Here is a 90,463-nt window from a genome sequence, read left to right on the forward strand (position 1 = left end):
CAAGACGGGATGACCTTCGGTCGCCAGCTCGGTACCTACGCCCTGCTCGTCGGCGTCCCCGGCGAGCGCGAGTTGGGCCAGGCGATCGACGTGGCGATCGTCGATCATGGCTACCGATCGGTTACGGGCGTTCCCTACCCGCTCGACGTGAACGAGGCGTCGATGGGCGAACTGACGACGATCCCCGGCATCGCCCGGAGCACCGCCGGCGACGTGATCGTCGGACGCCCCTATGAGTCGCTCGCGGAAGTTCCCGTGGAAACGATCGACCTCTCGCGATACTTCGTGGCCGGGGGCACGGACGGCGTTCGGATTCCAGGGACGATGAAGTCCACCGAGCCGACACCCGGCAGAAGCGACTGATGCTCCGTCGCGTCCCGATCCGATCACCCTCGACGCGCACGCCAAGTGGCGCGACGAATACGTACGTCCTCGGAGACCTCCTCGTCGATCCGGCCGGTCGCCACCCCGATCTGGATCGGATCGTCGAGGCGAGGCCGATCGAACACGTCGTGGTTACCCACACGCATCCCGACCACGTCGGAGCAGTCGCCGAGTACGCGGCGTCCGCGGAGGCAACGGCGTGGGCGCCGAAGGCGTTCGCCGATCGGTTCGAGAACGCGACCGGGATGGGACCCGATGCCACGTTCGAGGATGGCGATGTGATCGGAGACGTCGAGGCGACCGCGATCGGGACGCCAGGTCACGCCATCGACCACGTCGCGTTCGCGGTCGATTGCTCGGACGAGGACGTCACATTCGCGGTCGATCACCTGGATGAGGAGGACGCAAACGATCCCGACCACGGCGGTCAGGAAGTGATCCTCAGTGGTGATCTCGCAGTGGCAGACGGCAGCGTCGTCGTCGGTCCCGACGGTGGCGGCCTCCGAACGTATCTCGAAAGCCTTCGTCGGCTCCGTGACCGCGATCCGGCAGTCCTGTATCCGGGTCACGGCCCCGCAATCGACGATCCCGAAGCGACCCTCAACCGGCTTATCCACCACCGCCTCGACCGGGAACGGTCGATACTCGACGCCATCGAGACGGGCGCAAGCGACGTTTCGGAGGTTCTGGATCGGGCCTACGAGAAGGACCTGACGGGCGTCGAGGACCTCGCTCGCGAGACCGTTCGTGCGCATCTCGAGAAACTCATCGAGGAAGGGCGGATCGACGATTCCTGGCACGACCGAGTTTGATCTCGACTCCCTGCTCGTCAATTCACGGCGGGGCCGCGGCGATGGAGGTAGTACTCGGTCAGCGTGCGAACGAGGATGGCGCCGAGAGCTACGAGTCCGAGGACGACCCCCATGAACAGGAGGCCGATGGCCCCCGGCCCGGGCAGGGGTTCGTCCGGAAGCGTACCGATGATGACGACGAACGCGCCCGCCGCGAGGAGAGTTATGATGACCTCGCCCGCGCGGACGGCCGTGTATGCCGGGTGGGCAGTGAGTCGATCGGCCGGCGAGTCGTCGGCGCGGACCACTCGGTAGCCAGCGAACAGCGTTTCCGCAAGGACGACGAGGGTGAGAGCGGGGCCGAGAACGGCGAGAAGGAGGAGGACACGAAGCTGCTGATCGGGGACGATCCGGAAGAACCCGAGTCCGGCAAAGACGAGGGTTCCGATGACGACGGCGAGCTTACAGGCCTGGAGGGGCTTGGTAGCGAGGAACTGGCGAGGCATCTCGTCTCGGTGTACGCGACCAGCGTCAGAAAAAACCGTCCCGATCGACGCGCGTCACCGTCGCACGCTCGTCGGTCACGACGCCGTATTCGGCGTCGGCGACGTCCTCGGGGAGCGACTTCGCCTCATCGGCGTATCGCGACCGGAGCGAGGCCACGATCGCATCGCGGACGCAGACACGCGTCGCCCGTCCGACCGGAGTGGCGCTCCCGGAGAACGTCGCGGGCTCGCCGGCGGGGTCGTCGCCGACGACGATCGCATCGGAGGTCGTCCCCGGGAATCCGGTCAGCGTGAGCAGCGTCGCGGCCTTCGCTTCGGCGACGACCGCGAGCAGGTTCGCGAGCGCGCCGGGTTCGAGCGCCCGCGTCGTGCCGGCGATCACGTTGACAGTACCGTGGTGGTGTCTCACGTCGGTTCCGGGCGGGGATCGCCTCGCGCTCCTGACCGACGCCTCCCGATCGCGATTGGCGACCGGCAGCGCGGCCGGGTTCGATATCCCGGCTGTGGCGACGACCGCGACCGGGCCGAATTGCGCGTACCGCGCATGCGTCTGATCGACACCGGTGAGGAGCGCGGGGGCAGAAGCGGGATGGGTGGACGCGGAATCAGATCGGGAGCCGACATCGACCGGATCAAAGCCGGCCCGATCGATCCGATCGGCCACGTAGGTCCGGAGGTCGTGATCGTCGAATCCCTCGGGCACGGTGAGGTTGTAGGCGGCGTCGGCGATCCGCTGCCCGCCGTCGAAGCCGGTCGAGAGGAAGCGGGTGTCCGGTCGGCCGAGCCGACAGACGCCCTCGGCCAGGGACACCTCGAAGAGCGGGTCGGTGTTCGAGTCCACGGAGGGATCGGCTGGATCAGACATCGAGCGCCTGGAGAAGTCCCTCATTCTCCGCCGGCCGTCGCACGGCGACTCGGAGGTGGCGATCGAGCGTTCGGAAGGTGCGGGCATCGCGGATCACGTAGCCAGCCTCGCGAGCGTCGTCGATCAGCGCGTCGACGTCGACATCGTTCGCCTCGACCTCGAAGAGCAGGAACGGGGCATCGGAGGGAAACACGTGAAAGCGCGTCGCGAGGCGATCGGCCATCCGCTCGCGTTCGATCGCGACGCGCTCGCGGGTTCGTTCGAGGAAGTCCTCCCGACCGAGACAGTGCGTTCCGATCGCGGCGGCGGGCGTCGAGAGCCCCCAGGAGGGGCGTGCCGTTTCGAGCGCTTCGCGCCACTCCCCAGTCGCGACGAGAAATCCCGAGCGTAGTCCGGGAAGCCCGAAGACCTTGGTAAGCGATCGCGCGACGACGACGCCCGGTTCCGGCCCGATACTCGACCGGTCGGTGAAATCGAGGAATGCCTCGTCGACGAGAAGCGGCGTCTCGCTTGCACGACAGCGCGCCGCGAAATCCGCGAGTTTCGAGCGTGGATACACCTCACCCGTCGGATTGTTCGGCTGACAGACGATTGCGAGGGCGTACTCCTCGGGATCGGCTTCGAGGATCGCATCGTGAGAGACGAACTCGGGTCGGCCGCCCTGCAGGCGGGCCTCGCGGGCATACTCACTGAAGGAGGGCTCCGGAAGAAGCACGCGGTCGCCCGCGGAGACCGCGATCGCACATACGAGTCGGATCCCGGCGAGCGCGCCGGCGGTCGGGATCACTTTTCGAGCGTCACACCCGAGGGAGGCGCCGGCAGCGGTCCGAAACTCGGTGTAGCCGTCCTCGGGATACCGTCGGGAGGCGGGGAGGGCTGCCTCGTAGACCGGCGCGATCCCCGAGGGAGATTCGGGGTTCGTGTTCGCGCTAAAATCCACCACGGAGTGGTCGCTCGTCCCACCGTGTGGAACGCGCTCGAGGGCGTTGAGGGCATCGAGATCCATACGAAAGGGACCGTCGCCGCCGGCACAAAGCTTCCGCTCGTCGCATCATCGACCGCGAACGGTCGATACCGGCGATCGATACGGCCGATCGACACCGGCGATCCCCATTCAAACGCGATCGCGAGCGACCGCGAGATCGCCGGGACGATTCACGTTCACGGCGAGATCCGGATCGTCGAGGACCCACCGCCGACCGGGGTCCGATTCCTCGGCGTCGGCATCATCGGGACCGTCATCGGCGTTCGTCCTGGACCCGACCACGTTCAATCCAGTCGGCGCGAGGGAACGACCGCCGGACTGGAGAGTCGTGTCGGCGCTCACGCCGAGTCGCCGTTTCGTCTCGACGGGGACACAGACGGAAAGCGATCGCTGTGACGGAGGGCCGTCACCGGACGCGTCGACGTTCCCGTCCGGGTGCAGAAACCGATCGACGGTCGAATCCACGTGGGACTCCCGAAGCAGCGGTAGGTCGGCGACGACCGTGAGCGCTGGCGTTCCAACGGCCTCGATCGTGGAGGTGAGATCCGCCACGTACCCCTCGCCGGTCCCCTCGTGAACGTGGAGGTCCGCCGTCGAATCAGGGACAAAAGCGGTCGGAGACGCCGATGATGAGAGCGAGGTCGACGAGACGCGTTCGAGATGATCGAGCGTCTCGGGCGTCTGCGGTGAGGCGACCGCGTGAACTGACTCGATCGAGTCGGTGGAGAAGAGGACTTCGAGCACCCGATCGACCATCGGTCGCCCATCGACGGAAACGAGAGGTTTCTCAGCGTGATCGACGACGACGTCATGCGTCTCGGGCTCCGTCGATCCGGTCAAACGCGTTCCTCGACCGCCACACAGCAGGATCGCGGGAAGCGCGAACGTCCTCGCGATGGGTCTCACGCGATCGTCCACGCGATCACCCCGGCGTGAATCGCGAGCGCCCGCCCGAGTTCGTTTGCAGCACCGAGTACGTCGCCGCTGACGCCGCCAAGCCACGATCGCGTGCGGACGAGAAGCACGACCGCGACGACAGGGCCGGCAAGTAGTGCCGCGAACGCCGCGGGGAGAACGTCGCTCGGGACCCCGACGACTGCAAATAGCGCGACGACGCCGGACGGAACGAGGGCCCGCTTCCCGGAGACGTCGATCAGTCGCGATCCGAGCCCCTCGTGGGCCGCGGTGCCGAGACAGACGAGGGTCGCCATCCCGAGTTTAGCCCCGATCTCAGCAGCGAGCGCGATCCGGAACGCGACGGGAGCGATCATCGACGGCGTCGAAGCAAGCCCGGCGGCACCGAACGCGAGTGCGAACAACGTGACGACGAGCGCGAGTACGCCACCCACCCCGACACCGGCGTCCCGCAACGCCTCGCGTCGGCGCTCCGGATCATGAGCCGCGATGGCGTCGCCGAGGTCGGCCAGTCCGTCGGCATGTGTGACGCCCGTAAGCAGGTAGACCGCGAGCAGGTAGACCGCGACGACGGTCGGCCACGGGAGCGGTAGGAAAAACGCTGCTCCCGCAATCGCCCCGACGACCGCTCCGACGATCGGCATCGCCCAGGGTGACCGTCGGAACGCCTCGAAGTCCGCCTCGGCGGGGCCGGGAACGGGGATCCGAGTGAGAAACGCGATCGCGCCGCTGAGCGCGTGGATCGAACTGCGGATCGAACCTCCCGAACGGTCGGCTGACGGCGATTCGGGATCACTCATACGACCACGAACACCCCGACGATCGGCGTACTACCAGACGTCGAGAGGCCGACAACGAGCGGGACGATCACGGCGATCGCGATCCCGATCCATCCGGCCCGGTCGACGATCCGAATCCCGGCCTCGGCACGGGAACCATCCGGAAGGGTTGCATCGGCGTTCAACGTGTAGACGTCCGGTTTCTCGAGTCGACTTCCGATGACGGCCGCGATCGTCGCCATCGGCCATCCCGAGTTCGGTGATGCCGGGATGCGGGCGAAACGGTGGGCAGTTCTAAGCGCGGCCGGCCGACCGGCCGCGAACGCGAGAAGGGCGGCGGAGACACGTGCGGGGGCCCACATCACGGCGTCGTCGAGTCGCGCTGCGGCCCACCCGATCGGGCGCGTGGGGTAGCCGATCATCGAATCGAGCGTGTTGACGCCCTTGATCCACGCGGCCGCGCCGGCAGCGAGCGGGAGCGCGAGATCGGGTCGGTCGGCCGCTGAAACGATCGTCGCCGCCACTACGAATCCGAGAAGCGGTGCGATCAGTCCGTCGGCGAGGTTTTCGGCGGCACTCTCGACAGCCGCCGATCGGACCTCCCCGGGAGAGAGATCGGAGGCGTCGCGCCCCGCGAGAGCACGGAGATCCCGACGGGCGTCGCCGAGATTCGTCTCGGAGCGTTCGACGACGCGGCGGGCAGTCGATCCCAACAGACGACGGCTCGAACACGAAAACAGGACGAGCGCCGCGATCGTGATCGCGAACGCGGTGGAAAACGTGCCGGCAGCAAAGACGATCGCGAACGCGAGACCGCCGAATCCGAGCGGAACGAGAGCTGCGATGGCTACGCCCGTCCGTCGCGAGTCCGGGACTCGTCGGTCGAGATGATCGACGATGTCGCCGAGCCAAGCGACCGGATGGAGATGACGAGGAGGTTCGGCGAACGCGCGATCGAGGACGGCCGCCATCACCACGGCGAGGGCGGCCGACCCGGTCACCGCCTGGCCTCCAGCCGCGTCGGAAGATCCGAGAGGGACGTCTCGGTGACGTCGAGAAACCGTCCGCCGACCGCCTCGATCCCCCCGTCCTGGGCCGGATCGTCACCGACGTGGGTGATGTCCGCGACGGCGACACCGAGCGCGTCCGCCGCGGCTTCGAACGCCTTCGGATGGGGCTTGCGCCAGCCGCAGCCGATACTCGTCGTCACCGCATCAAACTCGCCGCGGAGTCCGGCGCGGACGAGCGTTCGGGGAACGAGTTCGGGAACGGAACAGTTCGAGAGGATCCCGACCGGACCCCGATCGCCTGCTGCCTCGATCGCCTCGGAGGCCCCCTCACGAACCGCCACGTCGGGATCGAAGGCCGCGACGACCGCGTGGCGGGCCGCGTTATCCGAGACGTCGACTCCGCGTGAGGCGAGCGCATGGGCGACGTGGGCGGGCAGTGGAACCGACGCGCCCTCGGGCGCGTCAACGTGGACCTCGCCGTAGGCGAGGTGCCAGTCGTCGGGGACGTGCACGTTACGAGCCTCGAGCTCGCGAGCGACGGCCTCGGCGGGGTCGGTCGGGTACTCGATGTCGACGAGCGTCCCGAACAGATCGAAGGTGACTGCCACGTTGGGAACCGGTAGGAGCGTGCCGGGATTGAACCTGTCGATCAGTGCGATCGAAACCGATATCGAAACGGGTCGAAAGAGAAACCGAAACGGGTCGAAAAGAAATCGAGAGATCAGACCTGCCGGGCGAACGCGAGGGTGCCGGAGACGTTCTCGATGTATGCTCGGACCGTCTCGCCCTCCGAGGCGCCGGGAACGAATATGGTGTACTCGCCGCGTTCGGCCACTCCGTCGCCCTTCCGGCCGGTTCCGACGATCTCGACCTCGTAGGTCGTTCCCTGTTCGACCGTCTCAGCACGTGTTCGGCTCGTACTAGCCCGTTTCGCGACCGGCCGGAACGCACCACACGCCTCACACCGGAGCATGGGCGTTCGGTCCTCGGTCACGAGTCGCGTGTCGGGCAGTCCACACTCCGAACAGGTCACGTAGGAGGCGACGTAGGCGTCGAGGGCCTCCTGGAAGTCGTCGGCACGGAAGTTACCGTTATACCGGGCGACGCCGTTTTCGTACTGGCCGGCAGTACCGAGTTCACGTTGGATGTTGGAGTGAACGTGCTCGGGGTCACGCGAGAGCGCATCAGCGATCGCAGAGAGGTTCGTCAGTCGGGTGAACGCACCGTCCTTTTGTGCGATCGGATCCGGAACGCGGAGCCGCTCGTCGGAGCCGCCGAGGTCCGGCAGCGAGTCGATCGCACGATCGAGACTGGCCTGATAGTCCATACGGCGATGAGGCGGCAGAGACGGAAATCGCTTCCGGGTTACCAGGGAGACGGGTAGTCGAGGAATCCCGTCGGACGGTCGTGATCACGAATGACCGACGATCGTCTGACGCGGAGGAAGATACTTATACACACCGCCAAGATCGATAGACGTACCATGAGCAAGATCACGTTCCGCGCCGACGACGACCTCGTCGACCGCTTGGAGGAGTACGACGCCTCCAAAAGCGAGGTCATGCGGGAGGCGCTGCGCACCTACCTCGGTGCCGCGGAGGCACCGGATTCGGGGAGCGCGGGATCCGCGTCCGACGTCGACGACGCGATCGCGGAACGTGTCGACGACCTGATCGCCGATCGGCTGGATACGGCGCTCGACGAACGACTTGGGTCCGCCCGCCTCGGACCCCGTGGCGACGCGTATACGCCCGAGACGGGACGGAATATCAACGTAAACGTCACACTCGATGGGGTTTCCGTCGATCGGTCGGACACGGTCGATACCGAGGAGACCGTCCCGACCGAGGAGGACGAAGAACGTAAGACACGTGATGAAAACACGTCCGAACGCACGCAAACGGACCGTAAAGCGTGTGCGAGTTGTGGCGAAAACATGCCCGAAGACCACGTTTACTGCCCGAATTGTGGTGAGAAGCGATCCCACCGCGTGTTCTGTGAGTGCGGCGACGAGATCCGCTCCGACTGGTCGTTCTGTCCCGGATGTGGTCGGCGAACCCCCGCTGCGGACGTTCTAGACACCCACTGAAACGCCGTAAACGTGTGTTTCGGGCCCGTATACGCAGCTTTTGTATCTGTGTCTTACATTGGCCGGTAGTTTTAAGTATTCTCCCTAAGAGGATACATCCGCGTAAGACGGTCGTCTTACAGACGATCGCCACGACGGCTATCTCAATTCCGTCGGGCGATTTCGTGTGTAGGACACGCACGACATGCGAGATCACCGTCTTACCGGGGGAATGACCATGGAGCGTGTGACACTACGAATCCCGAAACAGCAGATAGAGGAGGTCGAACAGATGGTCGAAACGGGCGAATTTCCGAACCGGAGCGAGGCGATCCGGTCGGCCGTCCGTGAGATGTTGAACGAACAAGACGGCGAACACGAGACCCGTCGGCGCACCGAGCGCAGCTGGGCGAAGGTGTAACGATGCAGGACATCGTTCAGGACGCACTCGAGAACGCCGAGGCGGAAAAGCGCGAGATGGACGAGGGGATGGACGATGACGACTTCGGCGATCCCCGAATCGTCATCGTCGGCGCCGGCGGTGCCGGAAACAACACGATAAACCGGCTCTACAACATCGGCGTCAACGGCGCGGACACCGTCGCCATCAACACCGACAAACAGCACCTCAAGATGATCGAGGCCGACACGAAGATCCTGGTCGGCAAGTCGCTGACCTCCGGGCTCGGGGCAGGCGGCGACCCCAAGATGGGCGAGCGTGCCACCGAGATGGCCCAGGGGACGATAAAGGAGGTCCTCGGCGACGCCGACCTCGTGTTCGTCACCGCGGGCATGGGCGGTGGTACCGGTACCGGCGCCGCCCCGGTCATCTCGAAGATCGCCAAAGAGCAGGGCGCGATCGTCGTCGGGATGGTCTCGACACCGTTCAACGTCGAACGCGCCCGCACGGTGAAAGCCGAGGAGGGCCTCGAGGAGCTACGGAACGAGGCCGACTCGATCATCGTGCTCGACAATAACCGCCTCCTCGATTACGTGCCGAATCTGCCGATCGGGAAGGCCTTCTCGGTGATGGATCAGATCATCGCCGAAACGGTAAAGGGGATCTCGGAGACGATCACCCAGCCGTCCCTCATCAACCTGGACTACGCTGACATGTCCACGATCATGAATCAGGGCGGCGTCGCAGTGATGCTCGTCGGGGAGACACAGGACAAAAACAAGACCCAGGAGGTCGTCAACGACGCGATGAACCATCCGCTTTTGGACGTCGACTATCGCGGCGCCTCCGGCGGGTTGGTGCACATCACGGGCGGTCCCGATCTGACGTTGAAGGAGGCAGAAGGGATCGCGAACAACATCACCGAGCGACTGGAAGCGAGCGCCAACGTCATCTGGGGCGCCCGTATCCAGGATGAGTACAAAGGCAAGGTGCGTGTGATGGCGATCATGACCGGCGTCCAGAGCGCTCAGGTCCTCGGCCCGTCCACCCAAAAGCAGGCGGACAGGTCGCGTGCAAGTATCAACGGCGGAGAGCCGACCGAGCCCGTAGGTGGCAGCGCCGAAGCCGCCAGTTGGGAGTCGGACGGCGGTACCGAGCCCGCAGAAAAGCACAACGGGCTCGACGTCATCCGCTAGGCGGGTCAACCCGTCACGCCACACGAGGTCTCGCCGCCCGATCCACCGCATTTTTTCGACGTCGCGATCCGGTAGCTGAGGCCACGAACGGAAGACGAAAGGGGACGGATCGTCGCGTGCCGTCGTCGCGTTCGGAGCCAGAAATCGTCGGACGACCGACAGACACACGTATTCGGAGCCGGATGTACGGACGATGTTGGGGTTGGAACACGGATTCCGGATCGTCGACGTCCACGCACAGTTGGACCCCGACGAGGAGTCCGTGATCACCCACGGTCGGGACATCACGCCCGAGCGACTCGAACGCGAGATGCACCAGGCCGGCGTGGTTCGAGCGATCGTCTCGCCGGGACGCAGACCGCCGGATGAAAGCTACCTGCGCGTGAACAACGCGGTCGCACGATTGAGCGTGGACCGGCCGTTTCTCGCCTTCGCCCGGCTCAACGGCCCTCGCGATCCGTCCGGAACACCGATCGCGCGGGTTCGAAACCTCCGAACCGAACGCGCCGACCACCACACCCGACCCGACGACGTCGAACAGTACGCCTACGACGATCGGTTTCATGGCTTCAGGATGGCTCCGGCCTACGACGGGATCCCGGAGAGCGACGTCCTCGACCGGCTCGAGCGTGCCGGCCAGCCCGTGCTGGTCGACGGCGGGACCGCCTTTCCGCCCGCTCGACTCGAGGAGACCCTACTCAGCCACGAGTTTCCGATCGTACTCGGGAGCTTCGGCGGCTATCCGCTCGAGACGGAACTGATGCGGGAGGCGCTTGCCCTTCTCGAGGAGTACGACGAGTTGTATCTAGATACGAGTGCAGTCCGATTTCGCGACGTGCTCGAAACCGGTCTCCTCGAACATCCGGACCGGATCCTCTTCGGGAGCGGCGTCCCGGATATCCATCCGAACGTCGCCGTGATGGAGATCCTGACCCTCGACGTCTCCGAGGACCTCATGCGGCGGGTGTTCACGAAGAATGCCTCGCGAGTGATCCCCGGACTGGCCGCCGGCGCGGATCTGTGAAACGTTCCGGAATCGACGTGGCCGTCGTAGGATCCCGTTCTGCGATAGTTTGATCCTCGATCGTGGATCGTTTTGGACACATTCTCGAACGAACACGCACGAATCTGCGATCGTTCCGATTCGTTTTTGAATCGCTCGCTCCAAACGTGGATATGACCCGGATCGTCGTGGTCGACAACCACGGGCAGTTCACACATTTGGAGCGTCGCGCGCTGCGCGATGTGGGCGTGGACGCCGAGTTGATCGACAACGACACTCCACCTTCGGAGATCGACGCGGACGGTATCGTCCTCTCGGGAGGACCAGACATGGATCGCATCGGCCGCTGTCGCGAGTACCTCGAGTTGGATGTTCCCGTTCTCGGGATCTGTTTGGGAATGCAGATCATGGCCGCCGAACTCGGCGGGTCGGTCGGCAGTGGAGAATACGGCGGCTATGCCGACGTGGACGTGACGATCACGGACGAGACGGATCCGCTCCTTGGATCGCTTGCGCCGAGCACGCGTGTCTGGGCATCCCACGCCGACGAGGTGAAGACGCTGCCGGACGGCTTCGTTCGGACCGCAAAATCGGACGTCTGTGACATCGAGGCGATCGCGAACGTCGAAACTGATCTGTACGGCGTCCAGTGGCACCCGGAGGTCGCCCATACCGAGGAGGGGGAGGCAGTCTTCGAGAACTTCCTCACGATCTGTGAATCGAACTGAACGGGGGATGCCGATTCCACGCCGACGTATCCGATCGATGCGGTGGTGAACGGCCAGTCGTCCGGATCCTGATCGAAGGGGGGTATTTTTATGAGTGAAGGGGAACACGTTAATCCGAATACGTGAGAAATATTACCAAACTGGAACGGCGGTGAGGGGGAGAATAACTCATGTACTCGATCGAAGAACTCGGAGAACGATGGCACCAGATATTCCGAATACTCGCTGCAGGACCGCGGCGTCAGACGATCGGATCGCTGATGGAGGCACCACCGGACCGAACGCTGTCGCTTCCGGAAGCCGCAAACATGCCGGACTATCGGCTCGATCCCGAACAGCTCAAACATGACCTCGTTCATCATCACCTCCCGATGATGGGACAACCCGGATTTATCGAGTGGGATCAGGAACCGTTTAGCGTAAAGCGGGGCCCGAACTTTGAGGAAGTGGCAGCAGTGATCGAGGCGATCGCCAGCTACGACGATCTTCCACAACAGTTGCGGAGGGGATGCCACTTCTTCGAGGAGCACGGGGAGAGTTCATGACTCGTCGATACGAGGTGACTCCGGAGATCGTCGAGGCCATCGCTGAAGTGGACGGTATCTCTCCACACGACCTCGAGTATACGTTGTATGAGTATATCGACACCGAAGCGCTCGAGAAACTCATGACGTCGGAACATCGCGACTGGGAACTGATGTTTCAGGTCCCGAATCACACAGTGATGGTTCGGGGAAACGGGCAGATACTCATCGACGGAGCAATCGTTCGAGATCTATCCGACCGACAGTTTGAACGAGTAGAGTGAACCCGAGCGGGACCCCTCAACTCACAATCGGAAGGCCCGTTCCATCCGCGCCCCACAACTATCACACTCGCGTCGATACAGTATTTGGGCGCCGGTAGTTACCGCCTCCCACTGTGTGTCCGAGTGCTCGTAGCCACACGACTCACAGACGGGCCGGTTCGCGTCCATTCGCTCGCGGAGGCGGTCGAATGGCGTGGTTCCGATCGTTTTCCCAGACATATGGTAACGATACGCATGGGACGGGAAAGTATCTATCGGTGGGATCGCGAATCGAAGTCGGGACGAAAAGACGGTGTGTCCCGCCGTGTTACGCCTCGAGAAGGTCGTCGACCGCGTCGGCGGCGGCCTCGACTGCCTCCTCGACGACGGCATCGGGGTCGGGCTCGGAGTCGGCGTCCCCAGCTGGGGCGTTCAAATAGACGTCGACCTCGAGAACGCCCTCCTCGAAGGTCACCGTCACGTCGAGATCGTCGACCTCGGATTGTCGATACCGGGAGAAGACGACACCCTCAGCCGCCTCAGCGGCGACCTGAACGACTTCCTCGTCGGATGGATCGGTCGCCCGCGCGGCGTCGTCCGATTCGCTGGCTCCGTTACGATCGGAGGGGTTGGACTGCCGTCCCGCGGGGTCCTCATCGGACATCTACGCGCCGCCGGCGCCCGGGCCGCCGGGTCCCATCGGACCGCCACCGCCAGCACCGCCCTGCAGGAGCTGCTGGAGCTCTTCCTGAAGGCTTTCGAACTGCTCTTGGACGCGCTCTTCCTGCTTTTTGAGCTGCTCAACGCGGACTTCGAGGGAGTCGACCTTCTCTTCGAGGTCTTCTTGAGCGCTCTCGTAGTCGGTCTCGACGAGGATCTCGCCGACCTCGCGGTACATCGTGGCGTCCTCTTCGACGTCGTCAAGCGCGTCGAGTGCGGTCTTCGAGTCGTTGAGAACGGACTGGGACTGCTCTTTCTGTTGGGCGACCTGCTGGGCGGTCTCCTGAAGATCCTGCAGTTCCTCTATTTTCTCTTGTGCTTCCGGCGGCATGTTGCCCTGCATAAACGGGAGGAAGCGTCCCGGACTGAAAAACCCCCGACTTTGTCCCTCACGCCGAGTCGGACTCGAACGTCCCGCGGGAGCCGGCGTTCACGACGGTCTCCGCGACGTCGACGAGCCGCGTCCAGCTGTTGAAGCCGGCGCGCAGAGCGACGAGATCGCGTGCACGGATCCGAACGATCACCGTCGCCCCGTCCCGGTCGAGTTCGACACTCGATCGGTCGTCGTCGATCGCATCGACCTCCGGGGCCAAGGCGTCGATCACGGTCCGGGCGAACTCGTCGTCGGTATACGGGAACCGAACCACGAGGTCGTGGGCGAACGTCGACGAATTCTCGCCATCGATGGGTCTCGAGTCGGCGGGAGATCGGGAGCCGAAAAGGGAATCCGGGTCGCCCGCAGAATCCGAATCGGCGACCGACCCGGAAAAAGGACCGACGTCGGTGGCGTCGTCGATAGTCATGGTCGAATCGTGATCGGAAATGGGGAAGCGAAACGGCCCGGACGAACCGAATCGATCGGGCGGACGGAAGGGCCCACGGGGATCGTTACTCGACGTTGACTTCCTTGATGCCGCCGCCGCGTTCCTTCAGAAGAACTCGGTGGCCGCAGTACGGACAGCGCACGCCCCCGTACTCATCAAGCGTGACGTTGCGCTTACAACGGGAACACCGGTAGCTCATTATTCCTCTTCCGCCAACGCGGCACGGATCGATCGTCGAACCGTCCGCCCGCCGGGGGTCTCGGGGCGGTAGGCACCGCCGGCGAAGGTCTCCCCCGTCTCCTCGTTCACCCAGATGCCGGTGCCGATCCGCTTTACGGAGTCGCCGTCGACGGTGGCCTCGCGCATCTCTCGTTCGATGTCCTGGACGCGTTTCCGGGCGACTCGCCCGTACCGCGCGCCGAAACGACCCGCGCTGCCGGTCGATCGTGCCTTCTTCTCGGCCATAGTACCGTTTTCTACCGCCAGCAGAACTAAAAAGGCTACGAGTCGCCCTCGGGATGAGAGACGGACACGGTCGAACGAACGGAATACCCGGGAGGGACGGGGAAAACGACCGATCGACCGACCCGACACCGACGCGCTCACAAGTCCGGACCGCGAGGTCCGATTATGGACGATATCGACGTCGAGCCGGTCGAGAGCGTCGACGAGGGGTCACGAACGGACGCGGACGCAGACGCGGTGACGTCCACTGATGCGGACCTCCCGTCGGAGATCGACGCTCCCGAGTACGTGCTTTATGGCGGCAAGGGTGGAGTCGGAAAGACGACGATGGCGGCCGCCACCGGCCTCTCCTCGGCCGCGGAGGGAACGTCGACGCTCGTCGTCTCGACCGATCCGGCCCACTCGCTTTCGGACACCTACGGCGTCGAGATCCCGGCTCGGCCGTCCCGGATCCGGGAGGATATCCCACTGTACGCGGCTGAGATCGACCCGGACGCGGCGATGGACGAGGGGATCTTCGGCACCGAAGGCGATCCACTTGGCGGACTCGGCGATCTCGGCGGGATGGCCGGAATGGCCGAAACGGATTCCGACCCGGACGGACCGAACGGATCGAGCGAGGAGGGACCGCTCGGGGGACTACTTGGCGGGACCATGCCCGGTGCGGATGAGGCGGCCGCGATGCGCCAACTGCTCGAGTATCTCGACGATCCGCGGTTCGATCGCGTCGTTATCGACACCGCGCCGACTGGACACACTCTCCGACTGCTCCAGTTACCGGAGATCATGGACTCGATGATCGGCCGGATGATGCGGCTCCGCCAGCAGTTCTCCGGCATGATGGACGGCCTAAAGGGAATGTTCGGTGCCGGGAGCGACGACGCCGACCCGAGCGCCGACCTGGATGCGCTTCAAGAGCGGATCAAGCGGCTTCGAAGCGTCCTTCGTGACCCCGATCGGACCGACTTTCGCGTCGTGATGATCCCCGAGGAAATGGGAGTGCTCGAGTCCGAACGGCTCGTCGATCGGCTCGGTGAGTTCGGGATCCCCGTCCAAACGATCGTGGTCAATCGGGTGATGGAGGATCTCGCGGACGTCGCCGACGTTGATCCCAAGTGGGTGGTCACGCCGAACCACGAGGAGTGTGCGTTCTGCGAACGGCGCTGGCAGGTACAACGGGATGCGCTCGCGCGTGCGACGGACCTGTTTCGCGGTCGCGAGGTGAAACGCGTTCCATTGCTGGCCGACGAGGTGCGCGGCGAGGAGGCCCTCCGTGTCGTCGCGACCTGCCTGGAGTGAGGACCTCCTAGAGAGGGGTAGACTGGGAGAAGATCCTCTGATGAGGGGCAGACTGGCAGAGGGACCGAAGCGCACCGAATCTACCGTGAGAGCTTCCGTAGCAGGTCGTAGGCCGCATCGCGCATGCCGTCGGGAAGGTGCCGCGCGAGGACGGCTACACGCGGCAGGGTTCCCGGCTGAACGCGTGCCGGCGGGCGAGTCATGCTCGCGACGTTGAGGATCTCCGTTGCGACCGCTTCCGGTTCGACCGACCCGGGACCGTCGCCGGCGACGAGTTGAGTGTCTTCGAAGACGCGGTAGAACTCCTCGTAGGCACCCGACCGGACGTCGTCACGATCGGAGTCGCCCGGCTCGTCGTCGGGAGGAATCTCGTGACCGGCACGTTCGGAAAACCCGGTTCGAACCGAACCGGGCTCGACGACGACGACGTCGACGTCGTACTCAGCGAGTTCGTTGCGGAGCGCGTCCGACATTGCCTCGAGCGCGTGTTTCGAACCGGCATAGACGCCAGTACCGGGCATCGAGATCCGACCGAAAACTGACGAGACGTTGATTATCGTTCCATCGCGTTCACGCCGCATGCTCGGGAGGACGGCCCTGGCGAGTCGGTGGGGACCGTAGACGTTCACGTCGAACTGCTCGTGGACGTCCTCGATCGGAACGTCCTCGATCGGACCGAACCGCCCGTAGCCGGCGTTGTTCACGAGACAGTCGATCGATCCCTCGGCATCGAGGATCCGATCGACGACGCGGTCCACGTCCGAGTCGTCCGTGACGTCGAGGGTCGCGATCTCACAGCCCGCCTCGCCGAGCGTCTGGACGTCGGCAGGATTGCGCGCGGTCGCGTACACGGTCCAGCCCTCCTCGAGGAACGCGAGCGCGCTCGCGCGCCCGATCCCGGAGGAACAGCCCGTGATGAGTACCGTCTCTTGCACACTTGCCCGTCGTTCGGCAGGGGCATAACTTCCACCGTTCTAGGCGAGACGTGAGCGCGGTTACGACGGCTGAATCGAGCGCTTCACTTCGTCCGCATACACGTCCGCGAGCCGCGTCGGTTCGGGGAGTTTGTACCCGGCACACAGCGCGTCGACGATCGCGAGGGACGTCTCCGCGGAGACCCGGTGACCGGGACTCACGTACAAGGGGTTGATCCGTCGCTCGTTCGGGTACTGTCGCGACTGGTAGGCGTGGCCGAGCACGGTTCCATCCGGCGCCTCAACGCGATCGTCGGCGCGGACGGGCGTCGACCATCCCGCCGGCCGCTCCTCGGGGGAGTCATCCGGGGTTCCACAGAGGAGATTCTTTGCGACTCCGACGCTTGGGAGATCGAGGATGACGCCGATGTGCGTGGCGATGCCAGCCTGTCGAAAGTGGATCCGACCGGACCCGTCGAGAAGGGCGAGATCGGGATCGACGGACAACGTTGAGAGGGCATCGAGGATCGGACCGCCCTCACGAAAGGCGAGGAGGCCGGGAATATAGGGAATCGAAAGCGGCGAGACGGCGTAGGTCCGTTCGACGACCCGGTCGCCACGAAGGGCGACGACCGCCGAGATGACCGACTCCTCGAGAAACGCCTGGTCGATCCCGACGACGACCGGCGCGGACGGGTCGGGAGCCGGGTCAGTTCCGAGCGTCGGCCGTCGATCCGTGGGATCCGGAATGCCCGTCGAAAGGTCGAACGCGTCCCGCAGGGCGATCTCGTCCGGATCCACCTCGATCGCATCCTCGAAGATCGCGGCGTCGGAGATATCTCGCTGAAGCGTTTCCATCTCCTCTCGCGACAGATCGGGGTCGGGGAGAAACTCCGGTCGGACGAGATCGAGGTCGGAGCGATCGGGCGACGGTTCGTCTGCGTCGGGATCGCGGTCCGACATCCTCACCGACCCCGACCGCCGGGACCGCGAGGACCGCCTGGACCACCCGGACCGCCGAACCGGATCTGGCTCGGTGCCCGCATCCGGTCTTTCACGCGTTTCCCGTAGGCGAGTCCCACGACGAGGCCGGCAAGGTGGGCCCAGTGAGCGATCCCGCCAGCGCCCCCGCCGATTCCGAAGAAGACGCTGACGATCGCGAACCCGACCGTCAACAGCCACAGCGGCATGGGAATGAAGAAGTAGAGATAGACTCGGAGGTGCGGGTTCAATACGGTGAGCACGCCCATGATTGCCATGATCGCGCCGGAGGCACCTACGACGCCCGGTCCCACGGATCCGAGAAGGAATCCCATCCCGATCTGGGAGAGTCCGGCGAGGACGCCAGCGCCGAGAAACAGCGCGGCAAAGCGGCTCGATCCGATCCGTCGCTCGACCGGCGGGCCGAAGAAGTAAAGCACGATGGAGTTGAGCGCGATGTGTGCGAAGTTTCCGTGAGCGAACACCGACGTGACCCACGTCCAGACGTAGGTGAGATGATCCGGCCGAAGAACGAAAAGTGAGCGGGAGAACTCCTGACCGACGAGCACGCTCGCCACGAGTTGTGCGAGGAACGTCGTCCACATCGCGGCCAAAAACAGGAACGTGAGGTTCCCCCGGAAGTAACCGAGCACGCCGCCCGTCGAGGCCGCATTCGAAATCCGTCGACGAACGCGGTCCGTCCTCGATCGTGTCCGGTCCCTCCCGGTGGGAGAGTCCGCAACGACCGAGTCGTCGAAGCCGCTATCGAAGACGCTCGAAGGGTCGTTCCAGTCCTCAAGGCCCGGGCAGTCGTGATTCTCGGGAAGCCGATGATCCGCACAGAACGTTTGTCCACAGCGGTGACACTGATACGGGAGATTCTCGTAGGCACCACACTCGTCGCACGTCGCCATTATCTCTCCGTTGTGGCGGCGCCGGTAAAGCGGTTTGGCTCTCGAATCGGGCGGAACTGCCTTCGCGACACCCCCACGTCAGTCGGGATGAAAGCGGCGAACCGACCGTACCGAAGCGATTAAGCGATGGAGACGCCAATCGCCGGACATGCAACACCTCATCATCCGTGGCGACCCCGGCATCCGTCAAGACGCGGTGATCAACTACGAAGGTGAGGAGATGATCTGTTTCTCGGTGAACCGCCAGGGCGACTGGCATGGTCCCGACGAACCCCACCTATGGTGTACGATCGGCACGGAGGAGGAGCGTGAAACGTTCGAGAAGCGCGAGTACGTCCCCCACTGGCTCGAGACGGAGTCGATCGAGGCCGAAGAACTCGACGTGATCACGGCCAAGGGCGAACTCGCGGTCTAGTCGGGTCGGTCACTCACGATTGCTCCGGAAGTGACGCATCGAGGCGGCAGAGCGTCCCGTAGTTTACATACGGAGACGACTCACCGGCCCCATGACCGAACGTGATGTCGACACGTCGACGACGAACGCCGGCACCGATTCACTCACCCCTGAAGACGTATCGACGGACGGTCACCGGGACGGGAACGAGAACCGAAACGGTGGCCACACCACGGACGAGACTCCCGATGGACGTGAGCTGCTCGAACACGACCGGCTCGTCGATCGTGTCGACGCGATCGAGCGGGCACTCACCGGCGAGGGGGACGGAGCGGTGGTCGACCTGTCCGACCGGACCGAACTCGATGCGCGAGTGAACGATCTCGACTCGCGAGTGGAAACGATGGCGGAGCGGCTGGACGAACTCGCCGCCGCCACACAGGCGGTTCGGGGATACGTCGGGAGCATTCGGGCGGTCAACCGCGAGATCGAGAGCCGCGCGGATCTCGCACTCGCGACGGCAGAGCGGGTCGAAAGAGGCTGTGAGGCGACAACCGGAACCGGAACGGCCGTCGAATCACCTGGGTTCGAGGAACCGCCCGCACGATCCGGTCGTCGAACTGACGGGGGGAATGGCGGCGAACTCGGGGACGAACATACCGGAGAGGATTGCTCCAGGATCGAGGACGAGACCACCGTCGAAACGGAACGATCCAGTGGACTGACGGGTCGGAGAAACGAGGGCCGAACGGAGCGGAGAGATCGGACTGAACGAAAAAGTAGAAACAAAACCGAACGAAATACCGCGATCCGAACGCCGACCACGCCGACGAACGCGTCCGACCGGACCGATACCAGCGCGAGCGGTCGGCCGCCGGCGGTCGCGGCAGCTGTTCCGGACGTCGGAGAGATCGACAGGATCCCCGACACGTCGGGAAGGGATGCCGAGTCGTCCGAATCGGGCGTCCTCGCCAGACTCCGGAACGTGTTGTGATACGAACGGTACTCGCCGTCGCGATCGCGGTCGGGCTATTGGCGGTGGCCGCACCCGCACTTGCCGACGCACGGGAAGGTGCAACCCGGACGGAACTGGATCGGATCGCGACCCACATCGAGCGTACGGGAGCGGATCTGGCGTTCGGATCGACGGCTGTGGCCGATCCGGATCTCACACCGCGATCGGTCTTCCGAGTCACGTTGCCGTCGGGGTTCGCGAGGGCACCGATCGAGGAGGCAACGATCGGCTGTCGAGCGGACGTCGCTCCGAAAGACGCGGCTCGCCAAGACACCGAGACGAAGGGCTGTGAACTCCTGCTCGCTTCGCGGATGGCCGAAGCCGGCGTCGAGACGCAACCCATTCCCGGCGTCACGCTCGCACCGAAATCGTCGCCGATCGAGTTGTCGGTCGATGGAACGATTCTGCGCCTCACACACCGCAGACGCGACGGTCGCGACGTCGTCGAACTTCGTGAGATCAGCCCGACGAAGCAAAACGATACGGCGGAGGAAATGCGGTGATGATGGAAGAACAGGAAATGGAACTGATCGACGAACGGTTCAGCCGACCGGACGTTTAAATCGGATTCCGACGCAGACGGCGCATGATACCGCGTCGCGGACTCGGGAACGCCCTGAAAACGGTGCGTCACTACCTGGTCGGATCGGGGACACTTCGGGAGGACTCTCCCCGGTCGAGGGGATCGTGTCGATGCCAGTACACCTTCAAAGACGCGGATGGGGCGGATCCGGACGCTCGAACCACGCTCCGGATCGACGCGGACGACTGCCCCGGCGACGGGGCCCTCGCCGCAGCCACGGACTGTCGCGCGACGGTGGTTCGTGCGCTGGCGGATCGTGACGCCGACGTCGTTCGCGTCGAGACCGATGGCCGGGAATTCACCTATCTCGATCGTGCCCTCGGGCTATTGCTCGCCGCCGGGCGGTTTTACGATCGGGCGGTCGGACAGGAGCCTCAAACCGCCCAACTCGCCGCACGCGATCCGCTTCGTGCGGCACGGGAGGCGACCGGGAGAGCGGGTCCCCTCGAACGTGCGGCCGCGGAGACAGGGTTGGCCGAGATGGCAGCGGCAGTCGAGGGATACGGAGATGCGCTCCGTCCGTACGTCGCCCCAGCGATGGCGACCGCACGAGTTGCGACCCGGCTTCCGGTCGAGGCGACGCTAACGGACCGATGGGAGACGAGGACCGGCGCGACAGTCAGGATCTACGAGCATCCCAGCGCCCTGCGAACCTACCACCTCACGCCGCCGGAGGCAAGCCTCGATGCGGCGGAACTCGCGACGATCGTCGCCGCGAGGGATCGCCTGATCGACGACGATCGAGAACACGATCGGGGACCGGAACGGGCGATCCGAACCGTCCGGAAGAATGGACCGCTCTCCGCGAGACCAGACGGGGTGACGGGGAAGATAGCGGATGAAACGGGAGCGACCGAAAGCGAATTGGCACACGTCCTCCGGCGGCACACCCGAGGGTACGGGATACTCGAGGACGTCTTCGCCGACGCACAAGTGTCCGATGCGTTCTTTACGCCGCCGGTCGCCGAGACGCCGCTCCGGGTGGTCGTCGACGGGGAGCGCCTCCGTACGAACGTTCGGCTGTCGCCGCGTGGGGCGGCGACCCTCGCGTCCCGACTCCGTCGCGTCTCCGGTCGAGCGTTCTCCCGGGCGTCGCCAACCCTTGATACGACTCTGGAGACGCCGTCCGGGGCGATCCGGGTTGCCGCGACGACGCGGCCGATCAGCGACGGCTACGGGTTCACCTTCCGTCGCGGCGGCGAGGAGGCGTGGACCCTGCCGCGTCTCGTCGAGTGTGGAACACTCACCGGGGAGGCAGCCGGATTGGTCTCGCTCGCGATCGAGCGTGGCGTTGCCGGACTCGTCTCGGGAGGGCGCGGTGCGGGGAAGACATCGATGCTCGGCGCGCTCTTGTGGGAGCTTCCGGCGGAGACACGGGGAGTGCTGATCGAGGACACACCCGAACTACCGGTGGAACGACTCCAGCGATCGGGTCGGGACGTTCAGCGACTCTCCGTGGAGGACCAGGGCAACGGCGGCGAGCTCGCTCCGGCAGAGGCCGTCCGTACCGCGCTCCGGCTGGGAAACGGCGCGATCGTCGTCGGCGAGGTGCGCGGAGAGGAGGCCGCCGCGCTCTACGAGGCGATGCGTGTCGGGGCGAGCGGCGAGACGGTCCTCGGTACGATCCACGGAACGGATCCGGAGGCGGTTCGCGAACGAGTCCTCACCGATCTCGGCGTTCCGCCGGCGGCCTTCGCGAGCACGGACCTCCTTGTGCAACTTGCCGACCACCGCGTGACCGCGATCGTGGAGGTCTCGATGGGACGTAACGGGGTGATATTCGATCGGCTTTTCGAGCAAACGGAGAACGGGCTCATCGCGACGGGACGAATCGACCGGGGAACGAGCACGCTCGTGAACGACCTTGCGAGGGACGACGAATCCTACGCATCGGTTCGAACGCGGATTCACGAGCGGGCGAACGCGATCACGAAACGAGCGGAGACGGGAGCGACGTCCGCCGCATCAGTCGCGAGCGAAGTAGCCGATCGAGGGAGTTCGAGTCGATGACGGAAGATCCACCGGACCGCCGAAAAACTGGGGCAAGCGGAGTCGATAGCCGCATCTCGAGGATCGGATCGTGGTTCGCGAACATCAACGGACGAGGCACTGACGAGAGGAATGGACAAAACGGAGCCAGGAATCGAAACGACGACCGAAATGGAACGGATGATGAAGAACTTCGACGGGCACTCGCGTTCCTCGAACGCGATCGAACGCCGGAATGGATCGAGCGCCGGGCCCGACACGTGGGGCTGATCGTCGCGGCGATCATCACGATCGTCACGCTCCCCCTCGTTGGGAGTCTCGGCAGTACCTCAGTCGCCGCGATCGCGGGCCTGGCGTCCCACCACGTTCGGCGACGGTGGCCATGCTGGCTTGCTGAACTCCGTCGGACGCGCGCGCTCGGGACTGCTCCCGGCCTGATCGGCCGGATCGTGCTCCGGATGCGACTTGAACCCGCAACGGAACGGGCCGTCGAGTTTGCCGCTCAGACTGGAACGGGACCGCTCGCAGGAAGTCTCACGGACGCCGTTCGGCGATCCGATTCACGGCCCGGATCCGGGCTCCGCGCCTTCACCGAGGAGTGGCACCCGTGGTTCCCCGCGCTCGAACGGGCCGGTACCCGGATCCGAGCCGCGGCGAGCGCGCCCGCCGAACGGCGCGATCGGGGACTCGATCGCGCCCTCGAGGCGGTTGTCGACGGAACGACGGACCGGATGGCCGCGTTCATCGGTGACATCAGGGGGCCGATTTCGGGACTCTACGCCTTCGGCGTCCTGTTGCCGCTCGCGCTCGTGGCGCTGCTTCCGGCCGCTCGTGCGACCGGACTTCCGCTTGGCGCAACGACCATGGCGGTGGTGTACGTCGTAATCCTTCCCACGGTTTTGACTGTCGCAAGTGGCTGGATCCTGTTGCGACGTCCGGTCGCGTTCCCGCCGCCGACGATCGATTCGACCCACCCGGCGGTGCCGAAACGACGGCTTTCATCCGCCGTCGCGGGCGCTCTCACAGGGGTGATCGGGTGGCTGATCGGAAGCCTGCTCGTCGCCTGGAGCGCGCCGATCGTCGCGTGTGGATTCGGCGTGGGGTCCGGGGCGTTCCTCCTCGCGCGTCCGCGACGGCGTGTGCTCTCGCGAGTGAGAGCGATCGAATCGGCGTTGCCCGACGCGCTGGCGATCGTCGGCGGGCATGTCGCCGACGGAGTCTCCGTCGAGCGGGCGGTCCGCCATGCCGGAGAGGCGATCGATGGTCCGGCAGGCGAGGCGTTCGACGCCGCGGCGCGTCGAAGTCGAACGCTTCGAGTGGACATCGAGTCCGCGTTATGTGGAAACACCGGCCCGTTCGCAAACGTTCCAAGCCCCCGGGTTCAGGGAGCGATCGCGCTCCTCGCGATCGCCGCCCGTGAGGGACGTCCCGCCGGCGACGTGGTGATCGAATTCGCCGACCAACTCGAGGAACTTCGAACGCTCGAACGGGATGCGACGAGGCGGATCGCGACGGTCACTCGGACGATCGCGAACACGGCTACCGTATTTGGCCCCCTCGTGGGCGGGGCAACGGTGGCGCTCGCGTCCGGCATGGAGGGTGGGACGATCGCCGCAGGTGCGGCTCTCGATCCGACTGCCGGAGGGCCCGTCGGCGGCCCCACAGCGACCGGAGGACTTGGGGCAACGCCGGTGGTGGAGCCAATCCCGGTTCCCGTACTCGGGCGGATCGTGGGAATCTACGTGTTGCTCCTGGCAGCGATCCTGACCGGACTGTCGACGCTGCTTGAGCGAGGGTTCGATCCGACGCTCGTCTCCTACCGGATCGCGATCGCGCTTCCGACCGCGACGGCGACGTATCTCGCGTCGTTCCTCGGCGCGAATCTCCTCCTGTGAGGGACACGGAACGTCAGCGAGTGAGAGAGTCGCAAGGGGACGATCCCGCCGCGAACGTTTATACCGGAGAGCGGGACCATCCCGCACCATGTTCGACGTACCGATCGATGCGTGGTATGCGTGGCTCGGGATCGCGGGGATGAGCCTATTGACTCTCGGGATCGCAGCCGGGATACCCGCGGGACCGACGCCGGACGCAATGGGTGTGGCCGGCACGATCGACCGTGTGGCAGCCAGCGAGTATCCCGCAACCGCCGAACACGGGCTCGCCGCGGATCAGATCCGGCTCACGCCGAATCGGATCTCACTCCGAGGACCGGGCGGAGCGACGACCGCGGTCCTCGAGTTCGCACCCGTAACGCCCGCACGAGGCGACGATCGCCTGTATCGCGTTCTGAAAGGAGAACCCCCCGATCGAGGGTTCGAGTCGCCCGAGTCGTTCTCGCAAGTGGCGGCGGAGACCCGCACGCAGGAGCCACGCTGGCGATCGGCGCCTCCGAGGTTGCGAATTCGAACGGTCACCTGGGAGGGCGAACGTGTCACGCTCGTCGGGTGACCACATGCGTCGTTCGTCGACCGTCTCCGCGATCCGATCCAGTTCGACTCGGGGGGAGCCGGTTAGCGACGATCACGGATCGGACGGCAAAGCTCGACTTGCTCGCGGACAGGTCGAACCGATCGCTGCCCTCGTCGCTCTGCTCGCGGTCGGCCTCGGCCTCTCGGTGTATGCGGGAGCGATCGCGAACGCCGATCCGACTTCGGAGGGACGGGCAACCGCGGAGGTCGTCTGCGACCGAGTCCACGACGAGGTAACCAGAGCCGGCGTGACCCACCCGGATCGACTGGCGGTTCCCGCCGATATCCCGGTCGACGAACGGCGGGTCGGGATCGCAGTGGTCACCACCCGAGGTCGTTGGACCGCCGGCGAGCGAAACGCGACCCGTCCGTATCCGCCGGGATCGGCGGCAGCAGAACGACCGGTGAGCGTCCGGATATCGGCTGGAGAGCAGGTGCGCGGCGAACTCCGCGTGGTGGTGATCGAGCGATGACGAGTACCGTCCTCGACGTTGGATTGTTTCTGCTTTGTGTCTCCGCAAGCGTCGTGACCGTCGTCAACGTCGATCCGGCAAACGGTGGAAGCGAGTACCACGCCGATGACCTCACCGATCGAATAGCGACCGAGACTATGACGGTGGAGTACACCACGGACGCCGGCGATCGTCGCCACCACGCGAGCCTTGCCGAACATCTGGTAACTGCGGCAGCGCGCGAAGAGCCCGGTTCCGATTCCGATTCGGGTAGCTACGTGAACGCCGTTCGCGCAGCGATCGAACCACGCCTCGATCCTGGGACGGCGGTGGCGATTCGACTCCCCATCGCGGCCAAGTCGGAACGCGACGGTTCCGATTCGATCACGCGAACGGAAGGGACCGACCGACACCGAACGGCGTTCGAGGTCGGCCGGACACCGCCCGCGACTGCACGCGTTCGAACGTCGGTAGTCCAGATGCCGGCCGAGGACGGACGGGGAACGGCGCGGATCGTCGTCCGGAGGTGGCACGATGGCTCGCCCTGATACGGGTCGCACGGGAGGACGAGAGAGGAGGCGCCGCGGCCGGATCGCATTGGTGAGCGACCGGCGGGCGCGCGTTCCGTTCGCGCTCATCGGTGTGTTGTTGATCGTGACCAGTACGGCGTACGCAAGCGGGATCGCCACGACTGACGTGACCATCGATCGGTCAGTCGAGCGGGCAGTGGAGCGGTCGAGCGCCGACGCGACACCCGCGCTCCGATCCGCGACGGCGAGCGCCGCACGCGAGGCGGCGGCACGGCCGGTGACACAGCCCGCCGAGACGACGGCTGGCTCAGCGCTCAGGCCGAATTCCGCGTTCGAGGACGCGCTCCGGATCCGGATCGGGGTCGCCGCACACGAGGCGTTGGCGTCGACCTCCGTCCGCGAGGGCGGTGTTCGTGCCGAAACGACGCTCTCGTTCGGAGAGGACGGGAGCGGGAACAGGAGCGAGCGGACTCGGATCGAGCCGGGGGATCTCGATCGCGTTCGCGATCGAGTGACCATCACGCCGGTGGCGAACGGAACTGCCCTCAAAGCGACGATCCACGGCGTGCGAACGACTGCCAGACGAGACGGTCGAGTGGTTTCCGAGCGGACGCGACCGATCACCGTAGTCGTCGCAGTCCCCGTTCTGGCCGCCCACGAGCGGACCGAAACGTTCGAGACGGCGATGAACCGGGGCGCTTTGGAGGGGCCGGGACTCGGTCGACAACTGACCGCCAGACTGTACGCCCTCACATGGGCGCGTGGATACGCCCAACGGTTCGGCGCGCCGGTACAGAACGTCCTCGCGAACCGACACGTCGAACTATCGAGCAACACCGGAACGATCGCCGTCCAACGTGGCACCTTCGGTGCGGCCGATTCCGACGCTACGACCGGAACGCGACGGGCGACAGCCCGAACCGGGCTTGCAGACCTGCTTGAACCGACCGGCGTCGACGAGAGCGAGTGGAGCCGAACCGTACTGGAGGCACCGGTACCGAGCACTGGGGAGAGTCAGGCCGGCGGAGAGCCGTACGGCGATCCCCTAGAGAACGCGACGGAAACCGTGTCGATCGGTCCCTCAACGGACGCCGCCCTAGTCGAGACGCTCGATACGTCCGATTCGATCGCCCATGACGCATACCGCGTTCAGGCAGTCCGTCGGGTCGAGGTGACCAGAACGGGCGGGCGAACAGGAGCCCCGCCACGGTCCTCACCCGGATCGAACTGGACGTTTCTGGGCGAGCGGACGACGAGCGATGCGACGGCCCACGGATCCGGTGGCGATTCCGGGTTCGATTCGGCATCGCGTTCGGTCACCGTCGAGCGGAAGATCGTTCGCTACTGGACGGACGGAACGAGCCGTCGGACCACGCAAAAGCGCTGGAGTGAGCGCTACCGCGTGGTCGTGTCAGTCGACGGCCGATACGCGCCACGGGCTGGTGCACCCGATCGGTCGACGTCTCCGACGTTCCACCGCGGCGGAGCGATCGACGGGCCGAACCTCGAATCGACGCCGGAGGCCGCACGCCGAGCGCTCGATGCGACGGACGTCGACGCGGTCGCACGAGAGGCAGCGAAGGACGGAGCGACGACGCGAACTGCCGTGATACACGGTACTCGACCGACGGATCTCGAAGCGTGGATCCGCAAGGACGTTGCCGCGCTCCACGATCGTCTGGAGGAGATGGAGACCACGGTCGACATGCGCGCGGTCGCGGCGGGGGCCACGGATCCGTACGGGAGGCTGGCAGCGGACGTGCGGACCCGTCGTGACGAACTGGTCGCTCCGCCTGCGACGTACGATGGAGCGTCCGACCGCGCTCGGGTTGCGGTCCGGCGTGCATACGTCGACGCGGTGATCGCCGACCTCGAGCGTCGCTCGAAGGCCGATCGCAGCGCCAGGGACGAACTCGATGAGGCGGCCGGCGCCGGAGCGACGACCGATTCTCGGGCGGAAGATGAGAGCCAAACGAACGAGGCATCCCTCGGCGAGTACGTCGCCGCCAGCGGGACGGCACAGGATCCGGAACCGTTCGTCGTCGGCGAGGAGGGACCGACTGGGGGCGTCGCCTTCACTCCGAACGGAACGCCGGGATATCTCCCGCGGACCACGATCGACGGCTCGGTCGGGAGTATCGCGTCCGGATCCGAGACGCGCCCGCTCGTAACGCGGAACGTGAACGTCTTCACGATGCCCTACGGAGACGTCTCCAGCGAGATCGTCGATCGAGTGTTGGCGCTCGGCGATCGGGTTCCGCTTCCGCAAGCGACGGGGACGCTCACTGCGGCCGATCGAACGCTGGAGGAGGCGGATGACGAGGACCGGATCGAGGTACTTCGAACGCGCCGCGATCGACTGGAAGCGGACGTTCAAGAATCGACGGAGCAGATCGAACAGGACGTGGAAGTCGAACTTCGGACCACGACGGATCTGTCGGCGTCGGAGCGTCGATCGGCGATTCAGCACACGCGCGACCGATATGAGACGACGGCCAAGTTGGCGACGGCGATGACGAGCGGGGAGTACGCCGAGGCCCTGGCAAACGAGATCGAACGCACGAGCGACGGAAGGATCACGGCCGGCGAACGAACACGTCTCGAGGCGGTGATCCGGACCTCACTGACCGAATCGATGGCGTCAAAACAAACCGCAGTCTCGCGATCGCACGCCTCTCGAACCGCCGACGTGACGCGGAGGATCGCACGGTCGCGGATCGAATCCGGCGTCGAGGAGGGGCTCCAAACGGCGGCCAACGAGACTGAAACGCGGTGGGGAACCGACGTGACGAAGCAGGTGGGCGCCGGACTTCCGGTCACGCCGGTTCCCGGATACTGGTATGCGACGGTCAACGTGTGGCACGTGGAGGTCGCAGGCGAGTATCCGCGGTTCGAACTGCGAGCCGACGTCGGTCCCCCCGACGAGGAGTTCCGCTACGTTCGAGCGGATCGACCGTCGACGATCGACCTCGAGGGAGACCCGGTCACACTCGGATATTCGGAGCCGATCCGGTTTCGAACCGACACCACCGTCGTGATTGCGGTTCCGCCTGGACCGCCGGGAGTCGGTGACGTGGACGGGACGTGGTCGGAGGAGTCGAGTGGGTGGGCGTGTCCCGGACCGTCCGATCGTCGGTGTGAGGCCGATCCATGATCAGCCTGGAGAGACTTCGAGGGGTACGGACGTGACGAACGACTCGAACGAGAGACGTAGACACGGCAAGAGGCGATCATGATCGGGGGGACCGTAGTCGTTTTCCGCGGGGACCGCGGAGAACGAGTATGCTTCATGAGGTCGCGATGGACGCCGATACCGAGGCCGAGGCGATACTCGACGCCTACCGAATGCTCGTCCAAGAGACGATCGAAACGGTCGGGATCGAACGCGTCACGGCGGAAACGTCGATCGACAGGAAGCGCCTCGACGGGGCGAGCGATGACGACCTCGCGACGCTATCGATCCAGGAGGCAGCCACGATTCTCGCCCTCGAGGGCGATCGCGATCCGGAGGCGATCGTCTACGAGCTTCGCGACCATCTCCTCATGGGAATGACGACGGCAGTACTCGACGTCGACACGATCGCCGGGGCGATCGACGCCGATCTCACCGGCCAGGAAGTCCAACAGGCCCTCGAAGGACGGGCCCCGATGACGCTTGAACAGCTTTCGGAGATACAGGCGGTCATCGAAACACGAAAGCGATGACGCGCGTCGTGATCGTCGGGTGTGGCTACATCGGACTCGAACTCGGGCGACAACTCGTCGACCACGACTACGACACGTACGGCGTGCGGCGCTCGCAGGAAGGACTTGCTGCCGTCGAAAGAGCGGGTCTCACGCCGGTGCAGGCGGACGTGACCGATCCGGAATCACTGCTGGCGCTGCCGGACGCGGAGGCGGTCGTCTTTGCGGCGAGTTCGGGTGGCCGCGACGCGGCGGCGGCACGCCGGGTGTACGTGGAGGGCCTCGAGAACGTGATCGCCGAGTATTCCTCGCGCGAGGAGTCTCCCGAACGGCTCGTCTATACCTCCTCGACGGGCGTCTACGGCGACCACGATGGTGCCTGGGTGACCGAGGAAACGCCGATCGACCCGCAAACGGAGAAGACACGCGTGCTGGCGACGGCCGAACGCGTCGCGATCGATGCGGCAGCCGAGGCGGGGATAGACGGGACCGTGGCACGATTTGCGGGACTGTACGGTCCCGATCGGTACCGGCTCGATCGGTATCTTCAGGGACCAGTGACCGCCGGGTATCTCAACATGGTCCATCGCGCGGACGCCGCGGGCGCGATTCGGCATCTCCTTTCCGAGACCCACGCTCGCGGGGAGACGGTTCTCGTCGTCGACGACGAACCGGTCGAAAAACACGCCTTCGCCGACTGGCTGGCCGACGAGTGCGGAGTCGATCGGCCGCCAAAGCAGTCGACGGCCGAACGGCTCGCCGAGGGCGATCTCTCCGCGGCGGCGAAACGTCGAATTCGAACCGAAAAACGCTGCTCGAACGAACGGCTCCACGAGCTCGGCTACGAGTTCGTGTATCCGACCTACCGGGAGGGATACCGGGCAGCGATCGACGCGTATCGCGAGGACGGATGATCGTCGACGATCGACGCATCTCCGTGAGCGGAAAATGCCGCGTGGTTTCTTGTAGCAAGAGCGGGTGATGGAGTGTACGGATGGGTATCACCACGAGCGGGGAACGGCTGATCGCCGATGCGGAGACTCTCGTACGGGAGAACCCCGAACTCGCCGTCGCCACGGCGATCGCGGTGGTGGTCGTCCTCGCAAGCGCGTACGCGTTCCTCCGTATCCGGCGCTCGCGTGGCGTCAGGTTCCGTCGACTGATCGAAGACCGCGAGGAGATCACGGTGTTGATGCACCCGAATCCGGATCCCGATGCAATGGCCGCGGCCGTCGGCGTCGTCGAACTCGCGGACCAACTCGGCGTCGAGGCGACGATCCAGTATCCTGGCCAGATACGTCATCAGGAGAATCGGGCGTTTCGAACCGTTCTCGAGTTGAATCTCGACCGAATCGACCACGTGACCGACCTGACGTCCGAATCGGTCGTGCTCGTCGACCACAACGAGCCCCGCGGGTTCACCGGGTCGGACGGCATCCTCCCGCTTGCGGTGGTCGATCATCACCCCGGCGACGGTGCAGGCGAGGAGTTCACCGACGTCCGAACCGACTACGGATCGACGGCCTCCATCATCGCGGAATATTTCGAGGACAACGACGCGACGCCGGTGCCCCCAGACAGACACGCAAGTGAGACGGCCGGGAACTACACCCTCTCAACGCAGGCGGCGACCGGGCTGTTGTATGGGATCCTGTCGGACACCAAACATCTCACGGTCGGCGCGAGCGAGGCGGATTTCGCGGCCGCGAGTTATCTATACCCCGGCGTCGACCAGGATCGACTCGACCGGATCTCGAATCCCGCCGTCGACGCGGAGGTACTTGAGGTGAAGGCACGAGCGATCGCGGGACGGAAGGTGAAGGGGTCCTTTGGGGTCTCGGACGTAGGATCGATAAATAACGTCGACGCGATCCCGCAAGCTGCGGACGAACTCATCCAACTCGAGGGCGTGACCGCGGTCGTCGTGATCGGCGAGCGTGACGATACGATCCACCTCTCCGGACGCTCGCGCGATGACCGCGTGCACATGGGCAGGGCGATCGAGGAGGCCCTCTCGGGGGTCACGAACGGCGACGGCGGCGGGCACGCGCGGATGGGCGGCGGGCGAATAGAGCCGGAGGTGGACCCGACCGATGACTCCACTTCGGAGGCTATCGACCGGGACGAACTCTCGGAACGGCTGTTCCGGGCGATGGCCGGCGACGTCTGATCCGGGGGCTGGAGCGATTCGACGGGACGATCAAAAGCGAGTGCGCCCGGAGGAGACGTCCTCGTGGCCAAGCGCCTTCTGGAGGAAGTTCAGCCACCGTTTCGTGTCGACGGTCTCTTGACGATCGGCTTCCGCTTCGATGGAGCCGGAATCGAGGCTCTCGAGCGCCTCAAGAGCCCGATCGATCCCGACGATCGCGTCCGCAAGCTCGGCCCCGACCTCATAGGACACCCGACCGTCCTCGATCCGTTCGAGGCGGTCCATTCGCTCGCGCCGGAGGTTCCGTTTGGCCCGTTCGACGCGGTCGCTCTCGCCCGGCGGGACCGTCTCGCGGCGTTTGATCTCGAAGACGAACTCCCGAAGATCGACCGACTCGCCGCGGATCTCGATCGTCTCCGGGATCGAGATTCCGATCGTCGCCGCCTCGCGGTTGACCCGCTCGAGCAGTTGTTTTCGACGGTACTCCTTCACGAGTCGGTGTAGGGGCCGCGATCACTTCGCTCCTTCGACGGCGACGGTCCGAGCGATCCGACCGGTTCGACCGGAGCGGGTAAACCCGCCCACACCAAGATGCAGGCATGGACGGTCTCGAAGCCGAACTCGAGCGGGCACGCGATCTCGAGGTCGACACGCTCGCGGACGCGATCGAGTCGATCGGGTTCGAATGTACGCGCTGTGGCGCATGCTGTAAGGGGTACTATCCGGAGGACTCACACGAGGGCGAGGACGATACCGACACCGCGAGCGATCGACGGCAAGATGAGGACGCGACCAAGAAGGAACCGCATACGGCGACGGTATTCCCCGACGAGGTTCGAGATCTGATCGACGCCGCAGGAGCGGAGGGAGAACGCGAGGAGTACGACTGGCGGGACGTCGCCCGGCCGATGCCCTACGGACTGAGCGAGGACGCCGAGGGGAATCCGGTCGGCGAGACCTTCGAGTGGGCGTTGCAGACGGACGATTGTGGCGACTGTACCTTCTATCGCGAGACGGACGGGCGCGGAAGCTGCACCGTCCACGAGGACCGACCGCTCGTCTGTCGGACGTATCCGTTCAGCGTTGCACTTGGTGGGACAAGCCAGCCGATGGGCGAGGCCGTCGACGAGTCCGGAATGGTACGGGCCCACGAGTGTGAGGGACTCGGACGGGAGATCGACAGGGCGGACGCGAAATCGCTCGCGGACGCGCTCAAACGACGGGCGGTTCGGGAACTCGAGGAATCGATCGCGGTTCGTGAGGCCTACGACCCGACCGTCCGCGCGCGCGGTCACGAGGAGGCCGACGGCGGTCCAGACGTGGTGGTCTTCGATTCGGAGGGGCCAAAGCGCGCCGACGGAACGCCGATAGAGAAGACGAACGAGGGGTGAGGCGATCGGGGGAAACGGCGACGAACGAGTCGATCCGGTGGCGGTACACCTATTATTCTCCGTTCTCTCTATCGGATGGAGGTCTACCTATGGAAATTTCGGATGAACTCCTTTGTCTGTTCAGCGCCGACGTCCGCGAGACGGACGGGTCGTACGTCATCGAGGTACCGAAACGCGAGATCGATACTGGAACGATAGATCCCGGTGAGACCTATCGCGTCGCGCTCATCACACGCGCGATCGAGAACGAGAGCGGGGGCGAACTCGAAGAGAGCGGTCCCGAGACCGAGGAGGGTCCCCAGCCGCCAGTCGAACCCGGCGAGATGCGATACGTCGAGATCGAAGACATCGGCAAGCAGGGAGACGGGATCGCCCGCGTCGAGCGGGGATACGTCATTATCGTTCCCGGCGGCGAGATCGACGAGCGCGTCAAGATCGAGATCACCGAGGTGAAATCGAACTTCGCGGTCGGCGAGATCGTCGACGAGGACATCTAACTCCTCGGCGGACTCACGTCCGTGATCGTGTGCGATCGGACGGCATCACTCGGAGGATACTCGGGCGTCCCAGTAGGAGACGGACGCGACGTAATCGCCGGGTATCGTCCGTCCGATCGCCTCATCGATCGTTCGGAACGCGCGTGCGAGAGCGCCCGGGAGGTTGCGGTAGAACCCGTAGGGCAAAACGAAGTCGTGTGACTCCCCGGCAAGAGAAAGATCCGCCGATTCGAGCAGTGAGACGACCTGATTCTCGGAGTAGAGTCGCGACCCCATCGGGAGGATCCAGGTATAGAGTGCGCGAGCACTGCGGCGATTGAACGTATCGAAGAATATCTGGTCGCTGCTCACCCGGCGCATCTCGGCGATGAACGGCTCCGGATCGTCCATCAGGTGGAAAAATCGCATCGCGAGGACCGTATCGAAGTGGTCGTCGGGAAACGGAAGTCGGGAGGCGTCCCCCCGCATGAATTCAACTCGATCGGCCAGTCCGGCGTCTCGAACTTTTCGACGTCCCTGTTCGAGCATCTCACGGGAGATGTCGAGTGCCACGACCTCAGCGTCGTGATCGGCGAGCATCGTCGTGAACCGGCCGGTGCCGCAGGCGACCTCCAACACTCGCGTGTCGTCGCTCGGCTCGACTGCCGAGAGCACCGCCTCCCGTTCGCGGTGATCGATCACGCGCCCGCCATCGGAGAATCGAACGTCGTCGTACTGCTCGGCGACCTCGTCGGCCTGGTACCAATCCTGTCCTTTCACGCTATGGGATGTTGTATGCCGGACGAACAAAACCGTACTGGATGCGTCGGAAACGGACTGCGCTCGAAAAATGGTTCGTGGCGAGGATTGAGGGCTCGAATCGACGCCACAAGAATATAATTACATTATATTGTGTGTATTCGTTTCACCTGTATATAGCCAACCTTTACCACGAACCGATTGCTTCCAGAAGATATGAGCACTAGTTCCGCGGAGACACGAACGCCGGAGATCCTGACCGAGACGGAGTTTCGCGAGCGGTTGCGGGAACTCCCCCCGAGCGCGAAGCTCGTGGCGAAGGTCCTCGAGACCGACGCGCCGCTGTCGCAGGGCCGGCTGGCCGAGGAGTCACTGCTTCCGGATCGGACGGTTCGATACGCACTCAATCGCCTTCAGGATGCGGACCTGATCGAATCCCGATACAGCTTCAAGGACGCCCGCAAACAGGTCTACTACCTCAGAAAGTGACCGAACGGGAGCGGTCGGCTGCAGATCGTTCACGAAGGGTCTTTTAGGTCCCCGCACGTATTCCGGCAAACATGACCCTCTCGGTCGTCGTTCCGACACTCAACGGGCGGGACCAGCTGGCCGCCGGCCTCGACGCGCTCGCGGCCCACGCGCCCGACGCCGAGGTGATCGTGGTCAACGGTCCCTCGGCTGATGGAACGACGGGGATGGTTCGTGACCGAGAGGACGTCGACGTACTCGTGGAGATATCCGATCGCACGGTGAACGTCGCGCGGAACGCCGGCATCGAGGTCGCCACCGGCGACCGGATCGCTCTCGTGGATTACGACAATCGGATCGAGCCGTCGTGGATCGAAGGGGTGCGATCCGGGCTCGGGCGGGCGGACGTCGTAACGGGACCGGTTTGCCGGTCACTCCCGGCCGGCCGAACGACCGAAACGATCGAACGTCGTCGGATCGCGGGACGAGAGGTGGCGTACTTTGCGGGCGGGAACGTCGCGTTCCGGTCGGCCGTGCTTTCCGATCTCGATGGCTTCGACGAACACCTTCGAACGGGTGGCGCACGTGATCTCGCCCACCGGCTTGCGGGCTACGAGTACGATCTCGTCTGGGAACCCGCCGTCTCCGTCGAGTGTGAGCCGTCGGGAGAAGCGTCCGCCGACGGCGGGGAGCAGGGAGACACCGACTGGCGATGGAAATACCGCGCACTGGCCTATCGGCTCGCGAAGAACTACGGCCTTCGACCGACGGTGATCCGTCGGATCGGCTCACACGCGATCGGCGATGCCACCTCCGTCGCACGGGACGTCCTCGGCGGGGAAGCGACACCGTGTGGATGGGCCGGAAACGGCCGGGAAGTGGTGACTGGCACCGCACGCGGCTTCGCCGAGGGAATGGTCGCTCGGGCCCGCGACCGATCTCCCAGGCGAAATCCGAACGGGATCTCCAAACGCGCCGACCGTGCCGTCGCGAAGTACGACTGGCGCGAGGACGCACGATAACTCTGCGGGCGAACTCGCCATTCGAACGGGGCCGCCGACGGGGGCACGAGGGAGACGCGATGGACAACGATCCGGGACGCAACCGGTATGAGGGCCCGCAAGCAACGATCGAATGATGAAACGAGACGTCGCCGTCGACCGGATCGAGACGATCCTCGAGACGATCGACGCGGAGACGATGCCGGTTCCGGTACGGGAGGTGTGGGTCTTCGGCGAGGTGGCGCTCGGACTGGATCCGATCGACCGCCTCGACGTCTATCTCACCAAGGACGTCCTGTTCGGCGGCGAAAAACGGGAGGAAACCAACCGGGATTTCGAGGCCGAATTCGGCGTGAAAGGTATCGGTGGGACGGTGCGTACCGAATGGGCCACGAGTCATCCCGACCGGATCGAAACGAGCGATAACGGTTACGTCGCCCCCGAGAAATGTCTGGCCGCACACCTTCTGTCGGACGACGAGCCGGTCCACCTCGAGGTGTGTAACGCGAGTTTCGATCGGAACGTCACCCAGCGGCTGGAGGGCGCGCTGGCACGGGAGGCCTACGGGGAGATCCTCGACCCACGAGGAGTGTGTCTGTGGGTCGACGGCTCGCGGGACGAGGAGGCGATCGATCGACTTCGAGAAGGATCGTTCGCGATGCCCCCGCTTGAGGAGGCATTGGAGATGCTCGGCGCGGAATCAGCGGTCGCAAGCGAGGCGGCGACGGCGTTGCGACGCGATCGATCGGACGCGGCGGGAACGTCGGTCCGCGGCGACGTGGTCTGAAGAGATCACCGCATCGACACCGGATCGTCATTACTCGGGGACGCGACCGACCGTCACTTCGAAGGGAACGACCTCAACGCGCTCGTACTCGCCGGCCTGCATATCGGCGATCACCTCACGACCCATGGACTGCCACCGGCTCTTGAGGTCCTCGTACGCCTCCGAGGAGAGTGCGGCCTCGAGTTCCGACCGGTGTGCATCCAGACCCGACCCGCTCGCCTTCCGGACGGCCGCCTCCATCGACTGGGAGGAGTAGGGCGGTTCGATACGTTTTTCGTGGTGATATCGCCGTACGGAGACGTCGATGAAACCCTCACGACGGAACAATTCCCGAACGCGAGCGCCAAGGGCGACGTCCGTTCCGACGCCAGCGAGATACGCCTCCCGCGCTTCCCGTTCGAGTCGCTGCTCGCTTGCGACCGTCGAGGAGACGCCGACTTCGGCGTTGTTCGGCTCGATCGCCGCGACCAGATCACGGGAGACGCGACGGAACTCGCGAAGCGCCGTCCGGGGATCGGGAAGGTTGATGAGAAGGGCCTGGCACGCGAGAAGATCGACGGCGTCGTCGCGGACGGGTAGTCGGGTCGCATCACCCACACACGTCGAGACCCCTTCCGGAACTCGATCGCGTGCGACCCGAAGCAGGGCCGGATCGGCATCGACGCCGACGATCCGCGCGTCCGTGGGGGTCTCCTCGGAGAGAACGCGAGTCAATTCGCCGGTTCCACAGCCGACGTCGAGGACGGACTGACGCGACTCCAACTTGAGGTCGGCGAGCGCCTCCCGATCGTCGGCCCACATGCCGCGGCGCGTGCGTTCGAGGTACTCGGGGGTGAACCGGCGCACGAACCACCCTTCGGACGGCGGTCCGTTAAGCCCGCGGATCGCCGCCCGTGCAGCGGGTCGTCCGACGTCAGCGGGCAGTCACTCCCGACGGAACTCGCGAACGCGATCGATGTTCCACGCGTAGCTGCGCCCGTCTTCGGTCGGCGTTTCGAGGACGAACGGAAGATCACGAAGGTCGGGATGGGTGACGATCCGTTTCATGCCCGCCTCGCCGATGTACCCCTCACCGATGTGTGCATGTTCGTCCTTGTTCGTTCCGTGGTCGTGTTTCGAGTCGTTGAGGTGAATACATCGGAGATGATCGAGCCCAACGACGTCGTCGAACTCGGCGATCGTCTCGTCGACCGCCGCCGCCGTCGAGAGGTCATAGCCCGCCGCGAACGTGTGGGCGGTATCGAGACAGACGTCGAGGGGTTGATCGGCCGACTCGAGAACGGTCGCGAGGTGCTCGAACTGCCCGCCGAGTTTCGTTCCCGATCCGGCGTCGGACTCGATGAGGATCTGCACCCCATCCGGCACGTCGAGTTCGTCGAGGAGGGACGCGGCGTTCTCCAGCCCGGCTTCGACGCCAGCGCCGGTGTGTGCGCCGAGATGGACGTTGACGAAGGGGATGTCCAGCGCCGCCGCCGCCTCGAGTTCCCGTTGCATCGACTCGCGGGACTTCTCACGAAGATCCGCCTTCGGCGTACAGAGATTCACGAGATACGACGTGTGGATCACCCAGGGGCCGTCGAGACGGTCGGCGGTCCCCGTCCGGAATAGCTCGGCCTCCTCGGTACCGATGTTCGGGTCCTGCCAGACCTGGGGTGAGTGGGTGAAGATCTGCCCGCAGGTGCCGCCGACCTCCAGTTGGTTGTCGATCGCGTTGTCCACGCCGCCGGCGATCGAGACGTGGGCTCCGACGTTCGGGTTCATGGCGGAGACTGGATATCGACGGGCAAAGCCGCTTCGAACTCCGTCGGTTCCGATCGGCGCTCCGAGCGCGAACCAATCACGACGCCACCTGACCGCTACCGCGATCCGGGCTGACGCCGGATCCACGATCGCGACTGATATCGATCGCGTACGCGCTCGCGCGCCCTCGAGAGTTCCGCGTCACTCCAGGAGCCCTCGGAAGCGTCGGTCCATTCGGCGAGCGTGTCCTCCAGCGTCTTGACGACGGACTCCCGATCGTGATCGACCAGTTCGTTCATACCCACGACGCGCTCGCGAAATCGGTCGGGGGTCACCGGCGGATCCGAAAAGACGTCGAGGTGGGATTCGGCGTCGACGGCGTAGGTGAGCGATCCATGCTGGAGCACCGCATCGTTGTCGCGATGCTGGGCGTTGCCGGCGATCTTCCGTCGATCGTCCGGCGGACCGGCAACGAGATCGTGGGCGGGATGAAGCGCCCGGAGGTAACAGGCGGGAGGATGGATCGCGGGACGGGACTCCTCCGCGTAGTCGGCATCGACCCCGATCCGCGAGAAAAACGCGAGTATCGGCTCACACAGGAGCTGATAGGAGTCAACGAGATCGCCCGGAACCGCGTCGGCCGGCACGGCGATCGAATAGGCGACGTCACCGACGGAGTCGTGATAGATGCCGCCGCCACCGGTCCGTCTGCGTGTCACGTCGATCCCCGATTCGTGACACCGTCCCCACTCGACCGTTTCGGGATCCTGATGATACCCGAGCGTGAGACAACTCGGGGCCCACCGATAGACACGGACGGTCCAGGGGCCTCCGTCGGCGGCGGTGTTGGCCGCCACCTCGTCAAGCGCCATCTGCATTGGACCCGATCGAGCTTCCTCGCGGATCAGACGCCACTCGCCGTCAGGTGCGTCCATACTCCCCGTTCGGATCGACGCCGAAAAGTCGTTTCGTTCGGCGGGACGGAGATTCAACCGGGGAGATGACCCGGATCGGGATATTTTATATCGCAGTATGCAATTTATCCTTGCGATCAACGGGGATCGCATCGCCCTTTTAGGGTTCGCCGGAGTAGCCTCGGCATGGTCACGAACATCGCGGGGGTGATGGCGGATCTCGAGCCCGAGGACTTCTATCTACTCTCGGGCGTCGAGCAGGGAATGCGCTTTTCGGAGTGGGTTCGGCGAGACAAGCTTCCCGACTATGCCGATCTCACCGTCGAGGAAGTCGACTACCGACTCGATCGGTGCCTGGATGAGGAGTTGATCGAGCGACGAACGATCCAGTACGAGGGGTATCAGTTGACCTTCGAGGGCTATGACGCTCTCGCGCTTCGGACGTTCGCCGAACGCGAGACGCTTCAGGGGATCGGCGCGCCACTGGGCGTCGGCAAGGAAAGCGACGTCTACGAGGCCCGCTCGTTCAAGCCATTGGCGCTGAAATTTCACCGGGAAGGCTACACGAACTTCCGCGAGGTGATGAAAGAACGCGAGTATACCGCCGATCGCCAACACGTCTCCTGGCTGTATACGGCACGAAAGGCCGCCGAGCGCGAATACGAGGCGCTCGAAACGCTGTATCCGGACGTCTCGGTCCCACGACCAGTGGATCAGAATCGCCACGCGATCGTGATGGACAAATTCGAGGGCGTAGAGCTCGCCCGCTCGAAGCTCGAATCCGATCAGGTCCTCGGAGTGTGTAACCTGGTGATTCGCGAACTCACGACGGCCCATGAGGCGGGATGGATCCACGCCGACATATCCGAACACAACATCGCGATCGCCGAAAGCGGGATCACGATCTTCGATTGGCCCCAGGCGGTCCGAGAGGACCACGAGAACGCCCGGGAGTTCCTCGAACGCGATCTCCGGAACCTCACCAAGTATTTCGCCCGCAAGTATCCACGGGAGACACCGGATTCGATCGACGTAGCGGCGATTGCCGATGCGGTCGAGGACGGTTCCTTCGAGACCATCCGCGAGTTCGGCGGCGTATAAACGTTATACCGCGATAGAGAATAGTCAAACGGTCCTGTTCGTCCCGAACGCGGGCGACTCGATGACGATCGACGTCGAGGAGCCGCCGCGGGAGGAGGTCGTGCGCTTCGACGAGCGAGAGGTGATCGACCATGGTTCGACCGAGTGAGAATGATGCCTGACGGTGAGTGGACCGAACGTCGATCGATCTCGATCAGCCGGCCGGACGTCGATCAGCCGGTCGATCGGATGTCGATCAATCGTCCGCCGGCGCCACACCGGTCGGACCGGCACCACCGGAGTCGGTATCGACGGTGAGCGTGCGATACAGCATGATGAGCATCGAGACGATGAGCGCGCTCCCCCACAGAAGCGTCGTCGGCATCAGGAACTGGAAGCCGAATCCCTCCCCGATCCAGACGGTTCCCGGAACGCCCCACTGACCGAGGATAAAGAGGACTGTCACGATGGTTCGAAGGGTTCCCGTCACGCCCAGCGCCGGAACGGCAAAACCCATGACGATGGCGAGGATCGAGAGGACGCCGAGATGAGCATGTCCGCCGATCATCCACGGCGGAACGGAACTGCCGCTCGACAGGAGGATCGACTGGTGAAGTCCTACGGCCATCATGACGGCGAGCCCGAGAAAGCCGGATGCTTTGAGTGGCCTAGTCATGATCGGTCGGTGGCACACCACCGAACCTGTTAAATCTTGAGAAATTCGCGAAACGTTCCCCGATCGGGAGTTGGAACCTGGTGTCTCACCCAGTTACCGGAACCGGGCGTCTCGATGGATCACCGGAACCAGGCGTCTCGGAAGGTCACTGGAACCGGATACCGGGATCGGAAAGTCCCTCGTTGTGCATCGCGACGTTGATCAAAAGCGGCGTGATCGATTCGACTTCGGCGGCGTTGTCGATCGACCCGGCATCGAGCGCGCGAAGCCCCTCGATGGCCTCCGCGAGCATGGAGACGATGTCTTTGGCGTCGGGATCGTCGCCAAGGACGAGCGTGTCGATCTCCAGTTCCCGATCCAGATTCGCCAATCGGCCGGCAGCGAGGTTGTGAAACGCGCCGACGACCGAGACCTCCTCCGGGGCGGCGTCCGCGGCGATCCGGGTGACGCTTCCGGCCCCTGGCCGATGGTAGTGAAACCCGTCCTCATCGCGTTGCATCCCGACAGCCGGCGAGACGAGTACGTCGTCGTCATCGAGGCGATCGCCGATGTCCTCGACGGTGTCGGCGACGTGGTAGGGTGGAACGGCGAGGACGATCACGTCGGCGCGGTCCGCAGCCATGGCGTTCGCGAAGCCACCCACCGTGGCGTCGACGCCTCGGCTGTCGAGTTCGGTTTCGTACTCCCCGGCCTTCGATCGTGCTCGTTCGGGATCGCGGGACCCGACGATGACGTCGTGGTTCGTGTGGAACGCCCACCGGAGAGCCAACCCTTCCCCGATGTCTCCGGTCCCGCCGAGTATCGCGATTCGCATACCAACAGTGGTGGCGGCGGCGTCTTATGTGCGTCGTTCCAACAGATCGACGAGCGCGTTCACGTCCTCCACGACGGCATCAGCGCCGACCGACGTGTACGTTTGTCGACCCGACTCACCGGTGAGACCCCCGGTCAACACACCGATCCCGTAGTAAACGCGGTCGGGATCCGCGTCGTCGGCATTGCGAGCCGTCCGGATGTCGTCGAGGGTATCGCCGACGAACGCGACCACGTCGGCATCGAACCGCTCGGCGAGGGTACAAAGCGCCCGCGGGTGAGGTTTACCCTCCTCCCAGTCGTCCATGGTGAACCGGTGGGCTGGTGGCAGATCGAGTCCGACACGATCGAGCGCGATATCGGCCTCGGCCGCCGGGCGACCGGTGAGGACGCCGACGTCGAAGCGAGACCGGAGGGTCTCGATCGTGTCGCCCTCGATGAGAACCGGCTCGTCAGTGATGAATCCGGGGACCTCGATCGGCGGCTCGCCGCCCTCGAGTTCGCGGTAGCGGTCGGCGCCGAGATACAGCGCCTGAAAGACGTCCCGGAGTCGATCGGGATCCCACGCATCGAGAACGGTCGCCCGCGTATCGGGCGGGAGTTCGTCCACGACCGCTTTCGCGCCGTCGAGACCACCGCCGGCAGTTGCGATCCGATCGGTGAACGCGTCGATCCCCGCCTCGAAGCCCTCGGCGCTTGCGAGCACGTACAGCGCCGCGGCGTAGGTGAGTTCCCAGTCGTTGTTGAACCCGCCGGCGTTCTTGAACGCCTGGACGTCCTCACGGGAGATCGTCGTCCCGTACACGCGTTCGATCGACTCCACGATCGCCCGCCGGTAGGAATCCGCGACGTCGACGAGCACCCCGTCGATGTCCAGCACGACTGCATCGACCTGCATACACTCCCTCACGCGGCAGCGCGAAAAACCGTTCCGACTGGTGGGCGTCGATCCGTTCGTGGTATCCACGAATTGGAGTATCGATGAGATGAGTTCGGCTATCGAGAAGGAGCGTCGGTGACGTAGAGAGTCTCCGGACCGACCGTTCGTCGCTCGACCCGAAGCGACGGCGACGGATCCTCGAACCCCAGAGTCGTGAACGCGGCCACGGCGTCGAGTCGCTCCGCGAGACGGGCCGTCGCTGGCTGGAGCTCGGCCGGGAGGTTTTGGCCGAAGACGACTGCGACCGACGACTCGTCAGCCGCGATCGGAAGCGCTTGAAGCGGCGACGGCGACGTCGCGAGATCGTGAACGTCGAGGCGGGCGAAGGCGACCGCGTCGGGAACCGACCGATCGACGACGTCGATCGCGACCACTCGATGGCCGTCCGCCACGAGCACACGCGCCACCTCCGAACGTCGACCGATCCCGATCTCGAGAACGATCGGAGCCTTCTGAACGGTCGGCGGCGACTGCTCAACGTGGGCCGAACCGGTCGGTTCCCGGGCGGCGAGTTCGGCGAGCTTGTTCGCGATCGCAGTCGAACGGGATCGGGTCACGCCGGGCCATTTATGCACCAGGGAGGCATAACGGCTTCCATGCTCGTGGACATCGTTCCCGTGGGGGAGGTCTCCGCCCGTGTCAAGCGGGAGGCCTCCAGTGCGCTCCGGTCGGTCTACGACTGTGAAGTGGCCGTACACGACGAGCAGTCGGTTCCGGCAACCGGCTACGACGAGGGGCGAGACCAGTATCGCGCGGAGGACCTCATCGAGGTCGTAAGCCGGGTCGGAAGCGGCGAGAAGAACATCGGAATCACCGCACGGGATCTGTTTTATCGCCGTCGAAACTACGTCTTCGGGCTCGCTTACCTCAACGGAAACGGCTCGATCATCTCCACGTATCGCCTCCAGACGTCCTCGGACGGCGGCATCTCCTCAAAGCCCCAGACCGACGTCGTCGCCGATCGCGTCCGCAAGGAGGTCGTCCACGAGATCGGCCACACCCTCGGATTGGAACACTGCGACAATAGCAAATGCGTGATGTCCTTTTCACCGACCGTCCGCGAGGTCGATCTCAAGGAAGAACACCTCTGTGGGTCCTGTTCGCGGGCCGTCCACTGACGGACGAGCGTTTCGGGGCCGAGTTCAGCCGGGAGCGAATCAGACGGGATCGACGGCTCGGTCGGTGCGGGACTCCGCGACGGCGAAGGTGAGCGTACTCAACACACCGAGGAGCGTCCCGGCCGCGAGTGCGAGCGCGAGGTCGCCGAGGGTGAAGGTCCGAACGCCGGCGATCGGCGGGAGGAAGAACCCGGAGAGCGCATACAGCACGACGGCGATCGCGACGACGTAAAAGGGGGCGTTGAGGTACCGCCACCGAAACTCGCCGGCAAGGTACTCGTCCGTTATCTGGCCGAGACTGGAGGTGATCCCTGCCACCGCAGCCCATCGGACGAACCCATGGACGAAGGCGGCAAGCGCGGTCCCGACGGTGATCGGGCCGCCGCCTCCGACGGCAGAACGGACGATCTCAAGCGTCTCATAACCCTGTACGCCGCCGATCACCAGGAGGGCGAGCGCGACGACGTGAGTGATGAGCATCACACGGCCCGCATACAGGACGTTACGAGCGCGCTCGGCGGTGGCGTCGATCGTCGACTCCAGTCCGAGGCCGCGAAACAACGAGTAGAGGCCAAGGAGCGCGGAGATGAGTCCGAGAACCATCGCGCCGGCGATCTCGAAGAGATTCGCGAGGACGAAGAGGGGATAGATGAGAAGCAGAATGCCGAGCGGGACGAGGATCGTCCCCCGGGTCTCGGGGTCTGCAAGCACCTGTTTTATCGTGTAGTACATCGATTCGAGGTTCTGAGCCTGCCGGACGACGACGCGTCTGACCCCGTCGATCGGCATTCGCGATCGGATTACGGGCAGCACGGATTCGTCCTGTGCGCCGTCGGTGATGATCACGGCACGCACCTCCTCGCGCGCCGAGAGTTCGGCGAGCACGCGGTCGATCTCCTCGCCGACCTTCCGGTTAGCCTGGACGTCGGAGCCGTCGACGCCAGTGACTGCGGCGATCTCGACGTTCTGATCGGTCGTCTCCGTGAGTTCCTCGTAGACGTTGATACCCTGAAACAGGACGTTGACGTCGGAGTCCTCCGGGTCGACCGTCGCGAGGTCCACGGCTGCCGCGGTCACGTCGTCGCGACCGATAACCGGGGTTTCGCGGCCGGTTTTGCGACCGAGGTCGTCGTCGAGATCGACACAGAGGACGAGCAGCATCTATCGAAGGTACGCCATGCCTCGGCATATGCTTTCGGTCGCCCGGCTCCCGACAGAAGCGAAGGACGGACGAGAGTCGAGCGGAATGAAATCGGACGATGTCGGGTCGAACCGGACGCTCACTCGGGTGTGTGTTCGACACCGTTCATCATCCGACGCACGTTCTCCCCGTCGCCGAACGACTCGGGATAGGCGGCCAGACAGACGACGAAATCGTCACCCGCCTCGACGGGATCGGCGATCTGTAACTCCAGGTCTATCGTCAAGTCGGTCCCCTCGATATCGCCCTGTGCGGCGTATACGACGACGGTCGTGTCCGTCCCGAGGATCGACGTCGTGTAGTCAGTGCCACGCTCAAGGTCGGAAACGTCGTCGTACCGCGCCGTGATCCTCTCGGCGAGATCCTCGCTATCGCTGTCGGCAATCGGATTATACGACCGGCCCAGTAACTCGACGCGCGGCGTTGCCAGAGCCATGAACACCGCCGCCTGGTACCGTTCGCCGAGCAGTTCGACCGCCTTATCGTACTCGGCGGTCCGGTTCGTCACCTGTACCGCACGCGGTCGACCGGCAACCTCGAACTCCTGGGTCCGTGTTTCAGCACTAACCCCCCGAAGTTGGTAGCCAGTATCGGCCAGCGCCGCGTCGGCGACGGTCGCGGTACCGGCCTCAAACTCGACCTCCTCACCGCGAAGGACGTCGACGGTCGTACAGCCCGCGAGTCCGGCCATTCCAACCGCGCCGCTCGCCAAAAGGAACCGACGCCGTGAGGTCGCGTGGTCGGTGGTCGGAGAGTCGTTGTGATTCATCAGTAGGTCTTCCCGGCGGCGCGGTACATACCTTGTGGGAGGGTTCGAGAATCCCTGACACGCCAAAACAGCGCTCCGCACGCTTTTTGGGGCCGGAAGTGGTAGTCAGTACAAGATGATATCGAAGGGCTGTGAACAGTGCGCCAAGGGCGGGAAGATGGTCCTGTTCGTCTACGGCTACTGCGACCAGCGGGACTGCTTTTACTGTCCCCTCGGCGAGAACCGCAAGAACGTCACCGACGTCTACGCCAACGAACGGCTCGTCGAGTCCGACGAGGACGTCATCGCCGAGGCCAAGCGGATGAGCGCCCTCGGTACGTCCATCACCGGCGGCGAGCCACAGGAAGCCCTCGAGCGGACCTGTCGCTATCTGGAGCTACTCAAAGACGAATTCGGCGAGGACCACCACACGCACCTGTACACCGGCATCACCGGCGGCCGCGAAAACATGCGCCGGCTGAGCGAGGCGGGCCTCGACGAGATTCGGTTTCACCCACCCCTCGAACTGTGGGGCGACATGCACGGCACCGAATGGGAGGACATCCTCCATATCGCCCGCGAGGAGGGGCTGACCCCGGCCTTCGAGATTCCGGGTATCCGCGCGGAACCCGAGTTCCTCGAGTTCCTCGATGAGGGTACCGCGGAGTTCTGTAACATCAACGAGTTCGAGATGAGCGACGGCAACTATCGACGAATGCAAAAGGAGGGCTTTGAACTCCAGGAGGGACACATGTCCGCCGTCGAGGGATCGAAGGATGACGCCATTCTCGAAGAGATGGCTTCCCACGAGAAGGTGTACTTCTGTACGAGCGTGTTCAAGGACGCGGCCCAACACCGCAACCGATTGAAGCGAATGGCGAAGAACATCCGTCGGGAGTTCGACGAGGTGACTGACGATGGCACCCTCGTGTACGGGAAGACGACGGCCGAGCCCGACCGATTCGAGGCGCTCGGCGTCCCCGAGGAGTTCTACACCGTGAAGTCAAACCACGTCGAGGTCGCCTGGTGGCTCCTCGAGGAGATGATCGAAGACGGCGAACTCGATGAGGGCGAGATCATCGAACAATATCCGACCGCCGACGGAACCGTCGTCGAGCGGACACCCGTCGCCTGAACGGAGCGACGTGGAGACCCGAAAAACGTCCGGGGCAGCGTGGGTCGCGATTACCGATCGGCGTCCGCCAACAGCCGCGACGCGCTCACGATCGACTCGAGGGTTACGTCGTGGTCCGCAAGCAGTGCACTGGCGCCTTCTTCTCGGTCGACGACGACGAGCACCCGATTCACCACGGCACCGGCATCCCGTAGCGCCTCGACGGCGTCAACGGCGGACCGGCCGGTCGTCGCGATGTCCTCGATGACGATCACTTCCTCACCCTCCGCGAGTCGCCCCTCGATCCGGTTCGCGGTTCCGTACTCTTTGGCCTTCTTACGGGCGATGACGTAGGGGCGATCGAGTTCCGCGGCGGTAACGGCCACGAGCGGGACCGCACCGAGCGCGACGCCGGCAAGCTTCGCGTCAGTTTCGGAAAGGCGATCGGCAAAGGCCGTCGCGATCAGCCGGAGACACTCGGGATCGGTCTCGAAGAGGTATTTGTCGACGTAATACTCGCTCGTGCCGCCGTGGGAGAGCTCGAACTCGCCGAATCGAACGGCATCGGCGTCCCGTAGCGCCTCGACGAGGTCGGCCGTGTCGTCGCGTCCATCGGTCGAATCCTCGATATCGTCCATATCGGTGTGCTCGTCGCAGTGCGTATAAACCGGTCGGAACGACGGCGAGGGGGAGAAACGGATGGATCGTCGGTGGGCCGAACGAAAGGACTAAGTTAGTGGTACGCCATACCATACCGTGTATGTCGTCCGCACCCAGCACGAATGATGGCGTGTTCGACGAGTTCCTCGAAGATCGCGGCCACGAAACCGAGATCGTCCGCTGGGAGCGATCGTATAACAAAAAGAAGTGCCCCGAATGTGGCGGTCTCCACGACGAGTCCGCAAGCGAGTGTGGCGTCTGCGGCTGGTCACCCACCGCCTGAACCGTCACAAACGTGGATCGGTACTCCCGATCCGCGAGCCGCAGGCGATCCACGATCGATCACGACGATCGATGAGTCGAGTTTCGGGCCCGGATCACTGTTCGGATCCGGGTGGAGGTTTTTATCCGATACCGATCGTATTTGGGAGCGATGGCCACGGGGAGATCCCACGCGAAACCGGTCGAATCACGAAACCGGCGTCTCGGTCGAGATTGGCGCCCAAACGCGCCGTATCTCCCGTACGTCGAGGATCCAGCGGGGGGCGGAGGACAACGCTTATGCGCGAAGTCACCCTTCGGTGAGGTACTACCATGGGAGTGATCGAGGACGTCTATACGGATCTCGACACCGACGTCGAACTCGAGGAGTTCGAGGCGGCAGTCGAGGACAAAGTCGAGCAGATGGGCGGGCTCGCGGACGAGGAGACGGCCGCGATGCTCATCGCACACGAACTGCGTGACGAGGAGGCGGAGACGATTTCCGATATCGAACCGGGGATGGACGAGGTGAAGTTCCTCGGAAAGGTGACCTCGATCGGCGAGATAAGGACGTTCGATCGCGACGATACCGAGGAGGACGGCCGTGTCTGTAACGTCGAGGTCGCCGACGAATCCGGGTCAGTTCGCGTCGCGCTGTGGGATGAGATGGCGATCGCCGCCGAGGAGCAACTCGACGTCGGCGACGTGTTGCGAGTGATGGGCCGACCCAAGGAGGGATACAACGGGCTTGAAGTCAGCGCAAACAAGGTCGAGACGGACGAGGACGCCGAGGTTGACGTGCAGATCCTCGACACCTACCGCGTCGAGGATCTCGCGTTAGGGACCTCCGAAGTCACCCTCGTCGGCAAGGTGCTCGACGCCGACGCCGTTCGAACCTTCGACCGAGACGACGGCACGGAGGGCCGGGTGGCAAACCTCACGCTCGGCGACGAGACCGGACGCGTCCGTGTGACGCTTTGGGACGATCGCGCGGATCTGGCAACTGAGTTTGAGGCCGGCGAAGTCGTGGAGGTCGTCGACGGCTACGTCCGCGAACGCGACGGGTCCCTCGAACTCCACGTCGGCTCACGCGGGTCGATCGAGCGCGTCGACGAGGACGTGGAGTACGTCCCGGAGACCACCGATATCGCGGATCTGGAGATCGGACGAACCGTCGACATCGCGGGGGGTGTGATAGAGACCGATCCGATTCGAACCTTCGACCGCGACGACGGCTCGGAAGGGCAGGTTCGAAACGTCCGCATCAAAGACGAGACGGGCGAGATTCGTGTCGCACTGTGGGGCGAGAAGGCCGACATCGATATCGATCTGGCCGACGAGGTCGTGTTTACCGACGTGGAGATCCAGGAGGGGTGGCAGGACGACCTCGAGGCGTCGGCGAACTGGCGATCGACGATAAGCATCCTCGAGAGCGGCGGGTCCCCGTCGGCCTCGACGGATAGATCTGACACAGCAGGCCGCACCAGTACGGCGGATCGGACGCCGGACACGGGCAAAAGCGAGGGGCTCGGAGCGTTCGCCGACAACGACGGTGAACCATCAGCGAGCGCGGGCGCGAGCGTGGAGACGACCGGGGACACGGAGGCGACCGAGTCGGGCAACGGTGCGACCGCAGCGACCGCTTCACGAAACGCTGCGGCCGCAGAAAGCATCGAGTTCACCGGAACGGTCGTCCAGGCCGGAAATCCCGTCGTTCTCGACGACGGCCAACGAACCAAAAGCGTGGAGACCGACGCCGAGCTCCGTCTCGGCGAGGAGATAACCGTCAGGGGAACTGAACGGGACGGACGGATCGACGCTGACGAGGTGTTTTGAGGTCGATCGCGGAGGCACCGAACGGACACTAGAGGTGCGCCTATATCGCTCCTCGCGGTCTGAGACGGCGCCTATCGAGAGCTAACGGAAAGCGTTATACCACGAACGACCCCGAGTGTGTGTATGAGTGTCGAGTTGCCGTTCGCCCCAATCGACCAGATCATCCGGCGGAACGCCGGCGACCTCAGGGTGAGCGCCGACGCGGCCGAGGCGCTTGCGCGCCGGGTCCAAGAACACGGCGCGTCGCTGGCCGAAACCGCGGCCGAGCGTGCGACGACGGACGGGAGAAAAACGTTGATGGCGTCGGATTTCGGCGTCGAACAGGTCATCAATCGCGAGGACCTCATCCTGCCCGTCGCGCCGGTCGACCGGATCGCACGGCTTGAGATCGACGACGGCTACCGGGTCGGAATGGACGCCCGGATCGCGCTCGCGGACGTCCTCGAGGACTACGCGGACAACGTCGCGAGCGCGGCAGCGACGCTCGCCCGTCACGCCGACCGGCGGACGATTCAGGCGGAAGACATCGAGACGTACTTCGCCCTCTTCGAGTGACATGCAGTTCGGATACAGCGACGTCTGTCTGGAACACGATACCGGTGATCGGCACCCGGAGAGCCCCGATCGTCTGCGCGCCATCCGGGAGGGGCTCAAGCGAGAACACGAGGTGATCTATCAGGAGGCGCCACCCGCGGATCGGTCCGCGATCGAGGCCGTTCACGACGAGGACTACGTCGACGAGATCGAGGCGTTCTGTGCGGAGGGCGGCGGAAACTGGGATCCCGATACGGTCGCCACGGAGGGAACCTTCGATGCCGCCCTCATGTCGGCGGGGCTCGCCAGATGGGCGGCGATCGAGGCGCTTTCGGGGTCGAACGGACGACGAACGCCGTTCGCGATCGGCCGTCCGCCGGGCCACCACGCCGTCGAGGACGACGCGATGGGATTCTGCTTTTTCAACAACGCGGCGGTCGCCGCACAGGCAGTCATCGACGAGGGGCGGGCGGACCGCGTCCTGATCTTCGATTGGGACGTCCACCACGGCAACGGCACCCAGGACATCTTCTATGACCGAGAGGACGTCTTCTATGCGTCCATTCACGAGCAAGGACTGTATCCCGGAACGGGAGAGATCGAGGAGACGGGAACCGGAAACGGGGACGGAACCACCCTGAACGTGCCGCTTTCGGCCGGTGCTGGCGATGAGGAGTATCGCCATGCGATCGATGAGACGCTCGCACCGCTTTGTGAGCGCTTCGATCCGGACCTGCTTTTCGTTTCGGCCGGGTTCGACGCCCATCGACACGACCCGATATCACGGATGCGGGTCTCGACTGAAGGATACGGCATGTTGACCGACCGCGTTCGTTCGATTGCAAACCGTGTTGGTGCCGATCTCGGATTCGTTCTGGAGGGAGGATACGGCCTGGATACCCTTTCTGACGGGGTGAAGACCGTCCACGAGACGTTCGACGGACGTGCCCCGATCGACGCCGGTGGTGACGTTAACGACTCGACGCAGGTGCTCGTCGAGGACGTCAGATCACAGTTCGATCTGTGAGATAGAGGCGAGAGCACGTCGTTCTGCTGGGACCGATCCCGTGTAGGCGGAAGTCACGGGCGCGAATCAGAGGGTCGCGGGCGCGGATCAAAGAGTCATGGGTCCGGGTCAAAGAGTCACGGGCGCGGATCAAAATACGAGCGGAGGTCATCGCCGAACCCGTCAGCGAGGGTCGCCGTTTCCGTTCCGACGAGAATCTCCCGATCCTCGAGTGCGTCCGCAACGTGGGTTCCGAGTCCGACGTCGAAGAGTGCGTCACTCGCCAGAAACTCCGCGGCGCTCGTGACCTCGCGTTCACGTTCGAGGACGTATCGGCTGCCCTCGAGAAACGGACCGTACGGTGGACGCTCCTCGTCGGCGTATGCGGCATAAAACCCCTCGGCGTGTTCGCGAACCGCGACCGGAGGACCCCGATGTCGGGCGATCACGGGGAGCGTCTCGACGAGCAACTCCACGAACAGCACCGCCCGAGTCGGCCCGGATCCCGATTCCGTCTCGATCATCGCCGTCGATCGAAGGACCGGAAATCCGCGATCATCGAGTGCGCGAACGATCCCAGTGCGCGACTTACGCAACTGGGGCCATAGCTGGTCGGCGACGAGTGAGGGTGCATCGAAGACGACCGCCACGGGAGTGGTCCCCCGGCGTCGGAGGTGTTCGCGGACCGCGTCCGCATCAAGCGGGTCACGGTCGGGCGGGAAAAAGACCTCCAGACGAGGCGTCTCGAGGAGGTCGCGCGCATAGTGTTGGAATCGCGCGAGGTTTTCACCGGAGCAGACGGCGGCGACGTTCCGCTCCGGATCGGTCGGGTCGATCACGACGAGAGGATCCTCGAAGGTGGCCTCGGCGTGTGACTCCGGATCGATCGTGACGGGGGGACGCCAGTCGGCTGCGGCCCTCACGAGCGGTTCGAAGCCGCCGAACTCGACGACGAGCAGTTCGGTGAGATATCCCGAGAAGCCGCGGGTCTTGAGATCGCTTCCGTAGGCGCCGATCCCCTTGAGAAACCGCTTGGCGAGCAGGACCGCATCGGTCAACTCGGGAGTGAGCCGCTCCGAGAGGTAGGCATCGTGGAACGGGGTTCGATCGACCGCGGATCGGATCGCGGTCGCGTCCTCGACGGCGTAACACGGGACCAGATCGACTTCAAAGCCGTCGACGGTTCCCTTGACATAGGGGTGTTCGGCGTACTCCTCGTGGCCCTCCGGCAGCACTGCGTGGCCGACGGCCAGCCCGTACCGTTCGAGGTCCGCCCGCGGGAGATCCGGTGGAAATCGGACGAAAAGATCGATGTCCCGGTCGCCGGCAAGCCAGGTACCGCGGGCGGTCGAACCGACACGGACGACATCGACATCAGATTGGATCTCCGGATCCACGGACAACTCCTCGAGGGCCTCGTGGACTCGATCAACGAGCCGGTCGGAGATCTCCTGCAGCCGCGCGCGCTCCTCGGGGTCCGGTTTGACGCGGTCGAGAACCTCCTTGCGGACCGCATCGAGATCGCTCATGGAGATGAGTTCAACCGGTCAACCCGAAAGGATGTCGGTCGGCACCGGCGGCGATCACCTGTGACGAGCCCCCCGATCCGTCGTCGATCGCGACGACGTCGGCCGGCCGCGCCGTGCGAACCGATATCGGCGCCGTCGGGCGAAAACGAAAGCCCTATCAAAAGCAGCCGAATACCATAGAGTGCACGCCGAAGTAGCTCAGTTGGTAGAGCGCCTCGCTGTTAGGACGATCGGCTCACCCGTTCGTCGCAGATACGAGGCGGTCCCAGGTTCGAGTCCTGGCTTCGGCGCCTTCTTCGGTTCCGACTCGACCGAGAAGCGACTGCCCTCGGATCGCACCAGTCCAGGAATCGACCGAACCCGATACGCTAAAGGGTCGCGCCGCGATATCCCCTCGTACGGGCCCTTAGCTTAGTCCGGCTTAAAGCGACTCGCTCATAACGAGTTGAGCGCTGGTTCAAATCCGGCAGGGCCCATTTCCTACGGCGAGCAATGTCGCGAGCCGGAGATACGGAAACGGATTTGAAGCGGAGAGTGAAGCGAGCGGTTGCGAGTGGAACGAACGAGGTTCAAATCCGGCAGGGCCCATTTTTCGCGGGGTCACGATTCTATCCGACACCGAACAGTTCGTTCCGGTGGGTTCGACGGGCGACCTTATAAGGAGATGCTCCACGAACAGCTGGCATGGATCCGATCAGCGTCACGGCCGATGCCGAGGAGTTCACTTGCAACGCATATCTGGTCCCCGGAGAGGTGCCGACGCTCGTGGACGTCGGGACGATGCCGGGCGTCGAGGACGTCATCGCCGAACACGTCGAGACGATCGACCGCGTGGTATTGACCCACCAGCACGCGGACCACGTGGGCGAACTCGAAGCGGTGTTCGACGCGTTCGACCCCGAGCTGTACGCCTACGGCGACCACCCACGTCGGGACGTGGAACTGACGGACGGATCGACGATTCGGATCGGTGATGAGAGATGCGAGGTCGTCTACACGCCGGGACACGCCGCCGATCACGTCTCGTTCGTCGGCGAGGGGAGACTCTACAGCGGCGACGTCGTCGTCTACAACGATGGTGCCTTCGAGAACGGGTCGTTCGGACGAACGGACATGGCGGGACAATCACGCGAGCGACTCATTGCCAGTCTCGAGAAACTTCTCGATCGACTCCCGGAGACCGTCTCGGCGATGTACGCGGGCCACGGGGACGTCTATCGGTCAGCGGCGGGCGAGGATACCGTCCGGGAGGTCGTCGCGCGCGCGCTCGAACGAGCGCGACGAGGCGAACCCAAATACCCGGAGTAAAGAGCGCGACGGAATCAGCAGCCACGCTCACGAGAATGGGATGTCGGTGAGAACCCGGACGCACCGATTCCGGATGTCGCAGATCTCGACGGGGCCGCGGATCGGGATCGAGCGAGCGTCGAGCTGTGAAAGCTGTCGTGTTCGCGCGCGCTTGAGGCGATTACGCCGCTCGACGTTCCTTCGCCTTCGGGCGAAGATTCTTGTACCCGCACTTGCGGCACTCATCGGCACGCTTGGGGTTGCGAGCGTTACAGCGCATACACACGAGCTTCTCGAGGGTTCGGTTCTCGGCAGCGTCGAATTTGGCCATACCCACAGGAGACACGGCGTGCTGTAAAAGCTTGCGAGACGAGGGCGCGTTCAGGCGCCGGCCTGCTCGATGGCGGCCTCCAAGTCATCCTTTTGGGTGACGCCGACGAATCGATCGACGACGCCCTCATCGGACTCGACTATCAGCGTGGGCAGGGACCGTACCTGATACTGATTGGCGACGTCCTGTTTCTCGTCGACGTCTATCCGCTGCAGTTCGAAGGCATCCCCCAATTCCTCCTTCAGTTCGTCGAGAATCGGGTCCTGGGTCTTACACGGGCCACACCAGTCGGCGTGGAAATCAAGGAGTCGAACGGTCATTACTCTACTGTGGATTGTCGCGGCGTGCGCATAAGAGTTACCGACGCGGACGATGTCGCCACACGATCGGCGCCGTGATTGATCCACACCGATCCACATCGATCCGGACCGTCCCCGATCCACGAAGGAGTATCGTCGAAGCGTGAAACAACCGACTCGTCCAAGCAGAGTGGTTCGAGGCGGCGGAGGCGTCTCCTGAGCAGGGACGCTCGGATGTCTCCCGACGGATCCCGGCGGGGTCGACCCGCGTTGTCCGTATCGATGCTTTCCAGTCGATCCCGAGATGGATTCCTTTCAGCCAAACCCTGGATCGATGCCTTTCAGCCGAAACGTTTACGCGAGTGGGACGGCGAGTTCAATTATGAGCAGCGGACAAAACTCCGGCGGGTTGATGTCCAGCGCGGGACTCGTTCGGTATTTCGACTCCGAGGACAGAAACGCGATCTCGATCGATCCGAAGACGGTCATCGCGTTCGCGGTTCTTTTCGGCGTCTTCGTGCAGATCATCTCGCTTACGGTCTGAGGCGGCCGAAGCGTTCACGGGACTGCTGACCGATCGACGACGGCTCCGAACCGCCGTGTGGAACGCGCACTTTTTCCCGACTGCACCCCCAGCTACTGGCATGAAGGCAGGCGTTATCGCCGTCCAAGGGGACGTCTCCGAACACGCCGACGCGATCCGGCGTGCAGGGGACCGACGCGACGAGTCGACGACAGTCGTGGAGATCCGCAAATCGGGGATCGTTCCGGAGTGTGACGTGGTATTGGTTCCCGGCGGCGAATCGACGACGATCTCGAAACATCTTCATCGGGAAGGAATCGCCGAGGAGATACGTGCACACGTCGCTGCCGAGAAACCCGTCCTCGCGACGTGTGCGGGGCTGATCGTGCTCTCTCGGGACGCCAAGGACGATCGGGTCGATCCGCTCGGAGTGATCGACGTCACGGTCGACAGAAACGCGTTCGGGCGACAGCGCGACTCCTTCGAGGCGGCGATCGACGTCGAGGGGCTTGACGAGCCGTTCCACGCGGTGTTCATCCGGGCGCCGGCTATCGACGACGTCGGCAAGGGGGTCGAGGTGCTCGCCAGGTGGGATGACCGTCCCGTCTGCGTCCGCGACGGACCGGTCGTGGGAAGCTCCTTCCACCCCGAACTCACTGACGATCCGCGGATCCACGATCTCGCGTTTGCTCCCGAACGGGAGGTCGAGGCGTGATGACCGACGAAACTTCGGGGGACCGGGAGAGCGCCGACGGACCGACCGTCCTCGACGATCTCTTTTCGACGATCGAGGAGCGGAAACGGGAGCTTCCGGCGGATTCGTATACGGCATCGCTTTTTACTCACGAGAAGGGCGAAAACGCCGTGCTGGAGAAGATCGGCGAGGAAACGACGGAGACGATCCTCGCGGCGAAAGATGACGACGACGACGAACTGCTGTATGAAAGCGGCGACCTCCTCTATCACCTGCTCGTGCTGTTAGCGATGAAGGACCTCGATATCGACGACCTGCGCGAGGAACTCGAATCGCGGTTCGGCTAGGCGATCGAGGTAGTCATCGACCGCGATCAACCCCTGGGTCAAAGCATACTTACCGCCAGCGCGGCGAGTATACCGTAATGAGTACCGAGACGGAGAAAACGAACGACGACCGGCGGAAATACGAGTTCCGCAAGGTGATAGAGGAACTCCAGGAGTACGAGGGCTCCGGAACGCAACTCGTTACGATCTACATCCCCGAGGACAAACAGATCGCGGACGTGGTCGCACACGTCACCCAAGAACACAGCGAGGCGGCAAACATCAAGTCCAAGCAGACGCGAACCAACGTCCAGGACGCGTTGACGAGCATCAAGGACCGACTCCGGTATTACGACACTTTTCCGCCCGAAAACGGGATCGTGATCTTCTCAGGAGCAGTCGATTCAAGCGGCGGACGAACGGAGATGGTGACGAAGACGCTCGAATCCCCACCGGATCCGATCGAATCGTTCCGGTACCATTGCGATTCGAACTTCCTGACCGAGCCGTTAGAGCACATGCTAGCGGACAAGGGCCTCTTCGGGCTCATCGTGCTCGATCGCCGCGAGGCGAACGTCGGCTGGCTGAAGGGCAAACGCGTCGAGCCCGTCAAGTCCGCCTCCTCGCTCGTGCCCGGCAAACAGCGTAAGGGTGGACAGTCCGCCCAGCGATTCGCCCGGCTGCGACTGGAGGCGATCGACAACTTCTATCAGGAGGTCGCGGAGATGGCTAATGACCTCTTCGTCCCGAAACGCCACGAAATCGACGGGATCCTCGTGGGCGGTCCCTCCCCGACCAAAGACGAGTTCCTCGACGGGGATTATCTCCATCACGAGCTTCAGGACACGGTCCTCGGCAAGTTCGATGTCTCCTATACTGACGAATCCGGGCTCTATGACCTCGTCGACGCCGGACAGGAGGCTCTTTCGGACCAGGCGATCGTCGAGGACAAAAACCAGATGGAGGAGTTCTTCGAGAACCTCCACACCGGCGAGAAGGCGACCTACGGGTTCGAGCAGACGCGTCGGAATCTGATCATGGGATCGGTCGATCGGCTGCTGCTTTCGGAGGACCTGCGCTCCGACGTCGTCATCTACGAGTGTCCGAACGGCCACGAGGAGTACGAGGTAATAGACAGCCGCCACACCACACCGGACCACGAGTGTTCGGAGTGTCGCGAGGAGGGGGAGGTACAGGACCGCGAGGACGTGATCGAACACCTGATGGGGATCGCCGAACAGCGCGGGACCGAGACCATATTCATTTCGACTGACTTCGAGAAAGGCGAGCAATTCCATGATGCCTTCGGCGGCATCGGTGGCATTCTACGATACTCGACGGGCGTGTAAGCGTCCGACTATCGGCCCTCTCGAACGTGGAGGAGGGATCGTCACCGACGATCCTGGCACCGGATCTGCCTCACAGGAACTCGCCGACCTGTTTTGTGCGGCGTTCGACGTCGAAATGCGGGTCCTCGAGTTCGGTCGCGAGCCGATCGAGCGTCAAGAGAACGTCGACGCCCTCACGTTCGGCATACTCGAACAGTTCGATGATCGCCGGACGATTCACCGCTAGCGATCCGAGCTTCCCGCAGGCAAGCAGGAACGCGACCCCGCCGCCGCCGTCCGGGATCGTCTCATTGATTTCGGAGGGATCGGTGGTCACCGTCTCGGCAAGTGACGACGAGTGGGTCCGTAGACAGTCGAGACAGACCGCGACCGTCTCCTCGGGCACGTGATCGACGTACTCACGCAGATCGGCCGGCACGCGAACCGCGAGGAGATCGTCGCCACAGTCGGGACAGGACATACCCATGGGTGGAGTCGACGAGAAATAAAGGGCCGCAAAAGAATGCGATCGGGCGATTGGAACAGCGTCGGATCGGCCTGAACCGATTCGGTCAGTCCGCGGAGACGGTTTCGGGTGAATCGGAGTCGGCCTGACTCTCGGCTTCCTCTTTGGCCTCCTCAGCTTCCTTTTTGGCTTTGATCTTCTTGAGTCGGAAGATCTCCTCGCGTTCCTGTTCTTCGAGTTTCTGCTCGATGTACTCCTGGTTTTCGTACAGTTGCGGAAGTAGCGTGAACTCAAGGGCGTTGACGCGGCGTTTGGTGGTCTCGATCTCCTCGAGCATCTTCTTCATCGCCGTCTCGACCTCCGCCGCAAGGATGATCGTCTCCAGCAGTTCCTCGTAGGCGTCGGCCGCCTCGTCGATCCGCGCCGAGGAGCCGAGCAGGCCGTAGCCTCGTTCGTCGAGCGACTTCTTCACTTTCGAGGACTCGATCTGGGGAACCACGACGCCCATGATGTTCTTCGATCGGGTCGTGATCTCCGGGTGCTCTTTGAGCGCCGCGGCCGCCCCGCGGACGGCGACGTCGCCCTCCATCGCACGGGCCATGTCGATCGTGCGCTGAGCCCGCTCGTAGTCGGCCGACAGGTCCGAACGGACGTCCTGTGCCTGATCGAGGACATCCATGAACTCCATGATGAGGCCGTCACGTTTCTGCTCGAGGGTGTCGTGGCCCCGCTCGGAGAGCTCGATGCGATCCTCGATCGCCATGAGGTTCTTCCGAGTGGGTTTGACGTCCTTGGCCATCTCTTGGCCGAATGTTGCTGCCCTAGGAGGTTAATAGTTGTCTGTTTGCCCCGTCGGATTGAGGCGGGCAGCAGCGACGCGACCGGTCCCGAAACGCGTCGTCGTGTCAGTCGTCCTCCTCTTCAGTGTCTTCCTCTTCGGTGTCTTCGTCATCTTCGCCGTCTTCCTCCTCATCGGCATCGTCATCGTCGCCGTCTCCGTCGTCATTTTCCTCTTCGGCGTCTTCGTCATCTTCCGCGTCGCCATCTCCGTCGGCCTCTTCATCCTCGGCGTCTTCGTCATCACCATCCTCGTCCTCTTCATCATCCTCGTTCTCTTCATCATCCTCGTCCTCTTCGTCGCCATCCTCATCCTCTTCGGCGTCTTCCTCTTTGCGTTCGTCTTCGTCATCATCACGCTCGTCGTCCTCTACATCCACCTCCGCTAACGTCAAGGTGCCATCGGATCCGGTCTCGAACTCCAATTCGGCCTCGAAGGACCCCTTCACGAGCGTCACCTCGAGTTCGTCCGTTGCGGTCGTCTCGAACGAGAGCGTGCCGTCCTCGCTCGTGGTTCCGACTGGCTGGCCGTCGACGTAAGCGGTCACGTTGGCGACGCCCTCGCCATCGTAGCGTACCTGAACCGTGAAAGTGCCGTTATCGACGCTTCCATCGACCGCGAGGTGTTGCCGTATCTCCTCATCCTCGCGCTCCTCGTCGGCGGGCTCGCGAAGCGTTAGTTCCAGTTCACCCTCTCGGTCGCCCTCCTCGATTTCGATATCGACGTCATCGTCGTGGGGGAGCATCACCGTCACGCGACCGTCCGCATCGGTGGTGCCCGCAGGCTCGTCATCGAGTTCGACGACAGCACCGTCCACGGGGTCGCCGTCGGCGGTCACCCGTAGCGTCACGTTCTCGCCGGCCTCCGGATTCCCTTCAAGGAGCGACACGGAAAGCGGACGGTCCGTGGCGTCCTCGCCATCCTCCTCGTCAGCGTCGTCGGCCGTCTCGCGCGGTTCGATCTCCTCCTCGAGTTCGAACACCGCTCCGGTCTCGCCGTCCACGCTCACCTCGGCTTCGCCCGTCGCGTTGGGTCCGACGAACGCGAACTCGAACTCGTAGTAGCCGTCGTCATCACGGTCGAGCGACCGAAGCGTCCACTCGCCTTCACGGTCGTTCGCGAGCGCGTCCCGCGCGGTATCGAGCGCGTCGCTTCCGTTTACGAGAAAGCTCCCGTTGCCGGGCTGGGGACGTTCGAATTCTCGCGAACGCTCGCCGTCGTCGTTTTCGACTTCGATCGAGATGCCGCCGTCGGTCTCCAAGCTGAACTCGCCGTCCCGCTCGCCCGTGTACTGGGCCAGAAGCGCCGACGTGCCGGCATTCGTCAGTCGATCGAGCCGTTGGCGAGCCGCCTCGTTCCCGCTTCGATCGTAGCCGGCCGCACGAAGCTCCAGCGCCGAGACGTCGGCAGCCCGTTCGTCAAGTCGATCGAACGAGCGCTCGATCGTGGTCGCGCGCGCCGAGAGCACGGCCAATCGTTGGGCGTACTCGCTCCGGGAGAGATCGCCCGCCTCGTAAGCCGCAGTGGCGTTCTCACGGGCGTTTACGACCGAATCGGTGCGCTCGCGAAGCGTCGCCGCTCGCGCCGCAAGGATCGCAGCACGCTCGGATTCGGTGGCGTTCTCGGTGGCCGCCGCCAGCGACGCCGCCTCGATGTCATCGCTCACCTCGTCATCAGTGACTGCGATCACCGTCGCGAGTTGTTGGCCGGTCGTCGCCTGCGACCGGTCCGTCGTCTGATTCTCGGTTCCGTTCTCAGTCGGGTCGCTCGGACCGGCCTGGGGCCGAAGGGTCTCGCCCACGTCCGAACTCACGTCGGCGACCGCCGCACCAGGAAGCGAGCCCACGAGCAGGCCAAGCGCCAGGAGGACAACCAGTAGTCTGGTCGAATTCATCGGTTTTGAGAACGGGCCACGAAGGGGTATATCCACGACACCGTCCCGGTCGTTTGCGGATGGTTGCATCGTATTTCGCGATTGTTTCGGACCGTTGCAGTGCGTTTCACACGAATCGATCTGGGGGTTTAACCGCCGCGATGGAGTAGTGCCTCCCGATGCGATCGAGGGAATCCCGGAGCCTCACGCTCGCGTGTTGTCTCCTGGTCTGTCTTACGGTGGTGATCGCGAGCGGAACCGGGATCGTCGCGTCCGGCGACACGACGGCGTCGATCGGGGACGATGGCACGGTAGGTTCCCAAGACGGCAGCTACGCGGTACAACAGGACCAACCGGAGCCGGACAACACTCTCACCCGGATCAAACTCGCGTCCAACGGGTCGGCCGTCTGGCGGATCACCTTTCGGACGCGCCTTACGACCGAGGAGGAACGCACGGAGTACGAGCGGTTTCAGGATGCGTTTCGTGAGAACGAGACACGGTATCTCGACCCCTTTCGGGACAGAATGACCGGCGTGGTCGCGAACGCGAACGGGAGCATCGACCGAGAAATGCACGCGACCGCGTTCGATGCCGAGACGTCGATACAGGAGGTCCCGCGGCGGTGGGGCGTCGTTACCTTCCGATTCCGGTGGGACGGATTCGCCACAGTCGAGGGCGACGACCTGATCGCCGGCGACGTCTTCGAGGGGGGCTTCTACATCGACGAGGACGACGTACTGGTGGTCACGCCACCGGAGGGGTATCGGATCACCACGGCGGAACCGGCCCCCGACGAGATCGCCGACGGATCCGTCGAATGGCACGGTCGCGAGGACTTCTCGGACCGCCGACCGCGAGTGGTCGCGACGCCCGCTGCCGCCTCCGGACCTGAAACGGGGGGCGATCTCGAACCAGCCACTGACCGGTGGCCACCGCTCCTCTTGATCGCGGTACTCGGTGTCGGCGTCGTGGCGCTCCTCGGCGTGGTGTTCGTGGTTCGATCCGGTCGCTTCACGCGTCCGGGCGGAATCGGGGGAGAACAAGGGAACGAATCTCCCGATGCCGAAGTCGGCAGCGACGACGACGGGAGCAGCGACGACGCGATCGTCGATCGCGACGAGTCCGCTGCCGCAAGCGTCGGACCGCCCCAGGAGCAATCGACTGACGAGGATCCCGCACTTCGTACTGACGAGGACCGCGTCCGTCAACTCCTCACGGATCACGGCGGCCGAACGAAACAGTCCGCTGTCGTCGAGGAGTTGGGATGGTCGAAATCGAAGACCTCCCGCGTCCTCTCACGAATGGCCGAGGAAGGAACCGTCGAGAAGCTCCGGATCGGCCGCGAGAACGTGATCGACCTGAACGACGAGGAGTCATAGCGTTCCGAAACGCGGCGCTGACGATCGGAGTCGCGGCGCTGACGATCGGGGTCATGGTGCAATCACTCTGCGGTCGGCGAGAACGGATATCGAGGAAAACCGCGACGTCAGTCGGCCGCTTCGACGATCTGCCGCTCGGAGTCGTCCTCGCGGTAGTACGTCTCGATGTACTCCTCGTCGACACGGTTGAGCTCCTCTTTGGGAAGCATCGAGAGGAGATCCCAGCCGATTTCCAACGTCGTTACGAGATCGCGGTTCGTCTCGAAACCTTGATCAACGAACTCCGTCTCGAAGGCGTCCGCGAAGTCAAGGTACTTGTTGTCGCGGTCGGAGAGGGCCTCGCGACCGACGATGTTCACGAGGTCACGAAGGTCCTCACCCTCCGCGTACGCCGCGTACATCTGGTCGGAGACGTCACCGTGGTCCTCGCGGGTGAGCCCCTCACCGATACCGTCATCCATCAACCGTGAGAGGCTTGGCAGGACGTTCACCGGGGGCTGGAGCCCCTGGCTGTTGAGATCGGGATCGACGTAGATCTGTCCCTCGGTGATGTATCCCGTGAGATCCGGGATCGGGTGGGTGTCGTCGTCGCCGGGCATCGTGAGGATCGGGATCTGGGTGACCGACCCCTCACGGCCCTGGATCCGGCCGGCGCGTTCATACAGTTGCGCCAGATCGGTGTACATGTACCCGGGATAGCCACGTCGGCCCGGAACCTCCTCGCGGGCGGCGCCGATCTCTCGCAGCGCCTCACAGTAGTTGGTCATGTCCGTGAGGATGACGAGGACGTGGTAGTCCTTCTCGAAGGCCAGGTATTCGGCGGTGGTGAGAACCATCCGTGGGGTGACCGTCCGCTCGACTGCGGGGTCATCCGCGAGATTCATGAAGACGACGGAGCGTTCGAGTGCGCCCGTCCGCTCGAAGTCCTGCATGAACTCGTTGGCCTCCTCCTGGGTGATCCCCATCGCACCGAAGACGACGGCGAACTCGGAGCCGTCGTCCTCCTCGGCCTCCTCTCCGGTCTCCTCCGGCACGCTTGCCTGGCGGGCGATCTGCATCGCCAGTTCACTGTGGGGCTGGCCCGAACTCGAGAAGATCGGGAGCTTCTGGCCGCGAACGAGCGTGTTCATGCCGTCGATCGCGGAGACGCCCGTCTCGATGAACTCCTCGGGGTACTCCCGGGAGTAGGGGTTGATCGCCGCGCCAACGATGTCCTGTCGTTCCTCCGGGACGATCTCCGGGCCACCGTCGATCGGCCGGCCGGAGCCGTCGAGCACCCGACCGAGGAGGTCCTCGGTGACGGGCATTTTCATCGTCTCGCCAATGAAGCGAACCGATGCGTTCTGGTCGATTCCGGAGGTGCCCTCGAACACCTGAATGGCCACGAGGCCCTCCGAGGATTCGAGCACCTGGCCGCGCAGAGTGTCGCCTTGGTCGGTCTCGATCTCGACGATCTCGTCGTAACCGATCGCCTCGTCGACCTCGGCGTACACGAGCGGGCCGCTGATCTCGGTGATCGTTTGATATTCTTTCATGGTTAGTAGAGACTCCGGAGCTGGTCGGTGATGTCGGCTTTCAGCTCCTCGACGTACTCCTCGTAGTCCTCCTGGACGCCGATCCGGTTGATCTGCGGGGCGGCCTCGATGTCGATGATCTCATCGACCGGGACGCCGGCCTCCAGCGCGGCGAACGCCTCGTCGTTGAACGTCTCGATCGTCGTCAACATGAGGTAGGTCTTCGCCGGCGGACAGTAGGTGTCGACCGGGTGGAACGCGTTCTGCTGGAGGTACGCCTCTCGGAGGTAGCGGGCGATCTCGAGGGTCAGCTGTTGGTCATCGGGAAGCGCGTCCTTGCCGACGAGCTGAACGATCTCCTGGAGTTCGGTCTCCTCGTCGAGGACGTCGACGGCCCACTGGCGCTTTTCGGGCCAGTCCTCGGAGACGTTCTCCTGGAACCAGGGGTCGAGTTGGTCTTTATACAGCGAGTAGGACTCGTTCCAGTTGATCGAGGGGAAGTGCCGGCGCTCGGCCAGGTCGGCATCGAGCGCCCAGAACGTCTTCACGATGCGCAGCGTGTTCTGGGTGACCGGCTCGGAGAAGTCGCCGCCGGGCGGCGAGACCGCGCCGATGGCGGAGACGGACCCTTCGGTCCCGTTGATGTTCTCGAAGTAGCCAGCGCGTTCGTAGAACTGCGCGAGCCGCGCGGCGAGATAGGCGGGATAGCCCTCCTCGCCGGGCATCTCCTCGAGTCGTGAGGAGATCTCGCGCATGGCCTCGGCCCACCGCGAGGTGGAGTCGGCCATCAGCGCGACGTCGTAGCCCATATCGCGGTAGTACTCCGCGATCGTGATCCCCGTGTAGATACAGGACTCACGGGCTGCGACGGGCATGTTCGAGGTGTTCGCGATGAGCGAGGTGCGGGCCATCAGTGGGTTGCCCGTCTCGGGGTCTTCCAGTTCGGGGAAGTCCTCGATGACCTCGGTCATCTCGTTGCCACGCTCGCCACAGCCGACGTAGACGATGATGTCGGCGTCGGCGTATTTGGCGAGTTGGTGTTGGGTGACCGTCTTCCCGGAGCCGAACGGACCCGGGATCGCTGCCGTTCCGCCCTTCGCGATCGGGAAGAGACCGTCGAGAATGCGCTGTCCGGACACGAGCGGCGTCCGGGGCGTCATCTTCTCCTCGGAGGGGCGCGGCTCACGCACCGGCCACTCCTGGTGCATCGTGATCTCCTCGCCGGTATCGAGTTCCGCCACCGCCTCGGTGACGTCGAAGGAGCCGGCCTCGATCGTGGTGACCTCCCCGCCCTCGAAGCCGGGCGGTACCATCACCTTGTGGTCGATGGTGACCGTCTCCTCGACGATCCCGATGACGTCACCGGGCTCGACGACGTCGCCCTCCTCGACCGTGGGCTCGAATTCCCATTCCGTCTCGAGGTCGATACCGGGCGCATCGACACCCCGATCAAGGTAGGGACTGTCCATCTTGCCCTCCAGCACGTCCAGGGGACGCTGAACGCCATCATAGATGGCGTCCAACATTCCCGGGCCGAGATCGACCGACAACGGCTCGCCCGTGTTCTCGACGGGTTCGCCGGGGCCGACGCCGGAGGTCTCCTCGTACACCTGAATGGTCGTGATGTTGCCCTCGATCTCGATGACCTCCCCCATGAGCCCTTCGTCGCCCACGTAGACGACGTCGTTCATGCGGGCATCGAGATCACGGGCGCTCACGACCGGACCGCTCACGCTCTGGATGACACCGTGTTCGGTGGTCTCCGTTGTGTCTGCTTTGCTCATATTAATCCTCCTCTTCCATCAGGTCGATCCCGATGGCTCGTTTAATCTGGTCGCGCAGCCCGCCGCTACCGGCGCCCGATGCGCCGAGCGTCACGAGGACGGGCTCGATGCTACTCTCGACGCGGTCCCGGACGTTGCGGGAGAGAGACGAGAGATCATCCTCGTGCATCACGATGATCCCGACGTTCTCGTCGTCGAGCGTCCGCTCAACGGCGTCATCGAGCGCGTCGTCCTTCTCGTCGTCCGGGACGTTCTCGAAGGATCGAACACCGGCCAGACGGAATCCAGTCGTGAAGTCCGGACTGCCGATGACGGCGATCTCCTGGCTCATGTTATCACCAACTCCTCTTCGATCTCCGCGTCGCTCAATCCGGCCTCCTTCCCGCGAGCGATCGCCCGGATGTTCTCCACCTCGCGCTCCTTGGCAAGGATGTAGGAGATGACCGGCGTGACCGAGACGGGATGGATCGTACCCAGCTGGTCGCCGTAGGCCAAAAGCGCCGCATCGACGGCGTGTTCGAACCCGATGAGGCTATCGGCCTCCTCGAGTTCACGAAGGGCCGGTCCGAGATCGTCTCCGTACTGGCTCTCGGCGATGTACTCGACGAGTTCGTCCATGTCGCGGGCAAGCCGTGCCAGCGTGTCGCTATCGAAGAGATCGCCGCCCTCGATGAAGTACTCGGCCGGGTCGATGTCCGCACCCGATCGCGCGAGTCGAAAGGCGTTCCGTGCGTTCCGGAAGTCGATCTCGGCGGTCAGGAAGGCCTCGTACTGGCGTGTCGGCTCGTCCCGTCCCAAGTCCGCGAGCAGGCGTTCATAGAACGCCCGATCGACCGCGTTTTCGAGCGGGACGAGTACGTCCGATTCCTCGTAGTCGGCGTAGGCCTCCTCGAGCGCCTCGCCGTAGATCGTGTCCTCAAGCACCTCGATGATGCCCTCGATCGACTCCGCTTCGAGGAGCCGCCGGATCCGGCGGTCGTCGAACTCGCCGGCCCGAATGAGATCGACTTCGACTTCCTCAGTGTCGGCGCCGGCGTAGATGCCGCGGATCACGGTTTTGACGTTCCAGGCGTCGAACTTCCGGAGGTAACGGGCGATCAGATCGTAGAGTCGCCCCTCGCTCCAGTCGAGGATCTCCTCGAACTGCTTCGCGAGGTTTCGGTTCAACGTGTACTCGATCAGGTCGACGCCACTGTGGCGACTACCGAGCGCGTTGATCTCCGATTCGTAGGTCGATTCCTCCATAAAGCGGGCGATCTCCGCGGGGCTCATCCTCGTGAGCTTGCGGTACTCCTCGTCGCTATACAACATGCCGCGGCGGGCGCGAACCCTCGCCACGACGTACTCCGGGTTCGAGCTGCCGACGGCACTCATTGGTCGAACAGTCGCTCCGAGAGGTTCTTGAGCTCGTCGTCCCAGACGGCCTCCAGGACGGAGTCAAAGGTGTTGTTCACGCGAACGCGGGAGGTCTCGCTCTCGCCGACGACCCCGCCGAGACAGTCGACGTCCTCGCCGACCGTGGCGTTGCGATCGTCGACGAGGTCCGCAAGGAGGTCGGCGTCAGCCGACCGGGTGGAGACGACGACATCAGCATCATCGTCGAATTCCACGAGAGTCGCATCGAGGAGCGTCTCGGTCAGCTCGCGGCGGCGATCGTCCTCAAGCGAGGCGATCTCCTCTTCGACGCGGTCGCGGACCTCCTCGAGGATGTCGCGGCGAGCGGCGAGTCGCTCCTGTTTAGCCTCGAGTTTGGCCGACGAGAGCGCCTGCTCGCGCTCCCGTTCGATCTCGCGTTCGGCCTTCTCCAGCCGCTGTTCGCGGATGCGCTCGGCGTCGGCTTCGGCCTCGGAGAGGATCTCCTCGGCTTCCGCGTCGGCCGTCTCGCGGATCTCCTCCGCACGCGCGCGGGCCTCGTCTCGTATGTCCTCAACGACGGTATCCAGACTCATTGGTCAAAAGGGGGAGTGGTTACCCGACGATGAAGACGACGACCAGTGCCAGAATGACGATCGTCTCGGGGAGGACCGTAAGGATCAGTCCGTTGACGAAGAGGTCCTCATCCTCGGCCATCGCGCCGACGGCCGCGGAACCGATACCACGTTCCGCATAGCCGGCACCGAGCGCGGCGAGACCGACGGCGAGCGCGGCGGCGGCCGCCGGATCCGTGAGTGTGCCTTGCTGCAGTACGACGTTCCCGAGTTCGCTGGTTGCTTCAAACATTGGTAGTAGTTGCGGTTGCTCGTCTCCGAACAGTTCGTATTCCCCCTACTGGAGACATAAAGCTTCCCAAAACAGTCGACGGAAACCGGGGAGAGAACGCTTCAAAACGGTGATTGGGAGATATCCACATACCCGGATCGATCGTCGATTGCGCCCGGAGTCTTATAAATAACTGCCGGAGTACCGCCGTCACTCGCTGGCGGTGTACTCGCGATCGTACCCGAACGGGGTGTACGGCTTGCCGCCACCCTCGTAGAATTTGCCGAAGAACTCGACGTACTCGAGACGCACACCCTGAATGCCGGCGGCGGTAATGCCGAGCAGAAGCACGACGATGTGGCCGACGATGGCAACGAGAACGCCGGCAACGAGGCCGACGGCCGTCATGTCCGGACTCGTCGTCATTCCGCCAAAGACGAGGTCGTACGACTCGGGGTGGCCACGCACGTACTCGAGGTGCTCGGGCGTGAAGATGTAGTGGAACCCGCCGTCCTCGCCGACGTATGCGCCGAACGCAAGCAGGTTGACCGCGACGGCCATCCCGGCTTTCGCCAGCAGCACGGCCATCAGTCGGGCATAGGAGACGACGTTAACGATCGGCGAGAGGACCTCGACGAGTTCCGTCGGCTCGCCGATCCCGAGGAGGACCGCGCCCACGAGCGCCGCGGCCAGCCCGACGAATCCGACCGTCTGGGGGAGCCCCGCGAAGGGGATCCCAGTGACGACCGTTATCGACTCGAAGAGGAATCCGGGCTTCATTCCCTCGACGTGCGTCGAGAAGATCCAGGCCCAGATCCCGTTAAGCAGCAGCAGCCAGGAGCCGGCCTCGTAGACGGCGTGTTTGAGGCCGTGTCGCTGGCTCGTCCCAACGAATGCAAGCAGGTAGCCGACGTTGAGATGAAGCACGCCGAAGAGGACGCTGAACACGAGCCACGCAAGCGCGAACTCGGAAGCGCCCGGCGCGACGCCCTTCGAGAATGGCGTCGAGATCATGTGCTGGCCGAACAGGTCGCCACCGAACATGATGCCGAAAAGCACCGTCCAGAGACCGGCCCAGATCGCGATTGCACCCATGTCCTCGAGCGCGTCATCGAACTTCCAGTAGAGGGCGGCACCGATAGCGGCGTACAACACGCCGTATCCGACGTCGCCGATCATGAACCCGAACATCATGGGGAAGGTCAAAAAGACCAGAAGCGTCGGGTCGAACTCCATGTACTTCGGTCGACCGTAGCCCCGAACGAGGACTTCGAAGGGATTCGCGAGGAACCCGTTGTCCTGAACGACCGGGGGCTTGTCGTCGCTTACCTCGTGACCGCCGTCGGTAGCCGCTTCGTGGCCGTCGGCGTCATGAACGGCCTCGTTGTGGTGGCCGTCGGGAGTGAACTCCGCGCGCTCGAGTTCCTCGACGTCGGCGTGATCACCGACCGCGTCATCGAGGGCGGCCGCGAAGTCATCGTACGTCGGTGTCGGGATCCAGCCTTCGGCGACGAAGGCGTTGTCCGTCGTCGCGAACGACAGCGGCGCCTGCTTCTTTTCGGCCTCGATGGTGAGCTGTTCTTCGGCGCGCAACAGGAACCCGGCGGCGTCCTGCTTGACCGACTCGATCTCCGCTTCGACGTCCGCGAGTTCGGTCTCGAATTCGTCCCGCTCCGTCTCGAGTTCGCTCACGTAGTCCGCGGGGCTGGCGTCGGCGTCGGGGACCTCCAGAATGGCGATGTCGACGCCGACGAGAGCATCCTGTAACACGCCCTCCTCGGCATCCTCCTCCGGATACGCGAACGCCGCGACGACGCCGTTTCCGGAGAAGACCTCAAAGGCACGAACGTCCTCGGCAGTCGCGAGCGCATCCTCGACGGCGTCGGCCTTCGCTTCCCCCACGACGACTTCGAGTGAGTCGTATCCACGGAGAAGGTCGAGTTCGATCCCGAGTTCGGCGAACGGCTCCATCCGGTCGATCTCATCGTCGATCTCACGAACCCGATCGCGAAGCTCGTCACGCTCGTCGGTCAGCTCGTTGACGCGCTCGCGGACGGTCTCGAGTTCCGCCTGGAGTTCCGCGTCGTCGAGGACGCCCGTCGGCCCGGCGTCGCCGGGCTCGACCTCGAGGATGCTCCCGAGGGACCGAACGGTGACGAGCCGCTCGTTGACGTCCGCTGCACCCTCAAGCGACGATCCGGGCTCGAAGCCCTCGAAATCGTCCTCGTAGTCGGTGACGTGCAGCGAGTGGTGATCGTAGGCCGTCTCGATGACCTCGTCGATGACGCGTTTTGAACCCGTCACCGACACCTTGCTCATCCGCTCAGGCCTGAGCATTCACCGCCTCCTCGAACCGATCGATGGCGTATTCGACCGCCTCGTCGATGCGGTCCCGTGCCTCGGATTCGAGCGCTTCGCGGTCGGCACGCCCCTCGGCAATTATCTCTTCGCGCCGGGACTCGATCTCCTCGCGGGCGGCCTCGATCCGTTCCGTGGCTTCCTCCTCGGCCTCCTCCTCGGCCGTGGAGCGGATCTCTTCCGCACGCGTACGAGCCTCAGCGATGGTCTCCTCGGCGTCGGATTCCGCCTCGGCGACGATATCGTCCGCCTCGCGTTCGGCCTCCGTCACTCGTTCGAGCACCTCTGGTCTCGGCATACTCACTAATCGTTGGAGAATCCCACAGCGACGTATAAGGTGTTTGCGAAAGTCGACGGAACCGTTCGCGACGATCACGTCGATCGACGTCCGGGAGCGGAGAATTCGCCCCACTCTCGGGCCGGAGCCGTTCATCCTGGTCGGTCGGTGTCGGATTCTCGCGTAGATTTAAGTGGTCGGTGACGGTCCAACGACGTATGACAACGGTATATGCGGTCGCCTCGGCGAAGGGCGGCGTCGGGAAGACGACGACGACGGCGGCGGTTTCGACTCATCTCGCCGACGCGGGCGAGGACGTCGTGGTCATCGATGCCGACATCGGGATGGCGAACCTCGCCGGCGCCCTCGGGATCAACGCCGGCGAAACCACGATCCACGACGTCCTCGCCGGACGCGCCGAGCCGGAGGAAGCAGTTCATCCCGGCCCGAAGGGGATGCGGGTCCTGCCGGGCGAGACGGATCTCGACGCTTACGCGGAGGCGGATCCGGACGGCCTCCAGGATGTCATCGAGGCCTTCGATGATACGGACTACCTACTCGTCGACGCCGGCGCCGGACTCTCACACGACTCCGCGCTACCGCTTGGGATCGCAGACGAGACGCTACTCGTGTCGACCCCGGACCGGGAGGCACTCCGGGATACACGAAAGACCGGCGATCTGGCGGAACGGCTCGGGGGATCGGTCGCCGGGGCGGCGATCACCCGCGTCGATCCCGATGACCCGCCGGAGAACGACGGACCGATCGCGGAGCAAATCAGCGAGTCGATCCTCGGACGGATCCCGGAGGACGACGCCGTCCCGGCTGCCGTCAAGGCCGACAAACCGCTTTGCACGTTCGCCCCGACCGCACCGGCGACGCGGGCGTATCGTTCGCTGACGACCGAACTCACCGGCGTCGAGGTTCCGAAGCCGGATCCCGAAGCGCTCGAAACCGACGCGGAGGAGGATGAGGGGGAATCGGACGTGGCCGCGGCCGAGATAGGGGGAGACGCCGAAAACGAGGAACCCGGAGACGATACCGAGGGGGACGGCGGAGACGGAGAGGCGGAGACGGAACAGGAAGCCGGAATAGAGGAGAACACGGGGTCGATGACGGCACCGATTGCGGAGGCCGAACCGATGGGGAGCGACGGATCGACGGACGACCTCGACGGATCGGACGGCGCAGAGACACCGAGCGGCATCGACAAGTCCGATGATTCCGAAAAGACCGGTACGCCGGACGAGGAGCCGGAAAGCGTTCCGTTCCGAACGAATAGTTCGGAAGGCGACGAGGGAACGAACGATCCGGATCGGCGGGCACAATCGACTGGAGGGATAGAGGAGGCGGAAGAAATAGGGGAAGAAGAGAGATCGAACGCATCGGAGACGACGAATGACGGGTCTGAGAACGGAGAGGAACCGAAAGCGACGAGCGAGAACGAGAGGGGCAAATCTGAGAGTGATGAGAAGCCGAGAGCGGAGCCCGAGAGGGACGACGCGGAGAACGAAGGGGACGACGCGGAGAACGGCAAGACCGAACGAAAGGGTTTCTTCAGCCGACTGCTCGGTCGCTGACGCGTTGCCGATCGTCCAAGGCGAGTCTGGTGCAGACGAAAATCGGGAATTCGACGAATCGGTCGATCCGATCGGTCACATCGACTCGGGTGGTTCGACTCCGAGAACCGAAAGCGCGTTCGCAACAGTATGTTTCGACGCACACACGAGCGCGAGCCGGGCGTCACGTAGCTCGTCGGTCTCCGCCGTGAGCACGGGACACTCCCGGTAAAAGGAGTTGTAGGCGTCCGCGATCTTCCGGGTGTAGGTGGCGACGATGTGGGGCTTCAGCTCCGACGCTGCGTCCTCGATCACGGCAGGGAAGCGGGCGATCTCTCCGAGAAGATCGCGAGCCTCGGCCGTCTCGAGGACGTTCGCGTCGATCGCGCTCGCGTCCGCCGCACCCGCACTCGTTGCGTCCGCCCCGGGGATCGGGATGTCGGCAGCCGCCGCCTCCTCGAGGATACCGCAACATCGAGCGTGAACGTACTGAATGTAGGGAGCCGACTGCGCCTCGAAATCGAGCGCGCGGTCCCACTCGAAGGTGATCGCCTTTGCGGGCTGTTTGGAGACGACGTCATACCGCACCGCGCCGATACCGACCTGGTGGGCGATGCGCTCGACGTCCGCCTCGGTGAGCTCGTCGTCGCGGATGCGGTCGTCAAGCCGGGTCTCGACTTCCTCGCGGGCGCGATCGATCGCTTCGTCGAGGAGATCGTCGAGCATCACGCCGGTGCCGCGCCGCGTCGACATCTTGCCCTCGGGTAGGTTCACGTACGAGTAAATGACGTTCTCGAGTCGAGAGACGTCGTTGTCGAGGATCTCCAGAGTGGCGTTGAGCTGGTCGGCCTGCAGTTTGTGGTCCTCGCCGAGGACGGTGACCGCGCGGTCGTACTCCTCGAGTTTCCACTCGTGGTGAGCCAGATCGCGAGTGGTGTACAGTGAGGTCCCGTCCGAGCGGAGGAACACGAGGTTCTTGTCGATTCCCCACTCGTCCAGTTCCAGTTGCCAGGCGTCCTCCTCGTAGACGGCGTGATCGTCCGCCTGAAGTCGGTCCGCGATCGCATCGGTCGAGCCGTCGCGCATGAACCGCGTCTCCTTGACGAACTCGTCGAAGTCCGCCGGCAGACGCGCAAGACACTCCTGCATCCCGGAGAGGACCTGGTCCACGACCGTTTGGACGCGCTCGTAGGTCTCCTCGTTGCCTGCCTCGAGACCCTGCAGGATCGACTGGATTTCGTCTTCGGCCGCCTCGACGTCCTCGGGGTCGGCCTCCTCAAGGTAGCTGTTGCCCTTGCGGTAATAGCGCACGAGGTCGTACTCGATGCGGTTGCGAGCGGGCGGGTCCTCGAGATCGGTTTCATCGAAGGTCTCGTAGGCCCAGGTGAACACGGCCATCTGGCGGCCCGCGTCGTTGACGTAGTAGTGACGATCGACGTCGTAACCGGCCATATCGAGGACGTTCGCGACGGCATCGCCGATGATGGGATTTCGAGCGCGTCCGACGTGGATCGGGCCCGTTGGATTCGCGCTCGTGTGTTCGACGACGACGGACGTGTCGCGGTCCTCGAGAGCGCCGTAATCCTCATCGATCCCTGAAGCGAGAGTGTCGTCCAGATACGCTTCCGTCGTCTCGAAGTTAAGATACGGACCGGCGACCGTCACGTCGGAGAGATACTCGAAGTCGGCGTCGTCGATCACCGCTGCAACGGCCTCGGCGATCTCCGCCGCCACCTGCGGCGGGGCGGCGCCGAGTTCGCCCGCGAGTCGAAAGGACGCGCTGGAGGCCAGGATCGCGTCCATCTCCTCGGGCGGTTCCTCGATGCCGAGATCGTCGGTCGGGAGATCGAGGTTCGCCAGCGCGTCGGCGAGCGCGGTCTCGACCTCCGACCGGAACTGTCGGAACATGCCCGCCCGTTCAAGGGCCGTCTAAAAGGCCCTTGCGAAGCGGCGCGTCGGACGATGGAGACGTCGCGACCGACGCGTCTTTGTACCGCGGGATGCTGTTCGAATACGACGCGAGGCTGATTTGAACGGGGGTCCAGAACGGATCGAATCAGGTCGAGATGGTCGCCTGAATCACGTTCGATGTCGTTCCAATTTTGAGATCTGTTCCGCATTCGTTATACTTTTATCAGGACGGAACGAATCCGATCGTGTATGCCAGAGACGGCAACGGCGACGATGGGGACGGGGCCGGACGAGATCGCGGCGCTCAAAGCGGTCGCGCTCGCCGGCGGGCTCCAGGAGACGAAAGTGTCGTGTGCGGCTCTCGGTGAGGACCTCGACGCGTCGGCACAGACCGCCTCCAGACGGCTCCAGCGTCTCGAAGAGGCCGGTCTGATCGACCGCGATGTCGTCGGTGACGGCCAGTGGGTATCGGTCACCGAGGCCGGCGAATCGAGGCTTCGTGGCGAGTACGCGGACTATCGACGTCTCTTCGAGAACGAGACCGATCTCACGCTGGAGGGCGTCATCACGAGCGGGATGGGCGAGGGACGCCACTACATCACGCTGGAGGGGTACATGGAACAGTTCCGAACTCGGCTCGGGTACGAGCCCTTCCCCGGAACGCTCAACATCGAACTCGACGAGACGAGCGTTCGAAAGCGCGGCGAGCTCGTCGGTATCGAGGCGATCGACATCGACGAGTGGGCGGACGAGGACCGAACCTACGGTGCTGCGACCTGTTACGGCGTCAGGGTCATCGCCGATCCGGGCACGGCGGAAGAACACGAGTACGAGGGCGCACACGTGATCGTCCCGGATCGAACCCACCACGACGACTCGCAACTCGAGGTCATCGCGCCCGAGAAGCTCCGGGATGCGCTCGGCCTCGTTGACGACGAAACGGTACGCCTCCACGTCGAGCCGACGAGCCGTGCGGATCGTCGAGCTCCGGAGGCCGATCGCTGATGCGTGCGAACCCGAACACGGACGTCGAGTCGGTTCTCGACGCCTTCCGAGCCGGCGATCCGGTGTGTGTCCACGACTTCGCCGATCGGGAGGGCGAAACCGACATCATCTACCCCGCATCCGCGGTCACCCCGGCAGCCGTCTCGCAAATGCGAAATGACGCCGGGGGACTCGTCTGCGTCGCGGTCGGCCATCAGGTGGCCGAAGCGTTCGATCTGCCGTTTCTGGCCGAGGCGCTCGACCATCCCGCGATCGACGACAATCCGGCCTACGACGATCGATCGTCGTTCTCGCTGCCGGTGAACCATCACGAGACGTTCACGGGGATCACGGACGTCGATCGCGCGCGGACGATCACCGAATTGGGCAACGCGGCAGCGGCCGTCAAGCGCGATCCGGATGCATACACCGCCGAGGATTTCGCATCCGAGTTCCACACACCCGGACACGTCCATCTCCTCCGGGGCGCCGCCGACGGATTACGCGACCGGACCGGCCACACGGAGTTTGCGCTCGCACTCGCCGAAGCGACCGGCACACCCCCCGCCGCCGTCGTCTGTGAGATGCTCGACGACGAGACCGGGGCAGCCCTGACACCCGCGGACGCGAAATCATACGCGGACCGGCAGGAGATTCCGTACGTTGAAGGCGAGACGCTCCTCGATGCCCTCATATAGCCGGGATTCGACCGCCCCTCGGGGCGACCATCTCGTCCGGACGCGAATTCCCCCTCATTTATCACCGACGACGACGACCGGGGACGTATGAGCTTCGAGGAGATGGACGTCGACACCATCTGGAAGAACGGCGAGTTCGTCGATTGGGAGGACGCGACGACCCACGTCCTCACCCACGCGCTCCACTACGGAACGGGCGTCTTCGAGGGCGTCCGATGTTACGATACCGAGAACGGGCCCGCGATCTTTCGGTGGGAAGAGCATCTCGATCGACTCTTCGATTCGGCAAAACTGTACGATCTGGAGATCGATCACTCGCGTGCGGAGCTGACCGAGGCGACCCTGGATCTGCTCCGACGTCAGGATCTCGAGAGCGGCTACATCCGACCGATCGCGTACTACGGATATCATTCGCTCGGCGTCTCGCCGAAGGACTGCCCGACGGACGTGGCGATCGCCGCCTGGCCGTGGGGGACCTACCTCGGCGAGGAGGCACTGAACGAGGGCGTCGACGTGATGGTCTCCTCCTGGCGCAAGCACGCATCCTCACAGATCCCGACGAACGTGAAGACGACGGGACTGTACGTCAACTCGATGCTCGCCGGCGAGGAGGCCCGTCGAAACGGCTACGTGGAGGCGATCGTCCTGAACAAGGAGGGCAACGTCGCGGAGGGTCCAGGCGAGAACATCTTTCTCGTCGACGACGGGGAGATATACACCACCGGACGCGCCCAGTCGATCCTGGAGGGGATCACCCGCGATACCGTCATCACGCTGGCGCGCGAGCGCGGCTACACGGTCCACGACGAGGCGGTGCTCTCCCGGGGACAACTGTACACCGCCGACGAGCTCTTTTTCACCGGCTCGGCCGCCGAAGTCACGCCGATCCGCTCGGTCGACGACACCCAGATCGGAGCCGGTACGCGCGGGCCGGTGACCGAGGAGATTCAGGACGCGTTCTTCGAACTCGTCGAGCGCCAGAGCGACGAGCACGACGACTGGTTCACCTACCTGGAGTGAGGCCGGGGCGCGGGGAGTTCACTCCGCGTCGACCCGATCGTCGCCCCGATCGACGGCCTCCGCGATCGTCTGCTCTTCGACGGGGATCTGGTGGGCGGACTCGGCGAATCCCGCCGAGAGGATCCTGGTCATCGCCTCCTCGACCGTCTCTTCAGTATCGGTGACGCGTTCGGGTTCGACCTCGATGACGTAGCCGGAGGTGATGTTCGGCGCCGTGGGCATGAACAACACGAGCCTGCCGTCGCGGGTCTTCTTGCCGGTCTTGAACGCGGTCATCCGGATCCCCTTCCAGGTCTCGAGGTGGACCGGTTTTTGTAGCTCGTCGGTCCCGGAGAGGGCAGTCTCGACGGCGAGTTTCGAGGCGTTGTAGACGACCCGAAGTGCCGGAATGTGGTTGATCGCGTCGTCGAGACGGGCCTCCATGAACCGTCCAAGCGTCGTTCGCATGAAGTATCCGACCGCGAGGACGAGCGTGGTGAACAGTGCGAGCGCGATGAGCACGCGATACAGGGGGAGGGCCGGCTCGACGAGCCACTCGGGTTCGAGAGTGTCGATGAGCGGGATCGCGACGATTTGTCGGTAGATCCACCCGACGACGAGCAGCAGCACGATGAGCGGCACGAGAACGATGAGTCCGCTTGCAAAGTCGCGTTTCCACGTGGACATCCGATGTAGGGACATGTGGTGGCCGCGCATATAAGGATACAGACCCGGCGAGGACCCCCGTGGCCCGGTTCGAGGCCGAATCCGACCGATCGAGTCGAAACACGTCGGCGCCCGAGCGTGAGAAACCACCGCAACCGACGTCTCACCCGCGACGAAGCGGTCGCGATCGACGGGACCATTCGATCGAGAGTTCGAACCGCCGGCCGATCACCGTTGGGAGATCGACCGGTGAGACATCACAGAAGCTAACACGGCCACCCGTCTCCGATCGGTATGATCGGATCACTCGTTGCGACGGCCCTGTGGGCCATGCTACCGGCGTACGTTCCGAACAACGTCGCGGTGCTGGCCGGCGGGGGACGACCGATCGACGGCGGTCGAACCTGGAACGGAAAGCGGGTGCTTGGCGACGGGAAGACCTGGCGAGGCACGGCGGCGGGAACGCTTGCCGGCGTTCTGCTCGCGGTCGGGCTGAACGCAGTCAATGGTTCCGTATCGGCGGCGATCGGCGTCGAGTTGCCGACCTTTCCGTACCATGCCGCGTTCGCGCTCGCGTTCGGCGCGATGTGTGGCGACATCGCGGCGTCGTTTCTCAAACGACGATCGGGCCGCGAGCGTGGAGCATCGTTTCCGGGACTTGATCAGCTTGATTTCGTCGTCGCCGCACTCGTCTTTACGCGCGTGATCGCCCCGGACTGGTTCGGCGAGTGGTTCACACTCGGAGTGATCGCGGTCGTACTCGTTATCACCCCCGTGTTACACGTGGGCACGAACGTGATCGCGTTCGCGATCGGCGTGAAAAACGAGCCCTGGTGAACTGCCTCGGGATCGACCCGGTGACAGCTGCCCCACCATTCGGTGAATCGCTTCGGGCGAGCTAGGGAGAGTACCTTTGTACTCGTCACGGAGAGCTGGCTAGCCGCGCTGGTCACCGGTCGGGAGTGGTGGCACGGGGTCATGCTGTTCGACTGCGTCGGGGTCGTCCCAGTTGTGGCGCTACTATTCGACGACGGATCGGACGTCCCGGGAGGTTTCTCCGGTGACGTCCCGGAACGGCCCTACGGCGAGACCCCGTACAGTTCGCCGTATTTCGACTCGACGTACTCCGTGAAGGCGGCCGCAGAGAGGGACTCGCCGGTCGCGAGCCGCACCAGTTCGTCGGTCTCGTAGCGTGCACCGTGTCGGTGAACGTTCTCGTGAAGCCACTCGTGGAGAGCGTCGAACTCGCCGTCGGCGATCCGCGCCTCGAGATCGGGCCCGTCCCGGTCGTCGATGTCGCGTTCGGCCGCCGCGAACAACTGGGCGGCCATGACGGAGCCGAGCGAGTAGGTCGGGAAGTATCCGAAGTTGCCGTGACTCCAGTGGACGTCCTGGAGACACCCCTCGGCGTCCGTCTCGGGGCGGATCCCCAGATACCGTTCGTACTTGTCGTTCCACACCTCCGGGACGTCCTCGACCGCGAGGTGGCCACGAACGAGGTCGCGTTCGATCTCGAAGCGGACGAGAATATGCAGGTGGTAGGTGAGTTCGTCGGCCTGGACGCGGATGAGGTTGTTCGGATGGACCTGGTTGACCGCCTCGTAGGCGTCCTCGACGGTCGCGTCCTCCGTGCCCGGGAAGAACTCCTGAAACGTCGGCAGGAACTGCTCCCAGAAGGCACGACTGCGTCCGACGTGGTTCTCCCAGAGCCGCGACTGGGACTCATGCACCGACAGATCGCGCGACTCGCCGAGCGGGGTGCCAAAGTGATTCTGCGGCAGCCCGAGAGTGTATCGCGCGTGGCCGAACTCGTGGATCGTGGATCCGACCGCTGAAAGCGGATCGGAGTCGTCGAAGCGGGTCGTAACCCGGCAGTCGAACTGGTTGCCCGCAGTGAACGGATGGGCGGAAATGTCGAGGCGACCGCGTTCGAAGTCGTATCCAAGCAGGTCGAGGGCCTCCCGCGCGAGTGTCTCCTGTTTGTCCTCCGGGAAGGACCCCTCGAAGGTGTTAACCGCGAGATCGGCCTCCGATCCCCGGATCGCATCGATCAGGGGAACGAGCGTTCCGCGGAGTTCCTCAAGGATCGTCTCCGCCTGTTCGATCGGGAGATATGGCTCGTATTCCTCGAAGAGCACCGTGTAGGGGTCGCGATCGGGATCGATGTGCTCGGCGTACTCGCGTTTGAGTTCGACGAGTCGTTCGAGATGGGGCGCAAACGACGCGAAGTCGTCCGCAGCCCTCGCCTGCTCCCAGACCGCGAGCGCCTCCGAGGAGGCCTCGGAGATCTCCTCGACGAGGTCGCGGGGCACCGAATCCGCGCGCTCGTACGTGCGTCGGATCTCACGGACGGCTGACGCCTGCTCGTCGGAGAGTCCCGCATTCGCGCTCGGTTCCGACCGCTCGTCGATCTCGTCGAGGAGGTCACCGGTCTTCTCGGCAGTGAGCAGGTCGTGTTCGAGCGAGGAGAGGGCGGAGAGCTGCTTCGAGCGAGCGGGCGTGCCCCCCTCAGGCATCATCACCTGTTGGTCCCACGAGAGCACGCCGGAGGCACTCGAGACGGCGCTCCACCGGCGGGAACGGTCGAGTAGCGCCTCGTAGGCGTCCTCGAGACTCCGATCGTGATCGGGGCGTTCGGACGGATCGGTTTCCATACCCGAGATACCACCGCCGGGCTAAAGAACGCCGCGCCTTGACCGTGGTCGGAATCGGCGACCGGCTGGGAGAGAAGCCTGCGATCGGGCGGGGTATCCCCCACGTTCGGTTCACTGCGTTAGGAACGATCGGCCTCGCGCTCACGGAGCACGTGTTCGGCGAACTCCCGTCCGGCGAGCGCGCGATAGATCCCGCGGCATCGATCGAGGACGTCGATCGAGACGCTTTCGGTTTCCGTGTGCGCCTCTCCGGGTTCGGCAGGACCACAGACCACACAGGCGGTCCCGGCGGACGCCAGCCAGCCCGCGTCGGTCGCATGTGGCTTGGTGACGCGTTCGGGAGTGCCGGCGTCCGGGTCTTGCTCGTGGACCGCGCGCGCGGCGGCGATCGCGGCGTCGGCGAACGACTCGTTCGAACACGCCATCGGCGGGAGGTCCCCGTCGACCCTCCATTCGACGCCGTCGATCGTTTCGACGCGCTCGAGTGGCGTGCGGTCGTTCGGAACGGTCCGCTCGTCGACCGTGACGGTACACCGGTCGGGAATCACGTTCATGGCCGTTCCGCCCTCGATCTCGGTGACGGTGATCGAGCCAGCAAGCCGCTTGCCGAGGACCGTCGCCCCGGGTGCAGGAAGGTCACGAACGACGTCGACGGCATCACAGGCACGGTAGACGGCGTTCTCGCCGGCGTCGATCTCGGAGGCGTGTGCGGACTCGCCCGACGCAACGATCGTCGAACCACGACGCCCTCGGTGGGCCACGGCGACGTCCGTGACGGCGGTCGTCGGCCGATCGTCGGGAGCCGAATAGCCGGTCGATCCCTCGGCGACCACGGCGAACTCGGGAGCGAATCCGCGGTCGATCGCGGCTCTGGCCCCGATACCGCCGTGTTCCTCCTCCACGAAGGACGCGAGGACGAGTTCGAGATCGTCGTGGATCTCGGCGTCGCGAAACGCGAACAGGCAGGCGGCCAGCGCGCCCTTCATATCCGCGACCCCTCGACCGTAGAGCCGCCCGTCGCGCTCCTCGATCACGTACTCGCCCGTGTCCGTCGTCTGTCGATCGGCCGGCGGAACGACGTCGTGGTGGCCGACGAGAGCGAGGGCGGTCGAGCCGCCAGGGTTTCGCCGCGCGATCACGTTGCCGTCCGGATCCCGTTCGACGGCCGCGTCCGTCTCGGATCGGAGCCACGATTCGACTGCATCGCCCGCGGCGGTCTCATCCTCGTGGCTCGCGATTCCGACCAACCGGCGTGTGAGATCGAGGAGTTCGCGATCGCTCATGCACGAAACTGGAAGCGCGATCGGGTAAAAGGGAGGGGCTCGATCGAGGATCGAGCACGGAACCGATCGCCGTCCTGTGATCGAGCGGGCTTCAGCTACGGTCGAGCGTACTTCCCCACGGGTGAACGTACTTCCCCCCAGTCGAACGCGCTTTGCCACCCCCCAGTCGAACGCACATCCCCACGGTCGAACACGCTTATACCGTTCCCGCCCGCAGATATTGTATGAACGTTGTACCGGACACCAGTTCGGTCATCGACGGCCGCGTGTCCGAGCGTGTTGAGGAGGGGTCCTACGAGGGAGCGACGGTCCTCGTACCCGAGGCGGTGGTCGGCGAACTGGAGGCGCAGGCCAACGACGGCCACGAGTCCGGCTGGGACGGCCTCTCGGAGCTCCAGCGGCTCGCCGAATTCGCCGACGAGGGAACGATCGAGCTGTCCTACGTGGGTCGGCGGCCGGGGGCCGCCGAGAGAGGGGCCGCAAGCGAGGGGGACGTCGACGCCATCATCCGCGACGTCGCAGACGAGCACGAGGCGACGCTTTTGACGAGCGACATCGTGCAATCGGAGGTCGCTCGGGCAAAGGGGATCACCGTCGAGTACGTCGAACCGGTGACCCGCGGCGTCGTCGAGGACCTTCCGATCGCGGAGTACTTCACCGAGGAGACGATGTCGGTCCACCTGAAGTCGGGGACGAAGCCGAAGGCCAAACGCGGAACCCTCGGCGAGATGCGCTATGTGATCATCGAGGAGGAGCAAACGAGCGACGAGCAGATGAACGAGTGGGCGACCGCGATCGTCAATCTCGCGCGCGGGTCGAACGAGGGGTTCGTCGAACTCTCCGACGAGGGCATGGACATCGTCCAGTACCGCAATTACCGGATCGCGGTCGCGAGGCCGCCGTTCGCCGACGGGATCGAGATCACGGCCGTTCGACCGATCGCGAAGACGACGCTCGACGATTACGAGTCGGCCGACGAATTGCGCGAGCGGTTCCTCGAACGAAAACGCGGCGTGCTCATCTCCGGATCGCCGGGAGCCGGCAAGTCGACGTTCGCGCAGGCAGTCGCGGAGTTCCTCAACGACAACGATTACGCGGTCAAGACGATGGAGAAGCCGCGAGATCTGCAGGTCGGCCCGGAGATCACCCAGTACGGCGCGCTCGGCGGTGACATGGCGAACACCGCCGACTCGTTGCTGCTGGTTCGGCCGGACTACACGATCTACGATGAGGTGCGCAAAACCGCCGACTTCGAGGTGTTCTCGGACATGCGAATGGCCGGCGTTGGAATGGTCGGCGTCGTTCACGCCTCACGGGCGATCGACGCGCTCCAGCGGCTCGTCGGCCGCGTCGAGCTCGGGATGATCCCGCAGATCGTCGATACGGTCATCTACATCGAGGCCGGCGAGGTTCACACCGTCTACAACGTCAACACGGAGGTGAAGGTCCCCGAAGGGCTCACCGCGGAGGACCTCGCGCGCCCCGTCATCCGGGTTAGCGACTTCGAGACCGGCCGGGCCGACTACGAGATATACACGTTCAACCGTCAGGTCGTGACGGTCCCGATCGGGGACGAGGACGGGGGGGCCGAAAGTGGCGTGTCACGGATCGCGAAAAAGGAGATCGAACGCGAGATCCGATCCGTCGCTCGGGGACACGTCGACGTGGAACTGCAGGGACGCGAGACGGCGATCGTCTACGTCGAGGAGGACGACATCTCCTACGTCATCGGGAAAGGTGGCGGCCGTATCTCCGAGATCGAAGACCGGCTGGGGATCAGTATCGACGTCCGGACCCACTCGGAGCGACCGAACCACTCCGGCGGGTCGGGTACCGCAGCCGGCGCAAGCAGTTCCGGACAGGCGGGGAGTGCGGAGCCGGAACCGGTCGGCGAGGGCGACCGCGGATCGGTCGTCGAACCCGAAATCACCTCCCGACACGTCGTCATTCCCGTCGAGGAGGGAGTCGGGGAAACCATCGAAGTACGGGCGGGCGACGAATATCTCTTCACTGCGACCGTTGGTCGTGGTGGCGAGATACAGGTGTCCCGCGGGTCCGCGATCGCGGAGGAACTGGAGGACGCGATCGATCGCAAACGACCGATCACGGTCGTTCCGGCTCGCGGATAGGTTCGACGACCCCACCTAGACGGAATCAACCGTCCATATCGGTTGAGAGGCGAACGACGTCGTATCCATATTCGACGATCGTCGTTACACAACCCGTCCAAACGACAACGCTTTTTTTCGGGTGGATGGAAGGCCTTGCATATGTCAAGCGAGCTAAAGAGGGGTTTGGAAGGCGTTCTCGTCGCCGAATCCGAGCTAAGCTACATCGATGGGAGCGTCGGAAAGCTCGTCTACCGTGGGTACACCATTGAGGACCTGGCACAGGAGGCAAGCTACGAGGAGGTGCTGTATCTGCTCTGGCACGGTGAGCTTCCGACCAGGGAGGAGCTCGCGGAGTTCGAAGCACGTCTCGCCGAGGAGCGTCGCGTCGACGACGACATACTCGAGACGATAGAGACCCTCGCCGCGGCCGATGAAGATCCGATGGCCGCGCTTCGAACCGCAGTATCGATGCTTTCGGCCTACGAGCCGGAGTCGGAGGCCGAACCGGACGACCTCGATGCGACGCTCCGGAAAGGTCGTCGAATCACGGCGAAGATCCCGACGATCCTCGCCGCATTCGATCGGTTCCGCCAGGGGAACGAGCCGATCGAGCCGGACGAGACGCTGGGCTACGCCGGTAACTTCCTGTACATGCTCACCGGCGTCGAACCCGACGCGGTCGCGGAGGAGACCTTCGATATGGCCTTGACGCTTCACGCCGACCACGGTCTCAACGCCTCGACGTTCACGGCGATGGTGATCGGCTCGACGATGGCCGACATCTACTCCGCGGTTACGGGCGGCATCGGCGCACTGTCGGGGCCACTTCACGGCGGCGCCAACGAGGACGTCATGCGGACGCTCCAGGAGATCGAGGACTCAAGCAAGGATCCCGTCGAATGGGCTCGGGACGCCCGAGAGGAAGGACGACGGATCCCCGGATTCGGCCACCGTGTCTACGAGGTCAAGGACCCACGTGCGACGATCCTCGAGGAGAAACTGCACGACCTGTCGGAATCGAACGGCGACGACACGTGGCTCGAGTACACGACCGCGATCGAGGGCTATCTCGAGGAGGAGGGACTCACCGAAAAGGGAATCGCGCCAAACGTCGATTTCTACTCCGGGTCCGTCTACGACCATCTCGGGATCCCGATGGACATGTTCACCCCCATCTTCGCGATGGCGCGTGCCGGGGGCTGGATCGCCCACGTGCTGGAGTACCAGGACGAGAATCGTCTGATTCGACCGCGCGCGCGCTACACGGGACCCGAGGACGCGGAGTTCGTCCCGATCGACGAGCGGTGACGCTCGGAACGTCGCGGCAAGGATCGCAGGGCGCTACAGGAACAGGCGGTAGTAATACGGACTGAAGAATCCCTCTATCAGCCCCGCGATGAAAAGCAGGAGTCCGACGCCGACGAGTACCCGAACGGCATGGACGAGGTCCGCAGCGAGCGCCTTTCTGGAGGCTCGTCCACGCCAGGTCCGCCAGCCGGACCGGCCGAGGTGGAGCCCGAGCGCGCCAGCGATGATCAGGGCTGGAAGCTCGAGGATCCCGTGGGGAACCACGAACGCGAGGAGTTCCGCGAAGTCCGCCTCAAGCCGGAAGTAGATCCCGAAGATGAACCCGTTGAACCAGAGTGCGGCCACCGCCGGGATCGCGAGGACGACGCCGGCGAGGGCCGTCCCGAGCGCGACCGTCCAGTTGTTCGCGAAGAACTCCAGTGCGGCGGTCGGTGGAACGTGTCCGGTAAGCCGGTCCGCGATCGACGTCGTCACGACGCCCGTGAGCGGTTCGGCGGCGACCCAACCGGTTGCGAATCCGATGACGGCGACGAATATCGCGATCGCGTGGAGCCCGGGCGTGGCCCGCGGGAACTCGAGCAGCTCCGACCATCCCCGCCGGAGGCCGTCGCGGACTGCGATCAAAAGCGAACGGTCAAGCGAGAGATCCCGATCGGGAGCCGAACCGACCGTGTCCGGCCGGATAGCCCCCCGCCAGCGGCCGAGGAGATCGGTTTTAAGCAGATCGAGGCCGGGTGCGAGCAGGAGCAGACTCACGAGTCCGACCACGCTTGGAGCCCCGAGGAACGAGGAGACGCCGGCGGCCGATGCCAACGCGAACAGCGCCGCGATGGCGATCGCATAATACCCGATCGCTTCCGCGGGATTCGATCGGATGAATCCCATCGCGCCGGCCACACCGTCGAGTGCGCCGACGTCGTCGACGATGACCGAGACGGGGGCAAACGTGAAGACCGCCCGAGCGCCGACCACGATGATCGTCCACGCGAGAAACGCCGCCAGTCCGATGACTGCGCCGAGGATCGGATGGATCGCGGCCGCGATCGCAACCGCGATGGCGGCGACGAGCGTCGCCGCGATCCAGACGGCCACCTCGATAACGGCGAGGGCAAGGATCGAAAACCAATGTGATCGAACGCCGCCGATCCCTGCACGGGTTCCCGGCTCCTCGCACAACCGCGCGAAACAGACCGCATACTGGCCCGCAGCGACCCCGGCGTGGAGGAGCACGGCGACCAGGATCGCGACGAGGAACGTGAGCAGGAGGAGCACGCCGACGACGGGATCGAAGAGTGGTTCGAGGAGGGTACCGATCTCAGTCGCCCAGCGGCCGAAGGCTTCCGGATCGGCCTCGGGGTCCGGCATCGCGGGCAGATCGCGTTCCGTGAGCGCGGTTCGAATCCGCGCGAGCCGGCCGGTAACCGAGAGATACGCGTAGATCGCGGCGAACCCGGCAAGGGAGACGGTCCTCGTGATGACGGGGATCGCGGCGGTGAGCACGTAGAACGGGAGGAGGTCGGCAGGACGTCGACGAAAGACGGCGGCTGCGTCCCGAAAGGCAGTTGACAGGTCCATATCGGAGGATACACGACTGGGTATATAAAACACGGCGGAGCAAACGACATCGAAATCGATCGGACGCCCGTCAGACGCCCTCGATCGGTCGCCGCAGTCCTGCGATTACACTTTCACTCCGCCAGCCGCACCTTTTTATGACCGGGACTGCTGGATTTAGATGCACGTCACACGCGTGCATTCCCCCTTTCCCCATTTTCCTTGAGCCCCAAGCAGCGCGTGTTCACAACCAAAAGGACTGAAAGCGAACGATATTCCGAGTGAAATGGGGTAGAAGGGAAGAGACTGAAGACGGAACGGGTGAGATCGGAGATGGCAATAGGGATACTGGGGACGAAGCTGGGAAGATCGGAGACGGAACGGCGGAACCAAAACGATTAGCGCCCGGGGCGAAGAGATACTGGTATGTTGTCGCTTGGGGACGTACGTGCCGCCAGAGAGCGGATAGATCCGGTGGTACGGCGGACGCCGCTCGAACGGTCGCGGACGTTCTCGGAGATGGCTGGCGCGGATGTCCACCTCAAACTGGAGACGTTCCAACGAACGGGCGCGTTCAAGATCCGCGGCGCGATGAACCGGATCGCAACGCTCTCGGCGGCCGAACAGGAGGCCGGCGTGGTCACGGCGAGTGCCGGCAACCACGCGCAGGGGGTGGCATTGGCGGCGACCCGCTCGGGCGTCGACTCGACCATCGTGATGCCCGAACACGCCCCGGTCTCGAAGGTGAAAGCCACCAGAGGATACGGCGGTCGGGTCGTTCTGGAGGGAGTCGACTACGAGGAGGCCCAGGCACACGCTCACGAGATCGAACGGCGCGAGGGACGGACCTACGTCCACGCGTTCGACGACGAGGCAGTGATGGCCGGCCAGGGAACGATCGGCCTCGAGATCGTCGAGGACTGCCCGGAGGTCGAGACGGTCGTGGTCCCGATCGGCGGCGGCGGACTCATTGCCGGCATCGCGACAGCGATCACGACGCAACTCGACGACGTTCGCGTCGTCGGCGTGCAGGCGGAAGGGGCCGACTCGGCCGCCCGATCGCTCGAACTCGGCCGCGTCGAGACGATAGACAGCGTGGACACGATCGCCGACGGGATCGCGACGCGGTCGGTCGGCGATCGGACCTTCGAGATACTCGAAAAGCGCGTCGACGAGGTGGTCACGGTCTCCGACCGGGAGATCGCTCACGCGCTCACGTTGCTTCTGGAGCGGTCGAAGACACTGGTCGAGGGTGCGGGCGCGGTGCCGCTTGCGGCGGTGCTCGCGGAGGCGTTCGAGTACGAGACGGACGAGACGATCGTGGCGGTGCTTAGTGGCGGAAACATCGACATGAACCGGCTGACGACCGTGATCATGCGCGGGCTCATCGAGATGGGACGGTATCTGAAGGTCAAGATGGTGCTCAAGGATCGTCCGGGCGAACTGGAGACGATCGCCCGCATCGTCGCCGATCACGGGGCAAACGTCTACGCGGTCCACCACGACCGAACCTCCCGAGACGTCGCCGTCAACGCGGCGGAACTGGAGGTCGAAATGGAGACGCACGACGATGACCACGCCGCAGAGATCGTTGCGAGCCTCGAGGAGCACGGCTACGAGGTCGAGATCCTCGCGTAAGGCGACGACGAGATCCGAATCGGCGATCGAAGCCATCGATCGTGTATTTAAGTGATCGCGCAACGGAGCGGGGTATATGAAGGAGATCATCGAGACGGACGCGGCGCCGGCGGCGGTCGGGGCCTACAGCCAGGCGACGGCAAACGGGGATCTCGTTTTCACCGCGGGACAGATACCGATGACGCCGGACGGCGAGTTGCTCGCGGATGCCGACATTGACGTCCAGACCGAGCGTGCCCTCGACAACCTCGTTGCCGTGCTGGCGGAAGCAGGGACAACCCCAAGCGACGTCTGCAAGGTGACCGTCTTCCTCGCGGACATCGACGACTTCGAGGAGATGAACCGGACGTACGCGGACTACTTCGACGAGGAGCCGCCGGCACGCTCGGCCGTCCAGGCGGGGGCGCTGCCGAAGGGCGTCGGGGTGGAGATCGAGGCGATCGCGGTTCGCGAATAGATGTCTGCGGGCGGCAAGACGCCATCGGACGGATCGGCATCCGAGGATCCACCGCAGAAGGATCTCGAGACCGACCGCCGCGCCATCGCGGCAACCCCCCGAGCCCGTGCCAAATCGGCCCTCCTCTGGGGGGCGATCGGGACGCTCACGTTTCTCGTCGGCCTGCAAGGATACCTGCTCGTCGGGGCAGGTGAACTCCCGATTAGCTACGCGTTCGCCGTCGTGATCGCCTGCGGCGTCGGCGGGATCGCTGCCGTGATCGTCTACCTGACGGAGCACCGCCTGGGGGCGAAAAGAAGGGTTTAACAGTCGCACCAAAGTAGGTTCTCGTGAGCCGGGATGGCCGAGTGGCAAGGCGCACGCCTGGAAAGCGTGTTCCCTCACGGGATCGAGGGTTCAAATCCCTCTCCCGGCGTCAACTCAAACCCTTACAATCCCACAGATAAGCCCGGATAGCGGAGCCTCTGTCAATTACTCTGGAGGTGTTGCGGCGTGAGCCGGTTCTGCGAGCGCTGTGGGACTCGGATGCGGACGGGAACGCCGAAACTCGGGACGATCCCGACGACCTATTGCCCGGACTGTGACGGGGGGAGGTTCGAATGACCGGACCGACGTCGGTCGTACCCCTCGATTTCCATTCGAATCGGGATTCGGGCTCAGCAAGTTGGGAACACGCGGATCCAACCGCGGCGCTGATCGAGCGCGTCGCGTGGAACCATTGGCGGGTCACGCTGCCGGGCTCCGAGAACACCTACGAGGTCCGCCTCGAGCATGACCACGGCGCGTTCGTCGGCAAATGTGAGGTTCTCGACGGCGACGATCGCAAGCAGTGCCCGGCACGCAAGTACAACAATCCTGACGAGCCGTGCGCCCACCTGTGTACGATTCGGAAGGCCGCGTTCGTCGAGATCTCCGACGTCCAAGGCGAGCCGGTCACCGTCTTCGAGACCGACGACGTCGCCGCGCAGGTAGTGCGCACTCCATGTCGAGATCGGGTAGTGTGCGGGATGGACGCTCCCTCATTAGTCAGTACCACCCGCCAGGGCCACCGGGAGGGTAATGGTAACGATACTGCCCCGGGGCTCGTTTTCGTCGAATGCCAGCGAGCCGCCTGAGCTCTCCACGATTATTTTCACGAGCCACAGCCCCAAGCCCGTGCCGTGATACAACGGTTCGATTTCGGCATCCTCCGTGATAATCTTCCGCTCCATTTCCGTAATCCCCGGCCCGTCATCGGCGATCCGGACGACCACAGCGTCGTCGCGGTCCTCGACGGTCACCTCGATCGATGGTTCTGTCTGATCAGAGTGACTGACGGCATTGGTCAGGAGTTCCGTTAGCGCACGATTGATCGACTTTATCGCCCGGACCTGCCGATCGGCGGCGCCCTCGACCGTGATATGGGCCTCCGGATACTGCTCTCGGGTAGCCGTGACAGTGGCGTCGATGACCGTCCCGAGATCGAGCGACTCGAGCGACTGCTCGTCCACAAGAACGTCCGTGATCTCGCGTTCCTTATCGACGGTCGTGAGGAGCTTTTCGCTTGTCTCGATGATTCTCTCGGCCATCTCCGCGCCATCGCCCTCGCTAGTTACCTGGATAGTCTCGGCATTGCCTTTGATGACGTTCATGTCGTTGTGGAGGTTGTGGCGGAGTACGCGATCCATGACCTTCAGTTGGGTTAGGCTCGTTTTCAGGTCCGCTTCGAGTGCTTTCCGGTCGCTAATGTCTGTCTGGATGGCGACGAAGCCGTCAATCTTATCGTCGGCCTTGATTGGCGAAATGGTCTGGTGAGCTACGTACTGTTCACCATTCTTCCGCTGGTCGATCACTTCCCCTTTCCAAACGTTGCCGTCCAACAACGTACTCCACATGTCTTCGTACAAGTCGTCAGACATTTCACCAGATTTCAGAATCCGTGGATGGCTGCCAACAGCCTCGTTGGCCGAATACCCCGTGATTGACTCGAACGCCGGGTTGACGTATTCGATGGTCCCGTCACGATCCGTGAAATACACGGCGTGACCGGCCGCGTCGGCCGCTTGTCGAAAGCGCTGGAGTTCGTGTTCCCGTCGCTTACGGTCGGTGATATCCCGGGCAATCCCGACGATTTGAGTAACCTCGTCATCAACGATGATTGGCGCGAGTTTCGTCTGCCAAATAATCCGGCCATCCGGCATCAAGAGTTCTTCCTCGTAGGTGATGGGTTCGCGGGCATTCACACAGCGTCGATAGTTCGCTTCGACTTCCGCGCCGGTCTTATCACCGAGCGCTTCCCGGGGTGTCTTTCCCCGAATATGCTTACTAAT

100 protein-coding genes and 3 tRNA genes (1 of these 103 only partly in view) are annotated in these 90,463 nt (G+C 64.3%); 54 read left to right on the top strand and 49 right to left on the bottom strand.

Annotated features, from left to right (window positions below; all coding sequences use genetic code 11):
• Together ACERIT_RS01145 and ACERIT_RS01150 are read left to right on the top strand one after the other, a co-directional pair.
• Positions 1–363 carry the 3' end of a radical SAM protein gene (locus tag ACERIT_RS01145; protein ID WP_373672955.1) on the top strand. The gene continues 1,458 nt to the left of window position 1, outside the view, so the window shows 363 of its 1,821 coding nt (coding positions 1,459–1,821); the start codon falls outside the window, past its left edge; the stop codon is at positions 361–363.
• Positions 363–1,196 (top strand): MBL fold metallo-hydrolase, encoded by an 834-nt coding sequence (locus ACERIT_RS01150; RefSeq protein WP_373672956.1) that lies wholly within the window; start codon positions 363–365, stop codon positions 1,194–1,196. Before ACERIT_RS01145 ends, ACERIT_RS01150 begins: the two co-directional genes overlap by 1 nt.
• Positions 1,197–1,213: 17 nt before the next feature.
• On the opposite strand, the gene ACERIT_RS01155 is transcribed toward ACERIT_RS01150, so the two are convergent.
• The 8 genes from ACERIT_RS01155 to ACERIT_RS01190 form a co-directional block, all read right to left on the bottom strand.
• The gene (locus ACERIT_RS01155; protein ID WP_373672958.1) at positions 1,214–1,681 is read right to left on the bottom strand and encodes a hypothetical protein; all 468 of its coding nucleotides are present in this window, start codon (positions 1,679–1,681) and stop codon (positions 1,214–1,216) included.
• Between the two features lie 25 nt (positions 1,682–1,706).
• Positions 1,707–2,546: an adenosylcobinamide amidohydrolase gene (locus tag ACERIT_RS01160; protein WP_373672959.1), complete on the bottom strand. Its 840-nt coding sequence runs from the start codon at positions 2,544–2,546 to the stop codon at positions 1,707–1,709.
• A complete protein-coding gene (locus ACERIT_RS01165) occupies positions 2,539–3,552 on the bottom strand; it encodes a threonine-phosphate decarboxylase (protein WP_373672960.1) in 1,014 nt (337 codons plus the stop codon). The genes ACERIT_RS01160 and ACERIT_RS01165 overlap by 8 nt, the downstream gene beginning before the upstream one ends.
• A 108-nt stretch (positions 3,553–3,660) precedes the next feature.
• Positions 3,661–4,449 carry an NTP transferase domain-containing protein gene (locus ACERIT_RS01170; protein ID WP_373672961.1) on the bottom strand — a complete coding sequence of 263 codons (789 nt, stop codon included), beginning with the start codon at positions 4,447–4,449 and terminating at the stop codon, positions 3,661–3,663.
• Positions 4,434–5,246, bottom strand: a complete 813-nt coding sequence (gene cobS, locus ACERIT_RS01175; RefSeq protein ID WP_373672962.1) for an adenosylcobinamide-GDP ribazoletransferase — start codon at positions 5,244–5,246, stop codon at positions 4,434–4,436. The genes ACERIT_RS01170 and cobS overlap by 16 nt, the downstream gene beginning before the upstream one ends.
• Positions 5,243–6,196, bottom strand: coding sequence for an adenosylcobinamide-phosphate synthase CbiB (gene cbiB / locus ACERIT_RS01180; protein ID WP_373673068.1), 954 nt, complete (start codon positions 6,194–6,196; stop codon positions 5,243–5,245). Before cbiB ends, cobS begins: the two co-directional genes overlap by 4 nt.
• A 26-nt stretch (positions 6,197–6,222) precedes the next feature.
• A complete protein-coding gene (locus ACERIT_RS01185; RefSeq protein ID WP_373672963.1) occupies positions 6,223–6,843 on the bottom strand; it encodes an HAD family hydrolase in 621 nt (206 codons plus the stop codon).
• Between the two features lie 113 nt (positions 6,844–6,956).
• On the bottom strand, positions 6,957–7,562 hold the full coding sequence (locus ACERIT_RS01190; RefSeq protein ID WP_373672964.1) for a translation initiation factor IF-2 subunit beta: 606 nt from the start codon (positions 7,560–7,562) through the stop codon (positions 6,957–6,959).
• A 156-nt stretch (positions 7,563–7,718) separates the two neighbouring features.
• Between ACERIT_RS01190 and ACERIT_RS01195 the strand changes: the two genes are divergently transcribed.
• The 7 genes from ACERIT_RS01195 (at position 7,719) to ACERIT_RS01225 (ending at position 12,438) form a co-directional block, all read left to right on the top strand.
• A complete protein-coding gene (locus tag ACERIT_RS01195; protein WP_373672965.1) occupies positions 7,719–8,324 on the top strand; it encodes a zinc ribbon domain-containing protein in 606 nt (201 codons plus the stop codon).
• Positions 8,325–8,541: 217 nt separating this feature from the next.
• Positions 8,542–8,724: a ribbon-helix-helix domain-containing protein gene (locus ACERIT_RS01200; protein WP_373673069.1), complete on the top strand. Its 183-nt coding sequence runs from the start codon at positions 8,542–8,544 to the stop codon at positions 8,722–8,724.
• A 2-nt stretch (positions 8,725–8,726) separates the two neighbouring features.
• A complete protein-coding gene (ftsZ, locus tag ACERIT_RS01205; protein WP_373672966.1) occupies positions 8,727–9,899 on the top strand; it encodes a cell division protein FtsZ in 1,173 nt (390 codons plus the stop codon).
• A 193-nt stretch (positions 9,900–10,092) separates the two neighbouring features.
• Positions 10,093–10,923, top strand: a complete 831-nt coding sequence (locus tag ACERIT_RS01210; protein ID WP_373672967.1) for an amidohydrolase family protein — start codon at positions 10,093–10,095, stop codon at positions 10,921–10,923.
• A gap of 152 nt (positions 10,924–11,075) precedes the next feature.
• Entirely contained in the window at positions 11,076–11,630 is a 555-nt protein-coding gene (locus ACERIT_RS01215) for a GMP synthase subunit A (RefSeq protein ID WP_373672968.1), read from the top strand.
• A 170-nt stretch (positions 11,631–11,800) separates the two neighbouring features.
• Positions 11,801–12,175 carry a hypothetical protein gene (locus ACERIT_RS01220; RefSeq protein WP_373672969.1) on the top strand — a complete coding sequence of 125 codons (375 nt, stop codon included), beginning with the start codon at positions 11,801–11,803 and terminating at the stop codon, positions 12,173–12,175.
• A complete protein-coding gene (locus tag ACERIT_RS01225; protein ID WP_373672970.1) occupies positions 12,172–12,438 on the top strand; it encodes a HalOD1 output domain-containing protein in 267 nt (88 codons plus the stop codon). The genes ACERIT_RS01220 and ACERIT_RS01225 overlap by 4 nt, the downstream gene beginning before the upstream one ends.
• Before the next feature lie 21 nt (positions 12,439–12,459).
• On the opposite strand, the gene ACERIT_RS01230 is transcribed toward ACERIT_RS01225, so the two are convergent.
• The 6 genes from ACERIT_RS01230 to ACERIT_RS01255 all read right to left on the bottom strand — a co-directional run bounded on the left by ACERIT_RS01230 (position 12,460) and on the right by ACERIT_RS01255 (position 14,426).
• On the bottom strand, positions 12,460–12,657 hold the full coding sequence (locus ACERIT_RS01230) for an HVO_0649 family zinc finger protein (protein WP_373672971.1): 198 nt from the start codon (positions 12,655–12,657) through the stop codon (positions 12,460–12,462).
• An 88-nt stretch (positions 12,658–12,745) separates the two neighbouring features.
• Positions 12,746–13,081 carry a DUF3194 domain-containing protein gene (locus ACERIT_RS01235; RefSeq protein ID WP_373672972.1) on the bottom strand — a complete coding sequence of 112 codons (336 nt, stop codon included), beginning with the start codon at positions 13,079–13,081 and terminating at the stop codon, positions 12,746–12,748.
• Positions 13,082–13,468 (bottom strand): prefoldin subunit beta, encoded by a 387-nt coding sequence (locus tag ACERIT_RS01240; RefSeq protein ID WP_373673071.1) that lies wholly within the window; start codon positions 13,466–13,468, stop codon positions 13,082–13,084.
• 58 nt (positions 13,469–13,526) lie between these two features.
• Positions 13,527–13,940, bottom strand: a complete 414-nt coding sequence (locus ACERIT_RS01245; protein ID WP_373672973.1) for a KEOPS complex subunit Pcc1 — start codon at positions 13,938–13,940, stop codon at positions 13,527–13,529.
• Positions 13,941–14,025: 85 nt separating this feature from the next.
• Positions 14,026–14,160, bottom strand: coding sequence for a DNA-directed RNA polymerase subunit P (locus tag ACERIT_RS01250; RefSeq protein ID WP_373672974.1), 135 nt, complete (start codon positions 14,158–14,160; stop codon positions 14,026–14,028).
• Complete coding sequence (locus tag ACERIT_RS01255) at positions 14,160–14,426, bottom strand: 50S ribosomal protein L37ae (protein WP_373672975.1); 267 nt, start codon at positions 14,424–14,426, stop codon at positions 14,160–14,162. The genes ACERIT_RS01250 and ACERIT_RS01255 overlap by 1 nt, the downstream gene beginning before the upstream one ends.
• A 165-nt stretch (positions 14,427–14,591) precedes the next feature.
• On the opposite strand from ACERIT_RS01255, the gene ACERIT_RS01260 reads away from it, so the two are divergent.
• Positions 14,592–15,725 (top strand): ArsA family ATPase, encoded by a 1,134-nt coding sequence (locus ACERIT_RS01260; RefSeq protein ID WP_373672976.1) that lies wholly within the window; start codon positions 14,592–14,594, stop codon positions 15,723–15,725.
• A gap of 80 nt (positions 15,726–15,805) precedes the next feature.
• Here the strand turns inward: ACERIT_RS01260 and ACERIT_RS01265 are convergent, their stop codons facing one another.
• From ACERIT_RS01265 to ACERIT_RS01275, 3 genes are read right to left on the bottom strand one after another with little or no spacing between them, the layout of a single operon-like run.
• Positions 15,806–16,660 (bottom strand): SDR family oxidoreductase, encoded by an 855-nt coding sequence (locus tag ACERIT_RS01265; protein WP_373672977.1) that lies wholly within the window; start codon positions 16,658–16,660, stop codon positions 15,806–15,808.
• Between the two features lie 60 nt (positions 16,661–16,720).
• A complete protein-coding gene (locus ACERIT_RS01270) occupies positions 16,721–17,602 on the bottom strand; it encodes an endonuclease V (protein ID WP_373672978.1) in 882 nt (293 codons plus the stop codon).
• A 2-nt stretch (positions 17,603–17,604) separates the two neighbouring features.
• On the bottom strand, positions 17,605–18,534 hold the full coding sequence (locus ACERIT_RS01275; RefSeq protein WP_373672979.1) for a rhomboid family intramembrane serine protease: 930 nt from the start codon (positions 18,532–18,534) through the stop codon (positions 17,605–17,607).
• Positions 18,535–18,682: 148 nt separating this feature from the next.
• Here ACERIT_RS01275 and ACERIT_RS01280 point away from each other — a divergent pair, with 148 nt between their 5' ends.
• The 12 genes from ACERIT_RS01280 to ACERIT_RS01335 all read left to right on the top strand — a co-directional run bounded on the left by ACERIT_RS01280 (position 18,683) and on the right by ACERIT_RS01335 (position 31,822).
• Entirely contained in the window at positions 18,683–18,949 is a 267-nt protein-coding gene (locus ACERIT_RS01280; protein ID WP_373672980.1) for an HAH_0734 family protein, read from the top strand.
• Positions 18,950–19,040: 91 nt separating this feature from the next.
• Positions 19,041–19,922 carry a hypothetical protein gene (locus tag ACERIT_RS01285; RefSeq protein WP_373672981.1) on the top strand — a complete coding sequence of 294 codons (882 nt, stop codon included), beginning with the start codon at positions 19,041–19,043 and terminating at the stop codon, positions 19,920–19,922.
• Complete coding sequence (locus ACERIT_RS01290) at positions 19,919–20,446, top strand: hypothetical protein (protein WP_373672982.1); 528 nt, start codon at positions 19,919–19,921, stop codon at positions 20,444–20,446. The genes ACERIT_RS01285 and ACERIT_RS01290 overlap by 4 nt, the downstream gene beginning before the upstream one ends.
• Before the next feature lie 83 nt (positions 20,447–20,529).
• Positions 20,530–22,536, top strand: a complete 2,007-nt coding sequence (locus tag ACERIT_RS01295; protein ID WP_373672983.1) for an ATPase, T2SS/T4P/T4SS family — start codon at positions 20,530–20,532, stop codon at positions 22,534–22,536.
• A complete protein-coding gene (locus ACERIT_RS01300; RefSeq protein WP_373672984.1) occupies positions 22,533–24,410 on the top strand; it encodes a type II secretion system F family protein in 1,878 nt (625 codons plus the stop codon). Before ACERIT_RS01295 ends, ACERIT_RS01300 begins: the two co-directional genes overlap by 4 nt.
• A gap of 88 nt (positions 24,411–24,498) precedes the next feature.
• Complete coding sequence (locus ACERIT_RS01305; RefSeq protein WP_373672985.1) at positions 24,499–24,966, top strand: hypothetical protein; 468 nt, start codon at positions 24,499–24,501, stop codon at positions 24,964–24,966.
• The gene (locus ACERIT_RS01310) at positions 24,947–25,459 is read left to right on the top strand and encodes a hypothetical protein (protein ID WP_373672986.1); all 513 of its coding nucleotides are present in this window, start codon (positions 24,947–24,949) and stop codon (positions 25,457–25,459) included. Before ACERIT_RS01305 ends, ACERIT_RS01310 begins: the two co-directional genes overlap by 20 nt.
• Positions 25,456–25,986, top strand: a complete 531-nt coding sequence (locus ACERIT_RS01315; protein WP_373672987.1) for a hypothetical protein — start codon at positions 25,456–25,458, stop codon at positions 25,984–25,986. Before ACERIT_RS01310 ends, ACERIT_RS01315 begins: the two co-directional genes overlap by 4 nt.
• Complete coding sequence (locus ACERIT_RS01320) at positions 25,973–29,122, top strand: hypothetical protein (RefSeq protein WP_373672988.1); 3,150 nt, start codon at positions 25,973–25,975, stop codon at positions 29,120–29,122. Before ACERIT_RS01315 ends, ACERIT_RS01320 begins: the two co-directional genes overlap by 14 nt.
• A gap of 128 nt (positions 29,123–29,250) precedes the next feature.
• Complete coding sequence (locus tag ACERIT_RS01325; RefSeq protein ID WP_373672989.1) at positions 29,251–29,673, top strand: DUF5791 family protein; 423 nt, start codon at positions 29,251–29,253, stop codon at positions 29,671–29,673.
• Positions 29,670–30,566 (top strand): SDR family oxidoreductase, encoded by an 897-nt coding sequence (locus ACERIT_RS01330; protein WP_373672990.1) that lies wholly within the window; start codon positions 29,670–29,672, stop codon positions 30,564–30,566. The genes ACERIT_RS01325 and ACERIT_RS01330 overlap by 4 nt, the downstream gene beginning before the upstream one ends.
• A gap of 80 nt (positions 30,567–30,646) precedes the next feature.
• On the top strand, positions 30,647–31,822 hold the full coding sequence (locus ACERIT_RS01335; RefSeq protein ID WP_373672991.1) for a bifunctional oligoribonuclease/PAP phosphatase NrnA: 1,176 nt from the start codon (positions 30,647–30,649) through the stop codon (positions 31,820–31,822).
• A gap of 30 nt (positions 31,823–31,852) precedes the next feature.
• Here the strand turns inward: ACERIT_RS01335 and ACERIT_RS01340 are convergent, their stop codons facing one another.
• A complete protein-coding gene (locus ACERIT_RS01340) occupies positions 31,853–32,293 on the bottom strand; it encodes a DUF5788 family protein (protein ID WP_373672992.1) in 441 nt (146 codons plus the stop codon).
• Positions 32,294–32,400: 107 nt separating this feature from the next.
• Here ACERIT_RS01340 and ACERIT_RS01345 point away from each other — a divergent pair, with 107 nt between their 5' ends.
• Entirely contained in the window at positions 32,401–33,192 is a 792-nt protein-coding gene (locus ACERIT_RS01345) for a YkgJ family cysteine cluster protein (RefSeq protein ID WP_373672993.1), read from the top strand.
• An 89-nt stretch (positions 33,193–33,281) separates the two neighbouring features.
• Positions 33,282–33,689, top strand: coding sequence for a TRAM domain-containing protein (locus ACERIT_RS01350; RefSeq protein ID WP_373672994.1), 408 nt, complete (start codon positions 33,282–33,284; stop codon positions 33,687–33,689).
• Positions 33,690–33,734: 45 nt separating this feature from the next.
• Here ACERIT_RS01350 and ACERIT_RS01355 read toward each other — a convergent pair whose 3' ends face one another.
• Positions 33,735–34,448: a class I SAM-dependent methyltransferase gene (locus ACERIT_RS01355; RefSeq protein WP_373672995.1), complete on the bottom strand. Its 714-nt coding sequence runs from the start codon at positions 34,446–34,448 to the stop codon at positions 33,735–33,737.
• A gap of 195 nt (positions 34,449–34,643) precedes the next feature.
• On the opposite strand from ACERIT_RS01355, the gene ACERIT_RS01360 reads away from it, so the two are divergent.
• The 3 genes from ACERIT_RS01360 to ACERIT_RS01370 all read left to right on the top strand — a co-directional run bounded on the left by ACERIT_RS01360 (position 34,644) and on the right by ACERIT_RS01370 (position 36,683).
• Entirely contained in the window at positions 34,644–34,916 is a 273-nt protein-coding gene (locus tag ACERIT_RS01360; protein WP_373672996.1) for a MarR family transcriptional regulator, read from the top strand.
• A gap of 71 nt (positions 34,917–34,987) precedes the next feature.
• Positions 34,988–35,917, top strand: coding sequence for a glycosyltransferase family 2 protein (locus ACERIT_RS01365; protein WP_373672997.1), 930 nt, complete (start codon positions 34,988–34,990; stop codon positions 35,915–35,917).
• 115 nt (positions 35,918–36,032) lie between these two features.
• Positions 36,033–36,683, top strand: a complete 651-nt coding sequence (locus ACERIT_RS01370) for a hypothetical protein (RefSeq protein WP_373672998.1) — start codon at positions 36,033–36,035, stop codon at positions 36,681–36,683.
• A gap of 30 nt (positions 36,684–36,713) precedes the next feature.
• On the opposite strand, the gene ACERIT_RS01375 is transcribed toward ACERIT_RS01370, so the two are convergent.
• From ACERIT_RS01375 to ACERIT_RS01385, 3 genes are all read right to left on the bottom strand, one after another.
• Entirely contained in the window at positions 36,714–37,529 is an 816-nt protein-coding gene (locus ACERIT_RS01375) for a class I SAM-dependent methyltransferase (RefSeq protein ID WP_373672999.1), read from the bottom strand.
• Between the two features lie 78 nt (positions 37,530–37,607).
• Positions 37,608–38,444, bottom strand: coding sequence for a deoxyribonuclease IV (locus ACERIT_RS01380; RefSeq protein ID WP_373673000.1), 837 nt, complete (start codon positions 38,442–38,444; stop codon positions 37,608–37,610).
• A gap of 95 nt (positions 38,445–38,539) precedes the next feature.
• A complete protein-coding gene (locus ACERIT_RS01385; RefSeq protein ID WP_373673001.1) occupies positions 38,540–39,358 on the bottom strand; it encodes a biotin/lipoate A/B protein ligase family protein in 819 nt (272 codons plus the stop codon).
• Between the two features lie 165 nt (positions 39,359–39,523).
• Between ACERIT_RS01385 and ACERIT_RS01390 the strand changes: the two genes are divergently transcribed.
• Positions 39,524–40,438 carry an RIO1 family regulatory kinase/ATPase gene (locus ACERIT_RS01390; protein ID WP_373673002.1) on the top strand — a complete coding sequence of 305 codons (915 nt, stop codon included), beginning with the start codon at positions 39,524–39,526 and terminating at the stop codon, positions 40,436–40,438.
• 235 nt (positions 40,439–40,673) lie between these two features.
• Here the strand turns inward: ACERIT_RS01390 and ACERIT_RS01395 are convergent, their stop codons facing one another.
• From ACERIT_RS01395 to ACERIT_RS01410, 4 genes are all read right to left on the bottom strand, one after another.
• Complete coding sequence (locus tag ACERIT_RS01395) at positions 40,674–41,093, bottom strand: hypothetical protein (RefSeq protein WP_373673003.1); 420 nt, start codon at positions 41,091–41,093, stop codon at positions 40,674–40,676.
• A gap of 145 nt (positions 41,094–41,238) precedes the next feature.
• Positions 41,239–41,907: an NADPH-dependent F420 reductase gene (gene npdG, locus ACERIT_RS01400; protein ID WP_373673004.1), complete on the bottom strand. Its 669-nt coding sequence runs from the start codon at positions 41,905–41,907 to the stop codon at positions 41,239–41,241.
• A 24-nt stretch (positions 41,908–41,931) separates the two neighbouring features.
• Positions 41,932–42,804, bottom strand: coding sequence for a TIGR01548 family HAD-type hydrolase (locus tag ACERIT_RS01405; protein WP_373673005.1), 873 nt, complete (start codon positions 42,802–42,804; stop codon positions 41,932–41,934).
• Between the two features lie 98 nt (positions 42,805–42,902).
• Entirely contained in the window at positions 42,903–43,403 is a 501-nt protein-coding gene (locus ACERIT_RS01410) for a UPF0146 family protein (RefSeq protein ID WP_373673006.1), read from the bottom strand.
• A gap of 39 nt (positions 43,404–43,442) precedes the next feature.
• Between ACERIT_RS01410 and ACERIT_RS01415 the strand changes: the two genes are divergently transcribed.
• Positions 43,443–43,964 (top strand): archaemetzincin family Zn-dependent metalloprotease, encoded by a 522-nt coding sequence (locus ACERIT_RS01415; RefSeq protein ID WP_373673007.1) that lies wholly within the window; start codon positions 43,443–43,445, stop codon positions 43,962–43,964.
• 39 nt (positions 43,965–44,003) lie between these two features.
• Here the strand turns inward: ACERIT_RS01415 and ACERIT_RS01420 are convergent, their stop codons facing one another.
• The gene (locus ACERIT_RS01420) at positions 44,004–45,125 is read right to left on the bottom strand and encodes a DUF373 family protein (protein ID WP_373673008.1); all 1,122 of its coding nucleotides are present in this window, start codon (positions 45,123–45,125) and stop codon (positions 44,004–44,006) included.
• A 119-nt stretch (positions 45,126–45,244) separates the two neighbouring features.
• Positions 45,245–45,934 (bottom strand): DUF6517 family protein, encoded by a 690-nt coding sequence (locus ACERIT_RS01425; RefSeq protein ID WP_373673009.1) that lies wholly within the window; start codon positions 45,932–45,934, stop codon positions 45,245–45,247.
• A gap of 115 nt (positions 45,935–46,049) precedes the next feature.
• Here ACERIT_RS01425 and ACERIT_RS01430 point away from each other — a divergent pair, with 115 nt between their 5' ends.
• The gene (locus tag ACERIT_RS01430) at positions 46,050–47,048 is read left to right on the top strand and encodes a radical SAM protein (RefSeq protein ID WP_373673010.1); all 999 of its coding nucleotides are present in this window, start codon (positions 46,050–46,052) and stop codon (positions 47,046–47,048) included.
• A 50-nt stretch (positions 47,049–47,098) separates the two neighbouring features.
• Here the strand turns inward: ACERIT_RS01430 and pyrE are convergent, their stop codons facing one another.
• Complete coding sequence (pyrE, locus tag ACERIT_RS01435; RefSeq protein ID WP_373673011.1) at positions 47,099–47,665, bottom strand: orotate phosphoribosyltransferase; 567 nt, start codon at positions 47,663–47,665, stop codon at positions 47,099–47,101.
• A 122-nt stretch (positions 47,666–47,787) separates the two neighbouring features.
• Here pyrE and ACERIT_RS01440 point away from each other — a divergent pair, with 122 nt between their 5' ends.
• The 4 genes from ACERIT_RS01440 (at position 47,788) to ACERIT_RS01455 (ending at position 51,345) form a co-directional block, all read left to right on the top strand.
• Complete coding sequence (locus tag ACERIT_RS01440) at positions 47,788–47,970, top strand: HVO_0416 family zinc finger protein (RefSeq protein WP_373673013.1); 183 nt, start codon at positions 47,788–47,790, stop codon at positions 47,968–47,970.
• Between the two features lie 311 nt (positions 47,971–48,281).
• Positions 48,282–49,784, top strand: a complete 1,503-nt coding sequence (locus ACERIT_RS01445) for a single-stranded DNA binding protein (RefSeq protein ID WP_373673014.1) — start codon at positions 48,282–48,284, stop codon at positions 49,782–49,784.
• Positions 49,785–49,907: 123 nt separating this feature from the next.
• On the top strand, positions 49,908–50,339 hold the full coding sequence (locus ACERIT_RS01450; protein ID WP_373673015.1) for a histone: 432 nt from the start codon (positions 49,908–49,910) through the stop codon (positions 50,337–50,339).
• Between the two features lies 1 nt (position 50,340).
• Entirely contained in the window at positions 50,341–51,345 is a 1,005-nt protein-coding gene (locus ACERIT_RS01455) for a histone deacetylase family protein (protein WP_373673016.1), read from the top strand.
• A 116-nt stretch (positions 51,346–51,461) separates the two neighbouring features.
• Here ACERIT_RS01455 and cca read toward each other — a convergent pair whose 3' ends face one another.
• A complete protein-coding gene (cca, locus tag ACERIT_RS01460; RefSeq protein WP_373673017.1) occupies positions 51,462–52,853 on the bottom strand; it encodes a CCA tRNA nucleotidyltransferase in 1,392 nt (463 codons plus the stop codon).
• A gap of 187 nt (positions 52,854–53,040) precedes the next feature.
• Here cca and ACERIT_RS01465 point away from each other — a divergent pair.
• The 3 genes from ACERIT_RS01465 to ACERIT_RS01475 all read left to right on the top strand — a co-directional run bounded on the left by ACERIT_RS01465 (position 53,041) and on the right by ACERIT_RS01475 (position 54,161).
• Positions 53,041–53,143 (top strand) — tRNA-Asn (locus tag ACERIT_RS01465).
• A gap of 110 nt (positions 53,144–53,253) precedes the next feature.
• Positions 53,254–53,329: transfer RNA gene (locus tag ACERIT_RS01470), tRNA-Ile, on the top strand.
• A gap of 208 nt (positions 53,330–53,537) precedes the next feature.
• The gene (locus tag ACERIT_RS01475; RefSeq protein WP_373673018.1) at positions 53,538–54,161 is read left to right on the top strand and encodes an MBL fold metallo-hydrolase; all 624 of its coding nucleotides are present in this window, start codon (positions 53,538–53,540) and stop codon (positions 54,159–54,161) included.
• Positions 54,162–54,321: 160 nt separating this feature from the next.
• Here ACERIT_RS01475 and ACERIT_RS01480 read toward each other — a convergent pair whose 3' ends face one another.
• Both ACERIT_RS01480 and ACERIT_RS01485 read right to left on the bottom strand, forming a co-directional pair.
• The gene (locus ACERIT_RS01480) at positions 54,322–54,471 is read right to left on the bottom strand and encodes a 50S ribosomal protein L40e (protein ID WP_373673019.1); all 150 of its coding nucleotides are present in this window, start codon (positions 54,469–54,471) and stop codon (positions 54,322–54,324) included.
• 50 nt (positions 54,472–54,521) lie between these two features.
• Positions 54,522–54,791, bottom strand: a complete 270-nt coding sequence (locus ACERIT_RS01485) for a thioredoxin family protein (protein ID WP_373673020.1) — start codon at positions 54,789–54,791, stop codon at positions 54,522–54,524.
• A 361-nt stretch (positions 54,792–55,152) separates the two neighbouring features.
• Here ACERIT_RS01485 and ACERIT_RS01490 point away from each other — a divergent pair, with 361 nt between their 5' ends.
• From ACERIT_RS01490 to prf1, 4 genes are all read left to right on the top strand, one after another.
• Positions 55,153–55,314, top strand: coding sequence for a preprotein translocase subunit Sec61beta (locus ACERIT_RS01490; RefSeq protein ID WP_373673021.1), 162 nt, complete (start codon positions 55,153–55,155; stop codon positions 55,312–55,314).
• Between the two features lie 100 nt (positions 55,315–55,414).
• Complete coding sequence (gene pdxT / locus ACERIT_RS01495) at positions 55,415–56,008, top strand: pyridoxal 5'-phosphate synthase glutaminase subunit PdxT (RefSeq protein WP_373673022.1); 594 nt, start codon at positions 55,415–55,417, stop codon at positions 56,006–56,008.
• Positions 56,008–56,334 (top strand): phosphoribosyl-ATP diphosphatase, encoded by a 327-nt coding sequence (hisE, locus tag ACERIT_RS01500; RefSeq protein ID WP_373673023.1) that lies wholly within the window; start codon positions 56,008–56,010, stop codon positions 56,332–56,334. The genes pdxT and hisE overlap by 1 nt, the downstream gene beginning before the upstream one ends.
• Before the next feature lie 77 nt (positions 56,335–56,411).
• Positions 56,412–57,662, top strand: a complete 1,251-nt coding sequence (gene prf1 / locus ACERIT_RS01505) for a peptide chain release factor aRF-1 (protein WP_373673024.1) — start codon at positions 56,412–56,414, stop codon at positions 57,660–57,662.
• A 70-nt stretch (positions 57,663–57,732) separates the two neighbouring features.
• On the opposite strand, the gene ACERIT_RS01510 is transcribed toward prf1, so the two are convergent.
• The 3 genes from ACERIT_RS01510 to ACERIT_RS01520 form a co-directional block, all read right to left on the bottom strand.
• Complete coding sequence (locus ACERIT_RS01510; protein WP_373673025.1) at positions 57,733–58,122, bottom strand: DUF6276 family protein; 390 nt, start codon at positions 58,120–58,122, stop codon at positions 57,733–57,735.
• A 91-nt stretch (positions 58,123–58,213) separates the two neighbouring features.
• Positions 58,214–58,906, bottom strand: coding sequence for a V-type ATP synthase subunit D (locus ACERIT_RS01515; protein ID WP_373673026.1), 693 nt, complete (start codon positions 58,904–58,906; stop codon positions 58,214–58,216).
• A gap of 106 nt (positions 58,907–59,012) precedes the next feature.
• On the bottom strand, positions 59,013–60,839 hold the full coding sequence (locus ACERIT_RS01520; RefSeq protein WP_373673027.1) for a hypothetical protein: 1,827 nt from the start codon (positions 60,837–60,839) through the stop codon (positions 59,013–59,015).
• A gap of 158 nt (positions 60,840–60,997) precedes the next feature.
• Between ACERIT_RS01520 and ACERIT_RS01525 the strand changes: the two genes are divergently transcribed.
• A complete protein-coding gene (locus tag ACERIT_RS01525) occupies positions 60,998–62,200 on the top strand; it encodes a helix-turn-helix transcriptional regulator (protein ID WP_373673028.1) in 1,203 nt (400 codons plus the stop codon).
• Between the two features lie 107 nt (positions 62,201–62,307).
• On the opposite strand, the gene ACERIT_RS01530 is transcribed toward ACERIT_RS01525, so the two are convergent.
• From ACERIT_RS01530 to ahaH, 8 genes are all read right to left on the bottom strand, one after another.
• Positions 62,308–63,735 (bottom strand): V-type ATP synthase subunit B, encoded by a 1,428-nt coding sequence (locus ACERIT_RS01530; protein ID WP_373673029.1) that lies wholly within the window; start codon positions 63,733–63,735, stop codon positions 62,308–62,310.
• Between the two features lie 2 nt (positions 63,736–63,737).
• The gene (locus tag ACERIT_RS01535) at positions 63,738–65,498 is read right to left on the bottom strand and encodes an ATP synthase subunit A (protein WP_373673030.1); all 1,761 of its coding nucleotides are present in this window, start codon (positions 65,496–65,498) and stop codon (positions 63,738–63,740) included.
• Between the two features lies 1 nt (position 65,499).
• Entirely contained in the window at positions 65,500–65,829 is a 330-nt protein-coding gene (locus ACERIT_RS01540) for a V-type ATP synthase subunit F (RefSeq protein ID WP_373673031.1), read from the bottom strand.
• Positions 65,826–66,872 (bottom strand): V-type ATP synthase subunit C, encoded by a 1,047-nt coding sequence (locus tag ACERIT_RS01545; RefSeq protein ID WP_373673032.1) that lies wholly within the window; start codon positions 66,870–66,872, stop codon positions 65,826–65,828. The genes ACERIT_RS01540 and ACERIT_RS01545 overlap by 4 nt, the downstream gene beginning before the upstream one ends.
• Complete coding sequence (locus tag ACERIT_RS01550) at positions 66,869–67,447, bottom strand: V-type ATP synthase subunit E (RefSeq protein WP_373673033.1); 579 nt, start codon at positions 67,445–67,447, stop codon at positions 66,869–66,871. The genes ACERIT_RS01545 and ACERIT_RS01550 overlap by 4 nt, the downstream gene beginning before the upstream one ends.
• Before the next feature lie 19 nt (positions 67,448–67,466).
• Positions 67,467–67,718 (bottom strand): hypothetical protein, encoded by a 252-nt coding sequence (locus ACERIT_RS01555; protein ID WP_373673034.1) that lies wholly within the window; start codon positions 67,716–67,718, stop codon positions 67,467–67,469.
• Positions 67,719–67,907: 189 nt separating this feature from the next.
• The gene (locus tag ACERIT_RS01560; RefSeq protein WP_373673035.1) at positions 67,908–70,034 is read right to left on the bottom strand and encodes a V-type ATP synthase subunit I; all 2,127 of its coding nucleotides are present in this window, start codon (positions 70,032–70,034) and stop codon (positions 67,908–67,910) included.
• On the bottom strand, positions 70,021–70,353 hold the full coding sequence (ahaH, locus tag ACERIT_RS01565) for an ATP synthase archaeal subunit H (protein ID WP_373673036.1): 333 nt from the start codon (positions 70,351–70,353) through the stop codon (positions 70,021–70,023). The genes ACERIT_RS01560 and ahaH overlap by 14 nt, the downstream gene beginning before the upstream one ends.
• A gap of 197 nt (positions 70,354–70,550) precedes the next feature.
• Here ahaH and ACERIT_RS01570 point away from each other — a divergent pair, with 197 nt between their 5' ends.
• Entirely contained in the window at positions 70,551–71,912 is a 1,362-nt protein-coding gene (locus tag ACERIT_RS01570; protein ID WP_373673037.1) for a P-loop NTPase, read from the top strand.
• 75 nt (positions 71,913–71,987) lie between these two features.
• Here ACERIT_RS01570 and argS read toward each other — a convergent pair whose 3' ends face one another.
• Positions 71,988–73,799 (bottom strand): arginine--tRNA ligase, encoded by a 1,812-nt coding sequence (gene argS, locus ACERIT_RS01575; RefSeq protein ID WP_373673038.1) that lies wholly within the window; start codon positions 73,797–73,799, stop codon positions 71,988–71,990.
• A gap of 252 nt (positions 73,800–74,051) precedes the next feature.
• On the opposite strand from argS, the gene ACERIT_RS01580 reads away from it, so the two are divergent.
• The 3 genes from ACERIT_RS01580 to ACERIT_RS01590 all read left to right on the top strand — a co-directional run bounded on the left by ACERIT_RS01580 (position 74,052) and on the right by ACERIT_RS01590 (position 76,504).
• Positions 74,052–74,807, top strand: a complete 756-nt coding sequence (locus ACERIT_RS01580; RefSeq protein ID WP_373673039.1) for a DUF120 domain-containing protein — start codon at positions 74,052–74,054, stop codon at positions 74,805–74,807.
• Positions 74,807–75,484 carry a 3,4-dihydroxy-2-butanone-4-phosphate synthase gene (gene ribB, locus ACERIT_RS01585; RefSeq protein ID WP_373673040.1) on the top strand — a complete coding sequence of 226 codons (678 nt, stop codon included), beginning with the start codon at positions 74,807–74,809 and terminating at the stop codon, positions 75,482–75,484. Before ACERIT_RS01580 ends, ribB begins: the two co-directional genes overlap by 1 nt.
• A gap of 87 nt (positions 75,485–75,571) precedes the next feature.
• On the top strand, positions 75,572–76,504 hold the full coding sequence (locus ACERIT_RS01590) for a branched-chain amino acid transaminase (RefSeq protein ID WP_373673041.1): 933 nt from the start codon (positions 75,572–75,574) through the stop codon (positions 76,502–76,504).
• 18 nt (positions 76,505–76,522) lie between these two features.
• On the opposite strand, the gene ACERIT_RS01595 is transcribed toward ACERIT_RS01590, so the two are convergent.
• The gene (locus tag ACERIT_RS01595; protein ID WP_373673043.1) at positions 76,523–77,170 is read right to left on the bottom strand and encodes a DUF502 domain-containing protein; all 648 of its coding nucleotides are present in this window, start codon (positions 77,168–77,170) and stop codon (positions 76,523–76,525) included.
• A 273-nt stretch (positions 77,171–77,443) separates the two neighbouring features.
• Between ACERIT_RS01595 and ACERIT_RS01600 the strand changes: the two genes are divergently transcribed.
• On the top strand, positions 77,444–77,986 hold the full coding sequence (locus ACERIT_RS01600) for a CDP-2,3-bis-(O-geranylgeranyl)-sn-glycerol synthase (protein ID WP_373673044.1): 543 nt from the start codon (positions 77,444–77,446) through the stop codon (positions 77,984–77,986).
• A 242-nt stretch (positions 77,987–78,228) separates the two neighbouring features.
• On the opposite strand, the gene ACERIT_RS01605 is transcribed toward ACERIT_RS01600, so the two are convergent.
• Positions 78,229–79,803 carry a carboxypeptidase M32 gene (locus tag ACERIT_RS01605; protein WP_373673045.1) on the bottom strand — a complete coding sequence of 525 codons (1,575 nt, stop codon included), beginning with the start codon at positions 79,801–79,803 and terminating at the stop codon, positions 78,229–78,231.
• A gap of 119 nt (positions 79,804–79,922) precedes the next feature.
• Complete coding sequence (locus ACERIT_RS01610; protein WP_373673046.1) at positions 79,923–81,086, bottom strand: M20 family metallopeptidase; 1,164 nt, start codon at positions 81,084–81,086, stop codon at positions 79,923–79,925.
• A gap of 224 nt (positions 81,087–81,310) precedes the next feature.
• On the opposite strand from ACERIT_RS01610, the gene ACERIT_RS01615 reads away from it, so the two are divergent.
• Both ACERIT_RS01615 and citZ read left to right on the top strand, forming a co-directional pair.
• Positions 81,311–83,215 carry a PINc/VapC family ATPase gene (locus ACERIT_RS01615; protein WP_373673047.1) on the top strand — a complete coding sequence of 635 codons (1,905 nt, stop codon included), beginning with the start codon at positions 81,311–81,313 and terminating at the stop codon, positions 83,213–83,215.
• A gap of 141 nt (positions 83,216–83,356) precedes the next feature.
• The gene (gene citZ, locus ACERIT_RS01620) at positions 83,357–84,505 is read left to right on the top strand and encodes a citrate synthase (RefSeq protein ID WP_373673049.1); all 1,149 of its coding nucleotides are present in this window, start codon (positions 83,357–83,359) and stop codon (positions 84,503–84,505) included.
• A gap of 33 nt (positions 84,506–84,538) precedes the next feature.
• Here the strand turns inward: citZ and ACERIT_RS01625 are convergent, their stop codons facing one another.
• Positions 84,539–86,080 carry a stage II sporulation protein M gene (locus ACERIT_RS01625; protein WP_373673050.1) on the bottom strand — a complete coding sequence of 514 codons (1,542 nt, stop codon included), beginning with the start codon at positions 86,078–86,080 and terminating at the stop codon, positions 84,539–84,541.
• A 405-nt stretch (positions 86,081–86,485) separates the two neighbouring features.
• Between ACERIT_RS01625 and ilvA the strand changes: the two genes are divergently transcribed.
• The 5 genes from ilvA to ACERIT_RS01650 all read left to right on the top strand — a co-directional run bounded on the left by ilvA (position 86,486) and on the right by ACERIT_RS01650 (position 89,269).
• Complete coding sequence (gene ilvA, locus ACERIT_RS01630) at positions 86,486–87,697, top strand: threonine ammonia-lyase (protein WP_373673052.1); 1,212 nt, start codon at positions 86,486–86,488, stop codon at positions 87,695–87,697.
• A gap of 76 nt (positions 87,698–87,773) precedes the next feature.
• Complete coding sequence (locus tag ACERIT_RS01635; protein ID WP_373673054.1) at positions 87,774–88,154, top strand: Rid family detoxifying hydrolase; 381 nt, start codon at positions 87,774–87,776, stop codon at positions 88,152–88,154.
• Positions 88,155–88,460, top strand: coding sequence for a hypothetical protein (locus ACERIT_RS01640; protein WP_373673055.1), 306 nt, complete (start codon positions 88,155–88,157; stop codon positions 88,458–88,460).
• Positions 88,461–88,487: 27 nt separating this feature from the next.
• Positions 88,488–88,569: transfer RNA gene (locus ACERIT_RS01645), tRNA-Ser, on the top strand.
• A gap of 184 nt (positions 88,570–88,753) precedes the next feature.
• Positions 88,754–89,269 carry a hypothetical protein gene (locus tag ACERIT_RS01650; RefSeq protein ID WP_373673056.1) on the top strand — a complete coding sequence of 172 codons (516 nt, stop codon included), beginning with the start codon at positions 88,754–88,756 and terminating at the stop codon, positions 89,267–89,269.
• Here the strand turns inward: ACERIT_RS01650 and ACERIT_RS01655 are convergent.
• The coding region (locus ACERIT_RS01655) for a PAS domain S-box protein (protein WP_373673057.1) at positions 89,177–90,463 on the bottom strand (1,287 nt) is incomplete at its 5' end. The two genes, ACERIT_RS01650 and ACERIT_RS01655, sit on opposite strands and share 93 nt — an antisense overlap.

This window comes from Halopenitus sp. H-Gu1 (genome assembly GCF_041821145.1).
Taxonomy (GTDB): Archaea; Halobacteriota; Halobacteria; order Halobacteriales; family Haloferacaceae; genus Halopenitus.

Bases quoted from the DNA above. Each gene is read 5' to 3' on its own strand.
- ACERIT_RS01305 (WP_373672985.1), top strand. From the start codon at position 24,499: ATGTTCGACGTACCGATCGATGCGTGGTATGCGTGGCTCGGGATCGCG.
- ACERIT_RS01390 (WP_373673002.1), top strand. From the start codon at position 39,524: ATGGTCACGAACATCGCGGGGGTGATGGCGGATCTCGAGCCCGAGGAC.
- ACERIT_RS01195 (WP_373672965.1), top strand. From the start codon at position 7,719: ATGAGCAAGATCACGTTCCGCGCCGACGACGACCTCGTCGACCGCTTG.
- ACERIT_RS01250 (WP_373672974.1), bottom strand. From the start codon at position 14,160: ATGAGCTACCGGTGTTCCCGTTGTAAGCGCAACGTCACGCTTGATGAG.
- ACERIT_RS01240 (WP_373673071.1), bottom strand. From the start codon at position 13,468: ATGCCGCCGGAAGCACAAGAGAAAATAGAGGAACTGCAGGATCTTCAG.
- ACERIT_RS01345 (WP_373672993.1), top strand. From the start codon at position 32,401: ATGGACGGTCTCGAAGCCGAACTCGAGCGGGCACGCGATCTCGAGGTC.
- ACERIT_RS01455 (WP_373673016.1), top strand. From the start codon at position 50,341: ATGCAGTTCGGATACAGCGACGTCTGTCTGGAACACGATACCGGTGAT.
- ACERIT_RS01350 (WP_373672994.1), top strand. From the start codon at position 33,282: ATGGAAATTTCGGATGAACTCCTTTGTCTGTTCAGCGCCGACGTCCGC.
- ACERIT_RS01580 (WP_373673039.1), top strand. From the start codon at position 74,052: ATGCCAGAGACGGCAACGGCGACGATGGGGACGGGGCCGGACGAGATC.
- ACERIT_RS01190 (WP_373672964.1), bottom strand. From the start codon at position 7,562: ATGGACTATCAGGCCAGTCTCGATCGTGCGATCGACTCGCTGCCGGAC.
- ACERIT_RS01635 (WP_373673054.1), top strand. From the start codon at position 87,774: ATGAAGGAGATCATCGAGACGGACGCGGCGCCGGCGGCGGTCGGGGCC.
- ACERIT_RS01325 (WP_373672989.1), top strand. From the start codon at position 29,251: ATGCTTCATGAGGTCGCGATGGACGCCGATACCGAGGCCGAGGCGATA.
- ACERIT_RS01510 (WP_373673025.1), bottom strand. From the start codon at position 58,122: ATGTCCTGTCCCGACTGTGGCGACGATCTCCTCGCGGTTCGCGTGCCG.
- ACERIT_RS01425 (WP_373673009.1), bottom strand. From the start codon at position 45,934: ATGAATCACAACGACTCTCCGACCACCGACCACGCGACCTCACGGCGT.
- ACERIT_RS01215 (WP_373672968.1), top strand. From the start codon at position 11,076: ATGACCCGGATCGTCGTGGTCGACAACCACGGGCAGTTCACACATTTG.
- ACERIT_RS01450 (WP_373673015.1), top strand. From the start codon at position 49,908: ATGAGTGTCGAGTTGCCGTTCGCCCCAATCGACCAGATCATCCGGCGG.
- ACERIT_RS01380 (WP_373673000.1), bottom strand. From the start codon at position 38,444: ATGAACCCGAACGTCGGAGCCCACGTCTCGATCGCCGGCGGCGTGGAC.
- ACERIT_RS01595 (WP_373673043.1), bottom strand. From the start codon at position 77,170: ATGTCCACGTGGAAACGCGACTTTGCAAGCGGACTCATCGTTCTCGTG.
- ACERIT_RS01600 (WP_373673044.1), top strand. From the start codon at position 77,444: ATGATCGGATCACTCGTTGCGACGGCCCTGTGGGCCATGCTACCGGCG.
- ACERIT_RS01320 (WP_373672988.1), top strand. From the start codon at position 25,973: ATGGCTCGCCCTGATACGGGTCGCACGGGAGGACGAGAGAGGAGGCGC.
- ACERIT_RS01300 (WP_373672984.1), top strand. From the start codon at position 22,533: ATGACGGAAGATCCACCGGACCGCCGAAAAACTGGGGCAAGCGGAGTC.
- ACERIT_RS01275 (WP_373672979.1), bottom strand. From the start codon at position 18,534: ATGGCGACGTGCGACGAGTGTGGTGCCTACGAGAATCTCCCGTATCAG.
- ACERIT_RS01485 (WP_373673020.1), bottom strand. From the start codon at position 54,791: ATGACCGTTCGACTCCTTGATTTCCACGCCGACTGGTGTGGCCCGTGT.
- pdxT (WP_373673022.1), top strand. From the start codon at position 55,415: ATGAAGGCAGGCGTTATCGCCGTCCAAGGGGACGTCTCCGAACACGCC.
- ACERIT_RS01445 (WP_373673014.1), top strand. From the start codon at position 48,282: ATGGGAGTGATCGAGGACGTCTATACGGATCTCGACACCGACGTCGAA.
- ACERIT_RS01590 (WP_373673041.1), top strand. From the start codon at position 75,572: ATGAGCTTCGAGGAGATGGACGTCGACACCATCTGGAAGAACGGCGAG.
- ACERIT_RS01150 (WP_373672956.1), top strand. From the start codon at position 363: ATGCTCCGTCGCGTCCCGATCCGATCACCCTCGACGCGCACGCCAAGT.
- ACERIT_RS01490 (WP_373673021.1), top strand. From the start codon at position 55,153: ATGAGCAGCGGACAAAACTCCGGCGGGTTGATGTCCAGCGCGGGACTC.
- ACERIT_RS01625 (WP_373673050.1), bottom strand. From the start codon at position 86,080: ATGGACCTGTCAACTGCCTTTCGGGACGCAGCCGCCGTCTTTCGTCGA.
- ACERIT_RS01155 (WP_373672958.1), bottom strand. From the start codon at position 1,681: ATGCCTCGCCAGTTCCTCGCTACCAAGCCCCTCCAGGCCTGTAAGCTC.
- ACERIT_RS01420 (WP_373673008.1), bottom strand. From the start codon at position 45,125: ATGCTGCTCGTCCTCTGTGTCGATCTCGACGACGACCTCGGTCGCAAA.
- ACERIT_RS01545 (WP_373673032.1), bottom strand. From the start codon at position 66,872: ATGAGTGCCGTCGGCAGCTCGAACCCGGAGTACGTCGTGGCGAGGGTT.
- ACERIT_RS01165 (WP_373672960.1), bottom strand. From the start codon at position 3,552: ATGGATCTCGATGCCCTCAACGCCCTCGAGCGCGTTCCACACGGTGGG.
- ACERIT_RS01315 (WP_373672987.1), top strand. From the start codon at position 25,456: ATGACGAGTACCGTCCTCGACGTTGGATTGTTTCTGCTTTGTGTCTCC.
- ACERIT_RS01430 (WP_373673010.1), top strand. From the start codon at position 46,050: ATGATATCGAAGGGCTGTGAACAGTGCGCCAAGGGCGGGAAGATGGTC.
- ACERIT_RS01540 (WP_373673031.1), bottom strand. From the start codon at position 65,829: ATGAGCCAGGAGATCGCCGTCATCGGCAGTCCGGACTTCACGACTGGA.
- ACERIT_RS01480 (WP_373673019.1), bottom strand. From the start codon at position 54,471: ATGGCCAAATTCGACGCTGCCGAGAACCGAACCCTCGAGAAGCTCGTG.
- ACERIT_RS01520 (WP_373673027.1), bottom strand. From the start codon at position 60,839: ATGAATTCGACCAGACTACTGGTTGTCCTCCTGGCGCTTGGCCTGCTC.
- ACERIT_RS01370 (WP_373672998.1), top strand. From the start codon at position 36,033: ATGAAACGAGACGTCGCCGTCGACCGGATCGAGACGATCCTCGAGACG.
- ACERIT_RS01555 (WP_373673034.1), bottom strand. From the start codon at position 67,718: ATGTTTGAAGCAACCAGCGAACTCGGGAACGTCGTACTGCAGCAAGGC.
- citZ (WP_373673049.1), top strand. From the start codon at position 83,357: ATGTCAAGCGAGCTAAAGAGGGGTTTGGAAGGCGTTCTCGTCGCCGAA.
- ACERIT_RS01260 (WP_373672976.1), top strand. From the start codon at position 14,592: ATGGACGATATCGACGTCGAGCCGGTCGAGAGCGTCGACGAGGGGTCA.
- npdG (WP_373673004.1), bottom strand. From the start codon at position 41,907: ATGCGAATCGCGATACTCGGCGGGACCGGAGACATCGGGGAAGGGTTG.
- ACERIT_RS01475 (WP_373673018.1), top strand. From the start codon at position 53,538: ATGGATCCGATCAGCGTCACGGCCGATGCCGAGGAGTTCACTTGCAAC.
- ACERIT_RS01530 (WP_373673029.1), bottom strand. From the start codon at position 63,735: ATGAAAGAATATCAAACGATCACCGAGATCAGCGGCCCGCTCGTGTAC.
- ACERIT_RS01235 (WP_373672972.1), bottom strand. From the start codon at position 13,081: ATGTCCGATGAGGACCCCGCGGGACGGCAGTCCAACCCCTCCGATCGT.
- ACERIT_RS01385 (WP_373673001.1), bottom strand. From the start codon at position 39,358: ATGGACGCACCTGACGGCGAGTGGCGTCTGATCCGCGAGGAAGCTCGA.
- ilvA (WP_373673052.1), top strand. From the start codon at position 86,486: ATGTTGTCGCTTGGGGACGTACGTGCCGCCAGAGAGCGGATAGATCCG.
- ACERIT_RS01525 (WP_373673028.1), top strand. From the start codon at position 60,998: ATGCGATCGAGGGAATCCCGGAGCCTCACGCTCGCGTGTTGTCTCCTG.
- ACERIT_RS01335 (WP_373672991.1), top strand. From the start codon at position 30,647: ATGGGTATCACCACGAGCGGGGAACGGCTGATCGCCGATGCGGAGACT.
- ACERIT_RS01270 (WP_373672978.1), bottom strand. From the start codon at position 17,602: ATGTCGGACCGCGATCCCGACGCAGACGAACCGTCGCCCGATCGCTCC.
- ACERIT_RS01160 (WP_373672959.1), bottom strand. From the start codon at position 2,546: ATGTCTGATCCAGCCGATCCCTCCGTGGACTCGAACACCGACCCGCTC.
- ACERIT_RS01570 (WP_373673037.1), top strand. From the start codon at position 70,551: ATGACAACGGTATATGCGGTCGCCTCGGCGAAGGGCGGCGTCGGGAAG.
- ACERIT_RS01295 (WP_373672983.1), top strand. From the start codon at position 20,530: ATGATACCGCGTCGCGGACTCGGGAACGCCCTGAAAACGGTGCGTCAC.
- prf1 (WP_373673024.1), top strand. From the start codon at position 56,412: ATGAGTACCGAGACGGAGAAAACGAACGACGACCGGCGGAAATACGAG.
- argS (WP_373673038.1), bottom strand. From the start codon at position 73,799: ATGTTCCGACAGTTCCGGTCGGAGGTCGAGACCGCGCTCGCCGACGCG.
- ACERIT_RS01285 (WP_373672981.1), top strand. From the start codon at position 19,041: ATGACCGAACGTGATGTCGACACGTCGACGACGAACGCCGGCACCGAT.
- cbiB (WP_373673068.1), bottom strand. From the start codon at position 6,196: ATGGCGGCCGTCCTCGATCGCGCGTTCGCCGAACCTCCTCGTCATCTC.
- ACERIT_RS01440 (WP_373673013.1), top strand. From the start codon at position 47,788: ATGTCGTCCGCACCCAGCACGAATGATGGCGTGTTCGACGAGTTCCTC.
- ACERIT_RS01395 (WP_373673003.1), bottom strand. From the start codon at position 41,093: ATGACTAGGCCACTCAAAGCATCCGGCTTTCTCGGGCTCGCCGTCATG.
- ACERIT_RS01610 (WP_373673046.1), bottom strand. From the start codon at position 81,086: ATGAGCGATCGCGAACTCCTCGATCTCACACGCCGGTTGGTCGGAATC.
- ACERIT_RS01615 (WP_373673047.1), top strand. From the start codon at position 81,311: ATGAACGTTGTACCGGACACCAGTTCGGTCATCGACGGCCGCGTGTCC.
- cca (WP_373673017.1), bottom strand. From the start codon at position 52,853: ATGAGCGATCTCGATGCGGTCCGCAAGGAGGTTCTCGACCGCGTCAAA.
- ribB (WP_373673040.1), top strand. From the start codon at position 74,807: ATGCGTGCGAACCCGAACACGGACGTCGAGTCGGTTCTCGACGCCTTC.
- ACERIT_RS01330 (WP_373672990.1), top strand. From the start codon at position 29,670: ATGACGCGCGTCGTGATCGTCGGGTGTGGCTACATCGGACTCGAACTC.
- ACERIT_RS01255 (WP_373672975.1), bottom strand. From the start codon at position 14,426: ATGGCCGAGAAGAAGGCACGATCGACCGGCAGCGCGGGTCGTTTCGGC.
- ACERIT_RS01405 (WP_373673005.1), bottom strand. From the start codon at position 42,804: ATGCAGGTCGATGCAGTCGTGCTGGACATCGACGGGGTGCTCGTCGAC.
- pyrE (WP_373673011.1), bottom strand. From the start codon at position 47,665: ATGGACGATATCGAGGATTCGACCGATGGACGCGACGACACGGCCGAC.
- ACERIT_RS01650 (WP_373673056.1), top strand. From the start codon at position 88,754: ATGACCGGACCGACGTCGGTCGTACCCCTCGATTTCCATTCGAATCGG.
- ACERIT_RS01220 (WP_373672969.1), top strand. From the start codon at position 11,801: ATGTACTCGATCGAAGAACTCGGAGAACGATGGCACCAGATATTCCGA.
- ACERIT_RS01550 (WP_373673033.1), bottom strand. From the start codon at position 67,447: ATGAGTCTGGATACCGTCGTTGAGGACATACGAGACGAGGCCCGCGCG.
- ACERIT_RS01605 (WP_373673045.1), bottom strand. From the start codon at position 79,803: ATGGAAACCGATCCGTCCGAACGCCCCGATCACGATCGGAGTCTCGAG.
- ACERIT_RS01210 (WP_373672967.1), top strand. From the start codon at position 10,093: ATGTTGGGGTTGGAACACGGATTCCGGATCGTCGACGTCCACGCACAG.
- ACERIT_RS01360 (WP_373672996.1), top strand. From the start codon at position 34,644: ATGAGCACTAGTTCCGCGGAGACACGAACGCCGGAGATCCTGACCGAG.
- ACERIT_RS01415 (WP_373673007.1), top strand. From the start codon at position 43,443: ATGCTCGTGGACATCGTTCCCGTGGGGGAGGTCTCCGCCCGTGTCAAG.
- ACERIT_RS01560 (WP_373673035.1), bottom strand. From the start codon at position 70,034: ATGCTCAGGCCTGAGCGGATGAGCAAGGTGTCGGTGACGGGTTCAAAA.
- hisE (WP_373673023.1), top strand. From the start codon at position 56,008: ATGACCGACGAAACTTCGGGGGACCGGGAGAGCGCCGACGGACCGACC.
- ACERIT_RS01200 (WP_373673069.1), top strand. From the start codon at position 8,542: ATGGAGCGTGTGACACTACGAATCCCGAAACAGCAGATAGAGGAGGTC.
- ACERIT_RS01535 (WP_373673030.1), bottom strand. From the start codon at position 65,498: ATGAGCAAAGCAGACACAACGGAGACCACCGAACACGGTGTCATCCAG.
- ftsZ (WP_373672966.1), top strand. From the start codon at position 8,727: ATGCAGGACATCGTTCAGGACGCACTCGAGAACGCCGAGGCGGAAAAG.
- ACERIT_RS01245 (WP_373672973.1), bottom strand. From the start codon at position 13,940: ATGACTATCGACGACGCCACCGACGTCGGTCCTTTTTCCGGGTCGGTC.
- ACERIT_RS01230 (WP_373672971.1), bottom strand. From the start codon at position 12,657: ATGTCTGGGAAAACGATCGGAACCACGCCATTCGACCGCCTCCGCGAG.
- ACERIT_RS01280 (WP_373672980.1), top strand. From the start codon at position 18,683: ATGCAACACCTCATCATCCGTGGCGACCCCGGCATCCGTCAAGACGCG.
- ahaH (WP_373673036.1), bottom strand. From the start codon at position 70,353: ATGCCGAGACCAGAGGTGCTCGAACGAGTGACGGAGGCCGAACGCGAG.
- ACERIT_RS01365 (WP_373672997.1), top strand. From the start codon at position 34,988: ATGACCCTCTCGGTCGTCGTTCCGACACTCAACGGGCGGGACCAGCTG.
- cobS (WP_373672962.1), bottom strand. From the start codon at position 5,246: ATGAGTGATCCCGAATCGCCGTCAGCCGACCGTTCGGGAGGTTCGATC.
- ACERIT_RS01225 (WP_373672970.1), top strand. From the start codon at position 12,172: ATGACTCGTCGATACGAGGTGACTCCGGAGATCGTCGAGGCCATCGCT.
- ACERIT_RS01515 (WP_373673026.1), bottom strand. From the start codon at position 58,906: ATGGCCAAGGACGTCAAACCCACTCGGAAGAACCTCATGGCGATCGAG.
- ACERIT_RS01640 (WP_373673055.1), top strand. From the start codon at position 88,155: ATGTCTGCGGGCGGCAAGACGCCATCGGACGGATCGGCATCCGAGGAT.